The 114515-nt window shown below is 74.8% G+C and carries 100 protein-coding genes and 7 pseudogenes (2 of these 107 cut by a window edge); 40 read left to right on the forward strand and 67 right to left on the reverse strand.

Annotated elements, in window-relative coordinates; genetic code table 11:
- Positions 1 to 811, reverse strand: the 5' portion of a protein-coding gene (locus KPF47_RS18795; protein WP_224390190.1) for a heme o synthase. Its footprint begins 110 nt before the window's first position; the window shows 811 of its 921 coding nt (coding positions 1-811); the start codon lies at positions 809 to 811; the stop codon falls past the left edge of the window.
- 516 nt (positions 812 to 1327) lie between these two features.
- Between KPF47_RS18795 and tkt the strand changes: the two genes are divergently transcribed.
- From tkt to KPF47_RS18840, 9 genes are all read left to right on the forward strand, one after another.
- Complete coding sequence (gene tkt / locus KPF47_RS18800) at positions 1328 to 3448, forward strand: transketolase (protein ID WP_224390061.1); 2121 nt, start codon at positions 1328 to 1330, stop codon at positions 3446 to 3448.
- A 12-nt stretch (positions 3449 to 3460) separates the two neighbouring features.
- On the forward strand, positions 3461 to 4570 hold the full coding sequence (gene tal, locus KPF47_RS18805; protein ID WP_224390062.1) for a transaldolase: 1110 nt from the start codon (positions 3461 to 3463) through the stop codon (positions 4568 to 4570).
- Positions 4571 to 6253: a hypothetical protein gene (locus KPF47_RS18810; protein ID WP_224390063.1), complete on the forward strand. Its 1683-nt coding sequence runs from the start codon at positions 4571 to 4573 to the stop codon at positions 6251 to 6253.
- Between the two features lie 42 nt (positions 6254 to 6295).
- Positions 6296 to 7840 (forward strand): glucose-6-phosphate dehydrogenase, encoded by a 1545-nt coding sequence (gene zwf, locus KPF47_RS18815; RefSeq protein ID WP_224390064.1) that lies wholly within the window; start codon positions 6296 to 6298, stop codon positions 7838 to 7840.
- Between the two features lie 31 nt (positions 7841 to 7871).
- Entirely contained in the window at positions 7872 to 8822 is a 951-nt protein-coding gene (opcA, locus tag KPF47_RS18820) for a glucose-6-phosphate dehydrogenase assembly protein OpcA (RefSeq protein ID WP_224390065.1), read from the forward strand.
- Positions 8819 to 9610, forward strand: coding sequence for a 6-phosphogluconolactonase (gene pgl, locus KPF47_RS18825; protein WP_224390066.1), 792 nt, complete (start codon positions 8819 to 8821; stop codon positions 9608 to 9610). The genes opcA and pgl overlap by 4 nt, the downstream gene beginning before the upstream one ends.
- A gap of 77 nt (positions 9611 to 9687) precedes the next feature.
- Positions 9688 to 10869, forward strand: a complete 1182-nt coding sequence (gene purT, locus KPF47_RS18830) for a formate-dependent phosphoribosylglycinamide formyltransferase (protein ID WP_224390067.1) — start codon at positions 9688 to 9690, stop codon at positions 10867 to 10869.
- Between the two features lie 114 nt (positions 10870 to 10983).
- Entirely contained in the window at positions 10984 to 11457 is a 474-nt protein-coding gene (locus tag KPF47_RS18835; RefSeq protein ID WP_224390068.1) for a VOC family protein, read from the forward strand.
- 9 nt (positions 11458 to 11466) lie between these two features.
- The gene (locus tag KPF47_RS18840; RefSeq protein WP_224390069.1) at positions 11467 to 12696 is read left to right on the forward strand and encodes a patatin-like phospholipase family protein; all 1230 of its coding nucleotides are present in this window, start codon (positions 11467 to 11469) and stop codon (positions 12694 to 12696) included.
- 5 nt (positions 12697 to 12701) lie between these two features.
- On the opposite strand, the gene KPF47_RS18845 is transcribed toward KPF47_RS18840, so the two are convergent.
- The gene (locus KPF47_RS18845; RefSeq protein ID WP_224390070.1) at positions 12702 to 13040 is read right to left on the reverse strand and encodes a P-II family nitrogen regulator; all 339 of its coding nucleotides are present in this window, start codon (positions 13038 to 13040) and stop codon (positions 12702 to 12704) included.
- Entirely contained in the window at positions 13037 to 14356 is a 1320-nt protein-coding gene (locus KPF47_RS18850; protein WP_374108871.1) for an ammonium transporter, read from the reverse strand. The genes KPF47_RS18845 and KPF47_RS18850 overlap by 4 nt, the downstream gene beginning before the upstream one ends.
- Before the next feature lie 329 nt (positions 14357 to 14685).
- Between KPF47_RS18850 and KPF47_RS18855 the strand changes: the two genes are divergently transcribed.
- A complete protein-coding gene (locus tag KPF47_RS18855; RefSeq protein WP_224390071.1) occupies positions 14686 to 15114 on the forward strand; it encodes a DoxX family protein in 429 nt (142 codons plus the stop codon).
- A gap of 65 nt (positions 15115 to 15179) precedes the next feature.
- Here KPF47_RS18855 and KPF47_RS18860 read toward each other — a convergent pair whose 3' ends face one another.
- From KPF47_RS18860 to uvrC, 11 genes are all read right to left on the reverse strand, one after another.
- Positions 15180 to 16436, reverse strand: coding sequence for a TrpB-like pyridoxal phosphate-dependent enzyme (locus KPF47_RS18860; protein ID WP_224390072.1), 1257 nt, complete (start codon positions 16434 to 16436; stop codon positions 15180 to 15182).
- 61 nt (positions 16437 to 16497) lie between these two features.
- Entirely contained in the window at positions 16498 to 16839 is a 342-nt protein-coding gene (locus KPF47_RS18865; protein ID WP_020627702.1) for an RNA polymerase-binding protein RbpA, read from the reverse strand.
- A 32-nt stretch (positions 16840 to 16871) separates the two neighbouring features.
- The gene (secG, locus tag KPF47_RS18870; RefSeq protein ID WP_020627703.1) at positions 16872 to 17105 is read right to left on the reverse strand and encodes a preprotein translocase subunit SecG; all 234 of its coding nucleotides are present in this window, start codon (positions 17103 to 17105) and stop codon (positions 16872 to 16874) included.
- A 108-nt stretch (positions 17106 to 17213) separates the two neighbouring features.
- Complete coding sequence (gene tpiA, locus KPF47_RS18875) at positions 17214 to 18002, reverse strand: triose-phosphate isomerase (protein WP_224390073.1); 789 nt, start codon at positions 18000 to 18002, stop codon at positions 17214 to 17216.
- The gene (gene pgk, locus KPF47_RS18880) at positions 18002 to 19183 is read right to left on the reverse strand and encodes a phosphoglycerate kinase (RefSeq protein ID WP_224390074.1); all 1182 of its coding nucleotides are present in this window, start codon (positions 19181 to 19183) and stop codon (positions 18002 to 18004) included. Before pgk ends, tpiA begins: the two co-directional genes overlap by 1 nt.
- On the reverse strand, positions 19180 to 20193 hold the full coding sequence (gene gap / locus KPF47_RS18885; protein ID WP_224390075.1) for a type I glyceraldehyde-3-phosphate dehydrogenase: 1014 nt from the start codon (positions 20191 to 20193) through the stop codon (positions 19180 to 19182). The genes pgk and gap overlap by 4 nt, the downstream gene beginning before the upstream one ends.
- A 310-nt stretch (positions 20194 to 20503) precedes the next feature.
- Positions 20504 to 21247 carry a hypothetical protein gene (locus KPF47_RS18890; protein ID WP_224390076.1) on the reverse strand — a complete coding sequence of 248 codons (744 nt, stop codon included), beginning with the start codon at positions 21245 to 21247 and terminating at the stop codon, positions 20504 to 20506.
- 105 nt (positions 21248 to 21352) lie between these two features.
- A complete protein-coding gene (gene whiA / locus KPF47_RS18895; protein WP_224390077.1) occupies positions 21353 to 22348 on the reverse strand; it encodes a DNA-binding protein WhiA in 996 nt (331 codons plus the stop codon).
- The gene (yvcK, locus tag KPF47_RS18900; protein WP_224390192.1) at positions 22339 to 23370 is read right to left on the reverse strand and encodes a uridine diphosphate-N-acetylglucosamine-binding protein YvcK; all 1032 of its coding nucleotides are present in this window, start codon (positions 23368 to 23370) and stop codon (positions 22339 to 22341) included. Before yvcK ends, whiA begins: the two co-directional genes overlap by 10 nt.
- A 29-nt stretch (positions 23371 to 23399) precedes the next feature.
- The gene (rapZ, locus tag KPF47_RS18905) at positions 23400 to 24299 is read right to left on the reverse strand and encodes an RNase adapter RapZ (protein WP_224390078.1); all 900 of its coding nucleotides are present in this window, start codon (positions 24297 to 24299) and stop codon (positions 23400 to 23402) included.
- The gene (uvrC, locus tag KPF47_RS18910; protein ID WP_224390079.1) at positions 24296 to 26275 is read right to left on the reverse strand and encodes an excinuclease ABC subunit UvrC; all 1980 of its coding nucleotides are present in this window, start codon (positions 26273 to 26275) and stop codon (positions 24296 to 24298) included. The genes rapZ and uvrC overlap by 4 nt, the downstream gene beginning before the upstream one ends.
- 190 nt (positions 26276 to 26465) lie before the next feature.
- On the opposite strand from uvrC, the gene KPF47_RS18915 reads away from it, so the two are divergent.
- Complete coding sequence (locus KPF47_RS18915; RefSeq protein ID WP_308015428.1) at positions 26466 to 27266, forward strand: DUF2786 domain-containing protein; 801 nt, start codon at positions 26466 to 26468, stop codon at positions 27264 to 27266.
- A 7-nt stretch (positions 27267 to 27273) separates the two neighbouring features.
- Here KPF47_RS18915 and KPF47_RS18920 read toward each other — a convergent pair whose 3' ends face one another.
- The 11 genes and pseudogenes from KPF47_RS18920 to metK form a co-directional block, all read right to left on the reverse strand.
- Positions 27274 to 27780 (reverse strand): PH domain-containing protein, encoded by a 507-nt coding sequence (locus tag KPF47_RS18920; RefSeq protein WP_374108868.1) that lies wholly within the window; start codon positions 27778 to 27780, stop codon positions 27274 to 27276.
- Between the two features lie 31 nt (positions 27781 to 27811).
- The gene (ribH, locus tag KPF47_RS18925) at positions 27812 to 28303 is read right to left on the reverse strand and encodes a 6,7-dimethyl-8-ribityllumazine synthase (protein ID WP_224390080.1); all 492 of its coding nucleotides are present in this window, start codon (positions 28301 to 28303) and stop codon (positions 27812 to 27814) included.
- 71 nt (positions 28304 to 28374) lie between these two features.
- Positions 28375 to 29643, reverse strand: coding sequence for a bifunctional 3,4-dihydroxy-2-butanone-4-phosphate synthase/GTP cyclohydrolase II (locus KPF47_RS18930; RefSeq protein ID WP_224390195.1), 1269 nt, complete (start codon positions 29641 to 29643; stop codon positions 28375 to 28377).
- A 65-nt stretch (positions 29644 to 29708) separates the two neighbouring features.
- Positions 29709 to 30341 carry a riboflavin synthase gene (locus KPF47_RS18935; protein WP_224390081.1) on the reverse strand — a complete coding sequence of 211 codons (633 nt, stop codon included), beginning with the start codon at positions 30339 to 30341 and terminating at the stop codon, positions 29709 to 29711.
- A gap of 19 nt (positions 30342 to 30360) precedes the next feature.
- Positions 30361 to 31392 (reverse strand): bifunctional diaminohydroxyphosphoribosylaminopyrimidine deaminase/5-amino-6-(5-phosphoribosylamino)uracil reductase RibD, encoded by a 1032-nt coding sequence (gene ribD, locus KPF47_RS18940; RefSeq protein ID WP_224390196.1) that lies wholly within the window; start codon positions 31390 to 31392, stop codon positions 30361 to 30363.
- 78 nt (positions 31393 to 31470) lie between these two features.
- Positions 31471 to 32157, reverse strand: a complete 687-nt coding sequence (gene rpe, locus KPF47_RS18945; RefSeq protein ID WP_224390082.1) for a ribulose-phosphate 3-epimerase — start codon at positions 32155 to 32157, stop codon at positions 31471 to 31473.
- 77 nt (positions 32158 to 32234) lie between these two features.
- Positions 32235 to 34055, reverse strand: a complete 1821-nt coding sequence (locus KPF47_RS18950; protein WP_308015430.1) for an RsmB/NOP family class I SAM-dependent RNA methyltransferase — start codon at positions 34053 to 34055, stop codon at positions 32235 to 32237.
- A gap of 427 nt (positions 34056 to 34482) precedes the next feature.
- On the reverse strand, positions 34483 to 35415 hold the full coding sequence (fmt, locus tag KPF47_RS18955) for a methionyl-tRNA formyltransferase (protein WP_224390083.1): 933 nt from the start codon (positions 35413 to 35415) through the stop codon (positions 34483 to 34485).
- Positions 35412 to 35960 (reverse strand): peptide deformylase, encoded by a 549-nt coding sequence (gene def, locus KPF47_RS18960; protein WP_224390084.1) that lies wholly within the window; start codon positions 35958 to 35960, stop codon positions 35412 to 35414. Before def ends, fmt begins: the two co-directional genes overlap by 4 nt.
- Before the next feature lie 104 nt (positions 35961 to 36064).
- Complete coding sequence (locus tag KPF47_RS18965) at positions 36065 to 38170, reverse strand: primosomal protein N' (protein WP_224390085.1); 2106 nt, start codon at positions 38168 to 38170, stop codon at positions 36065 to 36067.
- Between the two features lie 56 nt (positions 38171 to 38226).
- Positions 38227 to 39426: pseudogene (gene metK, locus KPF47_RS18970) on the reverse strand (methionine adenosyltransferase); the annotation flags it as partial.
- A 343-nt stretch (positions 39427 to 39769) separates the two neighbouring features.
- Between metK and KPF47_RS18975 the strand changes: the two are divergent.
- On the forward strand, positions 39770 to 40303 hold the full coding sequence (locus tag KPF47_RS18975; RefSeq protein WP_224390087.1) for an SH3 domain-containing protein: 534 nt from the start codon (positions 39770 to 39772) through the stop codon (positions 40301 to 40303).
- Between the two features lie 71 nt (positions 40304 to 40374).
- Here the strand turns inward: KPF47_RS18975 and coaBC are convergent, their stop codons facing one another.
- The 10 genes and pseudogenes from coaBC to pyrR all read right to left on the reverse strand — a co-directional run bounded on the left by coaBC (position 40375) and on the right by pyrR (position 52121).
- The gene (gene coaBC, locus KPF47_RS18980; RefSeq protein ID WP_224390088.1) at positions 40375 to 41592 is read right to left on the reverse strand and encodes a bifunctional phosphopantothenoylcysteine decarboxylase/phosphopantothenate--cysteine ligase CoaBC; all 1218 of its coding nucleotides are present in this window, start codon (positions 41590 to 41592) and stop codon (positions 40375 to 40377) included.
- Positions 41593 to 41601: 9 nt separating this feature from the next.
- On the reverse strand, positions 41602 to 41871 hold the full coding sequence (gene rpoZ / locus KPF47_RS18985) for a DNA-directed RNA polymerase subunit omega (RefSeq protein ID WP_224390089.1): 270 nt from the start codon (positions 41869 to 41871) through the stop codon (positions 41602 to 41604).
- Between the two features lie 38 nt (positions 41872 to 41909).
- Positions 41910 to 42500 carry a guanylate kinase gene (gmk, locus tag KPF47_RS18990; RefSeq protein WP_224390198.1) on the reverse strand — a complete coding sequence of 197 codons (591 nt, stop codon included), beginning with the start codon at positions 42498 to 42500 and terminating at the stop codon, positions 41910 to 41912.
- Positions 42501 to 42533: 33 nt separating this feature from the next.
- On the reverse strand, positions 42534 to 42848 hold the full coding sequence (mihF, locus tag KPF47_RS18995) for an integration host factor, actinobacterial type (protein ID WP_224390090.1): 315 nt from the start codon (positions 42846 to 42848) through the stop codon (positions 42534 to 42536).
- A gap of 503 nt (positions 42849 to 43351) precedes the next feature.
- Positions 43352 to 44185, reverse strand: coding sequence for an orotidine-5'-phosphate decarboxylase (pyrF, locus tag KPF47_RS19000; RefSeq protein ID WP_224390091.1), 834 nt, complete (start codon positions 44183 to 44185; stop codon positions 43352 to 43354).
- A complete protein-coding gene (carB, locus tag KPF47_RS19005) occupies positions 44182 to 47493 on the reverse strand; it encodes a carbamoyl-phosphate synthase large subunit (protein WP_224390092.1) in 3312 nt (1103 codons plus the stop codon). The genes pyrF and carB overlap by 4 nt, the downstream gene beginning before the upstream one ends.
- A gap of 713 nt (positions 47494 to 48206) precedes the next feature.
- Positions 48207 to 49301: pseudogene (gene carA, locus KPF47_RS19010) on the reverse strand (glutamine-hydrolyzing carbamoyl-phosphate synthase small subunit); the annotation flags it as partial.
- The gene (locus tag KPF47_RS19015; RefSeq protein ID WP_224390093.1) at positions 49298 to 50590 is read right to left on the reverse strand and encodes a dihydroorotase; all 1293 of its coding nucleotides are present in this window, start codon (positions 50588 to 50590) and stop codon (positions 49298 to 49300) included. The pseudogene carA and the gene KPF47_RS19015, both read right to left, overlap by 4 nt.
- Positions 50587 to 51531: an aspartate carbamoyltransferase catalytic subunit gene (locus KPF47_RS19020; RefSeq protein WP_224390094.1), complete on the reverse strand. Its 945-nt coding sequence runs from the start codon at positions 51529 to 51531 to the stop codon at positions 50587 to 50589. The genes KPF47_RS19015 and KPF47_RS19020 overlap by 4 nt, the downstream gene beginning before the upstream one ends.
- Positions 51528 to 52121 carry a bifunctional pyr operon transcriptional regulator/uracil phosphoribosyltransferase PyrR gene (gene pyrR / locus KPF47_RS19025; protein WP_224390095.1) on the reverse strand — a complete coding sequence of 198 codons (594 nt, stop codon included), beginning with the start codon at positions 52119 to 52121 and terminating at the stop codon, positions 51528 to 51530. The genes KPF47_RS19020 and pyrR overlap by 4 nt, the downstream gene beginning before the upstream one ends.
- A gap of 583 nt (positions 52122 to 52704) precedes the next feature.
- Here pyrR and KPF47_RS19030 point away from each other — a divergent pair.
- Together KPF47_RS19030 and KPF47_RS19035 are read left to right on the forward strand one after the other, a co-directional pair.
- Positions 52705 to 53196 (forward strand): transcriptional regulator, encoded by a 492-nt coding sequence (locus tag KPF47_RS19030; RefSeq protein WP_224390096.1) that lies wholly within the window; start codon positions 52705 to 52707, stop codon positions 53194 to 53196.
- Between the two features lie 464 nt (positions 53197 to 53660).
- Entirely contained in the window at positions 53661 to 53825 is a 165-nt protein-coding gene (locus KPF47_RS19035) for a hypothetical protein (RefSeq protein WP_224390097.1), read from the forward strand.
- A 6-nt stretch (positions 53826 to 53831) separates the two neighbouring features.
- On the opposite strand, the gene nusB is transcribed toward KPF47_RS19035, so the two are convergent.
- Positions 53832 to 54251: a transcription antitermination factor NusB gene (gene nusB, locus KPF47_RS19040; protein WP_224390098.1), complete on the reverse strand. Its 420-nt coding sequence runs from the start codon at positions 54249 to 54251 to the stop codon at positions 53832 to 53834.
- Position 54252: 1 nt separating this feature from the next.
- Positions 54253 to 54813, reverse strand: a complete 561-nt coding sequence (gene efp / locus KPF47_RS19045; protein ID WP_224390099.1) for an elongation factor P — start codon at positions 54811 to 54813, stop codon at positions 54253 to 54255.
- 104 nt (positions 54814 to 54917) lie between these two features.
- On the opposite strand from efp, the gene KPF47_RS19050 reads away from it, so the two are divergent.
- From KPF47_RS19050 to KPF47_RS19065, 4 genes are read left to right on the forward strand one after another with little or no spacing between them, the layout of a single operon-like run.
- A complete protein-coding gene (locus KPF47_RS19050) occupies positions 54918 to 55583 on the forward strand; it encodes a response regulator transcription factor (protein ID WP_224390100.1) in 666 nt (221 codons plus the stop codon).
- Positions 55570 to 57849 carry a histidine kinase gene (locus KPF47_RS40220; protein ID WP_224390101.1) on the forward strand — a complete coding sequence of 760 codons (2280 nt, stop codon included), beginning with the start codon at positions 55570 to 55572 and terminating at the stop codon, positions 57847 to 57849. The genes KPF47_RS19050 and KPF47_RS40220 overlap by 14 nt, the downstream gene beginning before the upstream one ends.
- A gap of 30 nt (positions 57850 to 57879) precedes the next feature.
- Positions 57880 to 58812 (forward strand): ABC transporter ATP-binding protein, encoded by a 933-nt coding sequence (locus KPF47_RS19060; protein ID WP_224386155.1) that lies wholly within the window; start codon positions 57880 to 57882, stop codon positions 58810 to 58812.
- A complete protein-coding gene (locus KPF47_RS19065) occupies positions 58809 to 60014 on the forward strand; it encodes an ABC transporter permease (RefSeq protein WP_224390102.1) in 1206 nt (401 codons plus the stop codon). Before KPF47_RS19060 ends, KPF47_RS19065 begins: the two co-directional genes overlap by 4 nt.
- A gap of 4 nt (positions 60015 to 60018) precedes the next feature.
- On the opposite strand, the gene KPF47_RS19070 is transcribed toward KPF47_RS19065, so the two are convergent.
- Complete coding sequence (locus KPF47_RS19070) at positions 60019 to 61098, reverse strand: Xaa-Pro peptidase family protein (protein ID WP_224390103.1); 1080 nt, start codon at positions 61096 to 61098, stop codon at positions 60019 to 60021.
- Positions 61099 to 61128: 30 nt separating this feature from the next.
- Between KPF47_RS19070 and KPF47_RS19075 the strand changes: the two genes are divergently transcribed.
- A complete protein-coding gene (locus KPF47_RS19075) occupies positions 61129 to 61845 on the forward strand; it encodes an MBL fold metallo-hydrolase (protein ID WP_224386153.1) in 717 nt (238 codons plus the stop codon).
- A gap of 25 nt (positions 61846 to 61870) precedes the next feature.
- On the forward strand, positions 61871 to 62386 hold the full coding sequence (locus tag KPF47_RS19080; RefSeq protein WP_224386152.1) for a hypothetical protein: 516 nt from the start codon (positions 61871 to 61873) through the stop codon (positions 62384 to 62386).
- A gap of 88 nt (positions 62387 to 62474) precedes the next feature.
- On the opposite strand, the gene aroB is transcribed toward KPF47_RS19080, so the two are convergent.
- The 5 genes from aroB to KPF47_RS19105 are packed head-to-tail and all read right to left on the reverse strand — an operon-like array spanning position 62475 to position 66211.
- Positions 62475 to 63617, reverse strand: a complete 1143-nt coding sequence (aroB, locus tag KPF47_RS19085; RefSeq protein ID WP_224386151.1) for a 3-dehydroquinate synthase — start codon at positions 63615 to 63617, stop codon at positions 62475 to 62477.
- Positions 63614 to 64288 (reverse strand): shikimate kinase, encoded by a 675-nt coding sequence (locus KPF47_RS19090; protein ID WP_308015271.1) that lies wholly within the window; start codon positions 64286 to 64288, stop codon positions 63614 to 63616. Before KPF47_RS19090 ends, aroB begins: the two co-directional genes overlap by 4 nt.
- Positions 64285 to 65487 carry a chorismate synthase gene (gene aroC, locus KPF47_RS19095; RefSeq protein WP_224390104.1) on the reverse strand — a complete coding sequence of 401 codons (1203 nt, stop codon included), beginning with the start codon at positions 65485 to 65487 and terminating at the stop codon, positions 64285 to 64287. Before aroC ends, KPF47_RS19090 begins: the two co-directional genes overlap by 4 nt.
- Positions 65488 to 65500: 13 nt before the next feature.
- The gene (locus KPF47_RS19100) at positions 65501 to 65734 is read right to left on the reverse strand and encodes a hypothetical protein (protein WP_224390105.1); all 234 of its coding nucleotides are present in this window, start codon (positions 65732 to 65734) and stop codon (positions 65501 to 65503) included.
- A gap of 6 nt (positions 65735 to 65740) precedes the next feature.
- Positions 65741 to 66211 carry a prepilin peptidase gene (locus KPF47_RS19105; protein WP_224390106.1) on the reverse strand — a complete coding sequence of 157 codons (471 nt, stop codon included), beginning with the start codon at positions 66209 to 66211 and terminating at the stop codon, positions 65741 to 65743.
- Between the two features lie 78 nt (positions 66212 to 66289).
- Here KPF47_RS19105 and KPF47_RS19110 point away from each other — a divergent pair, with 78 nt between their 5' ends.
- Positions 66290 to 67171 carry a spermidine synthase gene (locus KPF47_RS19110; protein ID WP_255660039.1) on the forward strand — a complete coding sequence of 294 codons (882 nt, stop codon included), beginning with the start codon at positions 66290 to 66292 and terminating at the stop codon, positions 67169 to 67171.
- Here the strand turns inward: KPF47_RS19110 and KPF47_RS19115 are convergent, their stop codons facing one another.
- From KPF47_RS19115 to KPF47_RS38905, 6 genes and pseudogenes are all read right to left on the reverse strand, one after another.
- Positions 67172 to 68224 carry a 2,3-butanediol dehydrogenase gene (locus tag KPF47_RS19115; RefSeq protein WP_224390108.1) on the reverse strand — a complete coding sequence of 351 codons (1053 nt, stop codon included), beginning with the start codon at positions 68222 to 68224 and terminating at the stop codon, positions 67172 to 67174.
- 104 nt (positions 68225 to 68328) lie between these two features.
- Positions 68329 to 69459, reverse strand: a complete 1131-nt coding sequence (gene mltG, locus KPF47_RS19120; RefSeq protein ID WP_224390109.1) for an endolytic transglycosylase MltG — start codon at positions 69457 to 69459, stop codon at positions 68329 to 68331.
- Positions 69460 to 69564: 105 nt separating this feature from the next.
- Positions 69565 to 69999: a Holliday junction resolvase RuvX gene (gene ruvX, locus KPF47_RS19125; protein ID WP_224390110.1), complete on the reverse strand. Its 435-nt coding sequence runs from the start codon at positions 69997 to 69999 to the stop codon at positions 69565 to 69567.
- Positions 69996 to 72656, reverse strand: coding sequence for an alanine--tRNA ligase (alaS, locus tag KPF47_RS19130; RefSeq protein WP_224390111.1), 2661 nt, complete (start codon positions 72654 to 72656; stop codon positions 69996 to 69998). The genes ruvX and alaS overlap by 4 nt, the downstream gene beginning before the upstream one ends.
- A 383-nt stretch (positions 72657 to 73039) precedes the next feature.
- Positions 73040 to 73561, reverse strand: a pseudogene (gene shbA / locus KPF47_RS19135) (RNA polymerase sigma factor ShbA); the annotation flags it as partial.
- Entirely contained in the window at positions 73536 to 73661 is a 126-nt protein-coding gene (locus tag KPF47_RS38905) for a hypothetical protein (protein WP_255659983.1), read from the reverse strand. The gene KPF47_RS38905 and the pseudogene shbA, both read right to left, overlap by 26 nt.
- Positions 73662 to 74031: 370 nt before the next feature.
- Between KPF47_RS38905 and KPF47_RS19140 the strand changes: the two genes are divergently transcribed.
- Positions 74032 to 75084 (forward strand): trypsin-like serine protease, encoded by a 1053-nt coding sequence (locus KPF47_RS19140; protein ID WP_224390112.1) that lies wholly within the window; start codon positions 74032 to 74034, stop codon positions 75082 to 75084.
- Positions 75085 to 75094: 10 nt separating this feature from the next.
- Here KPF47_RS19140 and KPF47_RS19145 read toward each other — a convergent pair whose 3' ends face one another.
- From KPF47_RS19145 to KPF47_RS19155, 3 genes are read right to left on the reverse strand one after another with little or no spacing between them, the layout of a single operon-like run.
- Positions 75095 to 76465 (reverse strand): replication-associated recombination protein A, encoded by a 1371-nt coding sequence (locus KPF47_RS19145; RefSeq protein ID WP_224390113.1) that lies wholly within the window; start codon positions 76463 to 76465, stop codon positions 75095 to 75097.
- 45 nt (positions 76466 to 76510) lie between these two features.
- Positions 76511 to 77893 (reverse strand): hypothetical protein, encoded by a 1383-nt coding sequence (locus KPF47_RS19150; RefSeq protein ID WP_224390114.1) that lies wholly within the window; start codon positions 77891 to 77893, stop codon positions 76511 to 76513.
- 11 nt (positions 77894 to 77904) lie between these two features.
- Positions 77905 to 78969 carry an IS630 family transposase gene (locus KPF47_RS19155; RefSeq protein WP_255658826.1) on the reverse strand — a complete coding sequence of 355 codons (1065 nt, stop codon included), beginning with the start codon at positions 78967 to 78969 and terminating at the stop codon, positions 77905 to 77907.
- Positions 78970 to 79197: 228 nt separating this feature from the next.
- Here KPF47_RS19155 and KPF47_RS19160 point away from each other — a divergent pair, with 228 nt between their 5' ends.
- The 3 genes from KPF47_RS19160 (at position 79198) to KPF47_RS19170 (ending at position 81163) form a co-directional block, all read left to right on the forward strand.
- Positions 79198 to 79419 (forward strand): hypothetical protein, encoded by a 222-nt coding sequence (locus KPF47_RS19160; RefSeq protein WP_224390115.1) that lies wholly within the window; start codon positions 79198 to 79200, stop codon positions 79417 to 79419.
- A gap of 77 nt (positions 79420 to 79496) precedes the next feature.
- A complete protein-coding gene (locus KPF47_RS19165; RefSeq protein ID WP_224390116.1) occupies positions 79497 to 80012 on the forward strand; it encodes an Lrp/AsnC family transcriptional regulator in 516 nt (171 codons plus the stop codon).
- Positions 80009 to 81163: an aminotransferase class I/II-fold pyridoxal phosphate-dependent enzyme gene (locus tag KPF47_RS19170; protein ID WP_224390117.1), complete on the forward strand. Its 1155-nt coding sequence runs from the start codon at positions 80009 to 80011 to the stop codon at positions 81161 to 81163. Before KPF47_RS19165 ends, KPF47_RS19170 begins: the two co-directional genes overlap by 4 nt.
- Before the next feature lie 24 nt (positions 81164 to 81187).
- On the opposite strand, the gene KPF47_RS19175 is transcribed toward KPF47_RS19170, so the two are convergent.
- From KPF47_RS19175 to KPF47_RS19195, 5 genes are all read right to left on the reverse strand, one after another.
- On the reverse strand, positions 81188 to 82063 hold the full coding sequence (locus KPF47_RS19175) for an SGNH/GDSL hydrolase family protein (RefSeq protein ID WP_224390118.1): 876 nt from the start codon (positions 82061 to 82063) through the stop codon (positions 81188 to 81190).
- A 97-nt stretch (positions 82064 to 82160) separates the two neighbouring features.
- The gene (locus KPF47_RS19180) at positions 82161 to 83366 is read right to left on the reverse strand and encodes a hypothetical protein (RefSeq protein ID WP_224390119.1); all 1206 of its coding nucleotides are present in this window, start codon (positions 83364 to 83366) and stop codon (positions 82161 to 82163) included.
- 11 nt (positions 83367 to 83377) lie between these two features.
- A complete protein-coding gene (locus KPF47_RS19185; RefSeq protein WP_224390120.1) occupies positions 83378 to 84319 on the reverse strand; it encodes a DUF389 domain-containing protein in 942 nt (313 codons plus the stop codon).
- Positions 84320 to 86164 (reverse strand): aspartate--tRNA ligase, encoded by a 1845-nt coding sequence (gene aspS, locus KPF47_RS19190; protein ID WP_224390121.1) that lies wholly within the window; start codon positions 86162 to 86164, stop codon positions 84320 to 84322.
- A 58-nt stretch (positions 86165 to 86222) separates the two neighbouring features.
- A complete protein-coding gene (locus tag KPF47_RS19195; protein WP_224390122.1) occupies positions 86223 to 88223 on the reverse strand; it encodes an intein-containing Rv2578c family radical SAM protein in 2001 nt (666 codons plus the stop codon).
- A gap of 109 nt (positions 88224 to 88332) precedes the next feature.
- On the opposite strand from KPF47_RS19195, the gene KPF47_RS40225 reads away from it, so the two are divergent.
- A complete protein-coding gene (locus tag KPF47_RS40225; RefSeq protein WP_224390123.1) occupies positions 88333 to 89892 on the forward strand; it encodes a YibE/F family protein in 1560 nt (519 codons plus the stop codon).
- A gap of 3 nt (positions 89893 to 89895) precedes the next feature.
- On the opposite strand, the gene KPF47_RS19205 is transcribed toward KPF47_RS40225, so the two are convergent.
- The 4 genes from KPF47_RS19205 to KPF47_RS19220 all read right to left on the reverse strand — a co-directional run bounded on the left by KPF47_RS19205 (position 89896) and on the right by KPF47_RS19220 (position 93589).
- Positions 89896 to 90765, reverse strand: coding sequence for a dioxygenase (locus KPF47_RS19205; RefSeq protein ID WP_224390124.1), 870 nt, complete (start codon positions 90763 to 90765; stop codon positions 89896 to 89898).
- Positions 90762 to 91559, reverse strand: coding sequence for a citryl-CoA lyase (locus KPF47_RS19210; protein WP_224390125.1), 798 nt, complete (start codon positions 91557 to 91559; stop codon positions 90762 to 90764). Before KPF47_RS19210 ends, KPF47_RS19205 begins: the two co-directional genes overlap by 4 nt.
- The gene (locus KPF47_RS19215; RefSeq protein WP_224390126.1) at positions 91556 to 92707 is read right to left on the reverse strand and encodes a CaiB/BaiF CoA-transferase family protein; all 1152 of its coding nucleotides are present in this window, start codon (positions 92705 to 92707) and stop codon (positions 91556 to 91558) included. The genes KPF47_RS19210 and KPF47_RS19215 overlap by 4 nt, the downstream gene beginning before the upstream one ends.
- 72 nt (positions 92708 to 92779) lie before the next feature.
- Entirely contained in the window at positions 92780 to 93589 is an 810-nt protein-coding gene (locus KPF47_RS19220) for an IclR family transcriptional regulator C-terminal domain-containing protein (RefSeq protein ID WP_224390127.1), read from the reverse strand.
- A gap of 168 nt (positions 93590 to 93757) precedes the next feature.
- Between KPF47_RS19220 and KPF47_RS19225 the strand changes: the two genes are divergently transcribed.
- Entirely contained in the window at positions 93758 to 95179 is a 1422-nt protein-coding gene (locus KPF47_RS19225) for an amidohydrolase family protein (RefSeq protein ID WP_224390128.1), read from the forward strand.
- A gap of 10 nt (positions 95180 to 95189) precedes the next feature.
- Here KPF47_RS19225 and KPF47_RS19230 read toward each other — a convergent pair whose 3' ends face one another.
- On the reverse strand, positions 95190 to 95738 hold the full coding sequence (locus tag KPF47_RS19230) for a bifunctional 2-polyprenyl-6-hydroxyphenol methylase/3-demethylubiquinol 3-O-methyltransferase UbiG (protein ID WP_224390129.1): 549 nt from the start codon (positions 95736 to 95738) through the stop codon (positions 95190 to 95192).
- On the opposite strand from KPF47_RS19230, the pseudogene ruvB reads away from it, so the two are divergent.
- The 6 genes and pseudogenes from ruvB to KPF47_RS19260 all read left to right on the forward strand — a co-directional run.
- A pseudogene (gene ruvB / locus KPF47_RS19235) lies at positions 95689 to 96357 on the forward strand (Holliday junction branch migration DNA helicase RuvB); the annotation flags it as partial. The gene KPF47_RS19230 and the pseudogene ruvB overlap by 50 nt on opposite strands.
- A gap of 352 nt (positions 96358 to 96709) precedes the next feature.
- Positions 96710 to 97084, forward strand: coding sequence for a preprotein translocase subunit YajC (yajC, locus tag KPF47_RS19240; protein ID WP_224390130.1), 375 nt, complete (start codon positions 96710 to 96712; stop codon positions 97082 to 97084).
- 153 nt (positions 97085 to 97237) lie between these two features.
- Positions 97238 to 98968: a protein translocase subunit SecD gene (gene secD / locus KPF47_RS19245; protein ID WP_224390131.1), complete on the forward strand. Its 1731-nt coding sequence runs from the start codon at positions 97238 to 97240 to the stop codon at positions 98966 to 98968.
- Entirely contained in the window at positions 98965 to 100128 is a 1164-nt protein-coding gene (secF, locus tag KPF47_RS19250) for a protein translocase subunit SecF (protein WP_224390132.1), read from the forward strand. The genes secD and secF overlap by 4 nt, the downstream gene beginning before the upstream one ends.
- Before the next feature lie 38 nt (positions 100129 to 100166).
- Complete coding sequence (locus KPF47_RS19255; protein ID WP_224390199.1) at positions 100167 to 100700, forward strand: adenine phosphoribosyltransferase; 534 nt, start codon at positions 100167 to 100169, stop codon at positions 100698 to 100700.
- A gap of 121 nt (positions 100701 to 100821) precedes the next feature.
- On the forward strand, positions 100822 to 103107 hold the full coding sequence (locus tag KPF47_RS19260; RefSeq protein WP_224390200.1) for a bifunctional (p)ppGpp synthetase/guanosine-3',5'-bis(diphosphate) 3'-pyrophosphohydrolase: 2286 nt from the start codon (positions 100822 to 100824) through the stop codon (positions 103105 to 103107).
- 39 nt (positions 103108 to 103146) lie between these two features.
- Here the strand turns inward: KPF47_RS19260 and KPF47_RS41010 are convergent.
- Positions 103147 to 103994, reverse strand: a pseudogene (locus tag KPF47_RS41010) (peptidylprolyl isomerase).
- A 158-nt stretch (positions 103995 to 104152) separates the two neighbouring features.
- Here KPF47_RS41010 and hisS point away from each other — a divergent pair.
- A pseudogene (hisS, locus tag KPF47_RS19270) lies at positions 104153 to 105432 on the forward strand (histidine--tRNA ligase).
- 7 nt (positions 105433 to 105439) lie between these two features.
- The gene (locus KPF47_RS19275) at positions 105440 to 106024 is read left to right on the forward strand and encodes a bifunctional 2-polyprenyl-6-hydroxyphenol methylase/3-demethylubiquinol 3-O-methyltransferase UbiG (RefSeq protein ID WP_224390133.1); all 585 of its coding nucleotides are present in this window, start codon (positions 105440 to 105442) and stop codon (positions 106022 to 106024) included.
- 48 nt (positions 106025 to 106072) lie between these two features.
- Here KPF47_RS19275 and ruvA read toward each other — a convergent pair.
- Positions 106073 to 106552: pseudogene (gene ruvA / locus KPF47_RS19280) on the reverse strand (Holliday junction branch migration protein RuvA); the annotation flags it as partial.
- Positions 106553 to 106738: 186 nt separating this feature from the next.
- Positions 106739 to 107389 (reverse strand): crossover junction endodeoxyribonuclease RuvC, encoded by a 651-nt coding sequence (gene ruvC / locus KPF47_RS19285; protein WP_224390134.1) that lies wholly within the window; start codon positions 107387 to 107389, stop codon positions 106739 to 106741.
- A 131-nt stretch (positions 107390 to 107520) separates the two neighbouring features.
- Here ruvC and KPF47_RS19290 point away from each other — a divergent pair, with 131 nt between their 5' ends.
- Genes KPF47_RS19290 through KPF47_RS19300 form a run of 3 tightly spaced genes read left to right on the forward strand, consistent with a single transcriptional unit; the run spans position 107521 to position 109905 of the window.
- On the forward strand, positions 107521 to 108669 hold the full coding sequence (locus tag KPF47_RS19290; protein ID WP_224390135.1) for an alpha/beta hydrolase: 1149 nt from the start codon (positions 107521 to 107523) through the stop codon (positions 108667 to 108669).
- Entirely contained in the window at positions 108669 to 109268 is a 600-nt protein-coding gene (locus KPF47_RS19295) for a molybdenum cofactor biosysynthesis protein (protein WP_224390136.1), read from the forward strand. Before KPF47_RS19290 ends, KPF47_RS19295 begins: the two co-directional genes overlap by 1 nt.
- 58 nt (positions 109269 to 109326) lie before the next feature.
- Positions 109327 to 109905 carry a hypothetical protein gene (locus KPF47_RS19300; protein ID WP_224390137.1) on the forward strand — a complete coding sequence of 193 codons (579 nt, stop codon included), beginning with the start codon at positions 109327 to 109329 and terminating at the stop codon, positions 109903 to 109905.
- Between the two features lie 10 nt (positions 109906 to 109915).
- On the opposite strand, the gene polA is transcribed toward KPF47_RS19300, so the two are convergent.
- Both polA and KPF47_RS19310 read right to left on the reverse strand, forming a co-directional pair.
- Positions 109916 to 112711, reverse strand: a complete 2796-nt coding sequence (polA, locus tag KPF47_RS19305) for a DNA polymerase I (RefSeq protein ID WP_224390138.1) — start codon at positions 112709 to 112711, stop codon at positions 109916 to 109918.
- Between the two features lie 89 nt (positions 112712 to 112800).
- Positions 112801 to 113550 (reverse strand): YebC/PmpR family DNA-binding transcriptional regulator, encoded by a 750-nt coding sequence (locus KPF47_RS19310; protein WP_224390139.1) that lies wholly within the window; start codon positions 113548 to 113550, stop codon positions 112801 to 112803.
- A 287-nt stretch (positions 113551 to 113837) separates the two neighbouring features.
- Here KPF47_RS19310 and KPF47_RS19315 point away from each other — a divergent pair, with 287 nt between their 5' ends.
- Both KPF47_RS19315 and KPF47_RS19320 read left to right on the forward strand, forming a co-directional pair.
- A complete protein-coding gene (locus KPF47_RS19315) occupies positions 113838 to 114116 on the forward strand; it encodes a DUF1490 family protein (RefSeq protein ID WP_224390140.1) in 279 nt (92 codons plus the stop codon).
- A 29-nt stretch (positions 114117 to 114145) separates the two neighbouring features.
- Positions 114146 to 114515: the start of a cation-translocating P-type ATPase gene (locus KPF47_RS19320; protein ID WP_224390141.1), read on the forward strand. 1862 nt of this gene lie beyond the right edge of the window; 370 of the gene's 2232 nt are visible here — the first part of the coding sequence; the start codon lies at positions 114146 to 114148; its stop codon lies beyond the right edge, outside the window.

Consider the following 114515-nt stretch of genomic DNA (forward strand, 5'->3'; position numbering starts at 1 on the left):
CCTCCTTCACCTGGTGGTGCAGCCGGTGGGCCCGGAAGACGAAGTACACCCCGCCGAGCAGCGCCACCGCGAGGTACACCCACGACGTGGCGGGCAGCAGCAGCAGGCTCCAGGCCACCATCACCCAGCTGTAGACCACGATCCGCACCGACACCGCGGGGGCGGGCGCGACGACCGGGAGCATCGGCACGCCGGCGGCGGCGTAGTCCTCGCGGTAGCGCATCGCCAGCGCCCAGAAGTGCGGCGGCGTCCAGAAGAAGATCACGCCGAACATCACCAGGGCGGGCCACTCGACCGTGCCGGTCACCGCGGCCCAGCCGATCACCACCGGCATGCAGCCCGCGGCACCACCCCACACGATGTTCTGGGAGGTACGCCGCTTGAGCAGCATCGTGTACACGAGCACGTAGAACGCGATGGCGGCCAGCGACAGCGCGGCCGCGAGCCAGTTCGTGGTCAGCCCCAGCCACACCGAGCTCAACGCGGCCAGCACCAGCCCGAACACCAGCGCGTTGCGGGTGGGGACCTGTCCCTTCGCCAGCGGGCGGCGGGCGGTGCGCGCCATCTTCCGGTCGATGTCGGCGTCCACGACGCAGTTCAGCGCGTGCGCCGCCGCGGCGGCCATGGCGCCCCCGACCAAGGTGGCGGCGATCAGCCACAGCGACGGCACGCCGCGCTGGGCCAGGAACATGGCGGGCACGGTGACGACGAGCAGCTGCTCGATGATCCGCGTCTTGGTGAGGCCCAGATAGGCCGCCACCGTGGCGCGGACGCGGGCGAGCCGGCCGGTGGGCGCCGCCGGGACCACCACGGTCGCCGCGGGGGGCGTCGCCGCCGCGGGCGCGGCGTCCGGTCCGGCCGGCACGTGCTCGGCCGGGACGCCGGCCTCGTCGGCCCGGCTCCGCCCTGACGCGGGTGCGCTCACCTGTTCGTACCTCGCTCGGTTCGACGTAGTGATCCCGTACCGGGGCCGCCCGAGGGGCCGCACCGGCTCGGTGCCGTGGACACGGGGTCGTCACCGCGGTGGCGACCTCGCTAGTTCTACAGCGCGTCGATGCTAACCGGTGGCATGCGCTGCGGGCCCGCCGGGTACGCCGGTCGCGGCGGCCCGGCCCACCGACCGCCGCGAGGCGCAAAGCCGCAGGCCGCGGGCGTGAGCAGTAGGGTGTTCCGGGTCGGGGCGGCGACGAGGCCGCCCGGTGATCCCGGTCGCACCGCGACACCCGTCGACGGCACCGCCACCGCAGTGGCCGTGACCACCGGGCGGGCATCCGGATCCACCACCGGCAGACCGACATCCGTCGACGCGAGTACAGGAGCCATCGCCTTGTCCGAGACCGCTACGTCCCCCCACGCCGGGGACAGCGCCGTCGCCGCGCTCACCCGCGCGCACGTCCCCGACGACTGGACCGACCTCGACCGCAGGGCCGTGGACACCATCCGTGTACTGGCCGCGGACGCGGTCCAGAAGTGCGGCAGCGGACACCCCGGCACCGCGATGAGCCTGGCCCCGCTGGCGTACACGCTGTTCCAGCGCGTCATGCGGCACGACCCGGCCGCCCCCGACTGGATGGGCCGGGACCGGTTCGTGCTCTCCGCCGGGCACTCCAGCCTCACCCTCTACATCCAGCTCTACCTCGCGGGCTACGGCCTGGAGCGCGAGGACCTGGAGAGCCTCCGCACGTGGGGCTCGCTCACGCCGGGCCACCCGGAGTGGGGCCACACCCGCGGCGTCGAGATGACCACCGGGCCGCTCGGGCAGGGACTGTCCTCGGCCGTCGGGATGGCGATCGCCGCCCGTCGCGAGCGCGGCCTGTTCGACCCGGACGCCCCCGAGGGCGCCTCACCGTTCGACCACCAGATCTACGTGATCGCCTCCGACGGCGACATCGAGGAGGGCGTCACCTCCGAGGCGTCCTCGCTGGCCGGGCGGCAGGAGCTCGGCAACCTCACGGTGGTCTACGACGCCAACGAGATCTCCATCGAGGACGACACCAACATCGCCTTCAACGAGGACACCGCGAAGCGGTACGAGTCCTACGGCTGGCACGTGCAGGTCGTCGACGGCGGCGAGAACGTCACCGGGATCCTCGCCGCACTCGAGGCCGCGAAGGCCGAGACCGGGCGCCCGTCGATCATCGTGCTCAAGACCGTGATCGGCTACCCGTCGCCCAACAAGATGAACACCGGGGCCGCGCACGGCTCCGCGCTGGGCGACGACGAGGTCCGCGAGGTCAAGAAGCTCCTGGGCTTCGACCCCGACCAGGACTTCGAGGTCGACGACGACGTGCTCGCCCACACCCGCGCGGTCGGCGAGCGCTCCCGCGCGGCGCACGACACCTGGCAGGGCACCTTCGACGAGTGGGGGCAGCGCGAGCCGGAGCGCAAGCAGCTGCTCGACCGGCTGCTGGCCCAGCGCCTGCCCGAGGGCTGGGAGTCCGCACTCCCCTCCTTCGACGTCGACGAGAAGGGCCTCGCCACCCGCAAGGCCTCGGGCTCGGTGCTCGGCGCGCTCGCCGAGGTGCTGCCGGAGCTGTGGGGCGGCTCGGCCGACCTGGCGGAGTCGAACAACACCACGATGAAGGGCGTCGACTCGTTCGGCCCCAAGTCGGCCTCGACCGGCATGTGGTCCACCTCGCCGTACGGGCGCACGCTGCACTTCGGTGTCCGCGAGCACGCGATGGGCGCGGTCCTCAACGGCATCGCGCTGCACGGCCCCACCCGCGCCTACGGCGGCACCTTCCTGGTCTTCTCCGACTACATGCGCCCGGCGGTCCGCCTCGCCGCGCTGATGAAGACCAACCCGATCTACGTGTGGACGCACGACTCGATCGGCCTCGGTGAGGACGGCCCGACCCACCAGCCGATCGAGCACCTGGCGTCGCTGCGCGCGATCCCGGGCCTGTCGGTGGTCCGCCCCGGCGACGCCAACGAGACCGTCCACGGCTGGAAGGCCGCGCTGGAGCGCCCCACGGGCGGCCCGGTCGGCTTCGCGCTGACCCGACAGAACGTCCCGACCCTGGCCGGCACCTCGGCCGAGGGCGTCGCCCGCGGCGGGTACGTGCTGGAGGAGGCCTCCACCGGGGTCCCGCAGGTCGTGCTCGTCGCCACCGGCTCCGAGCTGCACCTCGCGGTCGCGGCGCGGAAGAAGCTGGAGGCCGACGGCGTCGGTACCCGTGTGGTGTCGCTGCCGTGCTTCGAGTGGTTCGCCGAGCAGGACCAGGCCTACCGCGACTGGGTCCTGCCGCCCGCGGTCAAGGCCCGGGTCTCGGTCGAGGCCGGCATCGCGATGCCGTGGCGCGACATCGTCGGTGACGCCGGGCGCTCGGTCTCGATCGAGCACTTCGGCGCCAGCGCCGACCAGGCCACCCTGTTCGAGAAGTTCGGCTTCACCGCCGACACCGTCGCCGACGCCGCGCGGGAGACCCTCGCCGCGACGACGGGCTGAGAGGAGCGACGCATGAGCAACGACCGGCTGGCCGCGCTGTCCGCGGCCGGGGTGTCCGTCTGGCTCGACGACCTGTCCCGCGAGCGTCTGTCCAGCGGCAACCTCGCCGAGCTCATCGACGACAAGCACGTCGTCGGGGTGACCACCAACCCGACGATCTTCGCCGGTGCGCTGTCCGACGGCGCCGCCTACGACCCGCAGGTCCGCGAGCTCGCCGCCCGCGGGGCCGACGTCGACACCGCGATCCGCGAGATCACCGTCGCCGACGTGCAGCAGGCCTGCGACGTGTTCTCCGGGGTGTGGGAGCGCACCGGTGGCGTCGACGGCCGGGTGTCCCTGGAGGTCGACCCGCGCCTCGCGCACGACACCGAGGGCACCGCCGCGCAGGCGAGCGAGCTGTTCAAGGCCGTCGACCGGCCGAACCTGCTGGTGAAGATCCCGGCGACCGAGGAGGGGCTGCCCGCCATCACCCGGGCCACCGCCGAGGGGATCAGCGTGAACGTGACGCTGATCTTCTCCGTGGAGCGCTACAAGCTGGTGATGGACGCCTACCTGACCGGTCTGGAGCAGGCGCTGGAGAACGGGCAGGACCTGTCCCGCATCCACTCGGTGGGCTCGTTCTTCGTGTCCCGGGTCGACTCCGAGATCGACAAGCGGCTGGAGGCCATCGGCGGCGACACCGCGCTGGGCCTGCGCGGGAAGGCCGCCGTCGCCAACTCGCGGCTGGCCTACGCCGCCTACCGCGACGCGTTCTCCGGCGCCCGCTGGGACGCGCTCGCGGCGAAGGGCGCGCACGCCCAGCGTCCGCTGTGGGCCTCCACCGGGGTCAAGAACCCGGACTACCCGGACACCCTGTACGTGTCCGAGCTGGTCGTGGACAACACCGTCAACACGATGCCGGAGAAGACCCTGCTGGCCTTCGCCGACCACGGCGAGGTGGACGGGGACCGGGTCACCGACACCGCCGGGGCGTCCCAGCAGGTCTTCACCGACCTGGAGGGCCAGGGCATCGACCTCGACGACGTGTTCCTCGCCCTGGAGAACGAGGGCGTCGACAAGTTCGAGAAGTCCTGGACCGAGCTGCAGGACACCGTCCGCGGCCAGCTCGACTCCGCGAAGTAGGTGCCCGAGGCCACTCCCGGCGGCGACGGGGCCGATCTCGGCTCCGCCGCCGCCGGCGGCCCGTCCGCACCGTCACCGGTGCGGGTGCGGCTCGCCGGTGAGCCCTTCGCCGGTGCGGCCCGGCGGATCGCCGCCGAGCTGGCCGGACAGACCGTCGCCTCCCGGCTCGCCGAGGGCGACCCCAGCGTCTGGGGGCCCCGCGCCGCGGGCGCCCCTCCCCGTACCGGCTGGACCGGGCTCGCCGCCCGCAGCCGCCCCCTCGCCGGCCAGGTCGCCGCGCTGCGCGAGCGGTTCGCCGTCGCCGGTGCGCACCGGGTGCTGCTCGTCGGCACCCCCGACGCGGCCGCCGCGGCCCGCCTCGTCGCCGGGACCGATCCCGGCACGACCCGGCTGACCACGCTGGACTCCGCCGACCCCGTGCAGGTCGCCGAGGCGTTGTCCGGTGAGCTGGCCGAGACCGTCCTGGTCGTCGCGGACGCGACGGGTACCGACCCGGTCGTCACGGCCGTGACCCGGGTGGTCGCCGCCGCGATCGCCGAGGAGGTCGGCCCCGTCGCCCTCGCCGCCCGCACCGTGCATCTCACCGAACCCGGCTCGCCCCTGGACGTGCCCGCCGACCCCGGTCCGGTCGTGGTCACCCTCGACGCCGACGTACCCGGCCGCTTCGGCGTGCTGGGTCCGCTGGGGCTGGTACCTGCGGGCCTCGCCGGGGCCGACGTGCCCGCCCTGCTCGCCGACGCCGTCGCCGCCGAGCGGGCGCTGGCCGCCGACGACCCGGACAACCCGGCGCTGCTGCTCGCCGGGGCCCTGGCCGCGGGCCGCGGCTCGCTGCTCGCCCTGCGCGACACCGAACGCTCCCCCGCCCTGACCGGCTGGCTCGCCCCGTTGCTGACCGCCGCCGGGCTCGCCGTCGTGCCGGTACCGCCGGACGAGCCGGTCGGTGCGGGCCCCGCGCCGACCGGGCCCACCGCACCCGCCCAGGTCGTGGACGTGCACACCGACGGCACCGGACCGGGGCCCGGGCCCGGACACGGCGCGGTCCGGCTCGACGCGGGCCCGGGTGCCGCGGTCGTGCTGTGGCAGGCCGCCGCGGCACTCGCCGGCCGGGTGCTGGACACCGACCCGTTCGCACCCGCACCCCCCGCACCGGCCGACGGCCCCGATCCCGAGCCGTCGTTCGTCGACGGCGGCATCGCCGTGCACGCCGGGGACTGGCTGCCTGCGGGCACTCGCACGGTCGCCGGTGCGCTCGACGCGCTCGCCACCGTGGCCGACGGTGCCCCGGCGGTCGTCTCGGCCTGGCTGGACCCGGAGTCCGATGCCTCGGTCGCGGTGCTGCGGGGGCCGTTGGTGGCCCGGCTCGGGCTGCCGGTCGCGTTCGGCTGGGCCCCGGTCTGCCGCAGCGGGGACACCGGTGCACCGGACGTCGCCGTGCACTGCCACCTGACCGGGGACGGCCCCGACGGTGATCTTCCGGGATCCGTCGGCGCGGGCACCGTGCCGCCCGGGCCCGGACTGGATAGCCTGCACGCGGCACAGGCCCGGGCGGTCATCGACGACCAGCGACGCCGGGGGCGTCCGGTGCTCCGGCTTCACCTGACCGACCGGCTCGCCGGCCTGGTCACGCTGGCCAGGGCGGTCACATCGACACCGACGTCGACAGAGCCCTCGACCGAGCCGTGACCCGGTGACCCGATCACGAGAACACCAGTACTAGGAGGGGCGATGCCCACCGCGAACGGCGGACGGACCAACCCGCTGCGCGACCCCCGTGACAAGCGGCTCCCCCGGATCGCCGGCCCCTGCGGACTGGTGATCTTCGGAGTGACCGGGGACCTGTCCCGCAAGAAGCTCATGCCCGCGATCTACGACCTCGCCAACCGGGGGCTGCTGCCGCCGGGCTTCGCCCTCACCGGCTTCGCCCGCCGCGACTGGGACTCCGAGGACTTCGGCCAGGTGGTCTACGAGGCCGTGCGGGAGCACGCCCGCACCCCGTTCCGGCAGGAGGTGTGGGACCGGCTCGCCGAGGGCCTGCGGTTCGTCCAGGGCTCCTTCGACGACGACGCCGCGTTCGACGAGCTGGAGCGCACCGTCCGCGAGCTGGACGAGAAGCGCGGCACCGGCGGCAACCACGCCTTCTACCTGTCGATCCCGCCCGGCGCGTTCCCCGTGGTCTGCAAGCAGCTGGCCCGCTCGGGGCTGTCCGCTCAGGAGGACCCGGACGTGTGGCGCCGGGTCGTCATCGAGAAGCCGTTCGGCCACGACCTGGCCTCGGCCATCGAGCTGAACGCGATCGTCAACGACGTCTTCCCCGAGGACTCGGTGTTCCGCATCGACCACTACCTCGGCAAGGAGACGGTGCAGAACGTACTGGCGCTGCGGTTCGCCAACCAGCTGTTCGAGCCGATCTGGAACGCCAACTACGTCGACCACGTCCAGATCACGATGGCCGAGGACATCGGCCTGGGCGGTCGCGCCGGCTACTACGACGGCATCGGCGCCGCCCGCGACGTCATCCAGAACCACCTGCTGCAGCTGCTCGCGTTCACCGCGATGGAGGAGCCGACGTCGTTCTCCTCCGACGAGCTGCGCGCGGAGAAGATCAAGGTTCTCAAGGCGGTCAAGCTCGCGCAGCCGCTCGACGCCACCACCGCCCGCGGCCAGTACGAGGGCGGATGGCAGGGCGGCGAGGAGGTGCCCGGGCTGGCCCAGGAGGAGGGGTTCGACCCGGAGTCCACCACCGAGACCTTCGCCGCCATCACCTGCGAGGTGGAGAACCGCCGCTGGGCCGGGGTGCCGTTCTACCTGCGCACCGGCAAGCGTCTGGGTCGCCGCGTCACCGAGATCGCCGTGGTGTTCAAGCGGGCCCCGCACCTGCCCTTCGACGCGACGATGACCGAGGAGCTGGGCCAGAACGCCCTGGTGATCCGGGTGCAGCCGGACGAGGGCGTCACGATACGCTTCGGGTCCAAGGTGCCGGGCAGCCAGATGGAGGTCCGCGACGTCACGATGGACTTCGGCTACGGCAACGCCTTCACCGAGGCCTCCCCCGAGGCCTACGAGCGGCTCATCCTCGACGTGCTGCTCGGCGAGCCGTCGCTGTTCCCGGTCAACGAGGAGGTCGAGCGGTCCTGGGAGATCCTCGACCCGGTCCTGGAGCACTGGGCGGCCGACGCGCGCGGCCCGGACTCCTATCCCGCCGGGTCCTGGGGCCCGGTGTCGGCCGAGGAGATGCTGGCCCGCACCGGACGCCACTGGCGGCGACCGTGACCACCCGCCCCACCGCCGAGGGAGGAACCCCGTGATCATCGATCTCCCGTCGAGCACCACCTCGGCGGTCAACCGCAAGCTCGTCGAGCTCCGCGAGTCCGGCGGCGTGTTCGCGCTGGGCCGGGTACTGACCCTGGTCGTCGTCACCGACGACGGGCCCGAGCTGGAACGCGCTATCGACGCCGCCAACGCGGCCAGCCGCGAGCACCCCTGCCGGGTGATCGTCCTGGCCCGCGGGCAACGGCGCGCCTCGCCTCGGCTCGACGCCCAGATCCGGGTCGGCGGCGACGCCGGCGCCAGCGAGGTCATCGTCCTGCGCGGCTACGGTCCGCTGGCGGCGGAGGACGCGGGGGCGGGCATGGTCATGCCGCTGCTGCTCCCGGACGCCCCGGTCGTCGCGTGGTGGCCGAACGAGGCACCCGCCTCGCCGTCGGACGACGCGGTCGGGCGCCTCGCGCAGCGCCGGATCACCGACGCGCTGTCGTCGAAGAACCCGGTCAAGGCGTTCGAGGCGCGCCGCCGGGACTACGCGCCCGGCGACACCGACCTGACCTGGACCCGGCTCACCCAGTGGCGGGCCCAGCTGGCGGCGGCGCTCGACGTGCCGCCCTACGAGGACATCAGCTCCGCGGTCGTCGCCGGGGAGGCGGTCTCGCCCTCCACCGAGCTGATCGCGGGCTGGCTCGCCGCGAGCCTGGGGGTGAAGGTGAAGCGCTCTCCGTCGGAGAAGGAGAACGGGCTGTCGCTGGTGCGGCTGACCCGCGCGTCCGGAGACGTCGAGCTGGCCCGCCCGGACGGCAAGACCGCCCGGCTGACCCAGCCCGGTCAGCCGGAGCGGCTCATCGCACTGGCCCGGCGGCACGTGTCGGACTGTCTCGCCGAGGAGCTGCGCAGGCTCGACCCGGACGAGGTCTACGCCGAGGCCCTCGCCGGGGTGTCGAAGGTGACCCGCGGCCGCACCCCGGTCAAGGTGCGCACGTGAGCGCCGCGACGCAGGTCCAGGTCGCGGTGCACCCGGACAAGGACGCACTCGCCGCGGCGACCGCGGCCCGGCTCATCACCGCGCTGGTGGACCTCCAGGCCGCGGGCAGGGTCCCGCGGCTGGTGCTCACCGGCGGCGGGGTGGGGATCCAGCTGCTGCGCGACGTCGCCGCCACCCCGGCCCGCGACGCCGTCGACTGGGCCCGGGTGGACCTGTTCTGGGGCGACGAGCGCTTCGTCCCCGCCGACGACGACGAGCGCAACGACCGGCAGGCCCGCGAGGCCCTGCTCGACGTGGTGGCGCTGGACCCGGCGCGGGTGCACTCGATGCCCGCCGCCCCGGCCGGCGGCGGCACCCGCGACGACGCCCTCGCTGCGGCCGCCGACTACGCCCGGCTGCTCGACGACCTGGCCGGCCCCGACGACGACGGCGTCCCCGCGTTCGACGTGACCCTCGTCGGGATGGGCGAGGAGGGCCACACCCTGTCGGTGTTCCCCGACTCCCCCGCCGTGCACGAGCAGGCGGCGACGGTCGTCGCGGTGTTCGACTGCCCCAAGCCGCCGCCCACCCGGATCTCGCTGACCCTCGCGGCGGCCCGCCGTTCCCGCGAGGTGTGGGTGGTGGCCGCGGGGTCGGGCAAGGCACCGGCCGTCGCGGGGGCGCTGACCGGCACGCCGGAGACCGAACTGCCGGTCGCCGGGGCCCGGGGCACCGTCACCACGCGCTGGCTGCTCGACGCCGAGGCGGCCGCGGAGCTGCCCGACGGGTTCGTCGCCCGGGTGTCGTGACCACCGCCCGGGCGCGGATGTGAGATGCCGCGCCCGGGCGGGGTGTCGTCGCCGGACCGGCCGTTAGGGTCCCCGGCATGCGTATCGGTACCCCGCTCGGCCCGGCCCCCACCCGCGTGCTGCTGCTCGGCTCGGGTGAGCTGGGCAAGGAGGTCGCGATCGCGTTCCAGCGCCTGGGTGTGGAGGTCGTCGCCGTCGACCGCTACCCGCACGCACCCGCCCACCAGGTGGCACACCGCTGGCACGCGATCGACATGACCGACCCGGTGACGCTGGCGACGCTCATCGAGCAGGAGGCTCCGGACCTGGTCATCCCGGAGATCGAGGCGATCGCCACCGGCGCGCTGCTGGAGATCGAGGCGGCCGGGACCCGGGTCGTGCCCACCGCGCGGGCCGCGAAGCTCACCATGGACCGGGAGGGCATCCGGCGCCTCGCCGCCGAGGAGCTGGGGCTGCCCACCTCGCCCTACGTGTTCGCCGACTCCCTCGACGAGGTCCGCGACGCCGTCGCGAGGGTCGGGCTGCCGTGCGTGCTCAAGCCGGTGATGTCGTCGTCGGGCAAGGGGCAGTCGGTCCTGCAGAGCGCCGACGACGCCGATGCCGCCTGGGAGTACGCCCGCACCGGCGCCCGGGTGTCGAACCCGCGGGTGATCGTCGAGGGCTTCGTCGAGTTCGACTACGAGATCACCCAGCTCACCGTCCGGCACGCCGGCGGCACGGCGTTCTGCGAGCCGATCGGGCACCGCCAGGAGCACGGCGACTACGTCGAGTCCTGGCAGCCCCAGCCGATGTCCGACGCCGCGTCGGCCGCCGCGCAGGACGTCTCCGCGCGGGTCACCGAGGCGCTCGGCGGATGGGGGCTGTTCGGGGTCGAGCTGTTCGTCCGCGGCGACGAGGTGCTGTTCTCCGAGGTCAGCCCGCGGCCGCACGACACCGGCCTGGTCACCCTGGCCACCCAGCGGCTCTCGGAGTTCGAGCTGCACGCCCGCGCCGTGCTGGGCCTCCCGGTGGACACCGCCCTGCGCTCGCCGGGGGCGTCGGCGGTGGTCTACGGCGGCAAGGAGATGGACCACCCGGCCTACGAGGGGGTCGCCGAGGCACTCGCGGTCGAGGGCGCGGACCTGCGGCTGTTCGGCAAGCCGAGCGCGACCGAGCGGCGACGGATGGGCGTCGCGGTCGCCCACGCCGACGACGTCGACACCGCCCGGGAGCGTGCGACCCGCGCCGCCGGGCACGTCCGGCCGGTGCCCCAGTCCTGACGACGGCACGGTCCCGACGGCGGCACGGTCCCGACGGGACGATGAGATCGGCGCGCAGGAGTGGTCTGCCCTGACACGACGCCCCGGCCGGGGCGGCACGGAGAGGGGATCCCCATGAAGCCCATCACGCCCTGCCTGTGGTTCGACGGCGTCGCCGAGGAGGCGGCCCGGTTCTACACCGGCATCTTCCCGGACTCGGGCATCGACACGGTCCTGCACCACGGCCCGGAGGTCCCCGACCAGGAGGGCCGGGTGCTCACCGTGGGGTTCCGGATCAACGGCCAGCCCTACACCGCGCTGAACGGCGGCCCGGTGTTCACCCTCTCCGAGGCGATCTCGATGGAGGTGCACTGCGAGTCCGTCGAGGAGGTCGACCGCTACTGGGACGCCCTCGTCGACGGCGGTGTCGAGCAGCCCTGCGGGTGGCTCAAGGACCGCTACGGGCTGTCCTGGCAGGTGATCCCGCCCGGCGTGCGGGAGTGGCTCACCTCGGCCGACGCCGACGCCCGGTCCCGGGTCGCGCGGGCCGTGTACGCCACCCACGGCAAGCTCGACGCCGTGGCCCTGGAGAAGGCCTACCGCGGGTAGCCTGGCCGGGTGGCTCGGACCGGACTCGTCGTGGCCGGCGCCGGGGCGCGCGGGGCCTACGAGGCGGGCGCGCTGACCGAGCTCCTGCCGCGGATGGCCCGCACCTGGTCGGTGCCCTCGGTGCTGGTCGGCACGAGTGCGGGCGCGCTGAACGTGGCCGCGCTGGCCGGTCTGTCCGACGTCGAGCCCGAGGCCGCGGCGGCCGAGCTCGTCGCGCGCTGGTCGTCGGTGCGCACCGACGAGGTGGTGGCGCTGCCGTCCTCGGCGGTGGAGACGACCACGGCCTACCTCGGTGACCTCGCCGGGGTGCCGTCCTGGCTGCGCAGGATGCTGCGGGTCCCGGACCGGGTGACGCGGCTGCTCGACGCCGACCGGCTGCGCCCGGTGGTGGACCGGGTGGTGGACTGGGACCGGCTGCACGACGCCGTCGCCCGCGGCCGGGTCGACGCCGTCGGGGTGGCGTGCACCGCGGCCGGGACCGGCGGGACCACGGTGTTCGTCGAGCGCGGGCCGGACGTGGCGCTGCCGCCCTACGACCCGGGCCGCGACATCCGCTACGTCGACGCCCGGCTGGGCCCGGACCACCTGCTCGCCTCGGCCGCGGTCCCGGTGCTGTTCGCCCCGCGCCGCATCGAGGGCCCCGCGCCCGGCTGGTACCTCGACGGCGGGGTCCGGCTCAACACCCCGCTGAAGCCCGCGCTGCGCCTGGGCGCCGACCGGGTCGGCGTCGTCGCGACGACGCCGGACGTGCCGTTCGGCGAGGCCGCCGCGGCGCGGTCCCCGGCGGACCGGGTGCCCGACGTGTACGCGGTCGCCGCGCTGGCGCTGCGCATCGTGCTGGGTGCGGGGGTGACCGAGGACCTGCGGACACTGCGCGCGGTCAACGCGCTGGTCGAGGACGGCGAGGACCGGCGGCACCGGCGCGTCGCGACCTGGTTCGCCGGGCCGCCCGCCGACCGGGCCACCGAGCTGGCGGAGCTGGCCGACGCGGTGCGCCGTCGCGAGTACGGCGGGCTGCGCGCGCTGCGCAACCCGTCGCTGGCGGTGCTGGAACGGCTGGTGGGCGGCGCGGTGCCGGACGCCGACACCACCCACGGTGCGGAGCTGCTGAGCTTCCTGTTCTTCGACCCGGCCTTCGCCGCCGCCGCGGCGGAGCTCGGTGCGGCGCACGCGGCGGACGCCCGCACCCCCGACCGCGGGTCGGCGCGTCGCCGGACGGCCCGCCCGGCGGCGCGCTGACCGGCTCAGACGGCGTCGCTGCCGCGCTCGCCCGTACGGACCCGCACGACCGTCTCGACCGGCTGCACCCAGATCTTCCCGTCGCCGATCTTGCCGGTGCGGGCCGCCTCGACGATGGCGTCGACGACCTTGTCGGCGATCTCGTCGTCGACGACGGTCTCGATGCGCACCTTCGGCACGTAGTCCACCGCGTACTCCGCGCCGCGGTAGATCTCGGTGTGCCCCTTCTGCCTGCCGTGGCCCCGGACCTCGCCGACGGTCAGCCCGAGCACGGCGAGGGTCTCGAGCGCGCCGCGGACGTCCTCCAGGGCGAACGGCTTGACGATGGCGGTCACGAGCTTCATCGGCTCTCCCCCACCGGCTCGCGGGTGGCCGGCGTCGCGGGGCGGGAGGCCCCGGCGAGCGCGCGGGTGCCCAGCGACGAGAAGTCGTAGGCGGTCTCGGCGTGCTCGGTCTCGTCGATGCCGGTCGCCTCGTTCTCCTCGTCGACGCGGAACCCGATGGTGACCTTGATCAGGTAGCCCAGGACCAGCGCGACGACGAAGGAGTACAGCAGGACCGCCCCCGCGGCGAGTGCCTGGCGACCGAGCTGGGTCAGCCCGCCGCCGTAGAACAGGCCGTTGTCACCGGCGGCGGCGGAGTTGACGCTGTTGTCGCCGAAGAAGCCGATGAGCAGGGTGCCCACGATGCCGCCGACGAGGTGGACACCGACGACGTCGAGGGAGTCGTCGAGACCGAGTCGGAACTTCAGCCCGACCGCCAGTGCGCACACCGCACCGGCGATGAGCCCGATCGCCAGTGCCCCGACCGGCTGGACGAACCCGCAGGCCGGGGTGATGGCGACCAGCCCGGCGACGGCGCCGGAGGCCGCCCCGAGGGTGGTGGGGTGACCGTCGCGGAACTGCTCGACGAGCAGCCACCCGATGAGCGCGGTGGCGGTGGCGAGCATGGTGTTGGTGAACGCCGTCGCGGCGAGGTCCCCCGCGGCGAGCGCGGAGCCCGCGTTGAAGCCGAACCAGCCGAACCACAGCAGCGCCATGCCGAGCAGCACGAAGGGCAGGTTGTGCGGGCGCATCGGCTCGCGTGGCCACCCGCGCCGCTTCCCCAGCACGATCGCCAGGGCGAGCGCCGCGGCACCGGCGTTGATGTGCACCGCGGTGCCGCCGGCGAAGTCCTCGGCCTTGAGGGTGTTGGCGATCCAGCCGCCGACGTTGTCCGGTCCGGTGAAGCCGTCGAAGGCGAACACCCAGTGCGCGACCGGGAAGTACACGATCGTCACCCACAGCACGACGAGCGTGGTCCAGCCCCAGAACTTCGTCCGGTCCGCGACGGCCCCGGAGATCAGGGCCGGGGTGATGACCGCGAACATGAGCTGGAACATCACGAACGCGAGCGCCGGCAGGGCGTCGGTCCCCGGCCACGGGGCGGAGTCGCTGCCGACCCCCACCATCGCGCCGACGGTGCCCGCCAGCCCGGCGAACTGTCCCCCGCCGAGCAGCCCGCCGCCCACGTCGTCGCCGAAGGCCCAGCTGTAGCCGTACAGCGCCCACAGCACGCTGACCACGGCCAGGCAGATGGTGCTCATCATCAACATGTTGAGCACGGACTTGCTGCGGGTCATCCCGCCGTAGAAGAACGCCAGTCCCGGCGTCATCAGCATCACCAGCGCGGCGCTGACCAGCACCCACGCGGTGTCTCCCGCATTCACACCCACGCGTCCTCCGTCGTCGCAGTCCCCGACCCCGGCAGGGATGGTTCGCCCGTGGTGTTTCGTGGAGCAACCGTGCACGGTTTCCGGTGGGTGTCGGGTCCGGGCACCCGGCGCGGGTCGCCCAGACACCGCCGACCCGACACACGACCCAGCCGGGCAGCGACCGCGCAGACCCGGCCACACGGACCGGACCCCGACCGATGAGTTCCGGCGGCGGCCCCGGTCTCCCCCTACGACGGCGGCCCCGGCCCGGGACCGCACCACCGAGGGAGACCGCCATGACCGCCATCCGCACCGAGTCCGCGTCCGAGTCCACCGCGGGCCGTCCCCGTCGTCCGCGCGCCGCGACCGTGGGGCTGTGGGTGCTGCAGGTGCTGCTGGCCGGGGTCTTCGTGATGGCCGCCGTGCCCAAGATCGGCGCCGACCCGGTCGCCGTGGCCGGCTTCGACCTGCTGGGGCTGGGCACGGTCGGGATGGTCGTCGTCGGGTGGCTGGAGCTGGCCGGGGCGGTGGCGCTGCTCGTCCCGCGGCTGTGCGGGCTCGCCGCGACCTGCCAGGTGGCCCTCATGGTGGGCGCCACCGCGGTCACCGTGGTGCTGATGCCCGCGATGGTCGCGTTCCCGGCACTGACCCTGGTGGCGGTGTGCGTCGTCGCGTGGGCCCGCCGTCGCGACACCGCGGCCCTGCTGCGCGGTCTGCGCCGCTGACCCACCCGACGGCGACGGCCCGTCACCCCGGTCCGGGGTGACGGGCCGTCGTCGGCTGCCGGGGATCAGCCCGTCTCGTCGAGCCTGCCGTTCGTGTAGTCGTCGTAGGCGGCGAGGTCGAGGAAGCCGTGACCGCAGTAGTTGAAGAGGATCACCTTCTCCTCCCCGGTCTCCTTCGCGGCGAGCGCCTCGTCGATCGTGGCGGCGCTGGCGTGCCCGCACTCCGGCGCCGGGATCCTGCCCTCGGTGCGCGCGAACTGGATCGCGGCCTCGAACACCTTCCCCTGCGGGTAGGCGACGGCCTCCATCCGCTCGTCCTTGACCAGCGAGGACACCAGCGGCGAGTCACCGTGGTAGCGCTGCCCGCCGGCGTGGATCGACGGCGGCACGAAGTCGTGCCCGAGGGTGTACATCGGCATCAGCGGGGTGAGACCCGCGGTGTCGCCGAAGTCGTAGTCGTAGCGGCCCTGGGTCAGCGTCGGGCAGGACAGCGGCTCGACGGCCAGCAGCCGCACCCCGCTGTCCGGCACGAACGGGAACGCGATCCCGCCCAGGTTGGAGCCGCCGCCGCAGGGCGCGATGACGACGTCGGGCAGCCGCTCCCCCGCCAGCGCCAGCTGCTCCTTGGCCTCCAGGCCGATCACGGTCTGGTGCAGCAGTACGTGGTTGAGGACCGAGCCGAGCGCGTAGTGGGTGTCGGAGCGTCCGACGCAGTCGCGGACCGCGTCGGAGATGGCCGAGCCCAGCGAGCCGGGGTGGTCGGGCTCGTCGACCGGGGACGGCACCACCTCCCCGCCCCAGGTCTCGATCGCGATCCGCCGGTAGGGCTTCTGCCCGTAGGACGCCCGCACCATGTAGACCTTGAGATCCAGGTCGAACTGGGCGGAGGCGAACGCCAGCGCGGTCCCCCACTGCCCGGCGCCGGTCTCGGTGGTGAGCCGGCGGGTGCCCTCGCGGGCGTTGTAGAACGCCTGCGGTACCGCCGTGTTCGGCTTGTGGCTGCCCGCCGGGGACACGGACTCGTCCTTGAAGTAGATCCGTGCCGGGGTGCCCAGCACCGCCTCCAGGCGGGTGGCACGGACCAGCGGCGTGGGACGCCACAGCCGCAGGATGTCCAGGACCTCACCGGGGACGTCGATCCACGGCTCGGCGCTGACCTCCTGCTCGATCAGGGCGGCCGGGAACAGCGGCGCCAGGTCGTCCGGGACGACCGGCTCACGGGTCCCGGGGTGCAGGGGCGGCTGCGGCGGCGTCGGCAGGTGCGGCACGACGTTGAACCATGCCGAGGGGATCCGGTCCGGGGGCAGCGTCCAGCGGCTCATGACCACCGAATCTAACCCGGACGTGGGCCCGGTCACGACCCGGGCGCGCCGGAGGACCGGGTCAGAGCTCCCGGGAGGCCCGCAGCCGGCCCAGGGCCTCCTCGAGGATGGCCTCGCCGTCGGCGTCGCTGCGCCGCTCCTTCACGTACGCCAGGTGCGTCTTGTACGGCTCGGTGCGGGGCGCGGCGGGCGGGTTCTCCGCGTCGCGGCCGCCCGGGAGCCCGCAGCGCGGGCAGTCCCAGGTCTCGGGGACCTCGGCCTCCGCGGCGAACCAGGTGTTGTTGACGTGCCCGTTGGCGCAGTAGAAGGGGATGCGCTCGCGCGGGGCGGTCTCGCCCCGCTCGTTCTCCCCCATCGGTCCCGCGCCGACCCGGGTACCGCGGATCGCGTTGCCGCCTGCCATGTCCCGCTCCCTCTCGCTCGTGCGTCCGGGTGTCAGCCGGTGGCCAGCAGCAGGCCGTTGCCGACCACCGCGATGAGCCAGATGAGGCCGACGAAGACGGTGTAGCGAGCGATGTTGCGGTCCGCCGCGGCCGAGCCGGACAGGCTCGACTGGACCCCGCCACCGAAGAGGCTGGTCAGACCACCCCCCTTGCTGCGCTGCAGCAGGACCATCGCGATCAGCAGGAGGCTGGTCACGATCAGGATGATCTGGAGGGTCAGGATCACGTGCGCTTCCCCATCAGTGGTCGCTCGCCGGAGTCGCCGAGAATACTCCAGCGGCCCCGGCCCCCCACCACAGGGGACCGGGGCCGCGGTGGGCCGGGAGGCGGACCGTTACGGCAGCGGGCCGCCCGCCGCGATCGCGGAGAGCTTCGCGAACTCCTCCGCGTCCAGGCTGGCGCCGCCGACCAGTGCGCCGTCCACGTCGGGCTGCGCGACGATCTCGCCGACGTTCGACGACTTCACCGAGCCGCCGTAGAGGACGCGGACACCGCCCGCGACCTCGCCGGGGTACAGCTCGGCCAGCGTCGCCCGCAGGGCCGCGCAGACCTCCTGCGCGTCGGCCGGGCCCGCCACCTTGCCGGTGCCGATCGCCCAGACCGGCTCGTAGGCGAGCACGATCCCGGCGGCCTGCTCCGCGGTGACACCCTTCAGCGCGGCGCGGAGCTGGTCGGTGCAGTGCTGCACGTGGGTGCCGGACTCGCGGACCTCCAGGCCCTCGCCGACGCAGAGGATCGGGGTGATCCCGTGCCGGAGCGCGGCGTGCACCTTGGCGTTGACGACGGCGTCGTCCTCGCCGTGGATCTCCCGGCGCTCGGAGTGCCCGACCGCCACGTAGGTGCAGCCGAGCTTGGCGAGCATGACCCCGGAGACGTCGCCGGTGTAGGCGCCGGAGTCGTGCGGGGACAGGTCCTGGGCGCCGTGCACCAGCCGCAGCTTGTCGCCGTCGATCAGCGTCTGCACGCTGCGGATGTCGGTGAACGGCGGCAGGACGGCCACCTCGACCTTGTCGAGGTAGCGGTCGGGCAGGGCGAACGCGAGCTTCTGCACCACCGCGATGGCCTCGAGGTGGTTCAGGTTCATCTTCCAGTTGCCCGCGATGAGCGGTGTGCGCGTGGCCATCAGGCGTCCCCCTCCAACACGGCGACGCCCGGCAGGGTCGCCCCCTCCAGGAACTCCAGGGACGCGCCCCCACCGGTGGAGATGTGGGAGAAGGCGTCCTCGGCGATCCCGAGCGCACGGACGGCGGCGGCGGAGTCCCCGCCGCCGACGACGGAGAAGGCGTCCGCGTCGGCGATCGCCTGGGCGACCCCGCGGGTGCCCTCGGCGAACGGCGCCAGCTCGAACACCCCCATCGGGCCGTTCCAGAAGATGGTCCGTGCGTCCTCGATGCGGGCCGCGAACTCCCGCACGGACGCCGGGCCGATGTCCAGGCCCATCCAGCCGTCCTCGATACCGTCCACGGTCACCGTGCGGGTCGCCGCGTCGGCGGAGAACGCGTCGGCGACCACGACGTCGGTCGGCAGCACGACCTTGCCGGACTCCAGCAGCGTCCGGCAGGTCTCGACCTGGTCGGACTCCAGCAGCGACGAGCCGACCCCGTGCCCCTGGGCCGCCAGGAACGTGAAGCACATCCCGCCGCCGACCAGCAGCGTGTCGACCTTCGGCAGCAGCGCCTCGATCACGGCCAGCTTGTCCGAGACCTTGGAGCCGCCCAGCACGACCGCGTAGGACCGCTCCGGGGTCCCGGTCAGGGTGCGCAGCACCTCGACCTCGGACAGCACGAGCCCGCCGGCGTAGGCGTCGAGCCGCTGCGCGACGTCGTAGACCGACGCCTGCTTGCGGTGCACCACGCCGAACCCGTCGGAGACGAACGCCGCGTCGTCGCCGACCAGGGCGACGAGCTCGTCGGCGAAGGCGCCGCGCTCGGCGTCGTCCTTGCTGGTCTCGCGGGCGTCGAACCGGATGTTGTCCAGCATCACGACGTCGCCCGCGGCCATCGACGGGAGCGGCTTGCCCAGCTCGACCAGGCGCACCGGGGCGCCGAGCAGCTCACCGAGCCGCTGCGCGACCGGGGCGAGCGAGAGCTTCTCCTCCGGCCCGTTCTTCGGACGGCCGAGGTGCGCGGTGACGACGACCTGCGCGCCGCCCTCGTGGAGGGCGTTGATCGTCGGCACGGACGCGCGGATGCGGCCGTCGTCGGTGATGTTCCGGTCGTCGTCGAGGGGAACGTTCAGATCGGAGCGGACCAGGACGGTCCGGCCCTGCACGCCCTCGGCGACGAGGTCGTCGAGGGTCCTCACAGCTTCGACGCCACCAGACCGGTGATGTCGACGAGCCGGTTGGAGTAGCCCCACTCGTTGTCGTACCAGCCGACGACCTTGACCTGGTTGCCGATGACCTTGGTCAGGCCGGCGTCGAAGATCGTCGAGTGCGGGTCGGTCACGATGTCGGAGGAGACGATCGGGTCCTCGGTGTACTTGAGGATGCCCTTCAGCGGGCCCTCGGCGGCCGCCTTGAACGCCGCGTTGATCTCCTCGACCGACGCCTCCTTGCGGACGTCGACGGTCAGGTCGGTGGCCGAGCCGGTGGGGATCGGCACCCGCAGCGCGTAGCCGTCGAGCTTGCCCTTGAGGTGCGGCATGACCAGCGAGATCGCCTTCGCCGCGCCGGTGGAGGTGGGGACGACGTTGAGGGCGGCGGCGCGGGCCCGGCGCAGGTCCTTGTGCGGGCCGTCCTGGAGGTTCTGGTCCTGGGTGTAGGCGTGGATCGTGGTTATCAGACCCTTCTCGATCCCGAGCAGGTCGTCGAGGACCTTCGCCAGCGGGGCGAGGCAGTTCGTGGTGCAGGACGCGTTGGAGATGATCGTCTGCGTGCCGTCGTAGTCGCCGTCGTTGACGCCCTTGACGATGGTGATGTCCTCGTCGGTCGCCGGGGCGGAGATGACGACCTTCTTGGCGCCGCCGTCGAGGTGCTTGGCCGCGGCGTCGCGCTTGGTGAAGATGCCGGTCGACTCGACGACGACGTCGACGCCCAGGTCCTTCCAGGGCAGCTCGGCGGGGTCGCGGACGGCCAGGCCCTTGAAGCCCTTGCCGTCGACGAGGATCTCGTCGCCGGAGGTGGAGACCTCGTAGGGCAGGCGCCCCAGGATCGAGTCGTACTTCAGCAGGTGCGCGAGCGTCGCGTTGTCGGTGATGTCGTTCACCGCGACGATCTCGATGTCCGTGGTGCCGGCGGCGCGCTGGGCGTCCACCGCCCGCCAGAAGTTCCGGCCGATGCGGCCGAAGCCGTTGACTCCTACGCGGACCGTCACAGATGCCTCCAGGGCTCGTCGTGCCTGTCGTCTTCTCCCCCGGGCCCGCCGGATCCCGGCGGTGGGGTGTGGCAGGTCGATCGCGGGGCGGCGCCCGGGTGGACGCCGGCGCGTGCCGTGCTCGGCAGCCACCCTATCGGCGCATCGGCCGTCGCGACGCCCGTAGAGCCCGTGAGCTGCGCCGCGCTCGGGGCCGGACCCGGTCGGCCCGCTCCGGGCGGTCGCCGGGTGCGGACGGGCCGCCGGCGGCCGGTACCCGGACACGCGACGGCCCCGTGCCCGGGCGGGTCACGGGGCCGTCGGGCCGGGCTCAGGGCAGGCGGAGCAGGCGGCGCCAGCCCGGGCGGGTGTCGGGGACGTCGGCGGCGGCGCGCTCGGCGTCGGAGAAGCCCTCGACCGGCTCGTGCGGGCGCGCGGCGCGGGCCCGGGACACGAACGCCGACGCCGCGGCCATGGCGGCACTCACCCCGGCCGCGCCCGGGCCGGCGGTGATGGTCGCGGTGGCCGGCACACCGAACCGTTCGGCGCCGTCGCCCGCGGGCCGCTCGACGACGGCGACGGCGGCGTCCCCGCCCTCGCCCCGGCTCTCCGCGGCCGCGGACGCGGCCGCGCGGGCCCCCGCGGTGGACGGGATCGTGCCGGTGGTCACGTCGACCAGGACGAACTCCCACGCGTAGGTGGCCTGCTGGTGGGCGATGCGGTCGCGGACCGCGGACGTGTCGCCGACGGCGCCCTCCCCGACGAGCAGGACCACGACCCGCTCGGGGCGGTCGTCCTCGTCCCGGGCGGCGAGCTCGTCACCGACGGCGCCGAGCAGCCGGGCCGCGCCGACGCGCAGGTCCGGGCCGCCCAGCGGGCGGAGCCCGGCCGGCAACGCGGTGCGGGCCTCGCCCGCACCGACCGGGACCGCGGGCGGGTGCGTGCCGTCGGGCAGCGAGCGGGTGAGGTCGTCCCCGGTGGCGACGACGACCTGCAGGTCACCGTCGTGGGCGTCCTGCTCGGCGAGCAGGTCGGCGAGACCGGAGCGCAGCGCGGGCAGGAGCGGCCGCAGCATGCTGGATCGATCGAGATGAACGGCGAGGAGGGTGGAGCCCGGGATCGTCACGGCGGCATCATGCCCGACGACCCGCACCCCCCTCGTGACGGGGTGTGACCGCGGTCAGCGCCCGCCGCCGTCCTCCTCGAGCATCTCGGCGGTCACCGCGGACTCGGTGTCGGGGATGCCGAGCTCGGCGGCCTTCTTGTCCGCGGTCTGGAGCAACCGGCGGATCCGGCCGGCCACCGCGTCCTTGGTCATCGGCGGGTCGGCCAGCTGGCCGAGCTCCTCCAGCGACGCCTGGGTGTGCTCGGCCCGCAGCCGCCCGGCCGCCTGCAGGTGCTCGGGCACCTCGTCACCGAGGATCTCCAGGGCGCGGCTGACCCGGGCCGCGGCGGCGACCGCGGCCCGCGCCGAGCGGCGCAGGTTGGCGTCGTCGAAGTTCGCGAGCCGGTTCGCCGCCGCCCGGACCTCGCGGCGCATCCGCCGCTCCTCCCAGGACAGGACGCTCTGGTGGGCACCCATCCGGGTCAGCAGCGCACCGATGGCGTCACCGTCGCGCACGACGACCCGGTCCGCGCCGCGGACCTCGCGGGCCTTGGCGGCCACCCCCAGCCGGCGGGCCGCGCCGACCAGCGCCAGCGCGGCCTCCGGGCCGGGGCAGGTGACCTCCAGCGCGGAGCTGCGTCCCGGCTCGGTCAGCGAGCCGTGCGCCAGGAACGCACCCCGCCACGCCGCCTCGGCGTCGGACAGGTCCCCGGACACCACGGGCGGCGGCAGCCCGCGCACCGGGCGGCCTCGGTTGTCGAGCAGACCGGTCTGGCGGGCGAGTCCCTCGCCGTCGCGGATCACCCGGATCACGTAGCGGGCGCTGCGGCGCAGCCCACCGGCCGTGATCACGTGCGCGTCGGCGGTGTGGCCGTAGAGCTCGTGGATCTCGCGGCGCAGGCGCCGGGCGACCGAGCCGGTGTCGACCTCGGCCTCGATCACCACCCGGCCGCCCACGATGTGCAGGCCGCCTGCGAAGCGGAGCAACGAGGCGACCTCCGCACGCCGCGACGACTGCTTGGTGACGGTGAGCCGGCTCAGCTCGTCCTTCACCGTGGCGGTCATGGCCATCGGGAGCTCCTTCCGCGCTGCGGGCTGTCGTGCTGCGGGCTGTCGTGCGTGCCGTTCTGCACCGGGATCCGGCCGGGGGTCAGAGCGCCGAACACGTCGGCCAGTACCCCGGCCAGTGCGTCCGGGTCGTGCCGCGGGGTCGCCGCCCGGGCGTCGGCGACGGCGGCCGGCCACACCCGTCCGCCGGGGACCAGCAGGTCGGCGGCGGCCGCGTCCAGCCGGTCCGGCAGGCTCACCGACCCGGTGTCGGCCAGGACGGCGTGCACCCGCAGACCGGGAGCGTGCCCGGACAGTACTTCAAGGTGCTGTTCGGGGGAGAAACCGGCGGTCTCCCCCGGCTCGGGGGCCAGGTTGAGCAACACGACCCGGGCCGCCGCGGTCTCCAGCAGCGCGTCGCGCAGCCCGGGCACCAGCAGGTGCGGGAGCACGCTGGTGAACCAGGAGCCCGGACCCAGCAGGACCACGTCGGCCTCGCGCACCGCGCGCACCGCCTCGTCGCAGGCGGGCGGGTCGGCGGGCCGCAGCCAGACCCGGCGCACCCGGCCCGGTGTGGAGGCCACGGCGACCTGGCCGCGGATGAGGTGGGCGCCGTCCACGCCGTCCAGCGCGACCTCCGCCTCGATGTCCAGCGGTACCCGGGCCATCGGCAGGACCCGCCCGGCGCAGCCCATCAGCTCGCCGACGGTCGCCAGCGCCCGCACCGGGTCGCCGTCGCGCTCCAGCAGCCCGGCGAGCAGCAGGTTGCCCACCGCGTGCCCGGCCAGGGCGCCGGTCCCGCCGAAGCGGTGCTGGACGAGTCCGGACCAGAAGCGGCCCCGCTCGTCGTCGCCGGCCAGGGCGGCCAGCGCCATCCGCAGGTCGCCGGGCGGGAGCAGGCCGAGCTCGCGGCGCAGCCGTCCCGAGGACCCGCCGTCGTCGGCGACGGTGACCACGGCGGTGATGCCGGTGACCGGCGGGCAGCGGCGCAGTGCGGTCAGCGTGGCGTGCAGGCCGTGCCCGCCGCCGAGCGCGACCACCCGCAGTCCCCCGGTGCGCTCGGTCGGGCGTGGGCTCACTCGCGCCCCATGTCGCGGTGCTCGACGTTGACCTGGATGCCCTCGCGGCCGGCGAGCCGTCGCCCGATCTCCTCCGAGATCGCCACCGACCGGTGCTTGCCGCCGGTACAGCCCACGGCCACGGTCAGGTAGCGCTTGCCCTCGCGCCGGTACCCGGCTCCGACCAGGTCGAGCAGCTCCAGGTAGCGGTCCACGAACTCCTCGGCGCCCTCCTGGGACAGGACGTAGTCGCTGACCTCCCGGTCACGGCCGGTGAACGGGCGCAGCTCGGGGATCCAGTGCGGGTTCGGCAGGAACCGCACGTCGACCACGAGGTCGGAGTCCAGCGGCAACCCGTACTTGTAGCCGAACGACAGCACGGTCACCCGGGTCGCGGCGTGCGTGCTCTCCTGGGCGAACGAGCCCTCGATCCGGGTGCGCAGGTCGTGCACCGACAGGTTCGAGGTGTCGACGACGAGGTCGGCGTCCTCGCGCAGCGGACGCAGGACCTCGCGCTCGGCGGCGAGTCCGTCGGTGATGCGCCCGGCACCCTGCAGCGGGTGCGAGCGGCGGTTCTGCTCGAACCGGCGCACCAGCACCGCGTCCGAGGCCTCCAGGAACAGCAGCTTGGGCCGGTAGCCACGGCCGTCGAGGTCCTTGATGACCGCACCCAGGTCGTCGGTGAAGGCGCGCGAGCGCACGTCCATCACCACGGCGATCCGGGCCACCTCGCCCCGGGCGCGCGACCCGAGCTCGACCATCGTGGCGATGAGCTCGGGCGGCAGGTTGTCCACCACGAACCAGCCCAGGTCCTCCAGGACCTTGGCCGCGGTGCTGCGCCCGGCCCCGGACAGTCCGCTCACGACCGCGACCTCGATCCCCGGGCCCGCGGTCACCTCGCCGTCGTCGTCGGTCATGCCTTCTCCCCCTCGGTTCCGGCGTGCAGGGCGGCCACCACGGCCTCGGCGGTCCGGCGGCCGAAGCCGGGCACCCCGGCGATCTCGTCGGCGTCGGCGGCCCGCAGCTTGCGGACCGACCCGAAGTGCTTGAGCAGTGCCTGCTTGCGGGCCGGGCCGAGCCCGGGGACCCCGTCGAGCGCGGAGGCCGTCATGCCCTGCGAACGACGCTGGCGGTGGTAGGTGATGGCGAACCGGTGCGCCTCGTCCCGGATCCGCTGCAGCAGGTAGAGACCCTCGCTGGTCCGGGACAGGATGACCGGGTCGGTGTCGTCGGGCAGCCAGACCTCCTCGAGGCGCTTGGCCAGCCCGCACACCGCGACGTCGGTGATGCCCAGCCCGGCCAGCTCGGCGGCCGCCGCGTCGACCTGGGGCTTGGCGCCGTCGACGACGAGCAGGTTCGGCGGGTAGGCGAACTTCCGGGGCCGCCCGGTCTCCGGGTCGATCCCGGTGCGCACGGTGTCACCCGGCGCGACCTCGCCCGAGCCCTCGGTGGGGGCCGGGTCGTCGGCCGTCTCGGCCAGGTAGCGGCGGAACCGGCGGCGCACCACCTCGGCGATCGAGGCGACATCGCCCTCCCGGGCCGCGTCGCGGATCTCGAACCGCCGGTACTCGGACTTGCGGGGCAGCCCGTCCTCGAAGACCACCAGCGACGCGACGACGTTCGTGCCCTGCACGTGGCTGATGTCGATGCACTCGATGCGCAGCGGCGCCTGGTCCAGCTCCAGGTTCTCCTGGATCTCCTGCAGTGCCGCGGAACGGGCGGTGAGGTCCCCGGCGCGGCGCAGCTTGTGCTGGGCGAACGCCTCCTTCGCGTTGCGCGCGACGGTCGCGGCGAGGTCCCGCTTGTCCCCCCGCTGGGGCACCCTGACCTGGACCTTGGATCCGCGCAGCCCGGTCAGCCAGCGCTCCAGCGCGGCCGTCTCGGCGGGCAGCACCGGGACCAGGATCTCCTTGGGCACCGGCTGGGCGGCGTCGTCGGCGGCACCGGCCAGGGCGTGCTGCTCGCCGTAGAACTGCGAGACGAACCGCTCGACGAGCTGCTCGGTGTCGGTCGGCTCCACCTTGTCGACGACCCAGCCCCGCTGGCCGCGGACCCGGCCGCCGCGGACGTGGAAGACCTGGACCGCGGCCTCCAGCTCGTCCTCGGCGAAGGCGACCACGTCGGCGTCGGTGCCGTCGCCGAGCACCACGGCCTGCTTCTCCAGGGCGCGCCGCAGCGCCCCGAGGTCGTCGCGCAGCCGGGCGGCGCGCTCGAACTCGAGGTTCTCGGAGGCCTCGGCCATCTCGCGTTCGAGCTGGCGGACCATCCGGTCGGTGCGCCCGGAGAGGAAGTCGGAGAAGTTCTCGACGATGTCGCGGTGCTCGTCCGCGGTGACCGTGCCCACGCAGGGTGCGGAGCACTTGTCGATGTAGCCGAGCAGGCAGGGGCGCCCGATCTGGCCGTGCCGCTTGAAGACCCCGGTCGAGCAGGTGCGTGCGGGGAAGACCCGCAGCAGCAGGTCGAGGGTCTCGCGGATCGCCCAGGCGTGGGCGTAGGGGCCGAAGTAGCGGACGCCCTTGCGGCGCGGGCCGCGGTAGACGTGCAGCCGCGGGTACTCCTCGTGCATCGTCACCGCGAGCACGGGATAGCTCTTGTCGTCGCGGTAGCGGACGTTGAACCGCGGGTCGTACTCCTTGATCCAGTTGTACTCGAGCTGGAGGGCCTCGACCTCGGTCCCGACGACCGTCCACTCCACCTTCGCGGCGGTGGTGACCATCTGCCGGGTCCGCGGGTGCAGGCCGGACAGATCGGCGAAGTAGGAGTTCAGTCGCTGCCGCAGGCTCTTGGCCTTGCCGACGTAGATCACCCGGCCACGGGGGTCGGAGAAGCGGTACACCCCGGGCGACTCGGGGATCGTCCCGGTCGCCGGACGGTAGGTGCTGGGGTCGGCCATGGTGGTTCCCAGGGTAGTTGCGGGCACCGACGGTCCCGGCCCGGCCCCGGTCTCGCGGCGGGCCCCGGACGAGGTGTAGGGACGCGTGTCGGACGGGGACCACGCACGGCCGCGCCGGAACTGTCGGTAGGGTCCGGTACACCTCGCCCTCGAACACGAGTTCGACCCCACCGAGCCCGAGGAGACCGCCGTGGGCACCGCGCAGGAGACCGGCCCCCGCACCGACATCGGCACCCCGCCGGGTGAGCAGGTGCCCGGGGCCCGGCTGGACCGGATCCGGAAGCTGCTGGCGAAGGCGGAGCGGGCCGGCACGCCGGACGAGGCCGAGATCTACACCGACAAGGCGTTCGCGCTGATGGCCCGGCACGGGATCGACGAGGCGCTGCTCTCCGCGGCGCCCGGGGCCGGGCCGGCGCGGGCCGACCCGATCGGCCGGAGCCGGATCCCGGTCGACAACCCCTACAGCGGCGCGAAGGCCCGGCTGCTGGGGTGGACGGCGTCGGCGTTGCGGTGCCGCTGGGTGATGCACGACCAGCGGGGCGGCTCGGTCGCCGCGGTCACCGTGTTCGGCTTCGCCTCGGACCGGGAGCGGGTGGAGCTGCTCTACACCTCGCTGCTGCTGCAGGCCACGGCCGCGCTGGCCGCCGTCCGCCCGCCGGACCCGGACGAGTCGGTGACGGCCTACCGGCGGTCCTGGATCTACGGTTTCGCCGGCCGGGTCCACGAGCGGCTCTGCGAGGCAGAGCGCTCCGCCCTGGGCGAGACCGAGGCCGAGACCGGGCGGGCGGTGGCGTCGACCGAGCTGGTGCTGGCCGACCGCGGGGCCGAGGTGGACCGCGCCTACGACGCCGAGTTCGGCCGGCTGCGCCGCGCCCGCCGCCCGCAGGTGTCGGGCAGCGGGTTCCGGCACGGGGCCGCCGCGGCCGACCGGGCCGACCTGGGCGGCCCGCGCCTGGACCGCCGCGCCGGGGCGCCGGGCATCGGGGCCTGAGCCGGGGTCACTCCCCGAGGACGGCGGAGCGGTGCAGGGTGCGCAGCGTGCGCACGTGACGCACGGCCAGTCCGCGGTCGACCGCCTGCACGGCGAGCACCGACTGGTACTCGTCGTCGGGCAGCTCCAGGCGGGCCGAGGCGGCGCCGTCGGGGAACGAGACGCCGTGGACGTCGGCCCAGTCGTACCAGCGGGAGGTGATCACGTTGCGGATCTCGACACCGTGGGCGTCGGCGCGGACCCGGGGCCGGGCCATGAGCAGCAGGCCGCCCGCGACGAACGCGCCGATCACCATCATCGCGACCTGGTCGGCGGGCTGGAAGATCACGCCGGTGTCCTCGGCGGGCATGTAGTAGGCGGCGATGAGGAAGAACACCATCACCCCGGCGGCGCTGAGCCAGGCCGTCCAGCGGATCGCTCGCGGGCGCAGGGTCACCGCGTCCGGGCCGGGTGCGGTGCGCGCCCGGACCGGCGCGGGTCCGGAGGTGGTGGAGTCGGTCGGCTGCTCGGTCACTGGAGTCTCCCTGTGCTGACCCGGGTCGGGGTCACCGGCTGGTCGGGGCGCCGGCGCGCAGGTCGCGCAGCGCCAGCGCCGATTCGAGTGCTGCGGTGCAGGCCTCGGCGCCCTTGTCCTCGGCCGCGCCGGGCGCACCGGACCGGTCGACGGCCTGCTCCACGGTGTCCGTGGTGAGCACGCCGTTGCCGACCGGGGTCGACTCGTCGAGGGCGACCCGGGTCAGGCCCGCCGTGACGGCGTCGCAGACGTACTCGAAGTGCGGGGTGCCGCCACGCACGACGACACCGAGCGCGACGACGGCGTCGTGGCCGCGGGCGAGCTCCTGGGCGACGACCGGGAGCTCCACGGTGCCGGGGACCCGAACGACGGTCGGCTCGGTACCGGCGTCCCGGGCGGTGGCGACGGCCCGTTCCAGCAGCCGGTCGACGATCTCGGCGTGCCAGCGGGCCGCCACCACCCCGACCCGCAGTCCGCTCGCGTCCAGCTGCGTGGCCCCGGAGGGCCGGCCCTCACCGCTCATGGCCCGATTCTCGCCTCTGCGCCCGCGCGCCGCGCCACGGGGTCTCCCGGCGGGGCGGCGCGCGGCCGGGGTCAGAGCGCGGGGTCGGAGACCTCGCCGAGGTCGGGCAGGTCGTGCCCCATCCGGTCGCGCTTGGTCCGCAGGTAGCGCAGGTTCTGCGGGGTGGCCCGCACCGGCATCGGCTCGCGGCCGACGACACGCAGTCCGTAGCCCTCCAGCCCGGCCCGCTTGTCCGGGTTGTTGGTGAGCAGGCGCATCGACCGGACGCCGAGGTCGGCGAGGATCTGGGCGCCGATGCCGTAGTCGCGGGCGTCGGCGGGCAGCCCCATCGCGAGGTTGGCGTCGACGGTGTCGGCCCCGGCCTCCTGCAGCTGGTAGGCCTGCAGCTTGTGCAGCAGGCCGATCCCCCGGCCCTCGTGCCCACGCATGTAGAGCACCACCCCGCGGCCCTCCTTCGCGACGGCCTCCAGGGCCGCCGCGAGCTGGGGACCGCAGTCGCAGCGCAGCGAGCCGAGGACGTCCCCGGTGAGGCACTCGGAGTGCACCCGGACCAGCACGTCCTCGCCGTCGTCGGCGGGGGTGGCGATGTCGCCCATCACCATCGCGATGTGCTCGGTGCCGTCGAGGGTGCAGTCGTAGCCGTGGGCGAGGAAGTCCCCGTGGCCGGTGGGAATCCGCGCGGTGGCGACCCGCTCGACGTGCTTCTCGTAGCGCCGCCGGTAGGCGATGAGGTCGGCGATCGTGATCAGCGTGAGGTCGTGGTCGGCGGCGAACACGCCCAGCTCCTCGCCGCGGGCCATCTCGCCGGTGTTCTTCTCCGAGACGATCTCGCAGAGCGCGCCGGCGGCGGGCAGGCCCGCCATCCGGGCGAGGTCGACGGCGGCCTCGGTGTGCCCGGGGCGGCGCAGCACGCCGCCCTCGCGGGCCTGCAGCGGCACCACGTGCCCGGGCCGGACCAGGTCGTGCCGGTCGGTCCCCGGGTCGGCCAGCGTGCGGATCGTGTGCGCGCGGTCCTGGGCGGAGATGCCGGTCGTGACACCCTCCTTCGCGTCCACGGTGACCGTGTACGCGGTCCGGAAGGAGTCCCGGTTGGTGTGGTGCATGGGCGGCAGGTCGAGCCGCTCGCAGGCCTCACCGGTGATGGCGACGCAGACGTAGCCGGAGGTGTAGCGGACGGTGAACGCCAGCAGCTCGGCGGTCGCCTTCGACGCCGCGAAGATGAGGTCGCCCTCGTTCTCCCGGTCCTCGTCGTCCATCACGACGACCGGCTTGCCCTCGGCGATGTCGGCGATGGCCTTCTCGATCTGGGCGAAGCGCTCGGCCCGCTCCGACGGGGACATCGCGGTGTGCGGGGCGTCCGGCAGCTTGCCCGATCCCGGCATCTCGGGCGACTTCGACGGCTCGCTCACCGGGCGGCCCCTTCCTGTCCGGACCCGGGCCCCTGCAGGTACCCCGCGGTCATGCGTTCCACGTACTTGGCGATCACGTCGACCTCCAGGTTGACCGGGTCCCCCGGGGTGCGCGACCCCAGTGTGGTCTCGGCGAGGGTCGTCGGGATCAACGCCACCCCGAACCCGTCCGGGTACACGGTGGCGACGGTCAGCGAGACACCGTCGACGGCGACGGAGCCCTTCTCGACGACGTAGCGGGCGAGCTCGGCGGGCAGCGAGAAGCGGACCTCGTCGCTGCGCTCGCCCGGGGTGCGGGAGACCACGGTGCCGACGCCGTCCACGTGGCCCTGCACGATGTGGCCGTCGAGCCGTCCCCCGGCGGGCACGGCGCGCTCCAGGTTGACCCCGGAACCGGCACCGACGGCACCGAGCGAGGTCCGCTTCAGCGTCTCGGGCACCAGCTCCAGGGTGAGCGTGTCCGCCCCGGACCCGGTGACGACGGCGGTGAGGCAGCAGCCGTTCACCGCGACCGACTCGCCGTGCCCGACCTCCGCGGCCAGGTCCGCGCGCACGGTCAGCACGACGACCTCGTCGTCGGCGCGGACGTCGACGACCTCGCCGACCTCCTCCACGATCCCGGTGAACATGGCCCGTCCCTCCTGCTGCCTACTGCGGCACGACCGGGCCGGTCGGTCCGGATGCCGGTCGTGCGTCGATGACCACGTCGTCGCCGACGCGGTGGATCTCGTCCACGTGCAACCGCACGATGTCGGCGATCGTTACCACGCCCGCGTCGCCGAGGGCGTGCGGTCCCGCGCCGAGCAGGGCCGGGGCCAGGTGCACGAGCACCCGGTCGACGAGTCCTGCGGCGACGAACGCACCGGCGAGTGTCGGACCGCCCTCGAGGAGCACGTCCACCACGGTCCGGTGGTCGAGCCCGGTGAGCACCTCTCCCGGGTCGCGGGTGCGGAGGTGGAGCACGTCGGCGGTGCCGGTGTCGTCGGTCCGGGCCAGCCGGGCGCCGGGCGGGACGTCGCGGTGTCCCACCACCACCCGCAGGGGCTGGTGGTCGAACAGGGTGCCGTCGGGCCGGCGGGCGGTCAGCGCCGGGTCGTCGGCCAGGACGGTACCCGTGCCGGCGACGATCGCGTCCATCCTGCGGCGCAGGTCATGCACCCCGGCCCGGGCCGCCGGGCCGGTGATCCAGCGGCTGGTGCCGTCGGCGGCGGCGACCCGGCCGTCGAGCGTGGTGGCGACCTTCCAGGTCACGTGGGGTCGTCCGGTCCGCGTGCGGTGCAGCCAGCCGCGCAGCGGACCGAGCGCCACCTCGTCGGCCAGCGTGCCGAGTGTCACAGCGACCCCGGCGGCGCGCAGCCGGTCCAGCCCGCCCGCCGCGACCGGGTTCGGGTCGGCGAGGGCGGCGTGCACCCGGGCGACGCCGGCCTCGATCAGGCCGTCCACGCACGGTGGGGTGCGGCCGGTGTGGTTGCACGGTTCGAGGGTCACCACGGCGGTCCCGCCCGCGGCGCGGTCCCCCGCCTCCGCGAGTGCGGCCCGTTCGGCGTGCGGCCCACCGGGCGGCGCGGTGGCCCCGGTGCCGACGACCGCACCGTCGCGGTCGAGCACCACGCAGCCGACGGCCGGATTGGGGCTGGTCGTGCCGTGCACGTCCACCGACGCGGCGAGGGCGCGGCGCATGGCCGCGGCCGTGCGCGCGTCGGTGCCGCTCGGGCGGTCCACTGCTCCGTGCTCCGTCGCTCGGTCGTCCGTGCCGGCTCAGCCGGCCCAGCGGTGCGGGTTCGCCCGACGGACGCTGTCCCGCAGCGCGGCGACGGCGCGCCCCGGGTCGTCGGCGCCGTAGACCGCGGACCCGGCGACGAAGCAGTCGACGCCGGCCTCCGCGGCCGCGTCGATGGTGTCGGCGTTGATGCCGCCGTCGATCTCGACGAGCACCGTGAGGTGCCCGGTGTCGACCAGGTTGCGGACGGTGCGGACCTTGTCGAGCACCTCGGGGATGAAGCTCTGCCCGCCGAAGCCCGGCTCGACGCTCATCACGAGCAGGGTGTCGTAGTGCCGGAGGACCTCGACCCACGGGTCGAGCGGGGTGCCGGGCTTGATCGACAGCCCGGCGAGCGACCCGGCGGCACGCAGGTTCTTCGCGAGCATCACCGGGTCGTGGGCCGCCTCGGCGTGCACGGTGACGTTGCGGGCGCCCGCCTCGGCGTAGCCCGGCGCCCAGCGGTCCGGGTCCTCGATCATCAGGTGGCAGTCGAGCGGGATGTCGGTGGCGGCACGCAGGCTCTGCACGACCGGCAGGCCGAGCGTCAGGTTCGGCACGAAGTGCGCGTCCATGACGTCGACGTGCAGCCAGTCCGCGCCGTCCCCGGTCCCGCCGCCGCCCACGGCGGCGGCCTCCTCACCCAGCCGGGCGAAGTCGGCCGAGAGGATGCTGGGCGCGATCATCGGGTGCACGCGGAGCAGGCTACTGGCCGGCTCCCGGCGGCCCCGCACCCGTGGGCGAGGCCGCCGTCACACCGCGGTCAGTCGTCGAGCGGGCGGCGCAGCAGCGCCAGGAACATCGCGTCGGTGCCGTGGACGTGCGGCCACAGCTGGACGGTCGGCCCGTCCCCGAGGCCGGGGACCTCACCGGGCAGCCAGGCGCGCGCGTTGAGCTGTTCGACGGCACCGGCCGGGCCGGGGCGTCCGTCGCGGCCGACGATCCGGCCGACGACGCCGACGGTCTCCGACACGTGCGGCGAGCAGGTGACGTAGGCGACGACGCCGCCGGGGCGGACGTGACGCAGCGCGGCGACGAGCAGCTCGCGCTGCAGCCGGGTCAGCGTCGCGATGTCCTCGGGACGGCGCCGCCAGCGGGCCTCCGGGCGGCGGCGCAGGGCACCCAGCCCGGTGCAGGGCGCGTCGACGAGCACCCGGTCGTAGCCGCCGTCGGGTAGTGGGGCCTCCCGGCCGTCCGCGACGTGCACGGTGACCGGCAGCTCCGCGACCGACCGGCGGACGAGCTCGGCGCGGTGCTCGCTGGACTCGACCGCGTCGAGCGTGCCTCCCCGGGCGGCGACGAGCCCGCCCAGCAGCGACGCCTTGCCGCCCGGCCCGGCGCACAGGTCCAGCCAGCGGCCGGTGTCCTCGCCGTGCAGCTCGGCGCGGGCGAGCGCGGCGGCGACGAGCTGGCTGCCCTCGTCCTGGACGATCGCGAGCCCCTCGGCGACGGCGTCGAGCTCGCCGACGTCGCCGCTGCCCGGCTCCAGGTGCACCCCGTAGGGCGAGTACGGCGCCTGCTCACCGCCGGTGGCCAGGGCCAGCTCCTCGGCGGTGATCTCGCCGGGCCGGGCGAGCAGGTGCACGCGGGGCCGGGTGTCGTCGGCGGCGAGCGCGGCGGTCAGCTCCTCGCCGGTGCCGCCGAGCGCGTCGGCGAAGGCCTGCGCGATCCAGCGCGGGTGGGCGTGGCGCAACGCGGCGTCGCCGACCGGGTCCTCGGCGGGGTCGGGGGCGAGGCGGTCGAGCCACTCGGCCTCGGTGTGCTCGCCGATGCGGCGCAGCACCGCGTTGACGAACCCGGCCGACTGCGACCCGTGGTCGGACCGGACCAGCTCGACGCAGGTGGTGACGGCCGCATGGTCGGGCACCCGGGTGCGCAGCAGCTGGTAGGCGCCCAGCCGGAGCGCGTCGAGCAGGGCGTGCTCGATCTTGGCCAGCGGCCGGTCGGTGCAGGCGTCGATGATCGTGTCGAGCAGCCCCTGGGCGCGCAGGGTGCCGTAGCCGAGCTCGGTGGCCAGCCCGGCGTCGCGGTCGCGCAGTCCGTGGCGGCGCAGGATCCCGGGCAGGGCCAGGTTGGCGTAGGCGTCGCGCTCGCGGACGGCGGTCAGCAGCTCGTAGGCCGCCTGCCGGGCCGGGTCGACGGCCGGGGGCCTGCCGGGCCCGCTGCGGCCCCGGGGCGGGCCGGAGTTGCGGGGCCCGGAGGTCCGCTCGCGGCGGGGTCCGCGGTCGCCCCGGTCGTCGCGGCGGGGAGCCCCGCGGTCGTCGCGGCCGCCGCGGCGGTCGTCGCCGCGGTCGGGGCGGGGACGGTCGCCGCGGGCACGATCACCCCGGGGACGGTCGCCGCCCGGACGGTCACTGCGGGGACGGTCCTCCCGCGGCCGGTCGTCACGGCGGTCGGGGCGGTCACCGCGGGGACGGTCGTCGCGTCGGCGGTCGGCACCGCGGGAACGGTCGGCATCCCGGGGGCGGTCCCCGCCGCGGGCACGGTCCGCACCCCGCGGCCGGTCGTCGCGGTCACGGAACGGGCGGTCGCCGCGGGGGCGGTCGTCGCGGGAGCGGTCACCGCCGTCGCGTGGGCGGGCCACGTCCCCGCCGGAGCGGGAGTGGCTGGGCCGGTCGGAGTCCCGCCACCCACCGCCACGGCGCTCCCCGGAGCCCCCCGGACCGCCGGAGCCGGACCCGCCGCGCCGGTCGCCGGACCCCGAGCCGACGCCCCGGCCGGCCCCGGTGCGCGGGCCGCGGTCGTCGCGCGACCGGTCCCCGCGGGCCCGGTCACCGCCCGACCTGTCACCGCCCGACCGGTCGCCACCGCGCTGCCGGTCGTCGCCGGCAGCGCCGCTGCGGGCGGTCGGACCGGTCGGGCCGGTCGCGGTCGGGTCGGGGGTCCTGCTCGCTCACGTGGTCTCCTCGGCGGTGGTCCGCCGTGGCCGGGGGCCGGCCGTCGTCCGGGATGTCGGGAAGTCGGTGTGGTGTCGGGAGGTCGGTGCGCCGGACCGGGGCGGGTGGCGGCGGTCAGCCCAGGTACTCGGCGCCGTCGATCCGCGCGCCGCGGGCCCAGTCCGGTGCGGGCATGAACCGCTTGCCCTTCGGCTTCACCGCCCCGAGCTCGACCGGCACGGTGGCGGTCCCGGCCAGCACCCGACGGCGCTCGACCCGCAGCTCCCCCGGCGCGAGCTCGACCTCGCCGGTGCGCAGCGGTCGGACCGGGCCGAGGCCGAGGCGGTCGTCGCGGAACCCGCACCAGGCGCCCGGCTCCGGGGTGACCGACCGGATCAGCCGGTCCAGGGCCGCGGCCGGGGTCGTGAAGTCGGCGCGGGCGTCGGCGGTGGACACCTTCGGCGCGAGCGAGACGCCCTCGGTGGGCTGCGGGACGGCGGCGAGGGTCCCGTCGGCGATCCCGTCGAGGGTCGCGGCGAGCAGCCGGGCGCCGGACCCGGCGAGCCGGCCCAACAGGTCGCCCGCGGTGTCGGTCGCCCCGACGGTCTCGGTCACCAGGCCGTAGGTGGGCCCGGTGTCCATGCCCTCCTCGAGCCGGAAGGTGGTGGCGCCGGTGACGTCGTCGCCGTGCCGGATCGCGGCCTGCACCGGGGCGGCGCCGCGCCACGCGGGCAGCAGCGAGAAGTGCAGGTTGACCCAGCCGTGGACCGGGACGTCGAGTACCTCCCGGGGCAGCAGCGCCCCGTAGGCGACGACCGGCGCGCAGTCCGGTGCGAGCTCGCGCAGGGTGTCGAGGAACTCCGGTTCCGACGGCTTCGCGGGGGTGAGCACCGGGATCCCGGCGGCGTCGGCGACCTCGCCGACCGGGGAGCGGGTGAGCCTGCGGCCACGGCCGGCGGGGGCGTCGGGGCGGGTCAGCACCGCGACCACCTCGTGGCCGGGGTGCTCGAGCAGGGCCCTCAGCGACGGGACCGCCGGGTCCGGGGTGCCGGCGAACAGCAGCCTCATCGGGCCTTGCCGAACATCGGGTGCGGGCTCGCCCTGACCACCGGCTCGGGCTCGCCGAACCAGGCGGCCTCGCGGATCTCGCGCATCGCCAGCTTGCGGGTCTCGGGGTCGAGCCGGTCGACGAACAGCACGCCGTCGAGGTGGTCGGTCTCGTGCTGGATGGCCCGGGCCAGCAGCTGCGAGCCCTCCACCACCTGCGGCTCGCCGTGCATGTCCCAGCCGCGCGCCACGACGTGCAGCCTGCGCCGGCAGTCCCAGCCGAGCCCGGGGATGGACAGGCAGCCCTCCATCCCGACCTGCTCGTCCTCCCCGACGGCCTCCCAGGTCGGGTTGACCAGGTGCCCGGAGAAGCCGTCGCAGTCGTAGACGAACACCCGCTTCCCGACGCCGATCTGCGGCGCGGCCAGACCGGCGCCGCCCTCGTCGTGCATGGTGTCGGTCAGGTCGGCGACGAGCTTGCGCAGCTCCGCGTCGAAGTCGGTGATCTCGGTGGCGCGGGTGCGCAGGACCGGGTCGCCGAACAGTCGGACGGGCTGGACGGGCACGGGCTTCCCCTCACGACGGACGAGTGCGGTGATCGGCGCTCCATTGTGCCACTGCGGCACCGTCGGTCCCGCCCGGCGTCACCGGCGGTGACACGGCACACCGCTCAGTCGATCTCGTCGGGGTCGAGCCGGACGCGCACCGTCTCGGCGGCCTTGCGCGCGGTGCGCAGGGCCTGCGCGTCGTGCAGGGCCCGGGCCAGGTCACGCCCGGCGCGGCGCGGGACCCGCAGCAGGGCCCGCTCGCGGACCTCGTCCGCGGCCCCGTGCCCGGCTCCGGGGCGGTCCGGCGGGTCGATCTCGACCGGGCCGAGCAGCTCGACGCCCTCGGGCGGGGGCGGGTCGGTGCGCCCGGCGCCGAGCACCGCGTCGCAGATCTCGGCGACGGCGGCGGGTGGCCCCTCCACCGAGGCCATCCGGATCGCGGGCGGGAATCCCACCTCGGCGCGTTCGGCGAGCTCGGCCTCGGCGTGCCCGGCCGGGTCCCAGCGCACCAGGGACTGCACGGTCGGTACCGACGCCTCGGCGACGACCACGACCCGTCCGCCGTCGGTGTGCGGCACGACCCCGGCGGCCGCGGCGAACCAGCGGCGCAGTGTCTCCTCGGCGACGCGCAGGTCCGGGCGGGCGAGCATCGCCCACCCGTCGAGCAGCAGCGCGGCGCCGTAGCCCGCGCCGCCGCCACCGTCGACGACCGGCTCCGCCCCCGGGGTGGCCACGACCAGCGCCGGCCCGGCCGGGACGGTGTCCAGCACCTCGGCACCGCCGCCGGAGGTGCGCACGGTGGTGCCGGGGAAGGCGCGGCCGAGCTCCTCGGCGGTGCGCCCGGCCCCGACCACCCCGGCCCGCAGACGCCGCGACCCGCAGTGCCCGCAGCGGAACGCCGGCTCGGCGCGCCCGCACCAGCGGCAGGCGGGCAGCGCACCCTCGGAGCCCGCACCGGAGCGCGGCAGGCCCAGCGGGCCCGCGCAGTGCCGGCAGCGGGCCGCGTCGCGGCAGGACGCGCACGCCAGGAACGGCAGGTACCCCGACCGCGGCACCTGCACGAGCACCGGGCGCCCAGCGGTCAGCGCGGCCCGGGCGGCCTCGAAGGCGACGCCCGGGACGCGCGCCGCGCGGGCGGCCGGGTCGCGCACGAGCTGGGTGTCGGTCTCCCCGATCGCGGTGACCCGGGGCATCCGGGCCCGCACGGTGGTGCGGTCGGCCGCGACCGGGCTCGCCCAGCGGGTCTCCACGAGCACCTGCGCCTCGGCGGTGCGGGCGAACCCGGCGAGCAGCAGCGCGGCACCCTCCCGGTGCGCGCGCAGCACCAGCACGTCGCGGACCTGCGGGTACGGGGCCCGCGGCTCGGAGTGGGAGTCGTCCCCGTCGTCCCACACCGCCAGCAGGCCCAGCTCGCCGAGCGGGGCGAACGCCGCCGACCGGGTACCGACGACGACCCGCACGCTCCCCCGCCGCACCGCCAGCCAGCGGCGGTAGCGCTCGGCGGGCCCGAGCTCGGCGGTCAGGGCCACCACGCCGTCCTCGCCGAGCAGCGCCGCGCAGGCCGCGTGCAGCCGGGCCACGTCACGCTGGTCGGGCACGACGAGCAGCGCCGAGCGACCGGCGGACCGGGTGGCGACGGCTGCTTCGGCGAGCCGGGCCGCCCACTGCTCCCCCGGCAGCGCCTGCCAGACGGCGTGCGCGGCGCGCCCACCCGCCAGCGCGTCGAGGAACGCCCCGCCGCGCGGGTAGACCTCCCAGCCGGCGCGGTCCACCGGGGCGGGGTCGGGGGCGGCGCGCTCGCGCGGGGTCTCGGACTCGATGCGGGCGTGCCGGGCGGGCACGGCGAGCCGCAGGACGTCGGCCATCACACCGGCGTAGCGGTCGGCGACGGCGCGGGCCAGGCCCACGACCTCCGCGGTGAGCACCGGCTCGGGCGAGACGACCTTGTCGACCCAGGCGAGCCTCCCGGCGTGCGCGGTGTCCTCGGAACGCTCCAGGAGGAAACCGTCGACCATCCGGCCGGCGAACCGCACCCGCACCCGCACGCCGGGGACCGCGGCGTCGTCGAGATGGGTCGGGACGCGGTAGTCGAAGGTCCGGTCCAGGTGCGGCAGCGCGACGTCGACCAGCACCCGCGCGACCGGGCGGGCCGGGGCGGGCTGCCACTCACCCCGGTTGCGCCCCGGGCGGCGGGCGCGGGCCGCCGGGGTCGTACGCGGAGAGCTCACGCCGAGGGTCTACCACGGGGCACCGACGCCCCCCGGAGACGCCCGTGGCCGCCGACCGCGCGGGCGGTCGACTTCAGGGCGTCGGCACGGGAGGTGTCCTCCCACGGCAGCTCGACGTCGGTGCGGCCGAAGTGGCCGTAGGCGGCGGTCGGGCCGTAGATCGGGCGGAGCAGCTTCAGGTCGCGGATGATCGCGGCCGGGCGCAGGTCGAAGACCTCCTCGATGGCGGCCTGGATCCGCGCCGGGTCGACGTTCTCGGTGCCGAAGGTCTCCACGAACAGCCCGACCGGGGCGGCCTTGCCGATCGCGTAGGCGACCTGGACCTCGATCCGCCCGGCGAGCCCGGCGGCCACGGCGTTCTTGGCGACCCAGCGCATGGCGTACGCCGCGGAGCGGTCGACCTTCGACGGGTCCTTGCCGGAGAACGCGCCGCCACCGTGACGGGCCATACCGCCGTAGGTGTCGACGATGATCTTGCGGCCGGTGAGGCCCGCGTCGCCCATCGGGCCGCCGAGCACGAAACGGCCGGTCGGGTTGACCAGCAGCCGCGGCTGCGACGGGTCCCAGCCCAGCGCCTCGACCTCGGGGGTGACGACGTGCTTGAGGATGTCGGGGGCCAGCATCCCGTCGAGGTCGACGTCCGCGGCGTGCTGGGAGGACAGCACCACGGTGTCGAGGCGGACCGGCTTGTCGCCGTCGTAGGCGATGGTGACCTGGGTCTTCCCGTCCGGGCGCAGGTAGGGCAGCGTCCCGTTCTTGCGGACCTCGGTCAGCCGGCGCGACAGGCGGTGGGCCAGCGCGATCGGCAGCGGCATGAGCTCGGGGGTGTCCTCGCAGGCGTAGCCGAACATCAGGCCCTGGTCGCCGGCACCCTGCTTGGCGATCTCGTCCTCGGCGGACTCGACGCGCTTCTCGTAGGCGGTGTCCACGCCCTGGGCGATGTCCGGCGACTGCGCGCCGATCGCCACGTTGACGCCACAGGAGGTGCCGTCGAAGCCCTTGGCGGAGGAGTCGTAGCCGATCTCGAGGATCTTGTCCCGCACGAGCTGCGGGATCTCGACGTAGGCGCCGGTGGTGACCTCGCCGGCGACGTGCACCTGGCCGGTGGTCACCAGGGTCTCGACGGCCACCCGGCTGCTCGGGTCCTGCGCGAGCATCGCGTCGAGGATGGTGTCGCTGACGGCGTCACAGATCTTGTCGGGGTGGCCCTCGGTGACCGACTCGCTGGTGAACAGGCGACGGCTCGTGGTTGACACGCGCAGTTTCTCCATCCCGTTGGAAACGTTCTCCGCTCCGGCGCGACGACCTCGTCACGCTCGCTCGGACGCACGACCATGATCGCGAGCGCCCCTCGGCATGCACAGTAGTCCAGACCGGCCGCCCGTACGGGACGACCACGCCGACCTCACACACGGAGCGTGACGACACCGGGGAATCGCGCTACCCAGTGTCGCCGGATGGGGTGATTGACCCTCCGCTCACGAATCGAACGGGCGGCGGCTCGTTGGGCGGGACAACACCTCGCACGCCCCGCGGAGTCGCCCACGAACGGATCCGCACGGTGGCCCCCGGCCCCGGCGGCACGGAGGTTGTTCCACGATGAAGCCGAACTCGCGACGCGTCGCCGCCGGCGTCGGCGCACTGGCCGTGGCCGGCGTCACCACCACCTGGATCATTGCCGGCACCGCGTCGGCCGCCGGAACCGGTACCTGCACCGAGAGCGTGAACGTCCGCTCCGAGCCCGAGGCCGACGCCCCGATCGTCGGAGTGTGCGAGCGGGGTGAGACCACCTCGACCGGCGAGACCCAGGACGGGTTCGTCGAGCTCCCCGAGTACGGCGGCTGGGCCATGACCCGCTACGTCTCGACCTCGGGCTCGGAGCGCTCCCGGAGCTCGGAGGACTCGCTGACCCCGAGCAGCAGCGAGCGGTCGGCCCCGTCGACCGACTCGCCGTCGTCCTCGTCGCCGTCCTCGTCGAGCCCGCGCTCGGGCTCCTCGTCGGCGCCCTCCACCTCCTCCCCGCGGACGAGCTCGTCGGCCACGCCGTCGTCGGACGAGGAGTCGGGCGAGGGGTCCGACTCCTCCTCCGAGGAGGCGAGGCCGACCCGCAGCTCGTTCTTCGACGAGGACTGAGACCCGGCGCCACGACGACGGGCCCGCACCGGCAGCTCCGGTGCGGGCCCGTCGTCGTACGGGGGTGCGGCTCAGCGCAGGCGCGGGGTGACCGCGTCCCAGATGCGGGAGGCCAGCAGTGCCTTGGAGCCGAACGGCAGCTCGTCCTCCCCGCCGTCGCGGGCGAGCAGCCAGCCCGCGTTGTCGGCGGTCTCGAAGGCCTTGCCGTCCCCGACGGCGTTCACCACCAGCAGGTCGCAGCCCTTGCGGGCCAGCTTCGCGCGACCGTGGTGGAGCACGTCGCCCTCGGCGTCGCCGGTCTCGGCGGCGAAGCCGACCACGACCTGACCGGCTCGCGGCGGGTCGGCCACCAGCCCGGCGAGGATGTCGGGGTTCTGCGCGAGGCGCAGCGGTGCCGGCTCGGCGTCGCCACGCTTGATCTTGTCGGCCGCGGTGTCGACCGGCCGGAAGTCGGCGACGGCGGCGGCCATGACCACGGCGTCCGCGTCGGCGGCGGCGGAGCGCACGGCGGCCTCCATGGCCACCGCGGTGCCCGCCGGGACCACCTCGACGCCGGCGGGGGCGCCGAGGTCGGCGGTGTGCCCGGCCACGAGCGTCACCCGCGCGCCGCGCTGGGCGGCGACCCGGGCCAGTGCCCAGCCCTGCCGGCCCGAGGAGCGGTTGCCCAGGAACCGGACCGGGTCCAGGTTCTCCCGTGTCCCGCCGGCGCTGACGACCACATGGCGGCCCTCGAGGTCACGCGGCAGCGCGTCCGGGCGCTCCAGCAGCAGGCGGGCCAGATCCACGATCTCGGCCGGGTCGGGCAGCCGGCCCTTGCCGGTGTCCGCGCCGGTCAGCCGGCCCGCGGCGGGCTCGAGCACCACGGTGCCCCTGGCCCGCAGCAGCGCGACGTTGTCGACCGTCGCGGGGTGCTCCCACATCTCGGTGTGCATCGCGGGCGCCAGCAGCACCGGGCAGCGGGCGGTCAGCAGCGCGGCGGTCAGCAGGTCGTCGGAGCGGCCGTGCGTGAGGCGGGCCATGAGGTCCGCGGTCGCCGGGGCGACGACGACGAGGTCCGCACCCTTGCCCAGGGCCACGTGCGGGACCTCGGGCACGTCCTGGAAGACCCCGGTGGCGACGGGCCTGCCGGACAGCGCCTCGAACGTCGCGGCACCGACGAACCGCAGCGCGGACTCGGTGGGGATCACCCGCACCCCGTGGCCGGACTCGGTCAGGCGACGCAGCACCTCGGCGCTCTTGTAGGCGGCGATGCCGCCGGAGACGCCGAGGAGCACCTCGGGAGGAGCCATCGAGAGGTCTTACTCGCCCTCGGTGTGCTCGAGCATCCCCGCCTGGATCTCGCGCATCGCGATCGACAGCGGCTTCTCGCGCGGGCCCGGCTCGACGAGCGGGCCGACGTACTCGAGCAGGCCCTCACCGAGCTGGGAGTAGTAGTCGTTGATCTGCCGGGCGCGCTTGGCCGCGTAGATGACCAGCGCGTACTTCGAGCTGACCTGGCCGAGCAGGTTGTCGATCGGCGGGTAGGTGATGCCCTCGGGGGCGGTGGAGGTGCCGGTGGGCGTGCTCACGTGGTGGACTCCTGAAGAACGAGGGGGACCTGCGGCGCTCAGACGGCGTCGCGGTCGACCGCCAATGCTACCAACCGGCCGATCACGGCCTGCAGGTCGTCGTTGACGACCACCTCGTCGAACTCCCCCTGGGCGTCCATCTCCTCGATGGCGGTCCGCAGCCGGCGCTCGCGCTGCTCGGGGGTGTCGGTGCCGCGGTCGGTGAGCCGGCGGGCCAGCTCCTCCATCGACGGCGGAGCGACGAACACGGTGACGGCCTCGGGCAGGACCCGCTTGACGGACCGGGCGCCCTGCAGGTCGACCTCGACCAGGACCGGACGGCCACGGTCGAGGGCCTGCTCCACGGGCACCCGCGGAGTGCCAGAGCGCTGCAGCCCCCCGTGCACCTCGGCCCACTCGAGGAGCTCGCCGCGCTCGATGAGCGCGTCGAACTCCTCCCGGGACACGAAGCGGTAGTCACGGCCGTCCACCTCGCCCGGCCGCGCGGGCCGGGTCGTGGCGGACACGCTGAACAGCAGCTCCGGCAGCGCCTCGCGCAGTCCCGCGACCACGCTGCTCTTGCCCACCCCGGACGGCCCGGCCAGCACGAGCAACCGCCCGCGGGCGGGGCCGGTCCGGCCGGAGGACATGACGGAGGAGGTGTCGGTCACGGGACGCCCGGATCAGCTCGGGTAGCGCTCGAGCAGCGCCTTGCGCTGACGGTCGCCCAGGCCCCGCAGGCGGCGGCTGGTCGCGATCTCCAGCTCCTCCATGATCTGCTGGGCGCGGACCTTGCCCACGTTCGGCAGGGCCTCCAGCAGCGCCGAGACCTTCATCTTGCCCAGGACCTCGTCGGTCTCGGCCTTCTTCAGCACCTCCTCGAGGGTGGTGCCGCCGCGCTTGAGGCGGTCCTTCAGCTCGGCCCGGGCCCGGCGCGCGGCCGCAGCCTTCTCCAGCGCGGCGGCGCGCTGTTCGTCGGTCAGCTGGGGAAGGGCCACGGTTGGTTCCTCCGTACTTTCCTGTGTCGTTCTCGTCGTTCTCGCCGCCGTGATCCCGGCTCGCGCCGGGGTGTCGCGTCAGCGATCGGGTGGTGGGTCGCACCGACCCGTCCGGGGGACGTCCCCGGCGTCACGATCGAACGTACCCACGCCGTCCACGGAAGCGTCAATGGGGGTCCCACCTCCGGTTTCGGCGAGCCGGAGGTGATCAACGGCACCTTGTCCGGACCACTCCCGGGTGCCACCCGGCTCCGCCGCAGGGCGGGTCGGCGCAGCGCGCCCCGCCGGACAGGGCAGCCGACCCGCCGCCGGACGCGCCCGATCGACGTCCCGGTGCGCCGGGGAGCAGCCGACGGGGCCGACGGACCGCCCGGCGCGCGTCCGGCGCAGCCGTGCCGCCACCCGCCCGATGACCATGATCACGCGACGGCGAGGGGGCCGGTGCCCGGTGCGGCACCGGCCGACCCCCGACCGCCGACGCCCGTCCACGGCCGGCGCGCGGCTCAGTGCGATCCGGCGGCCGTCGAGGCCAGCTCCGCACCCAGGACGTGCGCGGCGTCCCGCAGCGCGGCGACGTCGGGGCCGGCCCGCAGCACACCGCGCGCCGAGACCGGCAGTACCGGCCCCGAGGTCCCGGCGAAGCGGGACACCACGTCGGCCGCGCTCGCGCCCTGCGCCCCGAGACCGGGCACCAGCACCGGCCCGTTCAGCGCGGTCAGGTCCAGCCCGTGCTCGTGGGTGCCACCGACCACGACCCCCACCGCACCGCACGGCTGCACGCCAGCGTTGCGGGCGGCGGCCTCGTCGATCATCTGCTGGGCGACGCCCGTTCCCTCCGGGGTCGTGGCGCACTGCACCGCGGCACCCTCGGGGTTGGAGGTGCGGGCCAGCACGAACACGCCGCGCCCGGCCTCGTCCGCGGCGGTCAGCGCCGGTTCCAGCGACCCGAACCCCAGGTAGGGCGACAGGGTGAGCGCGTCGGCACCGAGCGGCGCGCCGACCCGCAGGTAGGCGTCGGCGTAGCCGTCCATGGTGGATCCGATGTCGCCGCGCTTGGCGTCGAGCAGGGTCAGCGTGCCGGAGCCGGCGAACCCGGCGAGCAGCCGTTCCAGCACCGCGACGCCGGCCGACCCGTGCCGCTCGAAGAACGCCGCCTGCGGCTTGACCACCGACACCGTGCCGGCGAACGCCGCGTGGGCCCGGTCGGCGAACGCGGCGAGACCGTCGGCGTCGTCGGTGAGGTCCCAGGCCGCCAGCAGCGCCGGGTGCGGGTCGATCCCGACGCACAGCGGCCCGTGCGCGTCGACCGCGGCGGCGAGCCGGGCGCCGAAGCTCATGCCCGAGCCTTCAGCGCCGCGTGCGCCTGCTGCAGCGACCGCACCCCGAGCCCGCCCGAGGCGAGCGCCTCGATGCCCTGGACCGCGGCCGCGGTCCCCTGCACCGTGGTGATGCACGGCACCCCGCGGGACACCGCGGCGGCGCGGATCTCGTAGCCGTCGACCCGGGGACCGGGGTTCCCGACCGGGGTGTTGACGATCAGGTCCACGTCCCCGGCGAGGATCGTGTCGACGATCGTCGGGGTCTCCGGCCCGGACCCCTCGCTGTGCTTGCGCACCACGGTGACGTCGATCCCGTTGCGGCGCAGCATCTCCGCAGTGCCGTCGGTGGCCAGGACCCGGAAGCCCATGTCGGCCAGGCGGCGGATCGGGAACACCATCGCCCGCTTGTCGCGGTCGGCGATGGACACGAACACCGTGCCCGAGGTCGGCAGCGAGCCGTAGGCCGCGGCCTGCGACTTCGCGAACGCCGGGCCGAAGGCCGAGTCGAAGCCCATGACCTCACCGGTGGACTTCATCTCCGGGCCGAGCAGCGGGTCCACGCCCTGGCCGGCGGTGTTGCGGAACCGGTTGAAGGGCAGCACCGCCTCCTTGACCGCGACCGGGGAGTCGGCGGGCAGCGCGCCGCCGTCACCGGTGGCCGGGAGCAGTCCCTCGCCGCGCAGGTCGGCGATGGTGGCACCGAGCATGATCCGCGCGGCGGCCTTGGCCAGCGGCACCGACGTCGCCTTCGAGACGAAGGGCGCCGTCCGCGAGGCCCGCGGGTTGGCCTCCAGCACGTACAGCACGTCGCCGTGCAGGGCGTACTGGACGTTGAGCAGCCCCCGCACCCCGACGCCGTGCGCGATGGCCGCGGTGGCCTCGCGGACCTTCGCCAGCACCGAGGAGCCCAGCGTGATCGGCGGCAGGGTGCACGAGGAGTCCCCGGAGTGCACCCCGGCCTCCTCGATGTGCTCCATCACGCCGCCGAGGTAGATCTCCTCGCCGTCGCACAGGGCGTCGACGTCGATCTCGATGGCGTCGTCGAGGAACCGGTCGACCAGCACCGGGCGGTCCGGGGAGATGGTGGTGGCGCGGGCGATGTAGCCGGCCAGCGTCGCCTCGTCGTAGACGATCTCCATGCCGCGCCCGCCGAGCACGTAGGACGGCCGCACGAGCACCGGGTAGCCGATCCGGCCGGCGATCCCCCGGGCCTGGTCGAACGAGGTCGCCATGCCGAACTCCGGGGCGGGCAGGCCCGCCTTGCGCAGCACCTCGCCGAACGCGCCGCGGTCCTCGGCCAGGTCGATCGCGGCCGCGGAGGTTCCGACGACCGGCACACCGGCGTCGGTCAGGCGCTGGGCCAGCCCGAGCGGGGTCTGCCCGCCCAGCTGCACGACCACGCCCGCGACCGTGCCGGAGGTCTGCTCCGCGTGCACGACCTCGAGGACGTCCTCGAAGGTCAGCGGCTCGAAGTAGAGGCGGTCGGCGGTGTCGTAGTCGGTGGACACCGTCTCCGGGTTGCAGTTGACCATGACGGTCTCGAACCCGGCGGCACGCAGCGCCATGACCGCGTGCACGCACGAGTAGTCGAACTCGATGCCCTGCCCGATCCGGTTCGGCCCGGAGCCGAGGATCAGCACCTTCGGCTTCTCGGTCTGCGGGGCGATCTCGGACTCGGCCGCGGGATCGGTCTCGTAGGCCGAGTAGTGGTACGGCGTCCGCGCCGCGAACTCCGCGGCGCAGGTGTCGACGGTCTTGTAGACCGGGCGGATGCCGAGGCGGTGCCGCAGCGCACGCACCCCGTCCTCGCCGGCGAACTCCGGCCGGACGGCGGCGAGCTGGCGGTCGGACAGACCGTGCCGCTTGGCCCGGCGCAGCAGGTCGGCGTCGAGGACCGGCGCGGCCTCGAGCTCGGCGCGGATCTCGCCGAGCAGCGCGATCTGGTCCACGAACCAGGGATCGATGCCGGAGCTCTTGGCCACGTCGTCGACCGACTGGCCGGAGCGCAGCGCGCGCTCGACCTCGTAGATGCGGCCGTCGACCGGGACGGTGTACTCCGGCTCGCCCTCGGGGTCGGGGGCGGTCCAGAACCCGGCCCGCTCCCGCTCCATCGAGCGCAGCGCCTTCCCCAGTGCCTCGGGGAAGGAACGGCCCAGTGCCATGGCCTCACCGACGGACTTCATGGTCGTGGTCAGCTCGGGGTCGGCGCCGGGGAACTTCTCGAACGCGAACCGCGGGATCTTGACCGCGACGTAGTCCAGCGACGGCTCGAACGCGGCGATGGTCTCGCCGGTGATGTCGTTGCGGATCTCGTCGAGGGTGTACCCGACGGCGAGCTTCGCCGCGATCTTGGCGATCGGGAACCCGGTGGCCTTCGACGCCAGCGCCGACGAGCGCGAGACGCGGGGGTTCATCTCGATCACGACCAGGCGCCCGGTCTCCGGGTGGATCGCGAACTGGATGTTGCAGCCCCCGGTGTCGACCCCGACCGCGCGCAGCACGGCGATGCCGACGTCGCGCATGTGCTGGTACTCGCGGTCGGTGAGCGTCATCGCCGGGGCGACGGTGATCGAGTCACCGGTGTGCACGCCCATCGGGTCGATGTTCTCGATCGAGCAGATGACGACCACGTTGTCGTGGTGGTCGCGCATGAGCTCGAGCTCGTACTCCTTCCAGCCGAGCACCGACTCCTCGATGAGGACCTCGGTGACCGGGGAGGCGGCGAGCCCGGCACCGGCCAGGCGCTCCAGGTCCTGCGCCGAGTGAGCCATGCCCGAGCCGAGCCCGCCCATGGTGAACGACGGGCGGATGACCACCGGCAGGCCGAGCTCGTCGGCGGCCGCGCGGACCTCCTCCATGGAGTGGCAGACCCGGGAGCGGGGGACGTCGCCGCCGACCCCGATGACGATGTCCTTGAACTTGAGCCGGTCCTCGCCGCGCTCGATGGCGTCGACGTCGGCGCCGATCAGCTCGACGCCGTGCCGCTCCAGGGCACCGTTCTCGTGCAGCGCGATGGCGGTGTTGAGCGCGGTCTGCCCGCCGAGGGTCGCGAGCATCGCGGTGACCGGGGTGCCGTTGTCGCGCTCGGCGACGATGACCTTCTCGACGAACTCCGGGGTGATCGGCTCGACGTAGGTGGCGTCGGCGAACTCCGGGTCGGTCATGATCGTCGCGGGGTTGGAGTTGACCAGCGAGACGCGGATGCCCTCGGCCTGCAGCACCCGGCACGCCTGGGTGCCGGAGTAGTCGAACTCGCAGGCCTGGCCGATGACGATCGGCCCGGAGCCGATCACCATGACGTGGTCGATGTCGTCGCGGCGGGGCATCAGTGGTCCTCCTGCCGGGCCTGGTCGTGCCGGTCCGGGTGCTGCGGGGTGGATGGGGATCCGGGGGGTGGCGGCCAGGGACGGTCGTCGACGGGGCGGGCGCGCCCGGACACCGGGTCGGCGCCCGGGGCCGGGTCGGCCGGGATGTCGGCGGCGTCCGGGTCCGCCGTGGCCCCCGGGTGGGCCGGGGTCCCGCCGTCCCGACGCAGCGCGTCCTCGATGTCGGAGAACGGCGCGGTCAGCGGGTCGGGCGTACCGGGGCGGCCGACCGCGGGCATCCGGCCGGTGGGCGGCTCCAGCTCGTCCCGACCGGTGGCCGGGGTGCCCGCCGGCGGTGTGACCGGCAGCCGGGTGGTGTGCTCGTCGGCGGCCTCGTCGACATCGGCGGAGGGCCGGGAGCCGGTGTGCGGCCCCTCCGGGCCGACCGGCTCGAACCCGCCCGCGGCCGGGGTGGGCGACGGGGTGGGCGGGGTGGGCCGCAGGTCGACCGACGGGGCCGCGGTCGCCGTCGGCGGCGTGGCGGGGTCGGGCTGCTCGGTCATCGCCGGCGCGGCGGCCGGCTCGGTCCCGACCTCCGCGACGGCGGCACCGGCGTCGGCGTCGGCGTCGGTGGCCTCGGCGTCGGTGGTGCCGTCGGGCTGCGGGTAGGGCGCGGGCGCGGTGCCCTCGGGCCGCCGGCCGGCCACGCCGGCGTAGCCGACCGGGTGCTCGGTCATGAGCGTGACGAAGCGGTCGAACAGGTCCGCGGCGTCGTGCGGCCCGGCGGCGGCCTCCGGGTGGTACTGCACGGAGAACGCCGGGAAGTCGATCCCGGCCATCCCCTCGACGCAGCCGTCGTTGGGGCAGGTGTGGGTGATCTGCGCGCGGCCGTAGGGGGTGCCGAACTCCTCGCCCGCCTCACCGGACACCGCGAAGCCGTGGTTCTGCGAGGTGATCGCGATCCGGCCGGTGGCGTGCTCGACGACCGGGATGTTGATGCCCCGGTGGCCGTAGCGCAGCTTGTAGGTGGACCGGCCGAGCGCCCGGCCGAGGATCTGGTTGCCGAAGCAGATGCCGAACAGCGGGATCCGCCGCTCCAGGACCTGCCGGGCGAGTTCGACGGGGCCGTCCGCGGTCGCCGGGTCCCCCGGGCCGTTGGCCAGGAAGAACCCGTCCGGACGCAGCGACTCGACGGCCTCGATGGTGCTCGATGCGGGCAGCACGTGCACCTCGATGCCGCGCGCGGCCATCATCCGCGGGGTGTTGAACTTGATGCCGACGTCGAGCGCGGCGACCACGAAGCGGCGCTCCCCCACCGCGGGCACCACGTAGGTCTCGGCGGTGGTGACGGCGCCGTAGAGGTCGGCGCCCTCCATCTGCGGGGACTGCTTCACCCTCGCGACCAGCTCGTCGTCGGCGGCGAGGGCGGGACCCGAGAAGATCCCGGCCCGCATGGCGCCCTGCTCGCGCAGGTGGCGCACCGCGGCGCGGGTGTCGATCCCCGCGATCCCGACGACGCCCTGGGCGCGCAGCGCGTCCTCCAGCGAGCCGGTGGCCCGCCAGTTCGACGCCCGCCGGGCCGGGTCGCGCACGACGTAGCCGGCGACCTGGATCGCCCGCGACTCGTCGTCCTCGTCGTTCCAGCCCGTGTTGCCGATCTGCGGCGCGGTCTGCAGCACGATCTGTCGGTGGTACGACGGGTCGGTCAGGGTCTCCTGGTAGCCGGTCATGCCGGTGGTGAACACGGCCTCACCGAGCGTCTCCCCGGTGGCGCCGTACGCCTGTCCACGGAAGATCCGCCCGTCCTCGAGCACCAGTAGTGCGGTCACTGCACAACCTTCCCGTCCTGCGCGGTGATGCGTCCCCGCAGCACCGTCGCGACCACCGTTCCGGGCAGCCGCATTCCCTCGTACGGCGTGTTCGCCGCCCTGCTCGCCAGCTCCGCACCGCGGACCGTCCAGACCCCGTCCGGGTCGACCAGCGCGAACGTCGCCGGTTCCCCCTCCGCGATCGGACGGCCCTGGTCGGGCAGGTTGCCGATCTCCGCGGGGCGCTCCGAGAGCACCCGCGCGACACCGTGCCAGTCCAGCAGGCCGGGCTCCACCATCGTCTCGACCAGCACCGACAGTGCGGTCTGCAGGCCCAGCATGCCCGGCTTCGCGGCCTGCCACTCGGTGTCCTTGTACTGCGCCGCGTGCGGGGCGTGGTCGGTCGCGACGACGTCGATCACGCCCTCGGCCAGCGCCTCGCGCATCGCGCGGGTGTCGTCGGCGGTGCGCAGCGGCGGGTTGACCTTGTTCACCGGGTCGTAGCCGGTCAGCCGGGAGTCGGTGAGCAGCAGGTGGTGCGGGGTGACCTCGGCCGACACCCGCACACCCTGGGCCTTCGCCGCGCGCAGCACGTCGATCGTGCGGGCGGTGGAGATGTGGCAGACGTGCAGCCGGGCGCCCGCCTCCCGGGCCAGTGCGCAGTCGCGGGCGACGATCGTCTCCTCCGCGGTGGCCGGCCAGCCGGCGAGCCCGAGCCGCGCGGCGACGGCGCCCTCGTGGGCCTGCGCGCCGCCGGTGAGGCGGTGGTCCTCGGCGTGCTGGGCGATGACGACGTCGAGCGCGGAGGCGTACTCCAGCGCGCGGCGCATGATCAGCGGGTCGTTCACGCAGCGGCCGTCGTCGGAGAACATCCGCACGGCGGCGCGGGAGGCGGCCATCGTGCCGAGCTCGGCGAGCTTCTCGCCGCCGAGACCGACGGTGACCGCACCGACCGGGTGCACGTCGACCAGTCCGACCTCCTCGCCGCGCCGGCGCACGTGCTCGACGACGACGTCGGAGTCGGCGACCGGGGTGGTGTTCGGCATCGCGAACACCGCGGTGAACCCGCCGAGTGCGGCGGCGCGGCTGCCGGTCTCGATGGTCTCGGACTCCTCGCCGCCGGGCTCGCGCAGGTGCACGTGCAGGTCGACGAAACCGGGCAGCAGCACGGCGCCGTCGGCGTCGAGGGTCCCGGCGCCCTCGGGCGCCGTCAGCCCGGCACCGAGGGCGGCGACGACGCCGTCGGTGACGAGCACGTCGACCGGGTCCCCGCCGTAGGGCCGGGCGTTGCGGATCAGCAGGTCGGTCATTCGGGAGCTCCGGCGAGAAGGTGGTAGAGGACGGCCATCCGCACGTGCACACCGTTGCGGACCTGGGCCAGGACCGCGGCGTTCGGGGCGTCGGCGACCGCGGGGGCGATCTCCATCCCGCGGATCATCGGGCCGGGGTGCAGGACGACCGCGTGGTCGGGCAGGAGCTTCGCGCGGTCCTCGGACAGCCCGAAGCGCACCGCGTACTCGCGGGCGGACGGGAAGAAGCCGCCGTGCATCCGCTCGGACTGCACGCGCAGCATCATGACCGCGTCCAGCGCGGGCAGCTCGGCGTCGAGGGAGTGGGACACCCGGCACGGCCAGGACTGCACCCCGGCGGGCAGCAGCGTCGGCGGTGCGACGAGCACCACCTCGGCGCCGAGGGTCGCGAGCAGCAGCACGTTGGAGCGCGCCACCCGCGAGTGCAGGACGTCGCCGACGATCCCGATCCGGCGCCCGGCGATCCCGCCGAGCCGGTCGCGCAGGGTCGCCGCGTCGAGCAGCGCCTGGGTGGGGTGCTCGTGGGTGCCGTCGCCGGCGTTGACGATCGCGGTGGGGGTGCCGGTCACCTCGCGGTCGGCGTCCACCCAGTGCGCGAGCCGGTGCGCCGAACCGGATGCGGGGTGGCGGACGATCACGCAGTCCGCGCCCATCGAGGACAGGGTCAGGGCGGTGTCGCGCAGCGACTCGCCCTTGGACACCGACGAGCCCGACGCGGACACGTTGACGGTGTCGGCGCTCATCCACTTGCCGGCGATCTCGAACGACACCCGGGTGCGGGTGGAGTTCTCGTAGAACATCGTGATGACGGTGCGCCCGCGCAGCGTCGGCAGCTTGCGGACCTCGCGGCCGAGCAGCGCCTGACGCAGCCGGTCGGAGGTGTCGAGCAGTGCGGTGGCCTCGGCGGCGTCGAGGTCGGCGACCGAGAGCAGGTGTCTCACCTGTCCCCCTCTCCCTGGGTGATCCAGACGCCGTCGCCACCGTCGATCTCGGTCAGCGAGACCAGGATCTGCTCCGAGCGCGAGGTCGGGACGTTCTTGCCGACGTAGTCGGCGCGGATCGGGAGCTCCCGGTGGCCGCGGTCGATCAGCACGGCGAGCTGCACCGCCCGCGGGCGGCCCTCGTCACGCAGGGCGTCGAGCGCGGCGCGGGTGGTGCGCCCGGACATCAGGACGTCGTCGACGAGTACGACGAGCCGGTCGTCGACACCGCCCTCGGGCACCGCGGTGGACTCCAGCGCGCGGGCCGGGCCGCGGCGCAGGTCGTCGCGGTAGAGGGTGGCGTCGACCGAGCCGACCGCCGGTGCGGCGCCGGCGAAGTCGGTGATCGCGGCGGCGAGCCGGTGGGCCAGGTGCACGCCGCGGGTGGGGACGCCCGTCAGCACGAGCCCGTCGGGGTCCTCGGCACTGAACGCGGTCTTCTCGATGATCTGGTGCGCGATGCGCGCGACGGTGCGGGTGACGTCGGCGGCGGACAGCAGTTCCCGTGCGGGCTGCTGCGCGTCGGCGTCCCCGCGGCGGTTCTGCGCCACGAGGTGGTCTCCTTCCCCGCCTCACCGGACGGGTCTTAAAGGACGGTCGTGCAAGAGCTGTGCGCCAACCTAGCAACCCACCGCCGGTCCGCGCGGGACGGCCGCAGCGCGTCACACCGCGAGCCACACCACAGTCCGCTCACTCGTTCGAGGTCACGTTCCCGTCACGATGCGCGATGGGCGGCAGCGGGCCGGAGCGACACCTTGCGATACCCGGTTCTGCCCAGCCGCACCCACAGGGGCGGGTGGTGGGGTCGCGGACCCGCACCCTGCGCTACCGCTGACGAGGGACGTGGACTGCCCCGTTCGTGTGGGAAACCGCTCGTCAACCCCCCGAGCAGGGGGTCGAACTTGACGGTGCCGGACCGGACCCGGAGGATTACTCTCCGTATCAATCAGCACGCGTGCAGCAGCACCGCGACGCGCGGGACGGTCGGGACGCCGGCCCCCGCCGGAGCTGCCGCCCCGAACGGGACCACCCACAGGGGCGACGACGCGGCCGGCGCGACAACGCCACCGGTGCACCGCCGGTGACCGGCCGGTCCGGCCACACCGGTACGGACCGTCAGGAACGAGGAGATCGATGGGCGACTACGCCAAGGCGCTCGGGGGCAAGCTCCGGGCGATCAGGCAGCAACAGGGGCTCTCCCTGCACGGCGTCGAGCAGAAGTCGGGCGGACGCTGGAAGGCGGTCGTCGTGGGCTCCTACGAGCGCGGGGACCGTGCGGTCACCGTGCAGAAGCTGGCCGAGCTGGCCGACTTCTACGGCGTCCCGGTGGCCGAGCTGCTCCCCGAGGGCCGCATCCCCTCCGGCAGCGAGCCCGCGACGAAGATCGTGATCAACCTGGAGCGGCTGCAGCAGCTCCCCGCGGACAAGGTGGGCCCGCTCGCCCGCTACGCCGCGGCCATCCAGAGCCAGCGCGGCGACTACAACGGCAAGGTGCTCTCCATCCGCGCCGAGGACCTGCGTTCGCTGGCGATCATCTACGACATGTCCCCCGGTGAGCTGACCGACCAGCTGATCGACTGGGGTGTGCTCCCGCCCGAGGCGCGGCCCGGGCAGCACATGGGATGATCGGACCCGCCGGCCGCGGCCCAGGGGAAGGGTGACGCGACCGGCACGACGGCGGCCGGGGTCAGCACAGTCCCCCGGCCGCCGTTCCCGTGTGCACCCGCGGGCCGGCGCACCGGCTCCGGGCGCCGGTGCGACGTCCGCGCGTCGCGGCGGGCCACCGGTATCACCTGATCCGCACCCCGCGCGCCGATCCGCACCCCGCGCGCCGATCCGCACCCCGAACGGTGATCCGCACCCCGCGCGCTGATCCGCATGCCGCGCGCTGATCCGGCGCTCGCGCGTGTCGGGACACGCGCGGACCGCGGATCAGCGCGCGCCCGCAGCGCCTGGGACCGGTCGGTGCGGGGCGACCCGTCCGGTGGACGCCCGCCGACCGCCCTTGACCGTGCCGCTGCGGCACGGTGTCCGATGTCCCCGACCACCCCGCCTGCTGTGGGCGGGGGGACCGGACGAGGGAGCACGAGGTGCTGCGGTACGAGCTCGGGTGGAAGGGCTACGACTACGCGAGGATCAAGGCGGACCTGAACGAGCTGGGCCGTGAGGGCTGGGAGGCCGTCGGCTCCCTGACCCCGTCGATCGGCACCGGCCCCCAGGACATCGTCGTCCTGCTCAAGCGGGCGGTGCCGTGACCGGACCTACAGGGTGGCGCGCAGGTGCTCGGCGATGTCGGAGATCTGCCCCAGCACCCCGTTGACGTAGCGCGGGGAGTCGTCGGTGGACAGCGTCCGGGCGAGCTCGACGGCCTCGGTGATGGCGACCGGGTCGTCGACGTCGTCGACCCACAGCAGCTCGTAGATCCCGAGCCGCAGCAGGCCGCGGTCCACCGCGGGCATCCGGTCGACGTCCCAGCCCTCGGCGTGCTCGGCGATCAGCTGGTCGATCCGCTCGCGGTGGGTGGCGACGCCCTCGACGAGCCGTGCCGCGTAGTCCTGCACGGGGGGCGCGTCGTCGGTCTCGCGGCGCGCGGTGAGCACGGCCAGTGCGTCCTCACCGCGGGCCTCGGCCTCGAACAGGATGTCCAGTGCCCGCTTACGGGCCTTGGTGCGGGCGCGCACCTCAGCTCACGCGGCCGAGGTAACGACCGTCCCGGGTGTCGACCTTGACCTTGGTGCCGCTCTCGAGGAAGAGCGGCACCTGGATCTCGGCGCCGGTCTCCAGGGTCGCCGGCTTGGTGCCGCCGGTGGAGCGGTCGCCCTGCAGGCCCGGGTCGGTGTGCGAGATGAGCAGCTCGACCGAGGTCGGGAGCTCGACGAACAGCGGCTCCCCCTCGTGCAGCGAGACCTGGGCGGAGGCGTTCTCCAGCAGGTAGCGCGCGGCGTCGCCGACGGCCTTCTCCGGGATCGGGATCTGGTCGTAGGTGTCGGCGTCCATGAAGACGAAGTCGCTGCCCTCGCGGTACAGGTAGGTCATGTCGCGGCGGTCCACCGTCGCGGTGTCGACCTTGGTGCCCGCGTTGAAGGTCCGGTCCACGACCTTCCCGGACATGACGTTCTTCAGCGTGGTGCGAACGAACGCACCGCCCTTGCCGGGCTTGACGTGCTGGAACGCCGTCACGGTCCACAGCTGGCCCTCGATGTTCAGGACCAGGCCGTTCTTCAGGTCGTTCGTGGTCGCCACGTGCGCGCTCTCCTGCTCGATCTCGGATTCGTGCGTCGGTCAGGGTACCGCCACCGGGTTCACCGGCCCGCCCGAGGGGCGGACGACCTGCCAGGATGGGCGCCATGACGGTGCGGGTGGTGGTGGCCGACGACCAGGCCGTGGTGCGGGCCGGGCTGCGGACGGTGCTGGCCGCGGCACCCGACATCGACGTCGTCGGGGAGGCAGGGGACGGTGCGGAGGCCGCCGAGCTCGCCGAGACCCTGCGCCCGGACGTCGTGCTGATGGACGTGCGGATGCCCGGTACCGACGGCATCGAGGGGACCCGGCGGATCCGCGCGCTGCGCGACCCCGGCATCCGGGTGCTGGTGGTGACGACGTTCGACCTGGACCGCCACGTCTACGACGCGCTGCGCGCGGGCGCATCGGGATTCGTGCTGAAGGACGTCGAGCCGGAGGACCTGCAGGTCGCGGTGCGCACCGTGCACGCAGGGCACGAGCTGTTCGCGCCGTCGGTCACGCGGCGGCTGGTCGGCTCGTTCGTCCCGGCCGACCCGCCGGCGCACGCCGGTCCCGCCGCCGGTCTGACCGAGCGGGAGCGGGAGGTCCTCGGCCTGGTGGCCGCGGGGCTGTCCAACGCCGAGATCGCCGACCGCCTGGTGCTGGGCGGGACGACGGTCAAGACCCACGTCTCCAACCTGCTCACCAAGCTGGGGCTGCGCGACCGGGTGCAGCTGGTCGTGTTCGCCTACGAGCACGGGCTGGTGGGGTCGCCCGGTGCCGACGGCTGAGCGCGCCGTGGCGGCCCCGGTCCCGGCGCCGCTGCCCGGGACCCGCGCCGGGGACGTCGCGCTCACGGTCCTCACGCTGCTGCTCGTGGGCCAGGAGTTCGTCACCGGCCTGCTCCTGGACATCCCGGGCGTCGCCGGTCGGCTGGACCCGGTGGCCTCCGTCGTCCTGGCCGTGGTGCTGTGCGCCGCGCTGACCGCGACCGTGCTGGTGCGGCGGCAGCGGCCCCGGCGGGCCTACCTGGTCATGGCGGCGCTGGCCGCGGTGTCGCTGGGGTCGATCGGCGGGTTCGCGGCGCTGTTGTGGCCGCTGCTGGCGTTCTCCGTGGCGCGGGCCCCGCAGCGCGGCGCGGCCGGTGCGGCGGCGTGGGTGGCGCTGCCCTTCCTCGCCGCGGTCGGTGCCGCCGCGGTGCCGCGGATGCTGTCCGCGCCGGACCCGGCCTACGAGGCCGGGCTGATCGTCGGCGGGTCGGCGGTGGTCCTGCCGCTGCTGGTGGTGGCGACGGTCGCGGGCCGGTGGAGCCGGGCGGCCGCCCTGCGCGCGGACCGGGAGCGCGCCGAGACCGAGCGGCTGCGCCGGGGGGCGGCGCTCGACGCGGAGCGGTCCCGGATCGCCGAGGAGATCGGCGGCGGGGTGCTGAGCGGACTGCGCGGGCTGGTCGACCGGGCGGCGGCCCTGGGACCGGACGCGGCGGAGGCCGAGCTGCGGGCGGTACGGGACCGGGCACGCGCGGTGCTGGCGGCGATGCGCCGGGTGCTGGGCGTGCTGCGCGCGGCACCCGCCGGGAGCGGCACCGCAACCGACGCGCTCTCCCCCACCGGCACCGCCCCCGCCGGCACCGCCCCCGCCGGGTCCGCGGCCGGCGGCACCGCCCCCACCGGCACCGCCCACGAGAGCCCCGCACACGAGAGCCCCGCACACAGCGGCACCGCTCCCACCCGCACCGTCCACGAGGGCACCGCCCACGTCGGGCCGCGACGGCCCGGCCCCGGGTCCCGGCTGCGGGCCGTGGCCCACCACGGCCGGGTACCGCTGCCCGACCGGGCCGGGGTCTGGGGTCTGGTGGCGTTCGTCGTCCCGGCGGTGCTGTTCGCGGTGGCCTTCGCGCCGCTGACCCGGACCCCGACCGGATGGCCGACGGTCGACGGCTTCCTGGCCCTGGTCGCGCTGCCGCTGCACGACCCGGCCGCCGCGGTCGTCGTCGGCCTGCAGTTCGCCGTGATCGCCTGGTGGCGTACGGCCCCGCTGCCCGCGCTGCTGGTGTCCGGGGCGTGCTCGTTCGCGGCCGGACTGCTGGGCGGGGCGAACCTGTTCGCCGAGTCCGGCTGGGTGCTGCTGGTGTGGGGCGCGGCGACGACCGCGCCGGTCGTCGCGTCGGCGGTGACGGTCCTCGTCTCGACCCTGGTCGTGCTGACCGGCGGGATGCTGACCGGGGTGTGGGAGCGGCTCGGGTCCCCTCCGTCGGTGGTCGCGCTGAACTTCGTCGCGGTCGTGCCGCTGTGGGCCGCCGGGGTGGCCGTGCGCCGTCACCGGCTCGACACCGACCTGCGCCGACGCGACCTCGCCGAGGCCGCCGTCCGCGACGACCTGGTCCGCGAACGCCTGCGAGTGGCGCGCGACCTGCACGACGTCGTCGCCCACCACGTGTCCGCGGTCGCGGTGCAGGCCGGGGCGGCCCGGCTGGCCGCCGACGCGCAGGCGCGCGCGGACGCGCTGGGCCACATCGCCGACTCGGCGCGGCGGGTCGCCGAGGCCATCCCGGCACTCGCCGACCTCGCCCCCGACCCGGCGACGGCCGCGCTCACCCCGGCCGGGCTCGACGCGCTGGTCGCGCCGTCCCGGGCCGCCGGGCTCCCGGTCGGGGTCGTGGTCACCGGCACGCCTGCCGACCCTCCCGGTGAGGCCGAGCTGTTCGCCAGCCGGATCGTCACCGAGGCGCTCACCAACACCCTGCGCCACGCAGGCCCCAGCCCGACCCGGGTGCGGGTGGCCCACGGTGGCGAGCGCGGCCCGGTCGTCGTCGAGGTCGTCGACGACGGCCCCGTGCCCGGACACCGGCCCGACGGCACCGGCTCCGGGCTCGGGCTGGTCGGCATGGCCGAACGGGTCGCGCTGCTGGGCGGCGACCTGCACACCGGGCCCGGCGACGGTCCCGGGTGGACGGTGCGCGCGGTGCTGCCACGGGCCACCCTCGTCCGCGCGGACGACCCCGCCGCGGCGCCGATCTCGTCCTGTGCGCCGATCCGCGGGGCCGCCCCCGGCTCGTAGCGTCGGTGCCGACCACGCAGGGAGGCACCGATGACCGCTCACACGCTCGCGCCCCGCACGCCGACGGGGACCGGGGCGACGCTGCAGATCGACGGTCTGGGCAAGCGCTACGGCGACACCGTCGCCCTCGACGGCGTCACCTTCGACGTCCGGCCGGGCGAGATCTTCGGGTTCGTCGGTTCCAACGGCGCCGGCAAGACCACGACCATGCGGATCGCGCTCGGGGTGCTCGCCGCCGACTCCGGCACGGTGCACCTCGGCGGGCGACCGGTCGACCTCGACGTGCGCCGCACCATCGGCTACATGCCCGAGGAGCGCGGCCTCTACCCGAAGATGAAGGTCGGCGAGCAGCTCACCTACCTGGCCGAGCTGCACGGGGTCGGCCGCGCCGCCGCACGGCGCGCGGTGCTGCGCTGGTCCGAGCAGCTCGGCGTCGCACACCGGCTCGACGACACCGTCGACGCGCTGAGCCTGGGCAACCAGCAGCGGGTGCAGCTCGCCGCGGCGCTGGTGCACGACCCGGCGGTGCTGGTGCTCGACGAGCCGTTCTCCGGACTCGACCCGGTCGCCGTCGACGTGATGAGCGAGGTGCTGCGGGAGAAGGCCCGCGCCGGGGTACCGGTGCTGTTCTCCTCCCACCAGCTCGACCTGGTGCAGCGGCTCTGCGACCGGGTGGGGATCCTCGTCGCCGGCCGGATGCGCACCGTCGGCACCGTCGGCGAGGTCCGCCGCGGCGGCGGCACCCGCCTGGAGGTGCACGCCCCCGCCGCGCCGCCCGGGTGGGCCGACGCGCTGCCCGCGGTCGACGTGGTCACCCACGACCGCGGCCGCACCGTCCTCACCCTCACCGAGGGCGCCGACGACCAGCAGGTCCTCGCCGCCGCACTGGCCACCGGCCCGGTGCACGGGTTCACCCGCACCACCCCGTCGCTGACCGAGCTCTACCGGGAGGTCGTCGCGTGAGCGCCCCGTCCGCCACCCTGCCCGCCCGCCGCGCGGTCGCACTCGTCGCCCGCCGGGAGTTCCGGGTGCAGGTGCACAAGCGCAGCTTCTGGGTCAGCAACGCGATCATGCTGCTGGTCATCGCCGGCGGCCTGGTCGCCTACTCGCTGTTCGGCACCGGCGACGAACGGACCTCGGTCGGGGTGGCCGCCGACCCAGCGCTGGCCGCGGCGGTCGGCACCGCGGGCGAGCGCCTCGGGGTGCCGCTCGAGGTCCGCGCGGTCGCCTCCGCCGACGCGGCGCGGGCCGCCGTGACCGCCGGGGACCTCGACGTCGCCCTGCTCGGCGACGGCACCGGGCCCGGCGCGACGGCCGTCGTGACCTCCGAGCTCGCCCCGGCGACCCGGGCCGTCCTCGACGCCGCCGTCGCCGACCGGGCCACCGCCGCGGGGCTGGCCGCGGTCGGCGTGACCCCCGCCGAGCTGGCCGCCGCCACCCCGCCCGCCGGGCTGGCCGTGGACGCGCTCGACCCCGCCGACCCGGAGGCCGGGCAGCGTTCGGCGCTCTCGTTCGTCGTGCTGATCGTGATGTTCATGCAGATCGTGGGCTTCGGGCTGACCGTCGCGATGGGCGTGGTCGAGGAGAAGTCCAGCCGGGTGGTGGAGCTGCTGCTGTCCACGATCCGGCCGCTGGACCTGCTGTGGGGCAAGGTGCTCGGGATCGGCGCCGTCGGGCTGGTGCAGTTGCTGGCCTACGGCGTCGTCGGGATCGTCACCGGCCTCGCGACGGGGCTGCTCACGATCACCGGGACCGCGGTCGGGGTGTTCGGCGCCGCGCTGGGCTGGTTCGTGCTCGGCTACGCCTTCTTCGCCGTCCTCTACGCCGCCGCCGGGTCGCTGGTGTCGCGCCAGGAGGACGTCAGCTCCACGACCGGGCCGTTGATGATGCTGCTGTTCGCGATGTACGGCGTCTCGTTCTGGTACCTCGGCTCGCCGGACGCGGTGGCGCTGCAGGTCCTGTCCTGGATCCCGCCGTTCCCGGCGATGCTGATGCCGCTGATGATCGCCCAGGGCACCGCACCGGCCTGGCAGGTCGCCGGGTCGGCGCTGGTCATGCTGGTGGCCGTGGCGCTGCTCGCCCGGGCGGGCGCCCGGGTCTACGAGCGGTCGGTGCTGCGGATCGGGGCGACCGTGCCGTGGCGCGAGGCGCTCTCCCGCCGGTAGGTCCTCAGACCTCCACGAGCTCGCGCGGCAGCCCGGTCAGCGCCCGGGCCGGGCCGCCCGCGACGACGTGCAGGGTGTCCTCGATCCGTACCCCGCCGCGGCCGTCGAGGTAGACCCCCGGCTCGACGGTGACGACGTTGCCCGCCTCGATCCGCCCGGTGGCGGCGACGCCGAGCCACGGCGGCTCGTGCACCGCGAGCCCGACGCCGTGGCCGAGCCCGTGCGGGAACCTCTCGCCGTGGCCCGCGTCGGCGATCACCGCACGGGCGGCGGCGTCGACGGCGGTGACCTCGGCACCGTCGACGAGGGCGGCCCGGCCCGCGACGGCCGCGGCGTCGACCAGGGCGTGCAGCTCGCGCTGCCAGTCCGCGGCCGGGCCGAGACAGAACGTGCGGGTGGTGTCGGAGTGGTAGCCGTCCAGCGCCGCCCCGAAGTCGATCTTGACGAGGTCGCCGCGGCGCAGCGCGCTGCCGGTGGGGCGGTGGTGCGGGATCGCGGAGTGCGGGCCCGCGGCGAGGATCGTGTCGAACGCCGGGCCGTCGGCGCCCAGGTGGCGCATCCGGTCGTCGAGGTCGCGGGCGACCTGCGCCTCGGTGCGGCCGGGCCGCAGACCGCCGTCGTCGAGCAGCGCGCGCAGCGCGGTGTCGGCGAGCGCGCAGGCCGCGGCGACCCGCTCCACCTCGGCCGCGTCCTTGACCGCCCGCAGCCGCCCCACCAGGCCGGGGGCGCGGCGCAGCCGGCGTCCCGGGACGGCGTCGCGCACGGCGGCCAGCCCGTCGACGGTGATCGTGGCCGAGTCGTAGCCCAGGGTCCGGCCCGCCGGGACCCGGGCCGCGGCGGCCGGGGCGCTCGGCCGGTCGACGAGCACCTCCAGGTCCGGGCACTGCTCGGCGGCCTGCACGCGGTAGCGGCCGTCGGTGCACAGCAGGTCCCCGCCCGGCTCGGCGGCGACCACCACGGCCGCGTTGGAACCGGTGAACCCGGTCAGGTGGCGGACGTCGAGCAGGTCGGTGACCAGCAGCGCGTCCAGACCGGCGGCGGGCAGCAGGGCGCGCAGGGCGTCGCGCCGGGCGGGGTGGGACATGCCCCGAACCCTATGTCTAGGGTCGCGGCCATGGGTCTCTACTTCCGCCAGCTGCTGTCGGGCCAGGACTACGCCGTGGGTGACCCGGTCGCCACCCAGATGGTCAACTTCTCCTACCTGATCGGCGACGACGAGACCCGGGAGGCCGTGGTCGTCGACCCCGCCTACTCCCCCGACGAGCTGCTCGCGGCCCTCGACGCGGACGGCATGCGGCTGACCGGGGTGCTCGCCACCCACCACCACCCCGACCACGTCGGCGGCACGATGATGGGCTTCGACCTGGTCGGCGTCGCGCAGCTGATCGGGTCGCACCCGGTGCCGATCCACGTGCAGCGCGCCGAGGCCGACTACGTGACCCGGGTGACCGGGCTGTCGGCGACCGACCTGACCCCGCACGACCACGACGACGTCCTCGAGGTGGGGAACGTGGCGATCCGGCTGCTGCACACCCCCGGCCACACCCCGGGCAGCCAGTGCTTCCTCGTTCCGGACCCGGACGGTGACCGGCTGGTCGCCGGGGACACCCTGTTCCTGCAGGGCTGCGGGCGCACCGACTTCCCCGGCGGGGACACCGCGCAGATGTACCACTCGCTCCAGCAGCTGGCGGCGCTCAAGGGCAACCCCACCGTCTACCCGGGGCACCGCTACTCCCCGGCGGCGCACGCGCCGCTGGAGGACGTGCGCCGCACCAACACCGTGTACCGGGCGTCGTCGGCGGAGCAGTTCGTCGCGGCCTTCGGGTCGTGACCACGCCGGGGCCGAGGGCCCGGCGGTGACACCGCGGGCGGTGGCGCTCGTCGAGGGCGCGAGCGACGCGGCCGTGCTGGAGGGCCTGGCGCGCCGGCGCGGCACACCGCCCGGGACCACCCGGATCGTGGTGCTGCACGGCTACACCAACCTCGGCAGCGCGCTGCGGGCGCTCGCCCCGGCCGCTCCCGAGCGGGTGTCGGTGCTGTGCGACGCCGGCGCCGCCGCGTACTGCAGGCGGGTCGCCGGGCCGTCGGTGCCGGTCCGGGTGTGCGACGCCGACCTGGAGGACGAGCTGCTGCGCGCCCTGGGCCCGGACCGGGTGCACGCGCTGCTCGACGCCCACGGCGAGCTCGCCGCGCTGCACGCACTGGCCCGTCAGCCGGGCCGCCGCGACCGGGGCGAGGTCGAGAACCTGCGCCGGTTCCTGTCCGCCCGCTCCGGGCGCAAGGTCCGGTGGGGTGCGCTGCTCGCCGGCGCGCTGGACCCGGGCGCGCCACCGGACCCGCTGGCCCGGGTCCTCGACGACGTCGGGCTCTGAGCGTCACCGGCCGGCGCGGTGGTCGCCCCGCCGTGGTGGTAGCGGTCGGCGGGCCGCCGGGTGTGCGGCCGCCGCCCGCAGAACCACCTCAGCCGCTGATCGCGGCGTAGGCGGTCGCCAGCAGGCCTGCGTCCGGGCCCTCCAGCCGCCCGGGCTTCGCGAGACCGTCGAGGACGACGAAGCGCAGCGTCCCGGCGCGCGACTTCTTGTCCCCGCGCATGGTCGCGGTCAGCTCGTCGAGCACACCGGGCTCGTAGCCGGTCGGCAGACCGACCAGCTCCAGCACCTCGCGGTGCAGGTCGGCGGTGGCGTCGTCGAGGCGTCCGGCCGCGCGGGCGAGCTCGGCGGCGAACACCAGCCCCACCGCGACCGCGTTGCCGTGCCGCCAGCGGTAGCGCTCGCGACGCTCCACGGCGTGGCCGAGGGTGTGGCCGTAGTTGAGGATCTCGCGCAGGTGCGACTCGCGCAGGTCCGCGCCGACGACGTCGGCCTTCACCCGGATCGCGCGGCGGACCAGCTCGGCGAGCACCGGCCCGGCCGGGTCGAGCGCGGCGGCCGGGTCGGCGCGGACGCGGTCGAGGATGACCGGATCGGCGATGAACCCGGCCTTCCACACCTCGGCGGACCCGGCGACGAGCTCGGGACGCGGCAGCGTGCGCAGGGTGTCCAGGTCGACCAGGACCGCGGACGGCTCGTGGAAGGCACCGCCCAGGTTCTTCCCGGCCGCCGTGTTGATCCCGGTCTTGCCGCCGACCGCGGCGTCGACCATCGCGAGCAGCGTGGTCGGGACGTGCACGACCCCGATCCCGCGCATCCAGGTGGCGGCGACGAACCCGGCGAGGTCGGTGACCGCGCCCCCACCGAGACCGACGACGACGTCGGCGCGGGTCAGCCCGGCCGCGGCGCAGGCGTCCCAGCAGTCGGCCAGCGAGGACAGCGACTTGCCGTCCTCGGCGTCGGGGACCTCGTGCAGCGCGGCGGCCAGCCCGGCGGCGGCGAGCTCGTCCCGCGCGGCCGCGGCCCGGTCGGCGAGGGTCGGCGGGTGCAGCACGAGCACCCGCCCGGCACCGGTGCCGGCGACGACCCCGGCCAGGCGGGCGGCGACCCCGGCGCCGACGAGCACCGGATAGGGCGCTGCGGTCCGCACGTCGATGCGGACGGCCCCGTCGGGCTCGACGGTGCCCGAGTCATCCGGCAGCCCGGTGCCGGGGTCGGGGGTCGGGCCGGTCATCGGGCCTCCGCCCGCTCGGCGCCGTCGCCGCCCTGCGGCGCCCCGAATCCGGGTGTCGGGAGCGTCGAGTCCTGGCGCGGGGTGGGGCGGTCGTACGGGTCGGCCGCGTCGGGCGAGGCCTCGGGCAGGGTGTCCGGTCCGAGGTCGAACGCGGCCAGCACGGCGGCGACGACCTGGTTCGGGCTGCGCCGCACCGTGCTCACCTGCACGGTGGCGACCTCGGCGTAGAGCGGTGCGCGCTCGGCGAGCAGCGCGCGGAAGGTGGCGCGCGGGTTCACCCCGGCGAGCAGCGGGCGCGCCGCGGACATCCCGGTGCGCCGCATGCCGTCGGCCAGGTCGACCTCGAGCGCGACGACGCGGTGCCCGGCGAGCAGGGCGCGGGTCTCGGCGGCCAGCACCGACCCGCCGCCGAGGGCGAGCACGCCGTGTCCGGCGTGCAACTGCTCGGCGACGACCTCGCGCTCCAGGGCGCGGAACGCGGGCTCGCCCTGCTGGACGAACATCTCCGCGATCGGCGTGCCGATGCGCTCGACGATCGCCGCGTCGGTGTCGGCGAACCCGAGCCCCAGCCGCCGGGCGAGCAGGGTCCCGATGGTGCTCTTGCCGGACCCGGGCGGCCCGACCAGCACCACCCAGGGACGGCCCTGCGCGTCCGGGCCGGGCCCGGTCACGGCTGCCCCCCGAGGTAGGAGGCGACGTTGCGGCGGGTCTCGTCGAGCGAGTCGCCGCCGAACTTCTCCAGCGCGGCCTGGGCCAGCACCAGCGCCACCATCGTCTCCACGACCACTCCGGCGCGCGGCACCGCGCAGGCGTCCGAGCGCTGGTGGATGGCGGTGGCCTCCTCGCCGGTCGTGGTGTCGACGGTGCGCAGTGCCCGCGGCACGGTGGAGATCGGCTTCATCGCGACCCGCACCCGGACCGGCTCGCCGTTGGTCATGCCGCCCTCGATGCCGCCGGCCCGGTTGGTGAGCCGGGTGACCGGGACGGTGCCGGCCGGGCCCTGCCCGGGCGGTCCGGCGGGGACCATCTCGTCGTGGGCGACCGAGCCGCGCCGGTGCGCGGTGCGGAAGCCGTCGCCGATCTCGACGCCCTTCATCGCCTGGATGCCCATGAGGGCGGCGGCCAGGCGGGCGTCGAGACGGCGGTCGGCCTGGACGTAGGTACCGACACCGACCGGCATGCCGTAGGCGATGACCTCGATGACCCCGCCGAGGGTGTCGCCGGCGTCGTGCGCCGCGTCGATCTCGGCGGCCATCGCGGCGCCGGTGGCGTCGGTGAACGCGCGCACCGGGTTGGCGTCGATCCGGTCGAGGTCGCCGGGGCCGGGCAGCGGCTCGTCGTCCGGGGCGTCGACGGCGCCGATGCCGACGACGTGGGACACGACCGTCACCCCCAGAGCCTGCTGCAGGAACGCCTTGGCCACGGTGCCGAGCACCACCCGGGCGGCGGTCTCCCGGGCGCTGGCCCGCTCCAGGACCGGGCGGGCCTCGTCGAACCCGTACTTGGTCATGCCGGCGAGGTCGGCGTGGCCGGGGCGGGGCCGGGTCAGCGGCGCGTTGCGGGCGCGGTGGGCGATCAGCTCCGGGTCGACCGGGTCCGCGGCCATCACCGTCTCCCACTTGGGCCACTCGGTGTTGGCGATCCGGACCGCCACCGGCCCGCCCTGGGTGACGCCGTGCCGCAGGCCGCCCAGGACCTCCAGCTCGTCGGCCTCGAACGCCATCCGCGGGCTGCGGCCGTAGCCGAGCTTGCGGCGGGCCAGCTCGGCCTGCAGCTCCTTCGTGGTGACCGAGACACCGGCGACCATGCCCTCCAGCACGCCCACCAGGGCCGGGCCGTGGGACTCCCCGGCGGTGATCCATCGCAGCACGGCGACCATCCTCTCACCCGGTCACGACGGGCCCCGACGGCACCACGACCGTCCCGGCGACGACGGCCAGCGCGGCACCGAGCAGGACCGGACCGTGCGGCAGCCTGCTCCCCCACCCGGCCCGCCCGGCCACCACCGCCGCACCGGCTACGAGCGCCGAGGCGACCGCGGTGAGCACCGCGACGGCGGGCAGCGCCGCGACGGCGGGCAGCGCCGCGACGGCGGGCAACGCCGCGACGGCGGGCAACGCCGCCTATCCGGCGCCGGCCACTGCGGCGCCCACCGGGCCGGCCAGCTTCACGTCGCCCCCACCCAGCGCGGCCGGGAACAGCAGGTGCACCAGCAGGTAGGCGCCACCGAACAGCACCGCCCCGCCCAGGCCGCGCAGGACCGCGGCACCCCCGGCCGGGACGAGCGCCAGCAGCACCAGCCCGAGCGCCGGCAGGGTCAGCGCGTCCGGCAGCCTGCGGCGCAGCAGGTCGGTCGCCGATCCCGCGACGGCGAGCCAGCACAGCACGACCAGCAGTGCGGCCCACCGCGGATCGAGCCACCCGACCCGCACCGCACCGCCCGCGAGCGCCCCACCCGCCGCGAGCGCGGCCTCGCACCACGGGGGCGGCACCGGGGCGCCGCGCGGCAGCCCGGCCAGCCACCGGCGGGTCAGGACACCGGCGAGCAGGCCCGCGGCGGCCGCGGCGGCGCAGACGATCGGGAGCGGGGTCATGCTCCGATCCTGCGGCCTGCCGGGCGCACGGAACCCACCGATCGCCCGCCTGTGGACAACTCCCCCGGCCGGGGCAGGATGAGCGGCGTGGACTCCCGTGCGCCCCAGGGCGACCGCCGGGCCGGGGCGGTGATCCGGGCCGAGGTCGGGCACGGCGTCGCCGAGCTGGTGCAGGACGCGGCGCGGCCGTCGTCGTGGACGTTGCTGCTCGACGGGACCGCCCAGTCCCACGTCGACCTCGCCGACCCCGAGCACCTCGAGTTCGAGTACGTCCGCCGGATCGCCCACCTCGTGGACCTCGCCGCGCCGCCCGCGGTGCCGCTGCGGGTGCTCCACCTGGGCGGCGGGGCGTGGACGCTGGCCCGCTACGTCGCCGCGACCCGGCCCGGGTCGCCCCAGACCGTCGTCGAGCTCGACGAGGAGCTCGCCGCCCTGGTCGCGCACCGGCTCCCGGGCCCCGGGGTCGAGGACGGGCTGGTCCTGGTGGCCGGCGAGGCACGCGCCGGCCTGGCCCGGTTCGCGGCCGGGTCGTTCAACCTCGTCGTCGTGGACGTGTTCGCGGGTGCCCGCACACCCGCCCAGGTCACGACGGCGGAGTTCCTCGCCGCGGTCCGCCGGGTCCTGGCACCGACCGGGATCCACGTGGCCAACCTCGGCGACGGTGCCCCGGGGCCGTTCCTGCCCGGCCAGATCGCGACGGCCGGGGCGGCGTTCGGCGAGCTCGCGCTCGTCGCCGCCCCGGACGTGCTGCACGGGCGCCGCTTCGGCAACCTCGTGCTGGCCGCGTCGGACCGGGAGCTCCCGGTGCCCGGCGTGACCCGGCGCGCGGCCGGGGACCCGTTCCCGGCCCGGGTGCTCGACGACGCGGGCACCCGGGCCCTCGCTCGTGGCGCGGACGTGGTCACCGACGCGTCCGCGGTCCCCTCACCCCGGCCCCCGGACGGCTTCTGGGGCCAGTAGTCACGCCAGCGACGGGTCGACCAGGACCTTCATCTTGCGGCCGGCGTGCAGCGCCTCGAAGCCCTCCTCGACGACGTCGCGCATCGCGATCCGCTCCATCCAGCCGGTGGTGTCGTAGTGGCCCTGCGCCATCAGCTCGATGACCGCCCGGTAGTCGGAGTGGGTGTAGCAGAGCGAGCCCTGGATCCGGGACTCGCCGAGGACCAGGTTGAGCAGCGGAGTCACCAGCGGGGTCTCGTAGATCGCGACGGAGACCATCGGGCGGCCCGCGCCGAGGGTGTCGAGCGCCGTCGCGACGGCCGGGGCCACGCCGGCGGCGTCGTAGCAGGCGTCGGCACCGCGGCCGTTCGTCAGGTCCGCCACGATCGCCGGCACGTCCTGCGAGGTCGGGTCGAGGGTCTGCGCGCCGAGCCGCTCGATCGCGCCGCGCCGGGTCGCCGACGGCTCGACCACGCGGACGTCGTCCACGCCCAGGCCGCGCAGGGCGAACCACAGCCCGATCCCGATCGGCCCGGCCCCGAACACCAGCGCGGTGCCACCCGGGTCCACCTCGCCCAGCTTCGCCGCGTGGTAGGCCACCGACATGGGTTCGACGAGCGCGCCCATCTCCAGGGACACGTTGTCCGGCAGCGGATGCAGCATGTGCGCGGGGACCACCGTGGTCTCGGCCATCCCGCCGTCGGCCATCAGCCCGTGGAAGCCGATCTGCGCGCACACGTTGTAGCGGCCCTCCGAGCAGCGCGAGCAGGTGCCGCAGGTGTAGAGCGGCATCACCGCGACCCGGTCGCCCTCGGCGACGCCCTCCACCCCCGGCCCGATCTCGACGACGGTGCCGGAGAACTCGTGGCCGAGGGTCAGCGGCAGCTCGCGACCGGTGAGCGGGTGCTTCTCCCCGTTCGGGATGAAGATCGGGCCCGCGTAGTACTCGTGGAGGTCCGAGCCGCAGATCCCGTTGAACCCGACCCGCAGCCGGACCTCGCCGGGGCCCACCTCGCCCTCGGGCACGTCGGTGATGTCGAGGTCCCCGGGTCCCCGGTAGACGACCGCACGCATCGCTGGCTCCTCTCGCCTGACGTCGTTGTCAGGTCCCGGTGTACCGGCGCGCGGTGAGCGCCGTCACGGGTTGGGCCGGGGTTGCATGCACGCCCCGCGATGGGTCAGAACGCCCCGGCGGCGCGGGCGCGGTCGACGTTGCCGAGGTGCTCGGGATAGGTCGTGGCGAAGCACGAGACCCCCTCGGTGGTGCACCGCACGAAGAACAGCCACGGCCCCGCGGCCGGGGACTCCGCGGCCGACAGCGCCGCGGTGGACACCGAGGCGACGGGCGTCGGCGGCAGCCCGGTGTTGAGGTAGGTGTTGTACGGCCCGGGGGTGTTGCGGGCCTCCGCGGTGGTGCGCAGCGCCTGCACGTCGAGCGGGTAGTTGACGGTCGAGTCCATCTCCAGGCGCTGGTTCACCGCCAGCCGGTTCTCGATCACCCGTGCCACCTTGGGCATGTCGGGGGCGAGTGCCTCCTTCTCCACGACCGAGGCCAGCACGAGGGTGCGGTAGGCGTCCTCCCCGCCCAGTCCGGCGGCGTCGAGCCGGGTCGCCGACGCGGTGAGCACCTGGCGCAGCACCTGCTCCGGGGTCCCGCGCGGGTCCAGGTCGTAGGGGCCGGGGGCGACCAGGCCCTCCATCCGGCGCTCGGGCGCGGCGGCCCGGTAACCCGCGCGGGCCCACTCGGGGACGGCGATCGCGGCGGGGTCGGCGTCGGCCATGGCGCCGCGCAGCGCGTCGACGCCGGTGCAGCGGGCGTCACCGTCCGCGGTGCCCAGGCAGGTGGCGCGGGAGATCTGGGACAGCACGCCCGGGGAGACCGTGCCGTCGGGGGCGCGGGTGTCGTCGAGCTGGACACCGCCCTTGACGTCGAAGAACCCCACCCGGCGCTCCGGGTCGAGCAGCCCCTGCACGGCGGAGTCCCCGGACATCTGCGAGCGGAGCTCGTAGTAGCCGGGCTGGACCCGCTGGATGGCGGGCTCCTCGGCGGCGGCCTCGACGAACGCGGCCCGGGACTTCACCACGTCCAGCCCGACCAGGGACTCCCCGATCGCGCTGGTCGAGTCGCCCGACTCGACCCGGACCACGACCGATCCGCTGCCGGAGCCGGAGTAGTCGTCGGCGCCGCGCAGGTACAGCCCGGCCGCGACGAGGACCGCACCGGCCAGCAGCGCCGACCCCAGCAGGGCGAGCCGCCGGCGCCGGAAGTGCACCGGGGTCGGCCGGTGCCGGACGGGCCCCGCGGTCACGCTCACACCGGGCCCCGGGACGTCACGTCGTTCTCGCCGGCGCCGGTCACGGGGACGAGGGTATCGGCCGCGGGAGCCGGGGGCGCTCACCCCCGGTGGCGGTGATCAGCTCCCGCGGGTGGTATCCAGCCAGCCCTGCAGGATCGCCACCGCGGCCTGCTGGTCGATCACCGCGCGCTGCCTGCGGCCACGCACACCGCGCCCGGCCAGCTGCCGGGTCGCGACGACGGTGGTCATGCGCTCGTCGGTCAGCTCGACCGGCACGTCCAGCCCCGCCTCCAGGGCCGCGGCGAACTCCCGCGCGGCGACGGCGGCCGGGCCGTCCTCGCCGCGCAGGTTCCGGGGCAGCCCCAGCACGACGCCGACGACGTCGTGCTCGGCCACCAGCTCGGCGATCCGGCGCACGTCGGCGCCGTTCTCCGCATCCCGGGGCACGGTCTCGACCGGGGTCGCGAGGATCCCGTCCGGGTCGCACATCGCGACGCCCACCCGGACGGCGCCGACGTCGATGCCGAGGCGCCGTCCGCGGGTGGGGGTCACGGGCGCAGCGCGGCGCGCAGCTTCTGCACCGCGGCGTCGATCCCGGCCGGGTCGGTGCCGCCGCCCTGCGCGAGGTCGGGCTTGCCACCCCCGCGCCCGCCGACGGCGGCGGCGAACTCGCCGATCAGCTTCCCGGCGGCGATCCCGCCGTCCCGGGCCGCCTTCGTGGTGGCGACGACGAAGGACACCTTCTCCCCGTCGACGCCGAACAGCGCGACCACGCCGGGCCGCTCGCCCAGCTTCCCGCGCACGTCCGCGGCCAGGGTCCGCAGGTCGTTGCCGGACACCCCGTCCGGGGCGGTGACCGCGACGAGCGCGGTGCCGTCGAGGTCCTCGGCCTGCTGGGCCAGCGCCCCGGCCGAGGCCAGCACGGCGTCGGCGCGGTGCTTCTCCAGGTCGCGCTCGGCGGTCCGCAGCCGCTCGACGATCCCATTGATCCGCTCCGGCAGCTCCTCCGGGCGCGCCTTGAGCTGGTCGGCGAGCTGGTTGACCAGCAGATGCTCGGTGGTGGCGTGCTTGAAGGCGTCGATCCCGACCAGGGCCTCGACGCGCCGCACCCCGGAACCGATGGAGGCCTCCGACAGCACGCGGACCAGGCCGAGCTCGCCGGTGCGCCCGACGTGGGTGCCACCGCACAGCTCGCGCGAGTAGTCGCCCATGTCGACGACGCGCACGCGGTCGCCGTACTTCTCGCCGAACAGCATCATCGCGCCGAGCGTGCGGGCCTCGTCGATGGAGGTCTCGTAGGTCTGGATCTCCCGGTCCTCCTGCAGGACCGCGTTGACCTCCTCCTCGATCTCGACCAGCGCCGCGGGCGGCACGGCCCCGGTCGGGGAGGTGAAGTCGAACCGCAGCCGGCCCGGGGCGTTGAGCGACCCGGCCTGGGCGGCGGCGCTGCCCAGGGTGCCGCGGACCCCGGCGTGCACGAGGTGGGTGGCGGTGTGCGCGCGCGAGATCGCCGACCGGCGGGTGCGGTCGACCTCGGCGACGATCTCGGCGTCGAGGGTCACGGTGCCGGCGGTGACCACGCCGCGGTGCACCCGCAGCCCGGCCACCGGGGACTGGACGTCGTCCACGCGGACCTCGAAGGACGCGCCGCGCAGCACGCCGGTGTCGGCCTGCTGGCCGCCGGCCTCGGCGTAGAACGGGGTGCGGTCGAGCAGCACCTCGACCTGCTCGCCCTCGTGGGCGGCGGGCACGGTGGCGCCGTCGCGCAGCAGCCCGACGACCCGGGACTCCGACTGCAGCGTCTGGTAGCCGAGGAAGTCGGTGGCGCCGTGGGGGTCGAGCACGGCCCGGTAGACCGAGGCGTCGACGAAGCCGACCTTGCGCCCGGCGGCGTCGGCCTTGGCCCGTGACCGCTGCTCGTCCATCAGCGCGGTGAAGCGCTCCCGGTCGACGGTGAGCCCGGCCTCGGCGGCCATCTCCAGCGTCAGGTCGATCGGGAAGCCGTAGGTGTCGTGCAGCGCGAACGCCTGGTCACCGGGCAGCGTGTCGCTGCCGGCGGAGCGGGCGCGGGACACCGCGCCCTCGAAGATCCGCTCACCGGCGGTGAGCGTGGCCCGGAAGGTGTCCTCCTCGGCCCGGATGACGGCGGAGATCCGCTCGAAGTCGGCGGTGAGCTCGGGGTAGGTGGGCGACATCGTCTCGCGCACGACCTCGGCGAACTCGCCCAGGCAGGGTCCGGTCACGCCGAGCAGCCGGGCCGAGCGCACGATGCGGCGCAGCAGCCGGCGCAGCACGTAGCCGCGGCCCTCGTTGCCGGGGGTCACACCGTCGCCGACGATCATCATCGAGGACCGGGCGTGGTCGGCGATGACGCGGAACCGGACGTCGTCGGTCTCGTCGGCGCCGTAGCGGCGGCCGGACAGCTCCTCGGCCTTGGCGATGACCGGGCGGACGAGGTCGGTCTCGTAGACGTTGTGGACGTCCTGGAGCAGGAACGCGACCCGCTCGACGCCCATGCCGGTGTCGATGTTCTTGTGCGGCAGGGTGCCGACCGGCGGGTGCCCCTTCTTCGGGGACAGCTCGCCGCGCTCGTCCTGCATGAAGACGAGGTTCCAGATCTCGAGGTAGCGGTCCTCGTCGGCCTCGGGGCCGCCCTCGGCGCCGAACTCGGGGCCGCGGTCGACGTAGATCTCCGAGCAGGGGCCGCCGGGGCCGGGCACGCCCATGTCCCAGTAGTTGTCGTCGCCGCCGCGGCGCTGGATGCGCTCCTCGGGCAGGCCCGCGATCTCCTTCCAGAGCGCGATGGCCTCGTCGTCGTCGTGGTAGACGGTGACCCAGATGATCTCGGGGTCGAAGCCGTAGCCGCCCTCGTCCTGGCTGCGGGTGATCAGCGACCAGGCGAACTCGATGGCCCCGCGCTTGAAGTAGTCGCCGAAGGAGAAGTTCCCGGCCATCTGGAAGAAGGTGGTGTGCCGGGTGGTCCTGCCGACCTCGTCGATGTCCGGGGTGCGGACGCACTTCTGGATCGAGGTGGCGCGCGGGTAGGGCGCGGGCACGTCGCCGAGGAAGTACGGCTTGAACTGCACCATGCCCGCGTTGACGAACAGCAGCTGCGGGTCCTCGAGGATCAGCGAGGCGCTGGGGACGGGCGTGTGCCCGTTGCTCTCGAAGTGGGCGGTGAAACGACGGACGATCTCGTGGGTCTGCACCGGTGGGTCTCTCGTGACGGGTACGGCTGGCGACGGGTCGGCGACGGGGCGGGCGACCTGCGCCCGCGCCACACCGTAGGCCGCGCGGCGTGGGGACGCCGCGGGAGGCCGGTCGTGCCAGGTTACCGGCACCCGGAGGAGGGAACGGCCGGTGCCGGTGCACGCCCGAGCGCACCGGCACCGGCCGTCTGCGGGTCCCGCCGTGCCCCCGGCCCGGGAGGTCGGCCGAGGGCGGCGGCGGGTCCGCCGTCACGCCCCGGTCAGACCGCGACCGGCAGCGGGGCGTCGACGGGGGGCCGCGGCGCGGGGACGACGACCCGGGGGGTGCGCGGGGACGGGACGACCGCGACCCGGTCACCCGCGCGGCGCGCCGCGCGGTCCGTCAGCTCACGGCGCAGCCGCTGCAGGGCGCGGTGCTGGGCCACCCGGACCGCGCCGGGGGTCGAGCCGAGCACGTCGGCGGTCTCCTCCGCGGTCAGCCCGACCGCGATCCGCAGCGTGAGGATCTCGACCTGCCGGGGGCCCAGCAGGTCCAGGAGGTCGGACAGGCGGTCGTTGCGCTCGGCGTCGAGCACGACCTGCTCCGGGTCCTCCTCGCGGCCGGGCCGCTCGGGCAGCTCCTCGACGGCGTCGCAGCGGTTGCGGGCCATCGCGCGGAACGCGTCGGCGATCTTGTGCCGGGCGATGCCGAACACGAACGCGCGGAACGACATGCCCGAGGGCCGGTAGTGCGGCAGCACGGACAGCACGGCCATGCAGACGTCCTGGGCGACGTCGTCGGCCGATCCCAGGATGGTCTCGCGCCGGCCCAGCCGTGCCCGGCAGAACCGCTCCACCTGCGGCTGCACCGTCGCCAGCAGCAGTGCGACCGCGCGCCCGTCACCGGCGACGGCGGCGGCCAGCATCTCCGGCGGGAGCAGGTCCGCCGCCTGCCGGGTGTCGGGTGTCGGCCTCCTCGGTGGCGTCCTCGGGTGCGGTGGCGATGGCCACGGGTCCGTCGTGCATCTGCCCAGCTCTCCTCGGTCGCGACCCGGTGGCCGCGTCAGGCGCCGGCACCGCGTGCGTCCGGCCACGGGCCGGACGGTGCGACTGTCGCGCTGTCCTGTGCCGGTGGTGGTCGGCGCTGCCGGCAGGTCCGCTCGGCCGCGCCCCGGCCTGCGATCAACACTTCCGGTGCACCCTTTCGGGGTCAATCAACATGCACAATTTGCGGTATAGGTCGACGGACAGTAGGGCGCGCACCGCCGAACAGGGCAACCCGCGGACCGGCCGGACGTCACCCCTCCCGCAGGGGGGTCCTCGCCCGCGGGCGTGACCCGCGCGGAGCACTGTCGTTGGGCCGGGTGTCACACCCCGCTCGCCCGAAGGACCGCTCGTGCCTCTGCGTCGCCCGCACCGCCTCCTGCTCGCCGCCCTCGGCACCGTCGCGATCGGTGTGGGGGTGGCCGTGCCGGCCACCGCGGACCCCGCGCTCCCCCCGGTCACGGTCGGCGACGACGCGGCCGCGGCCCTGGTCCCGGCGGTGACCGAGGCGCTCGGCCCCGCGCTGGCCGGGACCTGGCTGGCCGACGGGCGGCTGATGGTCGGTACCTGGGACGCCGCCTCCGCCCCGCTGATCTCGGCGCTCGGCGCGACCCCGGTGGTGCGCGAGGAGCCGCGTCGCGACCCGGTCGCGGTGCTGTCGTCGCTGGCGGAGCGCACGGCCTCGGGCATGCCGGCCGGACTGGACTCCTACGGCGTGGACCCCCGCACGGAGCAGGTCGTGCTGAGCGTCGTCGACGGGCCGGGGGCCGATGCGCTGGCGGCGGGCCTGACCGGTGGTCTGGACCCGGCGGCGGTGCGGGTGGAACGGGTGGCCGCGCCGGCGCACCGCCAGGCGGCGGTCGCCGGGGGTGACACCATCACCGACGGCACCCGTCGCTGCACCGCGGGGTTCGCCGCGTCCGACGGCGCCGGGGACTGGCTGATCACCGCGGGCCACTGCACCCGGGGCTCGTCGTCCTGGTACACCACCGACGGCTCCACGATCGGCTCCGAGGTCGAGTCCGCCGGGCGCGGGGTCGACGTCGGCGCGATCGCGGTCGACCCGGACACCGTGTCGGCGACGGTGTCGGGGACCCGGGTGACGGGCAGCCGTCCCGCACCCGCCGGTTCCACGGTCTGTCTGTACGGCTCGACCAGCGGCCGGTCCTGCGGCACGGTCCAGCGCACCGACATGACGGTCAACTTCGAGGGCCAGAGCCAGTCCGGGCTGACCTCGGTCTCCGCGTGCGCCCGGGAGGGTGACTCCGGGGCCCCGTACATCACCTCGTCCGGGCAGGCCCAGGGCGTGCACACCGGTGCCGGCGGCGAGGGCAACTGCACCAGCTACTTCACCCCGATCGGCACCGCGACCAGCGCGCTCGGCCTGACCCTGCGGACCGGCTGAGCGTCCGGGCTCAGTCCCGGGTGCCGCGCACCACGCGGCGCAGCTTCGGCAGGCGTTCGGCCAGGACACGTTCGTGCCCGCGGCCGGACGGTGCGTAGTAGTCGACGCCCACCACGTCGTCGGGCGGGTACTGCTGGCGCAGGGCGCCGTCGGGGTCGTCGTGCGGGTAGCGGTAGCCGACGGCGTTGCCGAGCTTCTGCGCTCCGGCGTAGTGGCCGTCGCGCAGGTGCGGGGGCACCCCACCGACCTTCCCGGAGCGGACGTCGGCCATCGCGGCGTCGATCGCGGTGATCACGGCGTTCGACTTGGGGGCGGTCGCCAGGTGCACGGTGACCTGGGCGAGCGCGATCCGGGCCTCCGGCATCCCGACGAGCTGCACGACCTGGGCGGCCGCGGTCGCGGCGAGCAGCGCGGTCGGGTCGGCCAGCCCGACGTCCTCCGAGGCGTGGATCATGAGCCGGCGCGCGATGAACCGGGCGTCCTCCCCCGCGACGAGCATCCGGGCCAGGTAGTGCAGGGCGGCGTCGGGGTCGGAGCCGCGGATGGACTTGATGAACGCGCTGATGACGTCGTAGTGCTGGTCGCCGGCCCGGTCGTAGCGCACGGCCACCTCGGTCACCGCCCGCTCGACCGCGGCCAGGTCGATCACCGGGTCGCCGCCCGCGCCGAGGACCCCGTCCGCGGCGGCCTCCAGCGCGGTCAGGGCCCGGCGCCCGTCGCCCGCGGCCAGTCTGACCAGCGCCTGTTCACCGTCCTCGGCGAGCTCGACGGCCGAGTCCAGGCCCCGTCCGGACGCGACGGCGCGCCGCAGCAGGGTGCGCACGTCGTCCTCGCCGAGGGTCTGCAGCTGCAGCACCAGCGAGCGGGACAGCAGCGGCGACACCACCGAGAACGACGGGTTCTCGGTGGTCGCCGCGACGAGCAGGACGAGCCGGTCCTCGACCGCGCCCAGCAGGGCGTCCTGCTGGGTGCGGGAGAAGCGGTGGACCTCGTCGATGAACAGGACCGTGGTCGTCCCGCTGCGGTCACGCCGGCCCCGCGCCTCGGAGATGACCGCCCGCAGCTCCTTGACCCCCGCCGAGAGCGCCGAGAGGGCGACGAAGTGCCGGTCGGCGCCACCGGCGCCGGCCATCAGCCGGGCCAGGGTGGTCTTGCCGGTGCCGGGCGGGCCGTAGAGCAGCACCGACGCCGCGGCGCCGCCGTCCAGCAGGCGCCGCAGCGGGGCGCCGGGCTTGAGCAGGTCGGCCTGGCCGACGACCTCGTCGAGGGTGCGCGGACGCATCCGCGCGGCGAGCGGTGCGTCGGGGCGGACGGCGTCGCCGTCACCGCTGTCGTACTCCTCGCCCCCGGGGTCGATGTCGAACAGGCCGTCGGTGCTCATCGCATCCAGCCTGCCAGGACACCGGCCCCGGGGAGCAGGGGCACCTCAGGCGCGGTCGATCTCGTCGGCGAGGACGGGGGTGTGCACCGGGTTGTGCTCGTGGAAGCGGCACTCGGCGTAGGTGACGATCATGGCGGCGACACCGGCGATCTGCAGCGGCAGCTGCAGCAGCGTCCCCACCACCCCACCCAGCACGGGGCTGATCAGCGCCAGCGGGCCGGCGATGACCAGCGAGACGATCACCGAGTACGCGACCGCGATCAGGAAGAAGACCACCAGCCGGCCGAGCACCGGGAAGAACCGGGGGTTGACCAGGGCGAACGTGCGACCGATCCCCGCCCGCTCGATCACGACGACGCCGATCAGCCCGGCGGTGAACACCACGCCCAGGTAGATGCCCGGGAGGATCAGCAGGAAGAACCCGATGACGAACAGCAGCCCGGCCAGCAGCGACCAGCCGATGACCGGCAGCGCGCGGTTCTTCGCGAACGCGATGACCTGTTCCTGGCTCCACGGGCGCTGGGCGGCGTCGCGCACGACGACGAACACCGACGCCGCGTAGCCGAGCGCCGACAGCACGACGGTGACCACGGCCAGGAGCAGGCTGGTCAGGCCGAGGCCCGCCGCGAAGCCGGCACCGAGCTCGACGGGGTCGAACGACGACCGGGTGCCGCTCCCGTCGACGAGGTAGCTGATGCCGCTGAGGATCGCGGTCGGGATGAGCACGATCAGGTTGATGAGCAGCAGCGGCTTCCAGCTCCGCTGCAGCACGCCGACGATCTTGGAGAACCAGTCACCGAAGGAGAACGGCACCAGCGGGTCCGGAGACGTGCCCGAGGGCAGCGGGGCGCCGCCGGCGGGGTAGGCCGACTGACCGTAGCCGCCCTGCGGGTACTCGCCGCCGTACTGCTGACCGGCCGGGTACTGGCCCGGGTACTGCTGACCGGCCGGGTACTGGCCCGGGTACTGCTGACCGGCCGGATACTGGCCCGGGTACTGCTGACCGGCCGGATACTGGCCCGGGTACTGCTGACCGGCCGGATACTGGCCCGGGTACTGCTGACCGGCCGGATACTGGCCCGGGTACTGCTGACCGGCCGGATACTGGCCCGGGTACTGCGCCTGGCCCCCGTACTGCTGGCCTCCGTACTGCTGCTCGCCGTACTGCGGCTGCCCGCCGTACTGCTGCTGCCCGCCGTACTGCGGCTCCGGGGCCGGTCCGCCGTACTGCGGAGGCCGGCCGTACTGCCCCGGCTCCGGGGCACCGGTGCCGCCCTCCTCCCCGGCCTGCCGCGCACCGGGGTGCTGCGCACCCGTCTGGTCGGCGCTCCCGGCCCCCTGTCCGGGCTCGTGGGCGCCACCGGGCGTCGCCGGTCCCGCGGGACCGTCCTGCGGGTCCTCGCCGCGCGGCGGTTCGTTGCTGCTCATGCGCGCGGACCCTAGTGTCGCGTAAACGATGTTCTTTGACCGGGTCGGCAGTGGTTGAGTAGGTGGTCTGCGGGTTTGGTCCAGATGAACGGGTGGCAGCGTTCGTTCCAGCCGTCGATGAACCGGCCGATCGCGCCGATCAGTTCTCTGACGCTGCCGAAGCTGCCACGGCGAATGGCCTGGCGGGTGATGACCCCGAAAAAGACCTCGACCATGTTCAGCCACGATCCCGAGGTCGGGGTGAAGTGCAGGGTGATCCGCGGGTTGCGGGCCAGCCAGGCCTTCACTGCGGGGTGCTTGTGGGTCGCGTAGTTGTCCACCACCAGGTGCAGCTTGCGCCGCGGGTAGGCCTTCGCGACCTGCTTGAGGAACCGCAGGAACTCCTGATGGCGATGCCGCGGCAGGCACGCCTGCTCGACCCGCCCGGTCGCGACCTCTAACGCCGCGAACAGCGTGGTGGTGCCGTGACGGACGTAGTCATGCGTCCGTTTCTCCGGGATACCGGGCATGATCGGCAGGATCGGCGCTGTCCGGTCCAGGGCCTGGACCTGGGATTTCTCGTCGACGCAGAGCACGACGGCCTTGTCCGGCGGGTTCAGATACAACCCGACGATGTCGCGGACCTTGGCTTCGAGCTCGGGATCGGTGGAGAACTTGAACGTCTCGGACTTCCACGGCTGCAGCCCCCACCGCCGCCAAATCTTGCCGATCCACACGTGGGAGATCCCGAGCTCGGCACCGAGCAGCCGTGACGACCAGTGCGTGACTCCGAGCCGCTCAGGCGGCGGTTCCAGCGTGGCGAGCACGACCGCGACCTCGTCGATCACCGGCGGCCGGCCCGCCTTGGGCCGGTCGGCCAGCCCGGCGATCCCCTCAGCGGCGTAACGCTTCTTCCACCCGATCACCGTCGCCTTCGACGCCCCGACCAGTGTGACGATGTCCTTGACCGCCACCCCGTCCGCGGCCAGCAACACGATCCTGCCCCGTCGGGCCAGTCCCGCCGAAACCGACGAGGAACGCAGCCAGGACTCCAGCACCTCGCGGTCGGCGGCCGGAACGTCCACGGTCACAGTCAACGGCACAGCTCATGATCCCGTAAACCAGCCCGTGAGTAAAGTAACCTAGTTACCGCAACACTAGTTGCGGGCGGGGGGCGGTGGCGCCGAATTCACCGCCTCGGACCCGATTCGTGACCGTCGGGGACACACCGTGATCGTCACGGACCCCGGATCGTCGCCGGAACGCAACGCCGCGGACGTGCGGTGTCACCGCCCCGCAACAGAGCCCGTGCACGCTCACGGGGCATGGACACGATCCCGAGTTGCCCGCTCTGCTCCCGTCAGCGCACCCCCGCCGACGTCCGCGGACTCGCCTGGAGCAGCCACCACGGCCCGTCCGGCACGGTGTACGTGTGCGGACCGTGCACGCGCACCCACCTCCTCGACCTGGAGTGCGGTCTGCTCGACCCCGCCCGCGCCGGCGTCGCGCAGGCGGCCGTCGTGGCGCCGCTCCCGCAGGCCGCCTGACCGGGAGGACGGCGCGGGCCGGTGCCGACCCGCCCGGCCCGCGGCACGACGGCGGGCAGCCGTCGTAGGGTCACGCCGTGCGCGAGATCCTCGAGTTGCTCGAACGTGACGCGTCGTTGAGCCACGACACCGTCGCCACCATGCTGGGTCTGCCCCGGGACGAGGTCGACGCCCGGATCGCGGAGTGGGAACGCTCCGGGGTGATCCGCAGGCACAAGGCCGTCGTGGACTGGGCCCGGTACGAGGACGGTGGCGACGGACACGCCGGTGCCGGCCGTGCCGGCGCGCAGGTCACCGCGTTCATCGACGTCTCGGTCGCCCCGGCCCGCGGGGTGGGGTTCGACGACGTCGCCGCCCGCATCTCCCGCTTCGGCGAGGTCCGCGACTGCTACCTCGTCTCCGGCGGGCACGACCTGCGCTGCACGGTCGTCGGCCCGGACATCCGCGCGGTCAGCGACTTCGTGTCCCAGAAGCTGTCCACGATCGACCGGGTCCGCTCGACCGCCACGCACTTCGTGCTGGCCACCCACAAACGCGACGGTGACTCCTTCGCCGAGCCCGAGCCCGACCACCGGCTCCCGGTGACCCCGTGAAGCCGCTCAACACGACGATCTCGGCGATCCCGCCGTCGGGGATCCGGCGGTTCTTCGACATCGCCGCCGAGATGGACGACGTCATCTCCCTCGGGGTCGGCGAGCCCGACTTCGTCACGCCGTGGCGGATCCGCGAGGCGGGCATCTACGCCCTGGAGCGCGGTTACACCACCTACACCGGCAACGCCGGCCTGCCGAGGCTGCGCGAGCTGGTGTGCGCGGACCTGGCCTCGCGCTACGACGCCCACTACGACCCGGCCACCGAGTGCCTGGTGACGACCGGGGTGTCCGAAGGACTGGACCTGGCGTTCCGGGTGCTGCTGGACCCGGGCGAGGAGGTCATCGTCCCGGAGCCCTGCTACGTCGCCTACCAGCCGTGCGTGGCGTTCGCCGGTGGTGTCCCGGTCGGGGTGCCCACCCGTGCCGAGGACGGTTTCGCCATCGACATCGCCGCGGTGGAGGCCGCGGTGACACCACGGACGAAGGCGATCCTGATCGGCTCGCCCGCGAACCCGACCGGTGCCGTGCAGCCGCCGGAGGTGCTGCGCGAGCTCGTCGCGCTGGCCGAGCGGCACGACCTGTACCTGCTCTCCGACGAGATCTACGACCGGCTCACCTACACCGGCGCCCACACCTGCCTGGGTGCGGTGCCCGGTGCCCGGGAGCGGACCGTGGTCCTGGGCGGCTTCTCCAAGGCCCAGGCGATGACGGGATGGCGGGTCGGGTGGCTCGCCGCGCCGGAGCCGATCGCCGAGCTGTGCCTGCGGGTGCACCAGTACACGATGCTGTGCGCACCGCACGTCTCGCAGATCGCCGCGATCGAGGCGCTGACCAGCGCGGAGGGCGACGTCGCGGAGATGGTGGCCGACTACGACCGCCGGCGGCGGGTGTTCGTGAAGGGCCTGCGCGAGGCCGGGCTGGACTGCCCGGAGCCGGCCGGGGCGTTCTACGCCTTCCCGTCGATCCGCGTGTCCGGGCTCGACGCCGAGACCTTCGCCGAGCGGCTGCTGCGCGAGGAGTCGGTCGCGGTGGTGCCGGGCAGCGTGTTCGGGCCCTCCGGCGAGGGACACATCCGCTGCTCGTACGCGACGGCGCTGCCGCAGCTGGAGCAGGCCGTGGAGCGGATCGGGAACTTCCTGCGACGCCTGTAGCCCGGCGGACCCGGATCGCCGGGGTCAGGCGGGCACCTTCCGCTCCCGCGCACCCTCCACGAGCCCCCGCACCATCACCGGCCCGAGGTCCCGGGTCCGCCGCACGAGCCACGGCACGCCCTGCACGACCAGCCACGCCCCGCGTTGCCAGGCGGCCACCGCGCGGCCGCCGGCCGCGTCGAGACCGACCTCCCCCGGCACCGCGAACCCGGCCGCACCGAGCAGCCCGGCGAAACCGCGGGCCAGCCGCCGGTGCCCCCGCTCGGAGGGGTGCAACCGGTCCACGCTCCACGCGGCCGGGTCGTAGCTCCCGGCGGTGTCCAGGTCCAGGATGCCGACGGCGGACCGTCCCGTCGCCGCGACGGCGTCGGCCACCGCCCCGTCGACGGCCCCGTTCAGCGCCGCGATCCGGGTCGCGAGCGCCCGCTGCAGCGGGCCCGGCAGCGGCCAGACACGGGCGTGGTCGTGGAAGCGGAGCAGCAGCACCGTCGCACCGGTGCGCAGCAGCGGCTCCAGCGACCCGGCGCAGTCGCGCCGGATCCCGGCCGGGTCGAAGTCCGAGCGCAGGGTGTCGTTCATCCCGGCGCACAGCACGACGACATCGGGTCCCGACATCGCGGCCGCGGGGACCTGTCCGTGCCGGACCTCGGCCATCCGGGCACCGGTCCGGGCGTGGTTGTCCAGCCGGACCGAGCCGGGGTGGGCGGGGTCGTCGAGGGCGTCGCGCAGCAGCGGGCCGAACCCCCGCCAGCCACCGCCGGGCAGCGGGTCGCCCAGGCCGACCGCGGTGGAGTCGCCCAGCAGGACCAGGTGCCGGACGGGCCGTCCGGCCGCACACGGCGCGGTGACCGGACGGGCGGGGCGCAGCGCCGGGTCGACGACGGACGGACGCGCGGTCATCGGGGACACCCCGACACCCTCACCGCCGCAGCCACCGGGTCCGTGTGCAACCGGTGACGGGTCCCGTACCGCCGTGGGAACTCTGGGGGCCGGACCCCTACCACTCGCCGCCGCGGAAGGCGGGGAACAGCGGCAGCGTCGACGACGCGTCCGGGAAACGGGTGTCGAGCGCGGTGACCACGGCCTCGGCCAGTGCCGCCGTCGCCGGCCGGGCGGTCGCCTCCGCGGTGACGCCGAGCCGTCGCCAGTAGTGCCGCAGCGCGGTGGAGATCCGCGGCGACCGGCCGGCGTCGGAACCGATCGGTCCGTCGCGCTCGGGCACCCGCGGCAACAGCCGCCAGGTCGACCACCACACCCACAGCACCTGCGCGTCGGCCAGCCGCGACCCCAGCAGCTCCGGGTCGTCGAGCTCGGGCCAGACCGGTGCGACCTCGGCCCGCCAGGCGTCGAGCATCGCGTCGGCGACGGCGTCGGGCAGCGCGAAGCTCGACGAGCAGCCGGGGAACGGCACCCGCACGTAGGCGGCGTCGAGGACCACGTCGCGGAAGCAGCCCCACTCGAAGTCGACGAACCGCACCCCCCGGCTGGTGACCAGGTTGTTGTCCGGGCAGGTGTCGGACGGGCTGAACGCGCGGAACCCGGTGCCGCCGAGCAGCCGTACGCCACCCCGGGCCTCCCAGAGCGCCAGCTCCGGCACCTCGACGCCGAGGATCCCGGCCAGCAGCTCCGGCAGGCCGGCCAGCGCGGCGCGGGCCTGGTCGGCGACCGGGTCCCGGCGCGCCTTCTCCCCCAGCCTGCGCAGCAGCGCACCGAAGTCGCCCTCCCGACCGGCGGTCGCGGCCTGCATCCGGCCGAGCCCGCGGGCCCAGCCGAGCAGGCAGGTGCGGGCGGCCTGGGCGTCCGGGCCGAACAGCTTGTCGGCCAGGGTCAGGCTGCGGCCGAGGTCCTCCAGGACGAGCAGCCGCTGCTCGGGGTCGTGCGCGATGATCACCGGGCTGGGCCGGACGTCGCTGGGCAGCGCGGTGAACAGCTGGCAGGACGCCACCTCGTAGCGGAACGGGTCCGACACCAGGTCCGCGCCGTCCGAGCCGTCCTCGGGCGGGGCGTAGTGCTTCACCACGACGCTGCGCCGGTCGGAGAACGGGTTCTTCGCCATCCGCGCCCGGGCGACGACCGAGCGGCCGCTGCCACCCAGGTCCTCGGGCTCGAACAGCACCACCTCCGAGCCCGCCCGCCGCGACAGCAGCCGCGCGGCCCCGGCCACCGCCGCGACCGCGCCCGGAGTCGACTGCGGATCGGTCATCGAAGGGGACCCTACCCTTCGGAGAGCGCCCAGTCCGCGCCCCGACGACGCGATCCGCACCGGGCGATCACCAGCACCGCGGCCGCCGCACCGATCGCGCCCACCAGGTTGACCCCCAGCTGCAGCACCGACAGGCCCGCCTCGCCCCAGCGCCCCTCGATCACCGCGACCGAGGCGTAGGCGGCGGCCGGGACGGTCGTCACCGAGATGAACACACCGACCAGCGCCGAGGACCGCGCCGAGGTCAGCGACAGCATGCCGGCCGCACCCGCCAGCACCGCGACGACCAGTGAGAACGGCCCGACGTCGTAGATGAAGTCCATCTGTTCCAGGTCGTCGAGCCCGGCCGAGGACAGCCAGCCGAGCAGGTCGAACAGCAGGGTCGCGACGGCGGTCACGGCCATCGCCAGCGGGAACCCGGCGGCGAGCGCGAGCGCGCCGCGCGAGACCAGGTCGCGACGGCGCAGCACCAGCCCCACCGCCATCGCGGCCATCGGACCGAACTCCGGGCCGAGCACCATCGCCCCGACCACGGTCACCGGCGAGTCGGTGACCGCGCCGACGGCGGCGAGCAGGCAGGCGATGGTGAGGAAGGTCAGGAACGTCGCGGACAGCCGCGACTCCTCGCCGGTGCGCTGGATCAGCTCGTCCCAGACGACCGCGTCGGCCCCGTCCCCCGGGGCGGCCTCCTCGGCCGCGTCCGCCCGGTCGGACAGCACCGTGTCGAGCTGCTCGAGGGTGATGCCGCCGTCGTGGTCGACGCCGAGATCGGACAGCCGGCCCAGCAGGTCGTCGGCACACTCGCGGGCGACGTCGGCCTCGACCAGGTCACCGGCGGGCTGCACCGCCACCCCGGGGTGGACCACCAGGTGGGCCACCCCGGGCTGGGCGTCGAGGATCGCGCGGACCTCCGCGGTCCGCCCGGGTGGGCAGACCACCCGCAGGTGCAGCACCTACGCGGCCGGGCCGGGCTTCTCCGGGGCGCCGCCGCCGGTCTCGGCGGGCCTGCCGGGCGCGGAGCCCCCGGGTGCGGAGCCGGCCGGCTTCGCGTCCACGCCCGCCTCCTTGCGCTGGGCCGCCGTGATCGGCGCCGGGGCCTGGGTCAGCGGGTCGAACCCGCCGCCGGTCTTCGGGAACGCGATGACCTCGCGGATGGAGTCGACCCCGGCGAGCAGCGCGGTGATCCGGTCCCAGCCGAACGCGATCCCGCCGTGCGGCGGCGGGCCGAACGCGAAGGCGTCGAGCAGGAAGCCGAACTTCTCCTGCGCCTCGTCCGCGGACAGGCCCATGATCTCGAAGACGCGCTTCTGCACCTCGGCCGAGTGGATACGGATCGAGCCGCCGCCGATCTCGTTGCCGTTGCAGACGATGTCGTAGGCGTAGGCCAGCGCGCTGCCCGGGTCCTTCTCGAAGGTGTCGATCCACTCCGGGGTGGGCGAGGTGAACGCGTGGTGCAGCGCGGTCCAGGCGCCGCCGCCGACCGCGACGTCGTCGGTGTCGGCGGCCGACTCGAACAGCGGTGCGTCGACGATCCAGACGAACGACCAGGCCGACTCGTCGATCGCACCGGTCCGCCGCGCGATCTCGCCGCGTGCGGCCCCCAGCAGCGCCCGGGCCTCGCCCGGCGTGCCCGCGGCGAAGAAGATGCAGTCGCCGGGGTTCGCGCCGACGGCCTCGGCCAGCCCGGACCGCTCGGCCTCGGAGAGGTTCTTGACGACGGGGCCGCGCTCGTCGACCCGGCCGTCCTCGCCGATCAGGACGTAGGCCAGGCCGCGGGCGCCGCGCTGCTTGGCCCACTCCTGCCAGCCGTCGAGCACCTTGCGGGGCTGCGACGCCCCGCCCGGCATGACGACGGCGCCGACGTAGGGGTTCTGGAAGACACGGAACCCGGTGCCCGAGAAGTAGGACGTGAGCTCGGTGAGCTCGATGTCGAAGCGCAGGTCGGGCTTGTCCGAGCCGTAGCGGGCCATCGCCTCGGCGTAGGGCATCCGGCGGATCGGGGCCTCGATCTCGTGCCCGACGAGGCGCCACAGCGCGGTGAGGACCTTCTCGGCGAGTGCGATGACGTCGTCCTGCTCGACGAAGCTCATCTCGATGTCGAGCTGGGTGAACTCCGGCTGCCGGTCGGCACGGAAGTCCTCGTCGCGGTAGCAGCGCGCGATCTGGTAGTAGCGCTCGAGGCCGCCGACCATGAGCAGCTGCTTGAACAGCTGCGGGCTCTGCGGGAGCGCGTACCAGGAGCCGGGACGCAGCCGGGCCGGGACGACGAAGTCGCGCGCGCCCTCCGGGGTGGACCGGGTCAGGGTCGGCGTCTCCACCTCGATGAAGTCCTCGGTGGCGAGCACGTCGCGGGCGGCCTTGTTGACGTCGCTGCGCAGCTTCATCGCCGCGGCGGGCCCGGAACGGCGCAGGTCGAGGTAGCGGTGGGAGAGCCGGATCTCCTCGCCGACGCCGGTGTGGTCGTCGATCGGGAACGGCAGCGGCGCGGACTCCGACAGCACGGTCAGCTCGGTGACCGTCACCTCGATGTCGCCGGTCGGGAGGTCGGCGTTCTCGTTGCCCGCGGGCCGCCGGACGACCTCGCCGACGACCTGGATGCAGAACTCGGAGCGCAGCCGGTGGGCCCGCTCGGCCATCTCGCCCTCGCGGAACACGACCTGGGCCGATCCGGAGCGGTCCCGCAGGTCGATGAAGATCACGCCACCGTGATCGCGGCGGCGGGCCACCCATCCGGCGAGGGTCACGGTCTGGCCGGCGTTCTCGGCACGCAGCGTGCCGACGGGGTGGGTTCGCATCACGGCGGTCAAGGCTATCGGCACCCCCCGGGCCGTCTGCCACCAGGTTTCCGGTGGGTTCTCACAGCAGGCTCAGCTGCCCGTCCCCGGGCGCCGCCGCCCGCGGCGCCGCGACCGGCTGTCGGGTCCACCCCGGGTCGCGCGGGTTCGGTTCGGGCCGGTCCAGGCCGTGCCGGGCCAGCAGCGGGGCGACCCGCCGGGCCAGGGTCCCGCGGTAGTCCCGGGTGGCGTAGGCCCCGCCGCGGTAGAGCCGCTCGTAGCGCGGCAGCAGCGCGGGGTGGGTCCGCCCCAGCCAGGCCAGGAACCACTCCCGGGTCCCGGGACGCAGGTGCAGCGCGAGCACCGTGGCCCGGCTCGCCCCGGCGGCGGCGATCTCCGCCAGCAACGCGTCGAGGGCCTCGGTGGAGTCGGTCAGCCACGGCAGCACCGGAGCCACCATCACCCCGCACGGCAGGCCGGCGTCGGCGATGCGGCGGACCAGGTCGAGCCGGGCCCGCGGGCTCGGGGTGCCCGGTTCCAGGTGCGCCTGCAGCTCCCGGTCCAGCAGCGCGATCGACACCCCGGTCCCGACCCGCACATCGGCGTTCGCGGCCGCGAGCTGCGGCAGGTCCCGGCCGAGCACGGTGCCCTTGGTCAGGATCGAGAACGGGGTGCCGGAGCGGGCCAGCTCCGTGATCACCCCCGGCATCAGCCGGTACCGGCCCTCGGCCCGCTGGTAGGGGTCGGTGTTGGTGCCCATCGCGACGTGCTCGCGCCGCCACGACGGCCGGGCCAGCTCCCGCCGGAGCACCCGCGCGACGTTCACCTTGACCACGATCTGGGAGTCGAAGTCCGCGCCCGCGTCGAGGTCGAGGTAGGTGTGGGTGTTGCGGGCGAAGCAGTTGTGGCTGACCACCCCGGCGGCCACGAAGTCCCCCGTCCCGGTGGTGATGTCGACCATCGGGCGGATCGTGCCGGTGTCGCGGACCGCGACCACGCGCGGCGCGCCGCCGGGCGGCTCCTCGACACGGGCGCCGCCGACGTCGCGGACCCGGGCCACGGCCGGGTCGGTCACCGCGATCAGCCGCAGCTGTTCGGCGGCCCCGCCCAGCACCCGCAGCGCCCGCACCCCGGGCCGGGCCGACGGCTCCGAGGCCACCCGGAACCCGAGCCGGCGCAGTGCCTCGACGCAGGCGCGGGCCAGCCCCTCCTCGCCGGGCACGATCCGCAGGACCCCGGCCGAGACCTCACCGCAGGCGTCGACGACGCCACCGACGAAGCCGGCCGACCAGCCGCGGGCGGGCCGGTCCGGCCAGGCCGTCGGCGACGGGCCGGGCCCCGTGAGCACCCCGGCGGCCACCGGTGCCCGCCGCGCGGTCAGCAGGTGGTGGGCGCGGGCGAGCGCCTCCAGCTCGACCCAGCCGGTCGGGAACGGCTCGGCCCGGACCCGGCCGCGCACCGCGTCGGCCCGGACCAGCCCGCAGAGCCACCCCTCGGCGTACCCGTCGGGCCACGCCCCACCGGGGACCCCGGCCGCGCCCGGCCCGACCAGGGCCGTGCCGGGTGCCAGGTGCGGGCAGTCCACCGAGGAACGGCAGCGTCCCGGGCGCACGTGCGCCCAGCCGGACGGGGTGAGGAAGCGGTGCTCGGCGGAGGTGACGAGCACCGTGCCGTCGTCGAGCGACACCTCCTGGGCCCGGCGCCGGGTCGACCAGTGCGCGAGGACAGGGGTGCGGACGAACCGGCGCCGCCCGGCACCGTCGGCGACCGTGCCGACGACCTCGTCACCGGCACGCAGCTCGCCGATCGGCCGGGACCGCCCGTCCCCGGTGAGCACCGGGGTGTCCCCCGCCAGGCAGTAGGTGCAGGCGTGCGAGCAGCCGCGGTAGGGGTTGACCGTCCAGCCGAACGGCACCGGCGACGACGACGGCACCCGGTTCAGTGCCGAACGCGCCTCGACCTCGTGGAAGACCGTGTCCGCGAACCCGGGGGTGCGCACCGAGCGCAGCAGCCCCTGCATCCCGGGCAGCGCCGTCGCGCCCCCGACCCCGTCCGTCCCGACCTGCTGTCCGTCCCATCGCACCGCCCGAGTCGAACACAAGTTCGAACGACGGGCAACCGGTCGTCGCCGGACGGTCGCGTCCGGGCGAACGGCACCCCGCAGGTCGAAGATCGTTTGCGAGGATGCGGACGTGCCCCCGCCTCCGCCCACCCCACGCGACCCGTCCGTCCCCGACGGCGGGCGGCCCACCGCGCCCCGGCCGGGCGGACGGCGGCGCGCCGGGGACCGGGCCCACGGTGCCCCGGGCGGGCACCGACCCACGGGGGAACCGGCCCGGCACCGGGCCCCGCAGGCACCGGCCCCGCGCCGCCCCCCGCTCGCGGAGGACGGCGTCACCCGCACCCCGCCCTCCCCCGCGGACGGTGCGCCGGACGGCACCGAGACCGGTCCGATCCCCCATCCCGGGCACCCGGGCGGCTGGGGCGACTGCCCGGGCCAGGCCGACCTCGGCGCGGTCACCGGCTCCCCGGCCCCACCGGCGGGCGCCCGCACACGGGGCCACCACGACGGCCACGGGCACGGCCACGGGCACGGCCACGGGCACGGCCACGGGCACGGCGCGGCCTCCCCGGCCGGACGCCGGGTGCGGAACCTGCTCGTCGCACTGCTCGTGCCGTGCGCGCTCGCGACGCTCGCCGGAGTGGTCCTGCTGTGGCCGGGGCCGACGCCGACCCCGGAGATCCCACCCACCCGGCAGGTGCACGGCACCGTCACCGCGGTGCAGGTCGCGGACTGCTCCCCCGGATCCGGGGACCGCCGGTGCACGGGGGTGACCGTCGCCCTGTCCGACGGCCCCCGCGCCGGGCGGGACCTCGTCCAGCTCGTGCCGACCGAGCCGTCGACCCCACGGTTCGCGGTGGACGACCCGGTGACGTTGTCGTGGTCGGGCGCCGACCCCGACGACGCCGGCTCCTACCAGCTCGTCGACTTCCAGCGCGGCGCCCCGCTGGGGTGGCTGGCGGCGGCGTTCGCACTGGCCGTGGTCGTGCTCGGGCGGCTGCGCGGGTTCGCGGCGCTGGTCGGCCTGGTGCTCAGCTTCGTGATCCTGCTGTGGTTCGTGCTCCCGGCGATCCTGTCCGGCGGCTCACCGCTGGCGGTCGCGGTCACCGGCGCCTGCCTGATCATGTTCGTCGTGCTCTACCTGACCCACGGGTTCAGCGCGCGGACCTCGTGCGCGGTACTCGGGACGCTGGCCTCCCTGGCCCTGATCGGGGTGCTGGGCTACCTGTTCACGGTCACGTCCCGGCTCACCGGGCTCGACGACACGACCGCCACCCTGATCGGCACGCTCGGCCCGGGTGTACCGGTCGACCCGCGCGGCCTGGTCCTGGCCGGGCTCGTGATCGGCGCGCTCGGTGCACTCGACGACGTCACCGTCACCCAGGCGTCCGCGGTGTGGGAGCTGGGCGCGGCGAACCCCGGGATGAGCGTGCGGGAGCTGTTCGCGGCCGGTATGCGGATCGGGCGCGACCACGTCGCGTCGGCGGTGAACACCCTGGTGCTGGCCTACGCTGGGGCGGCGCTGCCGCTGCTGTTGCTGTTCACGGTCGCGGCCGGCGGCGTGGGCCAGGTGCTCACCAGCCAGGACGTGGCGACCGAGATCGTCCGGACGCTGGTGGGCAGCATCGGCCTGGTCGCCGCCGTACCGGTCACGACCGGGCTGGCGGCCCTGGTCGTCGGGCGGCGCTGAGCCTCACCCCGCGGGCTGGAGCACGAAGTCGTAGCGCGCCTCGTACCAGGGCTCGTCGCTGTGCCCCCCGTCCGGTGTGGGGCCGGGGTCGTGACGGTCGAAGGCCACCACGAGCTCGCGCTTCACCCCGAACACGACGTCGGAGTCGAGGTACTCGGTGCCCTCCCGGAACAGGTGGGTGATCAGCGGTTCGAAGCCGGGCACGGCGAGCAGGAAGTGGATGTGCGCGGGCCGCATCGGGCTGATGTCGGTGCGCGCGACCAGGTCGCCGACGGGCCCGTCCATCGGGATGGCGTAGCCGAGCGGGGCGATGGTGCGCAGGCAGTAGCGACCGTCGGCGTCGGTCGTGTACTTCGCGCGCAGCCGGGCCTCGTCGACGTCGAGCTGGGCCTCGTAGGTGCCGTCGGCGTCGGACTGCCACACGTCGAGCACGGCACCGGGGACGCCGGTGCCGTCGAGCGAGCGGACCGTGCCGTGCACGAACAGCAGGTCGCCCGGCAGCCCGTCGGACATGTCGGCGCCGGTCTCCTTCTCCGGGGAGCCGTCGATGTGGAACGGGCCCAGCACGGTCGCCGGGGTGGCCGCCGGGTCGAGCCGGTGGTTCTGCTGCACGACGAGCATCGACAGCCCGAGCACGTCGGAGGCGAGGATGAACTCCTCGCGCTTGTCGTCGGAGATCTGCCCGGTGGCGGTCAGCCAGCGCACCGCGGCCGTCCACTCGTCCTCGGTGAGGCGGGTCTCGCGGGCGAAGGCGTGCAGGTGGCGCACCAGGGCGGTCATCAGCTCGGCGGTGCGCGGGTCGTGGGCGGTGGTCCAGCGCGCGACGGCGGCGTCGGTGATCGTGTCCTCGGTGACGGTGGCGGGCTGCGTCATCGCAGGTCTCCCTCGGGCTGGTACGGGTCGGGGTCGACGGACCGGTTGTGCAGGTCCACGGACAGGAAGATGTCGTTCGCGACGGGACGGCGCAGCTCCTCGGCCAGCTGGCCGATCAGCCCGGCGGTCCGGGCGAGCAGCGCGAAGCCGCGCAGCAGCTCCAGCGGCAGCCCGAGGTCGGCGAGCGCGGCGCCGCAGACCCCGGCGCCGTTGAGCGGCAGCGTCCGGTTCAGCACCTGCGGGTGCACCCGCCCGATCGCGGCGAACAGGCGCAGGTGCGGGCCGAGCTGCCCCTCCTCCTGGGCGATCGCGAACAGCCGCGGGGTACGGGGGTCGCCGCCCTTGTGGACGTGGTGGCCCAGGCCGGGCACGAACCGCTTCGCGGCCCGCTGCGCGGTGACGACGTCGAGTGCGACGGCGTCCCAGCCGTCGTCGTCGGCGGGGAGCTCGGTGGGCAGGTGGTCGTGCAGGAACCGGCCGCAGTCCTCGGTGACGCCGAGGAAGCGTGACCCCCCGCCGAGCAGACCGGCGGCCAGCGCGCCCTGCACCGAGTCCGGCGCGGACAGGTGGGTGAGCCGGGTGACGATCGCGGTCGGGGTGAACCCGTGGTCGGCGAGCGCGGCGAGGACGGCCTCGAACACCCGGGTCTGCCCCGGGGTCGGACGGCGCTGGGTGGCGAGCCAGAACGCGAGCTCGCCGAACCCGACCGTGCCCATCACGTCGTCGGCGAGGTCGTGGCCGAGCAGGGTGATGGCGTCCTTCGACGAGGCACCCAGGGCGGTGGGGTAGGTCATGAGTCGAGCCACTTCCGCAGGTCGGCGCCGTGCTCGTCGAGCTGCGGCGGGGGGAGCCGGTAGACGGCCGGGGTGGCGGAGAAGCGGACCGGGTGCCGCGTGGTGGGTACCGCCCGCTCCCCCTCCCCGACGGTGACGACGGGGTCGAGGCCGAACCGCTCCGCCATCGCGAAGCCCCCGTCGATGGTCTGGATGGGGCCCGACGGCACGCCGGCCTCGGTGAGCAGCTCGAACCACTCCAGGGCACCGCGGGTCGCGAGCCGCTCGTGCAGCAGCGGGCGCAGGGCCTCGCGGTGCACGGTGCGGTCGGCGTTGCGGGCGAAGCGGGGGTCCTCGGCGAGCTCGGGGACGCCGAGCACGCCGCAGAGCCTGCGGAACTGGGCGTCGTTGCCGGCTGCGACGATCAGGTCGTCGTCGGCGGTCGGCATCGGCTCGTAGGGGAAGACCGAGGGGTGGGCGTTGCCCATCCGGTAGGGCACGGTGTCCGCGGCGACCCAGGCGGAGCTGTGGTTGACCAGCCCGGTGAGCGCCGAGGACAGCAGGTTGACCTCGACGTGCTGGCCGGTGCCGGTGCGGTCGCGGTGGCGCAGCGCGGCCAGGATGCCGATCGCGGCGTGGTTGCCCGCCATCACGTCGAACACCGAGATCCCGGCGCGGTACGGCGGCCCGTCCGGGTCGCCGGTGAGGCTCATCAGCCCGGACATCGCCTGGACCATCAGGTCGTAGCCGGGCACGTGCGCACCCGCGCCGGAGCCGAACCCGGAGATCGAGGCGTAGACGACACCCGGGTTGGTCGCGGCGACGGCGGCGAAGTCCAGCCCGAACCGGGCCATCCCGCCGGGGCGCAGGTTCTCGATGACGACGTCGGCCCGCCGCGCGAGCTCGCGGGCGGCGGCGAGGTCGGTCCCGTCGCGCAGGTCCAGCGCGATGGAGCGCTTCCCGCGGTTGATGCCCAGGTAGTAGGTGGACTCCCCGTCGCGCTCGGGCGGCGTCCAGGTCCGGGTGTCGTCACCGGCCGGACCCTCGACCTTGACGACGTCGGCGCCCATGTCGGCCAGCAGCATCGTCGCGTACGGCCCGGCCAGGATGCGCGAGAAGTCGGCCACGAGGATGCCCTCGAGCGGCCCGCCGGTTCCGGCTTCCGCCATCGGTTCCCTCCGAAGTGATCGCTGGACGGACGACTGTCCGCCAGGCGATCGTGACCCGGACGGGGCCGGAGGTCAAGCGGGCGCGGACACGGTCACGTGCGGGGCGGCGGCGAGCCGGGCGAAGTCGGCGCTGATGTCGCCCGCGGTCTGCAGCAGCAGCGGCAGGTGATGTTCGAGCAGGGTCTCCAGCGACGTCTCCGCGGCGTGGCAGTTGACGTTGACCCCGGCGATCACCCGGCCGTCGCCGCCGCGCAGCGGCGCGGCCACCGAGCGGATCCCGGGCGCCAGCTGCTCGTCGGTGAGCGCCCAGCCGCGGGCACGGACCTCGCGCAGCTCGGCGTCGCGCTCGGCGGGGTCGGGGTCGTGGCGCGGGGTGAGCCCGGACCGCGACGGCTCGGCGAGCACGCGGTCGCGCTCCCCCGGGTCGAGCGCGGCGAGCTGCACCTTGCCCAGCGACGTCGACGCGGCCGGGAACCGGGTCCCGATCTGCACCGACAGCGCGACGATCTTGGGCACGGCGACCCGCGCGACGTAGACGATGTCGCTCCCGTCGAGCTGGGCGATCGAGCACGACTCGTGGGTACGGGCGACCAGGCGCTCCAGGTGCGGGCGGGCGACGTCCCACAGCCCGGTGGAGCGGACGTAGGCGACGCCGAGGTCGAGGACCCGCGGGGTGAGGGCGTACCCGCGCTCGCCGACGCGGACGTAGCCGAGCTCGGCCAGGGTCAGCAGCACCCGGCGCACGGTCGGCCGGGCGAGCCCGGTCGCCGCGGCGACGTCGGCCAGGGTCATCTCCGGCCGGCCGGGCCGGAACGCGGTGATCACCTCCAGGCCGCGGGCGAGCGCCTCGATGAAGTCCGGGCCGGTCCCGTCGCGTGCCATGGCGCCACGGTAGCCCCTGGCGTCCGCCCTGCGGACACCCCGCGCCCGGCCGGGCCCGTTCCGGCCACGATGCGACCGTTGACAGCGCAACGGGCGTGCGCGAAGGTGACCGCCGTTCCAGAATGTCCGCACAGCGGACGTCCGTCCGGTAGATCGAGGAGTGCGCCGATGAGCGTCGTCTTCCGCAACGCGACCGTCCTGACCGTCGATGCGGGCCGGACGGTCCTGTCCGGCCACGACGTCCTGGTGACCGGTGACCGGATCGCCGCCGTCGGGGTCGGCCTGGCCGTGCCCGACGGCACCGAGGAGATCGACGCGGCCGGCGGGATCGTGATGCCCGGCATGATCGACACCCACCGGCACATGTGGCAGACCTCGCTGCGCGGCTACGGCGCCGACTGGACGCTCACCCAGTACTTCGTCTGGAACTACCTGGAGTGGGGGAAGATCTTCCGGCCGGAGGACGTCCACGCCGGGAACCTGCTCGCCGCGCTGGAGGCCCTCGACGCGGGCGTCACGACCACCGTCGACTGGTCGCACGGGCTGCGGACCCCGGAGCACGCCGACGCCGCCGTGGACGCCCTGACCTCGACGGCGGGCCGGTTCGTCCTGGCCTACGGCAACATCCACGACGCCCCCGCGAACTGGACCGCCGACCCCGGGTTCCGCGAGTTCGTGTCCCGGCGGATCACCCCCGGCGACGACATGCTCGGCTTCCAGCTCGCCTTCGACGTCACCGGCGACCCGGCGTTCCCGGAGCGTCCCGCGTTCGAGGTGGCCCGCGAGCTCGGCGTCGGCGTCACCACCCACGCCGGGGTGTGGGGCGCCACCAACGACGACGGCGTCCGGCTCATGCACGAGCACGGCTTCGCCGGCCCGGACACCGTCTACGTGCACGCCGCGACCCTGTCCGCGGACTCCTACCACCGGATCGCCGCGACCGGCGGCTCGGTGTCGGTGTCCACCGAGAGCGAGCAGAGCGCCGGTCAGGGCTACCCGCCCACCTGGGCGCTGCGCGAGCACGGGATCCCGGTGTCGCTGTCGATGGACTCCTCGATGTGGTGGAGCGCGGACCTGTTCTCCGCGATGCGCACCACGCTGGGCGCCGACCGGTCCCGCGAGCACCTGGAGGCCCACGGGCGCGGCGACACCGTCACGCACTCGGCACTACGGGCCGAGCAGGTCGTCGAGTGGGCCACCCGGGGCGGGGCGCGGGCGATCGGGCGCGGGTCGGACCTGGGATCGGTCGAGGTCGGGAAGAAGGCCGACCTGGTGCTGCTGCGCAACGACCACTCACCGGTGTCGTTCCCGGTGCTGCACCCGCACGGTCACGTCGCGTTCCAGGCCCAGCGGGGCGACGTGCACACCGTCCTGGTGGACGGGCGCGTGGTGAAGCGCGACGGGCGCCTGGTCGACGTCGACCTGGCCACCGCCCGGGCCGCGGTGACCGCGACCGTGGAGCACCTGCGCGCCACGATGGGCGAGCAGGCGTGGCAGGCGGGGATGAACCCGGAGATCCCCGAGACCAGGGTCCTGGACAACCCCTACACCTACACCGACTACCGCAGCGCGACCACGCACGGCGGCTGAGCGGGACCGCTCAGGCGGGGGCGCGCGCCACCAGGTGCGCCTCGCCGCCCCCCTCGCCGTGGGCGAGGACCTCGAGGTCGGCGAACGCGGCGGTCAGCTCCCCCGGCGCCGCCCGGAACGCCCCGCCCGCGTCGCCGACCTCGGACAGCACCGTCACCGCCAGCAGCCCGCCCGGGGCGAGTGCCGCGGCCATCGCCGGGTAGAGCGCCGGGTCGCGGAACCGCTGGCAGACGACGACGTCGTAGCGGCCCTCCTCGACCGGGAACCCGGCGTCGAGGTCGGCCTCCACCCAGCGCACCCGCCCGGGTGGCTGCTCGCGGGTCACGAGCTCGGCGCCCGCCGCCAGCGCGGCCGGGGACACGTCGACGGCGACGACGTCGAGCCCCCGCCCGGCCAGCCACACCGCCACCGCGCCGCGCCCGCAGGCCAGGTCCAGTGCCCGGCCCGAGGACGGGAGCAGGTCGAGGCACCCGCGCAGCGCGTCCGGCGGGAGCGGCGACCCGGCCCCCGTGCTGTACCTGGCGATGGAGGACTTCCGGGTCGACGTGGTGGTCGGCAAGGGCCCGGGCGCCACCTCGATCCCGCTCGACGTCGCGCCGTTCACCCTGGTCGGGGCCACCACCCGGGCCGGGGCGCTGACCGGGCCGCTGCGCGACCGCTTCGGCTTCACCGGGCAGATGGAGTTCTACGACGTCCCCGAGCTGGAGCGCGTGCTGCACCGCGCCGCCCGGATCCTGGGGATCGACCTGCGGGCCGACGGCGCCGCCGAGATCGCCGGGCGCTGCCGCGGCACCCCGCGGGTCGCCAACCGGCTCCTGCGGCGGGTCCGCGACTACGCCGAGGTCCGCGCCGACGGCGTCGTCGACCGGGACGTCGCCCGGGACGCGCTGGCCGTCTACGACGTCGACGAGCTCGGCCTGGACCGGCTCGACCGCGCGGTCCTCGGGGCGCTGGTCCGCTCCTTCCACGGCGGTCCGGTCGGGGTGTCGACCCTCGCCGTCGCCGTCGGGGAGGAGCCGGGAACGGTCGAGGAGGTCTGCGAGCCCTACCTGGTGCGGGCCGGGATGGTCGCCCGTACGCCGCGCGGCCGGGTCGCGACCCCGCTGGCCTGGACCCACCTCGGGCTGACCCCGCCCCCCGACTCGCCCGCCGGGCACCGGGTGGACCCGCTGTTCTGACCCCGGTGCCCCCGGGGCGCCGCGGTGCGCGAACGGTCCCACATGGGAGGATCCGGACGGACCGAACGGATCGGGCACCGCCCGGCCGGGACGACGGGCACCCTGGTGTCCGCACACCGCGCGGAGCCCTCCGGACACCGCGTGCCCGGCCGGTGCTCCGAGGAGGACGGACCGGAACCTTCCGGACGTCCGGCTCGTTCCGGGGCGGGTCGGACAGCCGGCAGGCCCCGGAGAGCGCCGATTCGGCCCGCTGCACTGCGACGAGCGGTCCGCCCCCGGGAGGGGGCCGGCCGTCGGTGTCGGTCCCGGCTGGCACACTCACGATTACGAGACGAGACGGAGACCCCGCACGATGACTTCAATCCTCGCCCAGCAGGCCGGTGGCGGCTCGAGCATCTTCTCACTGCTGCCGTTCCTCATCATCCTGCTGCTGTTCGTGCCGCTGTTCCTCAACGGCCGCAAGCAGCGCAGGCAGATGGCGGAGACCCAGGCCATGCAGCAGGCGCTGGAGGACGGCGACGTCGTCGTCACCACGTCCGGGCTGCGGGGCACCATCGTCGACGCCTCGTACGAGGACACGATCGACCTCGAGATCGCCGACGGCGTGGTCACCACCTGGCTGCGTGCGGCGATCCGGGAGAAGGTCACGACCGAGGAGCCGGCGGAGGAGACCGTCGCCGAGCCGGTCGAGAAGGACCAGTCGGAGAACAAGCCGACCATCCACTGAAGCATGTCGGGAGCGGGCCGGACGGCCCGTTCCGGCGGCCTCGGCGTCCACGCCGGGCCCGGCAGCGGCGCAGCCGCACCGGCCCGGTGGGGCGGCGACCGACCGTGAGGCCGGCCGTGGCCGCCGCACGAGTCGGATCAGGAGAACGATCACGTGGCAACGTCGTCGGGGCAGCATCACGTGCGCCCCTGGCGCTACCTGACGGCCTTCGCGGCCATCGTGGTGGTGCTCTACGCACTGGTGTTCCTCACCGGCGGCGGCAACCTCACGCCGAAGCTGGGCATCGACCTGCAGGGTGGCACCCGGGTCACGCTCACCGCGCGCACCACCGACGGGCAGCCCCCGCCGCGTGACCAGCTGGTCCAGGCGCAGGACATCATCGAGCAGCGCGTCAACGGGCTCGGCGTCAGCGGCGCCGAGGTCCAGCTGGACGGCAGCAACATCGTCATCACCGTGCCCGGCGACGCCGGGGAGCAGGCCCGGTCGCTGGGCCAGACCGCGCAGCTGCGCTTCCGCGAGGTGCTCCAGGGCCCGGTCCCCGCGAACCAGGCCGCCGGGCAGCAGCCCGCGCCGGGCCAGGACGTGCAGTCCGGCCAGGCCCCCGCGAGCCCCGCCCCGGCGCAGCCGCAGGGCATGGGGGAGCAGAGCCGTCCCGTCGCGCCGGTCGCGCAGGTCTCGCCGCTGCAGGACCCGCCGCCGACCCCCGCGCCGTCCCCGACGCCGAGCCCGAGCGGGCTCGCGCCGGACGACCCGCGCGTCGCCGCCGAGGTCACGAAGCTCCGTGAGACCCGGCAGAGCGCCGACCAGGCGACCCAGCTGCAGGCACTGCTGTCGCTGGACTGCGGCGCCCCGGACCCCCTGCAGGGCTACGACGACCCGACCCGGCCGCTGGTCGCCTGCAGCGAGGACGGACAGAGCAAGTACCTGCTCGGCCCGTCGTTCCTCGAGGGGACCGAGATCGCCTCCGCCCAGGCCCAGCAGAACCAGCAGGGCGTCGGCTGGGTGGTCGGGCTGACCTTCAAGCCGCAGGGTGCCGACACCTGGGGCCGGTACACGACCGAGAACGTCGGCAAGAACGTCGCGTTCGTCCTCGACGGTGACGTCGTCTCGGCGCCGTCGATCAACCAGCCGATCTACGGGCAGACCCAGATCTCGGGCCAGTTCAACCAGGACCGGGCCCAGCAGCTCGCCCAGGTGCTGCGCTACGGCTCGCTGCCGCTGTCGTTCGACTCCGGCAACGCCCAGACCGTGTCGGCGAGCCTCGGGCTGGCCTCGCTGGAGGCCGGGCTCATCGCCGGCGCCGTCGGGCTGGCGCTGGTGTTCGCCTACTGCCTGTTCTACTACCGGCTGCTCGGCATCCTGACGATCCTGTCGCTGGCCCTGTCCGGACTGGTCGTCTACGCGGTGCTGATCCTGCTCGGGCGGTGGATCGGGTTCACCCTGGACCTCGCGGGCGTCGCCGGGTTCATCATCGCGATCGGTATCACGGCCGACTCGTTCGTCATCTTCTTCGAACGGCTCAAGGACGAGATGCGCGACGGCCGCACCTTCCGTTCGGCCGTGCCCCGGTCGTGGGAACGGGCGCGGCGCACGATCCTCACCGCCGACGCGGTCAGCTTCCTCGCCGCCGCGGTGCTCTACATCCTGGCCGTCGGGGAGGTCCGGGGCTTCGCGTTCACCCTGGGCATGTCGACCGTGCTCGACCTGGTCGTGGTGTTCCTCGTGACGTTCCCGCTGGTCGTGCTGATCTCCCGGTCGGGGTCGCTGGGCAGGCCCGGGCTGTCCGGGCTCGCCGCCGTCGACCGGATCGGGCAGCGGCACCGTCGGGAGAAGCCGGCCGTCGGCAGGCGCGCGGCCACCACCGGGAAGGGAGCGGGCGCATGACGAACCCCGAGTCGCTGTCGGGCTGGACCCGGCTCACCACCGGCACCGCGGACGTCGACATCATCGGCCGCCGGCGGACCTGGTACATCGGGTTCGGCGTGCTCATCGCGGTCTGCCTGCTCTCGCTGGTCTTCCGGGGCTTCAACCTCGGGATCGACTTCACCGGCGGCTCCCAGATCCAGCTGCCCGCCACCGGGGCGACCGGCACGATCAGCACCCAGCAGGTCGACCGAGTCTACGAGAGCGTGATCGGCTTCGCGCCCGAGGTCACCCAGTCCGTCGGGTCCGGCGACGCCGCGTCGATCGTGCTGCAGTCCGCGCCGCTGACCCCCGAGCAGCTCGTGCCGCTGCGCGAGGCGCTGTTCACCCAGCTGCAGCCGCTCGGCGCGGACGGCGCCCCCAGCGCCGCCTCGATCAGCGACTCGCAGGTCTCGGGCACCTGGGGCGGCGAGGTCACCACGCAGGCGCTGATCGCGCTGGCGGTGTTCATCGTGCTGGTCACGCTGTTCCTCGCGCTGTACTTCGAGCGGGCGATGGCCGCCGCGGCGCTGATCGCGCTGGTCAACGACATCGTGGTGACCGCAGGGGTGTACTCCATCATCGGCCTGGAGGTCACCCCGGCCACCGTGATCGGACTGCTCACCATCCTCGGGTTCTCGCTCTACGACACCGTGGTGGTGTTCGACAAGGTCCGGGAGAACTCCCGCGGCCTGCTGAAGCTGACCCGGCGCACCTACGCCGAGGCCGCGAACCTGGCGCTGAACCAGACGCTGATGCGGTCGCTGAACACCTCGCTGATCGCGATCCTGCCGGTGCTCGGCCTGCTCGTGATCGGGGTCGGCCTGCTCGGCGTCGGCACCCTGGCCGACCTGGCGCTGGTGCAGCTCGTCGGCATGATCACCGGGGTGATCTCGTCGCTGCTGCTCGCGACCCCGGCGCTGGTCGACCTGAAACTGCGCGACAAGCGGGTCCGCGACCAGGCCGCCCGGGTCGCCGCCCGCCGGGCCCGCACCTCGGCCGTCGCCGGTGGCGACACCGCGGACGCCGACGCGGCGGCCGGCCCCGCCACCGATACGCTCGCCGCCGTGAGCTCCTCCGCACCCGCCGCCCCGCGGCCCGGCGCCCGCCCGACCGGCAAGACCGGACGGCGTCGGCGGTGAGCGGGGCGCAGGTCGACGGCATCCGGGTCGGGCCGGGGATCACCGGGGACTCCGCGGAGGACCTGCTCCGGGTCGCCGAGCTGGTCCGCTCGGTGCCCGACTACCCGCAGCCCGGGGTGCTGTTCCGCGACATCACCCCGGTCCTGGCGCACGGGGAGTCCTTCGCGACCGTCACCACCGAGCTGGCCGCGAACACCGGGGACGCCGACCTCGTCGTCGGGGTGGAGGCGCGCGGGTTCCTGCTCGGCGCCGCGGTCACGCTCGTCGCCGGGGTCGGCACCGTGCCGGTCCGCAAGGCGGGCAAGCTCCCCGCGGTCGCCGCGTCGCGCAGCTACGACCTGGAGTACGGCAGCGCCACGCTGGAGCTGCCCGCCGGGGTCGTCGAGCCCGGGACCCGGGTGTACGTGGTCGACGACGTGCTGGCCACCGGGGGCACCGCCGCGGCCGCCTGCGCGCTGCTGGCCGACGCGGGGGCCGAGGTCGTGGGCTTCGGCACGCTGCTGGAGCTGACCGCGCTGAACGGCCGGGCGAAGCTGGACGAGCTGCGGATCGACGCCCTGCTGAACGCCTGACGACGACGAGCCCCGGTTCGCGGACTATCCTCGGGCCCGGGACCCTTCCCGCCACCGAGCACGAGCAGGAGGTGCGGTGACCGAGGTCGACCGGACCGGCGCCCATCCGGCCACGCGCCCGCTGACGCCCGACGACGAGCCGCCGCGCCCGTCCGCGACCCGCCGGGTCCGGGCCCGCATCGCCCGGCGGATGACCCCGCAGCGGGTCGCGATCGTGACCCCGGTGCTGGAACCGCTCGCCGCGGTGCACCGCTCACTGCACCCCAAGGCCGACCTGGTGCTGCTGCAGCGGGCCTACGACGTGGCCGAGGACAAGCACGACGGGCAGACCCGCAAGTCCGGTGACCCCTACATCACCCACCCGCTGGCCGTCTCCACGATCCTGGCCGAGCTGGGCATGGACACCACGACGCTGGTCGCGGCGCTGCTGCACGACACCGTCGAGGACACCGACTACTCCCTGGAGCGGCTGCGCGCCGACTTCGGCGACGAGGTCGCGCACCTCGTCGACGGCGTCACCAAGCTCGACAAGGTCGAGTTCGGCACCGCGGCGGAGGCCGAGACGATCCGCAAGATGGTCGTGGCCATGGCCCGCGACCCCCGGGTGCTGGTCATCAAGCTCTCCGACCGGCTGCACAACATGCGCACCATGCGCTTCCTGCGCCCGGAGAAGCAGGTCAAGAAGGCGAACGAGACCCTCGAGGTGTTCGCCCCGCTCGCGCACCGTCTCGGCATGGCCACGGTGAAGCTGGAGCTGGAGGACCTGTCCTTCGCGATCCTGCAGCCGAAGAAGTACCAGGAGATCGTGCGGCTGGTCGCGGACCGGGCGCCGTCGCGCGACACCTACCTGCGCCAGGTCATCGACGAGGTGTCCGCGCAGCTGGACTCGGCGCGGATCCCCGCCACGGTCGAGGGCCGGCCCAAGCACTACTACTCGATCTACCGCAAGATGATCGTCAAGGGCCGCGACTTCGACGACATCCACGACCTCGTCGGGGTGCGGGTGCTGGTGGACGAGGTCCGCGACTGCTACGCCGCGATCGGCATGGTGCACGCGTTGTGGCAGCCGATGCCCGGCCGCTTCAAGGACTACATCGCCCAGCCCCGCTTCGGGGTCTACCAGTCGCTGCACACCACGGTGATCGGACCGGACGGCAAGCCGCTGGAGGTGCAGATCCGCACCCGCGCGATGCACCGCACCGCGGAGTACGGCATCGCCGCGCACTGGCGGTACAAGGAGGTCAAGGGCGGCGGCAGCAAGGAGGTCGAGGTCGAGGAGATGGCGTGGATGCGCCAGCTGCTCGACTGGCAGCGCGAGGCCGCCGACCCCGGCGAGTTCCTCGACTCGCTGCGCTTCGACCTCGCCGCGCGGGAGATCTTCGTCTTCACCCCGAAGGGCGACGTCGTCACCCTGCCCACCGGCTCCACCCCGATCGACCTGGCCTACGCGGTGCACACCGAGGTCGGCCACCGCTGCATCGGCTCCCGGGTCAACGGCAAGCTCGTCGCGCTGGAGCGCCAGCTCTCCTCCGGTGACGTCGTCGAGATCTTCACCTCCAAGGCCGAGGACGCCGGGCCGTCGCGGGACTGGCTGCAGATCGCGAAGTCCCCGCGGGCCAAGGCCAAGATCAAGCAGTGGTTCGCCAAGGAGCGCCGCGAGGAGGCCGTCGAGGAGGGCAAGGAGGCGATCACCCGGGAGGCACGGCGCACCGGGATGCCGCTGCAGCGGCTCATCTCCGCCGACGCCATGTCCGCGCTCGCCCGCGAGATGCACTACTCCGACGTGTCCGCGCTCTACGCCGCCGTCGGCGAGCACCAGGCGAGCGCCCAGCACGTCGTCCAGCGCCTGGTGGCGTGGTTCGGCGGCGAGGAGGAGGCCGAGGAGGAGCTCGCCGAGCGGGCGACGCCGTCCACGGTCCGCCACCGGCGCCCGTCGGGGAACGCGGGCGTGGTCGTCACCGACGCCGACGGCCAGTCCCTCGGCGACCTCTACGTCAAGCTCGCCCGCTGCTGCACCCCGGTGCCCGGGGACGAGATCCTCGGGTTCGTCACCCGTGGTGGCGGGATCAGCGTGCACCGCACCGACTGCACCAACGCCGGTGACCTGACCGCCCGCGAGGAGCGGCTGGTCGACGTGACCTGGTCGGTCTCCCCGGAGTCGGTGTTCCTGGTGGCCATCCAGGTCGAGGCGCTCGACCGGCACCGGCTGCTGTCCGACGTGACGAAGGTGCTCGCCGACGAGAAGGTCAACATCCTGTCGGCGACGACGACGACCTCCCGCGACCGCGTGGCGATCTCCCGGTTCTCCTTCGAGATGGGTGACCCCAAGCACCTCGGGCACCTGCTGCACGCGGTCCGCAACATCGAGGGCGTCTACGACGTCTACCGGGTCACCAGCGCGGCCTGACCCCGGCCCGCCCCCGCACGGGGCGGACCGGGGAGCCGGTCAGCCCAGGGTGGTCCGCTGGATCTCGACCGGGATGCTCGGCAGGCCGTCACCGGAGCCGACGGACTCGCCACCCCTGGCGACCTTGTCCAGGGTCGCGAGCCCCTCGGACCCGATGGACCCGAACACGGTGTAGTTCGGCGGCAGCTGGGCGTCGCCGTAGATCATGAAGAACTGGCTGCCGTTGGTGCCGGGTCCGGCGTTGGCCATCGCGAGCTGGCCGCGGCCGTAGCTGATCTCGGGGAAGACCTCGTCGTCGAAGGAGTAGCCGGGGCCGCCGCGCCCGCTGCCGGTCGGGTCGCCGCACTGGAGCACCTGCAGGCCGGGCTGGTGGTCAGCCGGTGGCAGGAGGTGCCGTCGAAGTAGCCCTGCTGCGCCAGGCTCTCGAAGCTCTTGACCGTGCACGGCGCGAGGTCGCGCTGCAGCGTGAGGTCGATCGGGCCGGCGCTGGTCTGCAGGTCGGCGGTGACCGTGCCCTGCGCCGGGGTGGGACCGGCGGCCGGCGGGTTCACCGGCTTCGCGGCGGGCTCCGGCGCGGCCGGGTAGCTGCAGTCCACCGAGGCCGGCAGCGCCGTCGGGCGCTGGGGCAGCGGCACGGTGGGCAGGCCGGAGGTGTCCGGGCCGTCGCCGGCGGGCGGGGCGGCGGCGGGCGGTGCCGCGTCGTCGGGCCCGCCCCACGCGGAGGTCAGGGCGTAGACCCCGGCCGCGGCCAGCACCACGACCAGCACCGTCACCACGGCCGCGATCGTGGTGTTCCGCTTGCGCTGCTGCTGCCGCTGCGCCCGGTGGGCCTGCTGCGCCTCCAGCTTGCGCTTGGCCGCCTCCCGGCGCTGCTCGTTCGTCACCACGTCCCGACCCACTCCCTGACTTGATCACTCGTACGCGCGGTGAGGGTATCGGGGCGACCTGGGGAGAAAGCTGAGAGACACCGGTTCTAGGCTGGGACGACCCCCGAGACGATCCCAGGAGAGGACGTGCAGCAGCCGTGACCGCCACCGAGCCGCAGGTGGGCCGGGCCCGCAGGCCCGAGCCGTTCGCCGCGCCGAAGGGCATCCCCGAGTACCTCCCGCCGTCCTCGGCGGGGTTCGTGCACGTGCGGGACACCCTCGCCGCCGCCGCCGAGCGCGCCGGGTACGGCCACATCGAGCTGCCGGTGTTCGAGGACACCGGGCTCTACGCCCGCGGGGTGGGGGTCCACCGACGTCGTCTCCAAGGAGATGTACACCTTCGCCGACCGCGGCGACCGCTCGGTCACGCTGCGCCCCGAGGGCACCGCGGGGCGTCGTCCGCGCGGTCGTCGAGCACAACCTGGACAAGCAGGGGCTGCCGGTCAAGCTGCGCTACGACGGCCCGTTCTTCCGCTACGAGCGCCCGCAGGCCGGCCGGTACCGCCAGCTCCAGCAGGTCGGCGTCGAGGCGATCGGTGTCGACGACCCGGCCCTGGACGCCGAGGTCATCGCCGTCGCCGACGAGGGGTTCAGGGCCCTCGGCCTGACCGGGTACCGGCTGGAGATCACCTCGCTGGGCGACGCCGAGTGCCGCCCGGCCTACCGCACGCTGCTGCAGGAGTTCCTGGCCGGGCTCGACCTCGACGAGGCGACCCGGGCCCGCGCGGAGATCAACCCGCTGCGGGTGCTCGACGACAAGCGCCCCGAGGTGCGCGCCGCGATGGCCGGCGCGCCGCTGCTGATGGACCACCTGTCCGACGCCGCCGCCGACCACCACGCCCGGTGCTGGCCCACCTCGACGACCTCGGGGTCGCCTACACGCCGAACCCGCGGATGGTGCGCGGCCTGGACTACTACACCAAGACCACCTTCGAGTTCGTCCACGACGGCCTCGGCGCCCAGTCCGGGATCGGTGGCGGTGGCCGGTACGACGGCCTGATGGCCACCCTCGGCGGTCCGGAGCTGTCCGGGGTCGGGTTCGGCATCGGCGTCGACCGCACCCTGCTCGCCTGCCGGGCCGAGGGAGTGACTGCGTGGTCGGAGGCGCGGGTCGAGGTGTTCGGGGTGCCGCTCGGCGACGCCGCGCAGCGTCGCCTGGTCACCGTCGCCGCCGCGCTGCGGGCCCGGGGGATCCGGGTGGACCTGTCCTACGGCGGGCGCGGGCTCAAGGGTGCGATGAAGTCCGCGGACCGCTCCGGGGCGCGGGTTCGCGCTGGTGCTGGGGGACCGGGACCTGGAGAGCGGCACCGTGGGGCTCAAGGACCTCGTCTCCGGCGAGCAGCAGGACGTCCCGCTGGACGCGGTCACCGACGCCGTCGTGACCGCCCTGGCGGGCTGAGGCCGCGGTGGCGGCCTCGGACCGGGAACGCTGGGACGCCCGGCACGCCGCCGCGGGGGCCGGGTCGCCGCTCCCGCCGGACGCGCTGCGCGGGTGCCTCGACCTGCTCCCGTCCTCGGGCCGGGCACTGGACCTGGCCTGCGGGCGCGGCGCGGTGGCGGTGTGGCTGGCCGGGCGGGGGCTCGACGTCGTCGCCGTCGACGTGTCCCCGGCCGCGCTGGCGGCGGGCGCCGAGCTCGTGACCCGCGAGCAGCCACCCGGGCGGGTGCGCTGGGTGGAGGCCGACCTCGACGCCGGGTTCCCGGTCGAGGAGGGCCGCTACGACGTCGTCGTCTGCCAGCGGTTCCGCGACCCGGCGCTCTACCCGGCGATGGCCGCGGCACTCGCCCCGGGCGGGCTGCTGGCGGTGACGGTGCTGTCCGAGGTCGGCGACGCGGGCGGGGCGTTCCGGGCGGCGCCGGGAGCTGACCGCCGCGTTCGCCGACCTCGAGGTCCTCGCCCACGGCGAGGGGGGCGGCGAGGCGCACCTGGTGGCGCGCGCCCCCGCCTGAGCGGTCCCGCTCAGCCGCCGTGCGTGGTCGCGCTGCGGTAGTCGGTGTAGGTGTAGGGGTTGTCCAGGACCCTGGTCTCGGGTGATCGGCCGGGTTGATCCCCGCCTGCACGCCTGCTCGCCCATCGTGGACCCGCAGGTGCTCGCGACGGTCGCGGGCACCGCGGCCCGGGCGGTGGCCTTGTCCCGCAGCTCGACGACCAGCCGCTCGGCGCTCTTGCGCCCCACTCCGGGGATCCGGGTCAGCACGGCCAGGTCGCCGTCGGCGAGCGCGCGGCGCAGCGTGTCCGGCTCCAGCACCGCGATCGTGGCGAGCGCGAGCCGCGTCCCGATCCCGGACACCGTCTGGAGCAGCAGGAACAGCTCGCGTTCCTCGGCGTCGGCGAACCCGTAGAGGGTCAGCGAGTCCTCGCGCACCACCAGGGTGGTCGGCAGCCGGGCCTCGTCCCCGCGACGCAGCCCGCCCAGCGTGGCGGGGGTGGCGTACACCGCGAGCCCGACCCCGCCCACCTCGACGACCGCGTGGTCCAGCCCGATCTCCAGCACCGGACCGCGCACCGAGTGGATCACTGACAGGTCCCCTTCCGACGAACGACCGTTCGAGGCACCGACGCTACCGGGCCACCCCGCCGGGACCGCACGCGACACCGCGGCACCGGGGCCGGACGCCACGAACGTGCCTCCCCCGCGACCGTCCCGGCGACAGCCCGGCGGGCGACGGCGACCGGGCGACCGTCCGCGCCGTCCGGAGTGGGCTCAGCGGGCGCCCCACCCGCCTGCCGACCGGGCGTCGGCGGCCGCGCGGGCCGCGGCCCACTGCTGGGCGGCGCTGGGCCGGGCCCCTCCCCGCTCCCGTTGCGCCTCGGCGAGCCGGGCCCGGTGCACCGCGGCCAGCTCCTCGGCCCGGGCCTGCGCCTGCGCCATCCGGTCGATCATCGGCGAGCGCCAGCAGTGGCAGATGGCCAGGGCCAGCGCATCGGCGGCGTCGGCGGGCTTCAGCGGTGCGTCCAGGCCGAGCAGCCGGGTGACCATGGCGGTGACCTGGGCCTTGCCCGCGCGGCCCTCGCCGGTGACGGCGGCCTTGACCTCACTGGGGGTGTGGAAGGCGACCGGGAGGCCTGCCCGGGCCGCGACGAGCGCGACCACCCCGCTGACCTGCGCGGTGCCCATCACGGTGCGGACGTTGTGCTGGCTGAACACCCGCTCGACGGCGATCACGTCCGGCCGGTGCCGGGCGACCCAGCGCTCCACCTCGTCGGCGACGGTGAGCAGCCGCCGCTCCAGCGGCAGGTCCGGCTCGCTGCGCGCGACGCCGACGTCGACGAACCCGACCGTCCGGCCGGCACCGGCCTGGACGACACCGATCCCGCACCGGGTCAGTCCGGGGTCGACCCCGAGCACCCGCACCGCGTCCCCCTCGCCTCGGATCCGCACGGCCGTTCGAGAACCGTACCGGTGGCGGCGGCGCCGTCCGAGCGGGCACGCCGGTCCGGCGGGTCCGGGCCGGACCCTCCGCACCGGGATGACAGGGTGCGCAGGTGACGTCGTTCCTCCGGGTCCTCGCGTGGGTGTGGGCCGCGCTGCTGCTGGTCGTGCTCGTGGGGACCTTCCGCCCCGGGACGCCGGCCATCGGGCTCGCGGGGTCGTTCCTCAGCGGTGCCTACCCGCTGCAGGTGGCCCTGGCCGCGGTGCTCGGGATCCTGTTCGGGCTGGCGGCGCGGGCCGCGGGCGCGCGGTTCACCGGCGTGGCGACGGCCGTACTCGCCCTGGCGGCGGTCGTCGGGTCGGTCACGGTGCTGGCCGCGCAGGGGCGCGCCGCGTCCGAGCAGGGCGTCCCGCTGGACTGGACGGCGGCCCTGACCGAGCTGGGCCAGCCCGACGGGCGGCCGGACCGGTCGGTGGAGTTCGCCCCCGGGCGCACGCTGGACCTCTATCTGCCCACCGGCGCTGGACCGCACCCGACGATGGTGTGGGCGCACGGCGGTTCGTGGACGAGCGGCGACCGTGACGACCGGACCGCGCTGAACCGCTGGCTCGCCGAGCGCGGCTGGGCGGTGGCCGCGGTGGACTACCGGCTGCCGCCGCCCGAGCCCGTCGGCCGCGACCAGCAACGCGACGTCGCCTGCGCCGTCGACTGGGTCCGTGCGCACGCCGGCGAGGCCGGGCTGGACCCCGCAAGGCTGGTGCTGGCCGGGCAGTCCGCCGGGGCGACGCTCGCGCTGTCCACCACCTCCGGGCTGCTCGACGGCACGCTCGCCTGCTCCGAGGCCCCGGCGGCGTTCGGCGGCACCGGCCCGGCCGACGCCGCACCGCCGGCGCCGGGTCCACCGCCGGTCGGCGTGGTCGCCTACTACCCGCCGGTCGACCTGACCCTGGTCGACCCGGCCCTGCAGCGCACCCTGTTCGGCGGCACCGCCGACCAGGCGCCGGGGCTGCTGCGGCTGCTCTCCCCCGCCGAGCAGGTCCGCCCCGGTCTCCCCCCGACCCTGCTGCTGCTGGGCTCCGCGGACCACTACGTCCTGCCCGACCGGGTCCGTGCCTACGACCGGGAGCTCCGCGCCGCGGGGGTCGACGGCAGGCTCGTCACCGTCCCCTACGCCGACCACGTCTTCGACCGGCCGTTCGGCAGCCCGGGCGCGCAGCTGACCCGGGAGGCCGTGATCCGGTTCCTGACCGGGCTCCACTGATGCGGGTCGAGATCACCGCCCTGCTGGCCTCGCCCCGGCACGCCTACGAGGGCAGACCCGCCGACGGGCCCCGGCCCGACCCGGAGCCGCCGCTGCGCGGTGCGGTCCGGGTCCGTGCCGGTCACGGGATCGTCGGTGACCGTTACGCGGGCCGCCCGGCCCACGCCCGCGCCGCGGTGACCGTGCTGGCCGCGGAGTCGCTGGACCACCTGCGGGAGGTCCTCGGTGCCGCCGCCACCGCGACCCCGCGGGCGGCGCGGCGCAACGTCGTGCTGCGCGGCGCACCCGTCGACGCGCTCGCCGCGCCGGGCCGCGGCGGCACCGGCGCGCTGTTCACGCTGGACTCCGGCGACGGCCCGGTCCGCTTCCGCGCGCACCGGGCCGCCGCACCCTGTCGCTGGATGGACACCGAGATCGGCGACGGCGCGTGGGCGGCGCTGCGGGGCCGGGGCGGTGTCCGCTGCGAGCCCCTCGACGACGGCGTGCTCCGCCTCGGTCCGGCCGAGCTGACGATCCTCGAACCGGCGGCAGCCGTACCGCCGGACGCCGGGCACGGACCGCCCGGCGGGAGGCCCACACCGTCCGCCGTCGACCCGTAACGGCAGGTCCCGGGTCTGCGACCCTACCGGCGTCGACACCGGAGGAGGTGACGCCGCGATGTCCCTGGTGCCCCGTCCGCGCCGCCCCGAGGAGCCACCGGCCTCCCCCGGGCGGACCGGTGTCGTGGTCCACCGGGGTCTGCCCGGGGACCGGGTGACCTGGGCCCGCCGGGCCGCCCGCATCGGCGGGCTCCTGGTCGCCCTGGCCGACGCCGAGTCCGGCGGTCTGGAGCTGCCCGCGTCGCTGGCCGGTCGCCGCGCGCTGTGGGCGTGGTCGCGTTCGGCGGAACGCGCGGTCGCCGCAGCCGGGGACGCCGACGCGGTCGTCGAGGTCCACACCGAGGACGCCGACCTCCTGGCGGCCGCCGGGCGGGACCTGGCCGCGGTGCTGCGCCACGAACGCGACACCCGCCGCACCTCCGTCCCCGGCGACACGCCGACCGGCGCCACGGGCCCGGCCGAACGGCTCTGCGCGCTCCTGCACACCCAGGCCCGCCGGCAGGACGTCGCGGTGAAGCTGCTCGTCGCCGAGCTGGGCCGCGCCGCCCGGATCCTCGCCCCGGGCCACCTGCGCCGCCCCGCGGGTGCCGGGTACGGAGCGGGCGCCGCCCCCGCGCGGGGAGCGGTCGCCGGCTGACCCGCCGGTCTCAGTGCGCGGCGGCGTCCCAGCTGCGACCGGACCCGACCGAGACCTCCAGCGGCACCGACAGGTCCGCGGCGGCCGCCATCTCCCGGCGGACGAGCGCCTCCAGGGGCTCGCGCTCACCGTCGGCGACCTCCAGGACGAGCTCGTCGTGCACCTGCAGCAGCATCCGGCTGCGCAGCCCCTCGGTCCGCAGGGCCCGGTGCACCCCCAGCATCGCGACCTTGATGATGTCCGCCGCGCTGCCCTGGATCGGGGCGTTGAGCGCCATCCGCTCGGCCATCTCACGCCGCTGACGGTTGTCGCTGGTCAGGTCGGGCAGGTAGCGGCGGCGCCCCAGGATGGTGGCGGTGTAGCCGTCCTTGCGGGCCTGGTCGACGACGCCCGCGAGGTAGTCGCGCACCCCGCCGAACCCGGCGAAGTAGTCGTCCATCATCTCCTTCGCCTCCTCGGTGGAGATCCGCAGCTGGCCGGACAGGCCGTAGGCCGACAGCCCGTAGGCCAGGCCGTAGTTCATCGCCTTGATCTTGGCGCGCTGCTCGACCGACACGTCGGTGGCCTCGACCCCGAAGACCCGGGCCGCGGTCTCGGCGTGGAAGTCGTGCTGCGAGCGGAACGCCTCGATCAGCGCGGCGTCCTCGGACAGGTGCGCCATGATCCGCATCTCGATCTGGCTGTAGTCCGCGGTCAGCAGCTCCGCGTACGGCGCGCCGTCGGGCCCGGAGCCGACGACGAACGCGTCCCGGATCCGGCGCCCGGCGGCGGTCCGGATCGGCACGTTCTGCAGATTCGGGTCGGTGGAGGACAGCCGGCCGGTCGCGGCGATGGTCTGCGAGTAGGTGGTGTGGATCCGGCCGTCCTCGGCGACGGACTTCATGAGCCCGTCGACGGTCACCTTGAGCCGGGTCGCGTCGCGGTGCTGCAGCAGGAACTGCAGGAACGGGTGCCCGGTCTGCTCGTAGAGGCTCGCCAGCGCGTCCGCGTCGGTCGTGTAGCCGGTCTTGGTGCGCTTGGTCTTGGGCATCTCCAGCTCGTCGAACAGGACGACCTGCAGCTGCTTGGGCGAGCCGAGGTTGATCTCCTTGCCGATCACCTCGTAGGCCGCCCGGGCGGCCTCGCGGACCTGGCCGCCGAAGTCGGACTCCAGGTCGGACAGGGTCTCCCCGTCGACGGCGATCCCGGCGGCCTCGCAGTCGGCCAGCACGAACGCGAGCGGCAGCTCCAGGTCGGCCAGCAGCTCGCTGCCGCCCCGCTCGGCGAGATCGGCGTCCAGGGCGTCGGCGAGCTCGGCGATCGCCGAGGCGGCGAGCATCTCCTGCCCCGCGGCCTGCGCGTCGGCCTCCTCCTCGCCGCCGAGCAGGGACAGCTGCCCGTCGGCGGGCTCCTCGGTGCGCAGCTCGCGGCGCAGGTAGCGCAGCGCGAGGTCGGCCAGGTCGAACGTCCGCTGCCCGGGCTTGGCCAGGTAGGCGGCGAGCGCGGTGTCGCTGGTCAGCCCGCCCAGCGTCCAGCCCCGCGCGCGCAGCGCGTGCAGCACCGGCTTCACGTCGTGCGCGGCCTTGGGCACGGACGCGTCGGCGAGCCAGTCACCCAGGGCGGCCTCGTCGTCCGGGGTGAGGCCGGTGAGTGCGAGGTAGCCGGCGGCCGGGACGCCGGCGGTGGCGCCGGCGGCCCGCTGCTCGACGGTGGGCTCCCCCGCGGCGAGCGCGATCCCGTCGAGGTCGCGCCCGGCGATCGGGCCGGTGACCCCGGCGAAGCTCACCGCGACGCGACGGCCGTCGCGGGCGTGGGTGTCGAGCCAGGCCCGCACCGTGCCGGGCGCGACGACCTCGCCCGCCACCTCGAACCCGGACTCGGCCTCGGGCTCGGCGGAGGACAGGGTGGAGAACAGGCGCTCGCGCAGCACCCGGAACTCCAGCTCGTCGAACAGCCGGTGCACCGCGTCGCGGTCCCACGGACGGAGCTCGAGCTCCTCGGGGGCGGCGCCGAGGTCGACGTCGCGCACCAGCTCGGTGAGCTGGCGGTTGAGCAGCACGTTCGCCAGGTTGGCCCGCAGGTTGTCCCCGGCCTTGCCCTTGACCTCGTCGACCCGGTCGGTCAGCTCGTCGAGCGAGCCGAACTCGCGGACCCACTTGGCGGCGGTCTTCTCCCCCACTCCGGGGATGGAGGGCAGGTTGTCCGAGGGGTCGCCGCGCAGCGCGGCGAAGTCCGGGTACTGGGTCGGGGTGAGCCCGTAGCGCCTGTCCACCTCGGCCGGGTCGATCCGGCCCAGGTCGGACACGCCGCGCTTGGGGTACAGCACGGTGACGTCGTCGGTGACCAGCTGGAACGCGTCCCGGTCGCCGGTGGTGATGAGCACCTGGTACCCGTGTGCCTCGGCCTGGGTGGCGAGGGTGGCGATGAGGTCGTCGGCCTCGTAGCCGTCCACGGCGAAGACCGGGATGTTCAGTGCGGTCAGGACCTCCTTGATGAGGTCGATCTGGCCGCGGAAGTCGTCCGGCGGCGCGGAGCGGTTCGCCTTGTACTCGGCGTAACGCTCGGCGCGGAAGGTCTTGCGGGAGACGTCGAAGGCGACCGCGAGGTGGGTCGGTTCCTCGTCGCGCAGCAGGTTGATCAGCATCGAGGTGAAGCCGTAGACCGCGTTCGTGGTCTGCCCGGTGCCGGTACGGAAGTTCTCCGCGGGGAGCGCGAAGAACGCCCGGTAGGCCAGGGAGTGGCCGTCGAGCAGCAACAGGCGCGGCTTCGCCGGTGCCTTCTTCTTCGCCGAGGCCGACTTCTGGGTGCCCTGCGTCGCTGTGCTCATCGGCGGCGAGTCTAGAACCGACCCCCGACAACGAACGCGGCCGCGCCCCGGGTGGGGACGCGGCCGCGTGCGGACCTGCCGGGGCGACCTCAGCCGACCTCGGCCATCACCTCGTCGGAGACGTCGAAGTTGGCGTAGACGTTCTGCACCTCGTCGGAGTCCTCGAGCGCCTCGATCAGCTTGAAGACCTTCCGCGCGCCGTCGGCGTCCAGCTCGACCTGCATCGACGGCACGAAGACCGCCTCGGCGGAGTCGTAGTCGATACCGCTGCGCTGCAGCGCGGTGCGCACCGCGACGACGTCGGTCGGCTCGGAGACGACCTCCCAGCTCTCCCCGAGGTCGTTCACCTCCTCGGCACCCGCGTCGAGGACGGCCAGCAGCACGTCGTCCTCGGACAGGTCGGCCTTGGGCAGGACGACGACACCCTTGCGGGTGAACAGGTACGCCACCGAGCCGGGGTCGGCCATCGTCCCGCCGTTGCGGGTCATCGCCGTCCGGACCTCGGTCGCCGCGCGGTTGCGGTTGTCGGACAGGCACTCGACGAGCACCGCGACACCGTTCGGCCCGTAGCCCTCGTAGGTGATCGTCTGGTAGTCGGCCCCGCCGGCGTCGGCACCCGAACCACGCTTGACCGCGCGGTCGATGTTGTCGTTCGGGACCGAGCTCTTCTTCGCCTTCTGGATGGCGTCGTAGAGCGTCGGGTTGCCGGCGGGGTCACCGCCGCCGGTCCGGGCCGCGACCTCGATGTTCTTGATCAGCTTGGCGAACATCTTGCCGCGGCGGGCGTCGATCACGGCCTTCTTGTGCTTGGTCGTCGCCCACTTGGAGTGACCGCTCATCGGCTCGTCTGCCCACCTCTCGTGCTCGCACCGCGCACACCACGCACGGTGAGGGGCAGGTCCGACGCCCCGCAGCGCGAGCTGCGGTCGGGCCGACCTGCGGGAACCCGTCAATGCTACCGGCGATGCGGCTCCGCCCCGGCCCGGGCCCGCGCGCACCCCCCGGCACACGGACATATGCAAGATCCACTATGCTTCGCCACCACGTCCCGCCGGGAACCCGGCACGGACTACTCTGACAACCGTTATCGGCACCCGCACCGGTGCCGGTCACGAGAGGAGCGCACGTGTTCGCAGCAGTGGCAGGCAAGGCCGTCGGGCTCGTGGCGAGCGGGCTGGCCGGCGCGGTCGCCTACGACGGCGTCAAGAAGGTCGCGCGTTCCGGCGCCGTCCGCGAGGCCGCCGTCTCCGTGACCACGTGGGGGCTCAGGGGCGCCCGCGCCGCCGAGACCGGCGCCGAGAAGGCCCGGCTCGCGACCGCCGACATCGTCGCCGAGGCCCGCGACCGGATCGGCGAACAGGCCCCCGCGCCGGGCGACGGCCACGGTCACGGCCACGAGCACTGATCCCGGCCCCGATCGAGACGAGTCCCCGCGTGCGCACCGACACCACCGGCCCGGACACCACCGTCCCCAGTGACGCCGCGGACACCCCCGTCCTCAGTGACGCCGCGGGCCGCATCCGCTTCGCCGTCCCGGCGCTGCGCGGGCGCACCGCACTGGCCGTGGCCGTGGAGGACGAGCTGGACCACGTCACCGGGGTCCGCCAGGTGCACGCCTACCCGCGGACCGGCAACGTCGTCGTCTGGTACCGCCCCGGCTGCGACCGGGTCGAGCTCACCGAGGCGATCGCCAAGGGGCTCGGCGCCGAGCCGGAGGCCACCGCGGCCCGCACCCCGCGCTCGGCCGACCAGCACAACGGCGAGCTAGCCCGGCTGGTCGTCGGCGGCGTCGCACTCGCCGCGC

This window comes from Pseudonocardia sp. ICBG1293 (genome assembly GCF_020131355.1).
Lineage (GTDB): Bacteria > Actinomycetota > Actinomycetes > Mycobacteriales > Pseudonocardiaceae > Pseudonocardia.

Excerpts from the sequence above, each read along its gene's own strand:
- tal (WP_224390062.1), top strand. The coding sequence starts at position 3,461 with ATGAGCAACGACCGGCTGGCCGCGCTGTCCGCGGCCGGGGTGTCCGTC.
- zwf (WP_224390064.1), top strand. The coding sequence starts at position 6,296 with ATGCCCACCGCGAACGGCGGACGGACCAACCCGCTGCGCGACCCCCGT.
- purT (WP_224390067.1), top strand. The coding sequence starts at position 9,688 with ATGCGTATCGGTACCCCGCTCGGCCCGGCCCCCACCCGCGTGCTGCTG.
- KPF47_RS18835 (WP_224390068.1), top strand. The coding sequence starts at position 10,984 with ATGAAGCCCATCACGCCCTGCCTGTGGTTCGACGGCGTCGCCGAGGAG.
- KPF47_RS18845 (WP_224390070.1), bottom strand. The coding sequence starts at position 13,040 with ATGAAGCTCGTGACCGCCATCGTCAAGCCGTTCGCCCTGGAGGACGTC.
- KPF47_RS18850 (WP_374108871.1), bottom strand. The coding sequence starts at position 14,356 with ATGCTGATGACGCCGGGACTGGCGTTCTTCTACGGCGGGATGACCCGC.
- KPF47_RS18855 (WP_224390071.1), top strand. The coding sequence starts at position 14,686 with ATGACCGCCATCCGCACCGAGTCCGCGTCCGAGTCCACCGCGGGCCGT.
- KPF47_RS18860 (WP_224390072.1), bottom strand. The coding sequence starts at position 16,436 with ATGAGCCGCTGGACGCTGCCCCCGGACCGGATCCCCTCGGCATGGTTC.
- KPF47_RS18865 (WP_020627702.1), bottom strand. The coding sequence starts at position 16,839 with ATGGCAGGCGGCAACGCGATCCGCGGTACCCGGGTCGGCGCGGGACCG.
- tpiA (WP_224390073.1), bottom strand. The coding sequence starts at position 18,002 with ATGGCCACGCGCACACCGCTCATCGCGGGCAACTGGAAGATGAACCTG.
- KPF47_RS18890 (WP_224390076.1), bottom strand. The coding sequence starts at position 21,247 with ATGCTGCGGCCGCTCCTGCCCGCGCTGCGCTCCGGTCTCGCCGACCTG.
- whiA (WP_224390077.1), bottom strand. The coding sequence starts at position 22,348 with ATGGCCATGACCGCCACGGTGAAGGACGAGCTGAGCCGGCTCACCGTC.
- rapZ (WP_224390078.1), bottom strand. The coding sequence starts at position 24,299 with ATGACCGACGACGACGGCGAGGTGACCGCGGGCCCGGGGATCGAGGTC.
- uvrC (WP_224390079.1), bottom strand. The coding sequence starts at position 26,275 with ATGGCCGACCCCAGCACCTACCGTCCGGCGACCGGGACGATCCCCGAG.
- ribH (WP_224390080.1), bottom strand. The coding sequence starts at position 28,303 with ATGAGCGGTGAGGGCCGGCCCTCCGGGGCCACGCAGCTGGACGCGAGC.
- KPF47_RS18930 (WP_224390195.1), bottom strand. The coding sequence starts at position 29,643 with ATGTCCCCGTCGGAGCGGGCCGAGCGCTTCGCCCAGATCGAGAAGGCC.
- KPF47_RS18935 (WP_224390081.1), bottom strand. The coding sequence starts at position 30,341 with ATGTTCACCGGGATCGTGGAGGAGGTCGGCGAGGTCGTCGACGTCCGC.
- ribD (WP_224390196.1), bottom strand. The coding sequence starts at position 31,392 with ATGCGCCGCGCCCTCGCCGCGTCGGTGGACGTGCACGGCACGACCAGC.
- rpe (WP_224390082.1), bottom strand. The coding sequence starts at position 32,157 with ATGATCGCGCCCAGCATCCTCTCGGCCGACTTCGCCCGGCTGGGTGAG.
- fmt (WP_224390083.1), bottom strand. The coding sequence starts at position 35,415 with ATGAGGCTGCTGTTCGCCGGCACCCCGGACCCGGCGGTCCCGTCGCTG.
- KPF47_RS18975 (WP_224390087.1), top strand. The coding sequence starts at position 39,770 with ATGAAGCCGAACTCGCGACGCGTCGCCGCCGGCGTCGGCGCACTGGCC.
- coaBC (WP_224390088.1), bottom strand. The coding sequence starts at position 41,592 with ATGGCTCCTCCCGAGGTGCTCCTCGGCGTCTCCGGCGGCATCGCCGCC.
- gmk (WP_224390198.1), bottom strand. The coding sequence starts at position 42,500 with ATGTCCTCCGGCCGGACCGGCCCCGCCCGCGGGCGGTTGCTCGTGCTG.
- pyrF (WP_224390091.1), bottom strand. The coding sequence starts at position 44,185 with ATGAGCTTCGGCGCCCGGCTCGCCGCCGCGGTCGACGCGCACGGGCCG.
- carB (WP_224390092.1), bottom strand. The coding sequence starts at position 47,493 with ATGCCCCGCCGCGACGACATCGACCACGTCATGGTGATCGGCTCCGGG.
- KPF47_RS19015 (WP_224390093.1), bottom strand. The coding sequence starts at position 50,590 with ATGACCGACCTGCTGATCCGCAACGCCCGGCCCTACGGCGGGGACCCG.
- KPF47_RS19030 (WP_224390096.1), top strand. The coding sequence starts at position 52,705 with ATGGGCGACTACGCCAAGGCGCTCGGGGGCAAGCTCCGGGCGATCAGG.
- KPF47_RS19050 (WP_224390100.1), top strand. The coding sequence starts at position 54,918 with ATGACGGTGCGGGTGGTGGTGGCCGACGACCAGGCCGTGGTGCGGGCC.
- KPF47_RS19060 (WP_224386155.1), top strand. The coding sequence starts at position 57,880 with ATGACCGCTCACACGCTCGCGCCCCGCACGCCGACGGGGACCGGGGCG.
- KPF47_RS19070 (WP_224390103.1), bottom strand. The coding sequence starts at position 61,098 with ATGTCCCACCCCGCCCGGCGCGACGCCCTGCGCGCCCTGCTGCCCGCC.
- KPF47_RS19075 (WP_224386153.1), top strand. The coding sequence starts at position 61,129 with ATGGGTCTCTACTTCCGCCAGCTGCTGTCGGGCCAGGACTACGCCGTG.
- aroB (WP_224386151.1), bottom strand. The coding sequence starts at position 63,617 with ATGACCGGCCCGACCCCCGACCCCGGCACCGGGCTGCCGGATGACTCG.
- KPF47_RS19105 (WP_224390106.1), bottom strand. The coding sequence starts at position 66,211 with ATGACCCCGCTCCCGATCGTCTGCGCCGCCGCGGCCGCCGCGGGCCTG.
- KPF47_RS19110 (WP_255660039.1), top strand. The coding sequence starts at position 66,290 with ATGAGCGGCGTGGACTCCCGTGCGCCCCAGGGCGACCGCCGGGCCGGG.
- KPF47_RS19115 (WP_224390108.1), bottom strand. The coding sequence starts at position 68,224 with ATGCGTGCGGTCGTCTACCGGGGACCCGGGGACCTCGACATCACCGAC.
- KPF47_RS38905 (WP_255659983.1), bottom strand. The coding sequence starts at position 73,661 with ATGCACGACGGACCCGTGGCCATCGCCACCGCACCCGAGGACGCCACC.
- KPF47_RS19145 (WP_224390113.1), bottom strand. The coding sequence starts at position 76,465 with ATGAGCACCGACGGCCTGTTCGACATCGACCCCGGGGGCGAGGAGTAC.
- KPF47_RS19150 (WP_224390114.1), bottom strand. The coding sequence starts at position 77,893 with ATGAGCAGCAACGAACCGCCGCGCGGCGAGGACCCGCAGGACGGTCCC.
- KPF47_RS19160 (WP_224390115.1), top strand. The coding sequence starts at position 79,198 with ATGGACACGATCCCGAGTTGCCCGCTCTGCTCCCGTCAGCGCACCCCC.
- KPF47_RS19175 (WP_224390118.1), bottom strand. The coding sequence starts at position 82,063 with ATGACCGCGCGTCCGTCCGTCGTCGACCCGGCGCTGCGCCCCGCCCGT.
- KPF47_RS19180 (WP_224390119.1), bottom strand. The coding sequence starts at position 83,366 with ATGACCGATCCGCAGTCGACTCCGGGCGCGGTCGCGGCGGTGGCCGGG.
- KPF47_RS19205 (WP_224390124.1), bottom strand. The coding sequence starts at position 90,765 with ATGACGCAGCCCGCCACCGTCACCGAGGACACGATCACCGACGCCGCC.
- KPF47_RS19210 (WP_224390125.1), bottom strand. The coding sequence starts at position 91,559 with ATGACCTACCCCACCGCCCTGGGTGCCTCGTCGAAGGACGCCATCACC.
- KPF47_RS19215 (WP_224390126.1), bottom strand. The coding sequence starts at position 92,707 with ATGGCGGAAGCCGGAACCGGCGGGCCGCTCGAGGGCATCCTCGTGGCC.
- KPF47_RS19220 (WP_224390127.1), bottom strand. The coding sequence starts at position 93,589 with ATGGCACGCGACGGGACCGGCCCGGACTTCATCGAGGCGCTCGCCCGC.
- KPF47_RS19225 (WP_224390128.1), top strand. The coding sequence starts at position 93,758 with ATGAGCGTCGTCTTCCGCAACGCGACCGTCCTGACCGTCGATGCGGGC.
- yajC (WP_224390130.1), top strand. The coding sequence starts at position 96,710 with ATGACTTCAATCCTCGCCCAGCAGGCCGGTGGCGGCTCGAGCATCTTC.
- secF (WP_224390132.1), top strand. The coding sequence starts at position 98,965 with ATGACGAACCCCGAGTCGCTGTCGGGCTGGACCCGGCTCACCACCGGC.
- KPF47_RS19295 (WP_224390136.1), top strand. The coding sequence starts at position 108,669 with ATGCGGGTCGAGATCACCGCCCTGCTGGCCTCGCCCCGGCACGCCTAC.
- KPF47_RS19300 (WP_224390137.1), top strand. The coding sequence starts at position 109,327 with ATGTCCCTGGTGCCCCGTCCGCGCCGCCCCGAGGAGCCACCGGCCTCC.
- polA (WP_224390138.1), bottom strand. The coding sequence starts at position 112,711 with ATGAGCACAGCGACGCAGGGCACCCAGAAGTCGGCCTCGGCGAAGAAG.
- KPF47_RS19310 (WP_224390139.1), bottom strand. The coding sequence starts at position 113,550 with ATGAGCGGTCACTCCAAGTGGGCGACGACCAAGCACAAGAAGGCCGTG.